Annotated in this window: 102 protein-coding genes and 1 rRNA gene (2 of these 103 cut by a window edge); 53 read left to right on the forward strand and 50 right to left on the reverse strand. The window is 57.0% G+C overall.

Features of this window, described 5'->3' with window-relative positions:
• The 3 genes from K3169_RS28675 to K3169_RS28685 all read right to left on the reverse strand — a co-directional run.
• Positions 1-735 (reverse strand): 16S ribosomal RNA (locus K3169_RS28675); it reaches 804 nt to the left of the window's first position.
• Between the two features lie 563 nt (positions 736-1,298).
• Positions 1,299-2,519, reverse strand: coding sequence for a CaiB/BaiF CoA transferase family protein (locus K3169_RS28680; RefSeq protein ID WP_263269235.1), 1,221 nt, complete (start codon positions 2,517-2,519; stop codon positions 1,299-1,301).
• An 11-nt stretch (positions 2,520-2,530) separates the two neighbouring features.
• Complete coding sequence (locus tag K3169_RS28685) at positions 2,531-3,712, reverse strand: acyl-CoA dehydrogenase (protein WP_263269236.1); 1,182 nt, start codon at positions 3,710-3,712, stop codon at positions 2,531-2,533.
• A gap of 153 nt (positions 3,713-3,865) precedes the next feature.
• Here K3169_RS28685 and K3169_RS28690 point away from each other — a divergent pair, with 153 nt between their 5' ends.
• The 11 genes from K3169_RS28690 to K3169_RS28740 all read left to right on the forward strand — a co-directional run bounded on the left by K3169_RS28690 (position 3,866) and on the right by K3169_RS28740 (position 15,190).
• Positions 3,866-4,777, forward strand: a complete 912-nt coding sequence (locus tag K3169_RS28690; protein WP_263269237.1) for a LysR family transcriptional regulator — start codon at positions 3,866-3,868, stop codon at positions 4,775-4,777.
• A 424-nt stretch (positions 4,778-5,201) separates the two neighbouring features.
• A complete protein-coding gene (locus K3169_RS28695; RefSeq protein ID WP_231672799.1) occupies positions 5,202-6,323 on the forward strand; it encodes a Re/Si-specific NAD(P)(+) transhydrogenase subunit alpha in 1,122 nt (373 codons plus the stop codon).
• A 10-nt stretch (positions 6,324-6,333) separates the two neighbouring features.
• Entirely contained in the window at positions 6,334-6,654 is a 321-nt protein-coding gene (locus tag K3169_RS28700; RefSeq protein WP_027899877.1) for an NAD(P) transhydrogenase subunit alpha, read from the forward strand.
• The gene (locus tag K3169_RS28705; protein ID WP_122708642.1) at positions 6,654-8,099 is read left to right on the forward strand and encodes an NAD(P)(+) transhydrogenase (Re/Si-specific) subunit beta; all 1,446 of its coding nucleotides are present in this window, start codon (positions 6,654-6,656) and stop codon (positions 8,097-8,099) included. Before K3169_RS28700 ends, K3169_RS28705 begins: the two co-directional genes overlap by 1 nt.
• Before the next feature lie 181 nt (positions 8,100-8,280).
• Positions 8,281-9,774 carry an acetyl-CoA hydrolase/transferase family protein gene (locus tag K3169_RS28710; RefSeq protein ID WP_231674947.1) on the forward strand — a complete coding sequence of 498 codons (1,494 nt, stop codon included), beginning with the start codon at positions 8,281-8,283 and terminating at the stop codon, positions 9,772-9,774.
• A gap of 317 nt (positions 9,775-10,091) precedes the next feature.
• Positions 10,092-10,307 (forward strand): DUF1127 domain-containing protein, encoded by a 216-nt coding sequence (locus tag K3169_RS28715; RefSeq protein WP_027899874.1) that lies wholly within the window; start codon positions 10,092-10,094, stop codon positions 10,305-10,307.
• A 514-nt stretch (positions 10,308-10,821) separates the two neighbouring features.
• Positions 10,822-12,015: an MFS transporter gene (locus K3169_RS28720; RefSeq protein WP_263269243.1), complete on the forward strand. Its 1,194-nt coding sequence runs from the start codon at positions 10,822-10,824 to the stop codon at positions 12,013-12,015.
• A gap of 132 nt (positions 12,016-12,147) precedes the next feature.
• Positions 12,148-12,465, forward strand: coding sequence for a DUF2388 domain-containing protein (locus tag K3169_RS28725; RefSeq protein ID WP_027899871.1), 318 nt, complete (start codon positions 12,148-12,150; stop codon positions 12,463-12,465).
• 104 nt (positions 12,466-12,569) lie between these two features.
• Positions 12,570-12,875 carry a DUF2388 domain-containing protein gene (locus K3169_RS28730; RefSeq protein ID WP_263269245.1) on the forward strand — a complete coding sequence of 102 codons (306 nt, stop codon included), beginning with the start codon at positions 12,570-12,572 and terminating at the stop codon, positions 12,873-12,875.
• Positions 12,876-12,911: 36 nt separating this feature from the next.
• Positions 12,912-13,232: a DUF2388 domain-containing protein gene (locus K3169_RS28735; protein ID WP_099270083.1), complete on the forward strand. Its 321-nt coding sequence runs from the start codon at positions 12,912-12,914 to the stop codon at positions 13,230-13,232.
• Positions 13,229-15,190, forward strand: coding sequence for a DUF4105 domain-containing protein (locus tag K3169_RS28740; protein WP_099270084.1), 1,962 nt, complete (start codon positions 13,229-13,231; stop codon positions 15,188-15,190). Before K3169_RS28735 ends, K3169_RS28740 begins: the two co-directional genes overlap by 4 nt.
• Here the strand turns inward: K3169_RS28740 and K3169_RS28745 are convergent.
• Entirely contained in the window at positions 15,187-15,576 is a 390-nt protein-coding gene (locus K3169_RS28745; RefSeq protein ID WP_122708638.1) for an SCP2 sterol-binding domain-containing protein, read from the reverse strand. The genes K3169_RS28740 and K3169_RS28745 overlap by 4 nt on opposite strands.
• 752 nt (positions 15,577-16,328) lie before the next feature.
• Positions 16,329-17,180: a pyrroline-5-carboxylate reductase family protein gene (locus K3169_RS28750; protein ID WP_231674944.1), complete on the reverse strand. Its 852-nt coding sequence runs from the start codon at positions 17,178-17,180 to the stop codon at positions 16,329-16,331.
• A 201-nt stretch (positions 17,181-17,381) separates the two neighbouring features.
• On the opposite strand from K3169_RS28750, the gene K3169_RS28755 reads away from it, so the two are divergent.
• Entirely contained in the window at positions 17,382-18,545 is a 1,164-nt protein-coding gene (locus tag K3169_RS28755) for an HPP family protein (protein ID WP_231665596.1), read from the forward strand.
• A 149-nt stretch (positions 18,546-18,694) separates the two neighbouring features.
• Here K3169_RS28755 and ycaC read toward each other — a convergent pair whose 3' ends face one another.
• Together ycaC and K3169_RS28765 are read right to left on the reverse strand one after the other, a co-directional pair.
• Positions 18,695-19,321: an isochorismate family cysteine hydrolase YcaC gene (gene ycaC / locus K3169_RS28760; protein ID WP_027901532.1), complete on the reverse strand. Its 627-nt coding sequence runs from the start codon at positions 19,319-19,321 to the stop codon at positions 18,695-18,697.
• 420 nt (positions 19,322-19,741) lie between these two features.
• Positions 19,742-20,092, reverse strand: coding sequence for a DUF3077 domain-containing protein (locus K3169_RS28765; RefSeq protein ID WP_263269251.1), 351 nt, complete (start codon positions 20,090-20,092; stop codon positions 19,742-19,744).
• Positions 20,093-20,726: 634 nt separating this feature from the next.
• Between K3169_RS28765 and K3169_RS28770 the strand changes: the two genes are divergently transcribed.
• Positions 20,727-22,841 carry an NACHT domain-containing protein gene (locus tag K3169_RS28770; protein ID WP_263269252.1) on the forward strand — a complete coding sequence of 705 codons (2,115 nt, stop codon included), beginning with the start codon at positions 20,727-20,729 and terminating at the stop codon, positions 22,839-22,841.
• Positions 22,841-23,737: a hypothetical protein gene (locus K3169_RS28775; RefSeq protein WP_263269254.1), complete on the forward strand. Its 897-nt coding sequence runs from the start codon at positions 22,841-22,843 to the stop codon at positions 23,735-23,737. Before K3169_RS28770 ends, K3169_RS28775 begins: the two co-directional genes overlap by 1 nt.
• 164 nt (positions 23,738-23,901) lie before the next feature.
• Here K3169_RS28775 and K3169_RS28780 read toward each other — a convergent pair whose 3' ends face one another.
• Positions 23,902-24,447: a hypothetical protein gene (locus K3169_RS28780; protein WP_263269256.1), complete on the reverse strand. Its 546-nt coding sequence runs from the start codon at positions 24,445-24,447 to the stop codon at positions 23,902-23,904.
• A 234-nt stretch (positions 24,448-24,681) separates the two neighbouring features.
• Here K3169_RS28780 and K3169_RS28785 point away from each other — a divergent pair, with 234 nt between their 5' ends.
• Positions 24,682-25,377, forward strand: a complete 696-nt coding sequence (locus K3169_RS28785) for an OmpW/AlkL family protein (RefSeq protein WP_099270093.1) — start codon at positions 24,682-24,684, stop codon at positions 25,375-25,377.
• Positions 25,378-25,491: 114 nt separating this feature from the next.
• Here the strand turns inward: K3169_RS28785 and K3169_RS28790 are convergent, their stop codons facing one another.
• The 3 genes from K3169_RS28790 to K3169_RS28800 form a co-directional block, all read right to left on the reverse strand.
• On the reverse strand, positions 25,492-25,767 hold the full coding sequence (locus K3169_RS28790; protein ID WP_003177201.1) for an HU family DNA-binding protein: 276 nt from the start codon (positions 25,765-25,767) through the stop codon (positions 25,492-25,494).
• Between the two features lie 189 nt (positions 25,768-25,956).
• Entirely contained in the window at positions 25,957-27,105 is a 1,149-nt protein-coding gene (locus K3169_RS28795) for an NAD(P)/FAD-dependent oxidoreductase (protein ID WP_255878124.1), read from the reverse strand.
• A 33-nt stretch (positions 27,106-27,138) separates the two neighbouring features.
• The gene (locus tag K3169_RS28800; protein WP_002555879.1) at positions 27,139-27,306 is read right to left on the reverse strand and encodes a rubredoxin; all 168 of its coding nucleotides are present in this window, start codon (positions 27,304-27,306) and stop codon (positions 27,139-27,141) included.
• Between the two features lie 190 nt (positions 27,307-27,496).
• Here K3169_RS28800 and K3169_RS28805 point away from each other — a divergent pair, with 190 nt between their 5' ends.
• Together K3169_RS28805 and ubiA are read left to right on the forward strand one after the other, a co-directional pair.
• Positions 27,497-28,066 (forward strand): chorismate--pyruvate lyase family protein, encoded by a 570-nt coding sequence (locus K3169_RS28805; protein ID WP_099270095.1) that lies wholly within the window; start codon positions 27,497-27,499, stop codon positions 28,064-28,066.
• A complete protein-coding gene (gene ubiA / locus K3169_RS28810) occupies positions 28,066-28,956 on the forward strand; it encodes a 4-hydroxybenzoate octaprenyltransferase (protein WP_231665588.1) in 891 nt (296 codons plus the stop codon). Before K3169_RS28805 ends, ubiA begins: the two co-directional genes overlap by 1 nt.
• Positions 28,957-29,052: 96 nt before the next feature.
• Here ubiA and K3169_RS28815 read toward each other — a convergent pair whose 3' ends face one another.
• A complete protein-coding gene (locus K3169_RS28815; protein WP_406643713.1) occupies positions 29,053-29,409 on the reverse strand; it encodes a hypothetical protein in 357 nt (118 codons plus the stop codon).
• 183 nt (positions 29,410-29,592) lie between these two features.
• On the opposite strand from K3169_RS28815, the gene phoB reads away from it, so the two are divergent.
• The 5 genes from phoB to K3169_RS28840 all read left to right on the forward strand — a co-directional run bounded on the left by phoB (position 29,593) and on the right by K3169_RS28840 (position 35,021).
• Positions 29,593-30,282: a phosphate regulon transcriptional regulator PhoB gene (gene phoB / locus K3169_RS28820; RefSeq protein ID WP_027901508.1), complete on the forward strand. Its 690-nt coding sequence runs from the start codon at positions 29,593-29,595 to the stop codon at positions 30,280-30,282.
• Positions 30,283-30,408: 126 nt separating this feature from the next.
• Positions 30,409-31,674, forward strand: a complete 1,266-nt coding sequence (gene phoR, locus K3169_RS28825; protein WP_231665609.1) for a phosphate regulon sensor histidine kinase PhoR — start codon at positions 30,409-30,411, stop codon at positions 31,672-31,674.
• A gap of 120 nt (positions 31,675-31,794) precedes the next feature.
• Positions 31,795-33,135, forward strand: coding sequence for a hemolysin family protein (locus K3169_RS28830; protein ID WP_027901506.1), 1,341 nt, complete (start codon positions 31,795-31,797; stop codon positions 33,133-33,135).
• Positions 33,136-33,276: 141 nt separating this feature from the next.
• A complete protein-coding gene (locus tag K3169_RS28835; RefSeq protein ID WP_231665587.1) occupies positions 33,277-33,756 on the forward strand; it encodes a helix-turn-helix domain-containing protein in 480 nt (159 codons plus the stop codon).
• Positions 33,753-35,021, forward strand: coding sequence for a type II toxin-antitoxin system HipA family toxin (locus K3169_RS28840; RefSeq protein WP_231665586.1), 1,269 nt, complete (start codon positions 33,753-33,755; stop codon positions 35,019-35,021). Before K3169_RS28835 ends, K3169_RS28840 begins: the two co-directional genes overlap by 4 nt.
• A 142-nt stretch (positions 35,022-35,163) precedes the next feature.
• Here the strand turns inward: K3169_RS28840 and K3169_RS28845 are convergent, their stop codons facing one another.
• The 8 genes from K3169_RS28845 to K3169_RS28880 form a co-directional block, all read right to left on the reverse strand.
• Complete coding sequence (locus tag K3169_RS28845; RefSeq protein ID WP_231674926.1) at positions 35,164-36,060, reverse strand: peptidoglycan DD-metalloendopeptidase family protein; 897 nt, start codon at positions 36,058-36,060, stop codon at positions 35,164-35,166.
• Between the two features lie 239 nt (positions 36,061-36,299).
• A complete protein-coding gene (locus K3169_RS28850; RefSeq protein ID WP_027901939.1) occupies positions 36,300-37,217 on the reverse strand; it encodes a response regulator in 918 nt (305 codons plus the stop codon).
• 207 nt (positions 37,218-37,424) lie between these two features.
• On the reverse strand, positions 37,425-38,186 hold the full coding sequence (gene phoU, locus K3169_RS28855; protein WP_122396678.1) for a phosphate signaling complex protein PhoU: 762 nt from the start codon (positions 38,184-38,186) through the stop codon (positions 37,425-37,427).
• A gap of 67 nt (positions 38,187-38,253) precedes the next feature.
• Positions 38,254-39,087 (reverse strand): phosphate ABC transporter ATP-binding protein PstB, encoded by an 834-nt coding sequence (gene pstB, locus K3169_RS28860; protein WP_027901941.1) that lies wholly within the window; start codon positions 39,085-39,087, stop codon positions 38,254-38,256.
• A gap of 147 nt (positions 39,088-39,234) precedes the next feature.
• Positions 39,235-40,851, reverse strand: coding sequence for a phosphate ABC transporter permease PstA (gene pstA / locus K3169_RS28865; protein WP_231672802.1), 1,617 nt, complete (start codon positions 40,849-40,851; stop codon positions 39,235-39,237).
• Between the two features lie 69 nt (positions 40,852-40,920).
• Entirely contained in the window at positions 40,921-42,930 is a 2,010-nt protein-coding gene (locus tag K3169_RS28870) for an ABC transporter permease subunit (RefSeq protein ID WP_263272372.1), read from the reverse strand.
• A gap of 412 nt (positions 42,931-43,342) precedes the next feature.
• A complete protein-coding gene (locus K3169_RS28875; protein WP_099270103.1) occupies positions 43,343-44,332 on the reverse strand; it encodes a phosphate ABC transporter substrate-binding protein PstS family protein in 990 nt (329 codons plus the stop codon).
• A 171-nt stretch (positions 44,333-44,503) separates the two neighbouring features.
• Positions 44,504-45,796 (reverse strand): MFS transporter, encoded by a 1,293-nt coding sequence (locus tag K3169_RS28880; RefSeq protein WP_099270104.1) that lies wholly within the window; start codon positions 45,794-45,796, stop codon positions 44,504-44,506.
• A gap of 481 nt (positions 45,797-46,277) precedes the next feature.
• On the opposite strand from K3169_RS28880, the gene K3169_RS28885 reads away from it, so the two are divergent.
• Positions 46,278-46,679 carry an acyl-CoA thioesterase gene (locus K3169_RS28885; RefSeq protein ID WP_027901946.1) on the forward strand — a complete coding sequence of 134 codons (402 nt, stop codon included), beginning with the start codon at positions 46,278-46,280 and terminating at the stop codon, positions 46,677-46,679.
• Positions 46,680-46,872: 193 nt separating this feature from the next.
• Positions 46,873-47,781: a D-hexose-6-phosphate mutarotase gene (locus K3169_RS28890; protein ID WP_027901947.1), complete on the forward strand. Its 909-nt coding sequence runs from the start codon at positions 46,873-46,875 to the stop codon at positions 47,779-47,781.
• Positions 47,782-47,888: 107 nt separating this feature from the next.
• On the opposite strand, the gene K3169_RS28895 is transcribed toward K3169_RS28890, so the two are convergent.
• From K3169_RS28895 to K3169_RS28915, 5 genes are all read right to left on the reverse strand, one after another.
• A complete protein-coding gene (locus K3169_RS28895) occupies positions 47,889-48,422 on the reverse strand; it encodes a DUF3299 domain-containing protein (RefSeq protein ID WP_231665583.1) in 534 nt (177 codons plus the stop codon).
• Positions 48,423-48,507: 85 nt separating this feature from the next.
• Positions 48,508-48,756, reverse strand: coding sequence for a GlsB/YeaQ/YmgE family stress response membrane protein (locus K3169_RS28900; RefSeq protein ID WP_027902270.1), 249 nt, complete (start codon positions 48,754-48,756; stop codon positions 48,508-48,510).
• Positions 48,757-48,953: 197 nt separating this feature from the next.
• A complete protein-coding gene (locus K3169_RS28905; RefSeq protein WP_231665582.1) occupies positions 48,954-50,036 on the reverse strand; it encodes a 5-(carboxyamino)imidazole ribonucleotide synthase in 1,083 nt (360 codons plus the stop codon).
• Positions 50,037-50,045: 9 nt separating this feature from the next.
• Positions 50,046-50,537 carry a 5-(carboxyamino)imidazole ribonucleotide mutase gene (purE, locus tag K3169_RS28910; RefSeq protein ID WP_027902272.1) on the reverse strand — a complete coding sequence of 164 codons (492 nt, stop codon included), beginning with the start codon at positions 50,535-50,537 and terminating at the stop codon, positions 50,046-50,048.
• Positions 50,538-50,750: 213 nt separating this feature from the next.
• Positions 50,751-51,662, reverse strand: a complete 912-nt coding sequence (locus K3169_RS28915) for a LysR substrate-binding domain-containing protein (protein WP_099270108.1) — start codon at positions 51,660-51,662, stop codon at positions 50,751-50,753.
• Between the two features lie 312 nt (positions 51,663-51,974).
• On the opposite strand from K3169_RS28915, the gene K3169_RS28920 reads away from it, so the two are divergent.
• The 3 genes from K3169_RS28920 (at position 51,975) to K3169_RS28930 (ending at position 56,111) form a co-directional block, all read left to right on the forward strand.
• On the forward strand, positions 51,975-53,399 hold the full coding sequence (locus K3169_RS28920; protein WP_027898152.1) for an aspartate ammonia-lyase: 1,425 nt from the start codon (positions 51,975-51,977) through the stop codon (positions 53,397-53,399).
• A gap of 231 nt (positions 53,400-53,630) precedes the next feature.
• Complete coding sequence (locus K3169_RS28925) at positions 53,631-55,079, forward strand: alanine/glycine:cation symporter family protein (RefSeq protein WP_099270109.1); 1,449 nt, start codon at positions 53,631-53,633, stop codon at positions 55,077-55,079.
• A 27-nt stretch (positions 55,080-55,106) separates the two neighbouring features.
• Positions 55,107-56,111, forward strand: coding sequence for an asparaginase (locus K3169_RS28930; RefSeq protein WP_231665581.1), 1,005 nt, complete (start codon positions 55,107-55,109; stop codon positions 56,109-56,111).
• A gap of 141 nt (positions 56,112-56,252) precedes the next feature.
• Here the strand turns inward: K3169_RS28930 and K3169_RS28935 are convergent, their stop codons facing one another.
• Genes K3169_RS28935 through K3169_RS28955 form a run of 5 tightly spaced genes read right to left on the reverse strand, consistent with a single transcriptional unit; the run spans position 56,253 to position 61,255 of the window.
• Entirely contained in the window at positions 56,253-57,209 is a 957-nt protein-coding gene (locus tag K3169_RS28935; RefSeq protein ID WP_263269289.1) for an isoaspartyl peptidase/L-asparaginase family protein, read from the reverse strand.
• On the reverse strand, positions 57,209-57,982 hold the full coding sequence (locus tag K3169_RS28940) for an amino acid ABC transporter ATP-binding protein (RefSeq protein WP_231665579.1): 774 nt from the start codon (positions 57,980-57,982) through the stop codon (positions 57,209-57,211). Before K3169_RS28940 ends, K3169_RS28935 begins: the two co-directional genes overlap by 1 nt.
• Positions 57,979-59,067, reverse strand: coding sequence for an amino acid ABC transporter permease (locus K3169_RS28945; protein WP_263269292.1), 1,089 nt, complete (start codon positions 59,065-59,067; stop codon positions 57,979-57,981). The genes K3169_RS28940 and K3169_RS28945 overlap by 4 nt, the downstream gene beginning before the upstream one ends.
• 8 nt (positions 59,068-59,075) lie before the next feature.
• Positions 59,076-60,230 (reverse strand): amino acid ABC transporter permease, encoded by a 1,155-nt coding sequence (locus K3169_RS28950; protein WP_122396669.1) that lies wholly within the window; start codon positions 60,228-60,230, stop codon positions 59,076-59,078.
• A gap of 29 nt (positions 60,231-60,259) precedes the next feature.
• Positions 60,260-61,255 carry an amino acid ABC transporter substrate-binding protein gene (locus K3169_RS28955; RefSeq protein WP_411567061.1) on the reverse strand — a complete coding sequence of 332 codons (996 nt, stop codon included), beginning with the start codon at positions 61,253-61,255 and terminating at the stop codon, positions 60,260-60,262.
• 197 nt (positions 61,256-61,452) lie between these two features.
• On the opposite strand from K3169_RS28955, the gene K3169_RS28960 reads away from it, so the two are divergent.
• Positions 61,453-62,325 carry a LysR family transcriptional regulator gene (locus K3169_RS28960; protein ID WP_263269296.1) on the forward strand — a complete coding sequence of 291 codons (873 nt, stop codon included), beginning with the start codon at positions 61,453-61,455 and terminating at the stop codon, positions 62,323-62,325.
• A gap of 210 nt (positions 62,326-62,535) precedes the next feature.
• Here K3169_RS28960 and K3169_RS28965 read toward each other — a convergent pair whose 3' ends face one another.
• Positions 62,536-63,420 (reverse strand): bestrophin family protein, encoded by an 885-nt coding sequence (locus K3169_RS28965; protein WP_231674956.1) that lies wholly within the window; start codon positions 63,418-63,420, stop codon positions 62,536-62,538.
• Positions 63,421-63,648: 228 nt separating this feature from the next.
• Here K3169_RS28965 and tkt point away from each other — a divergent pair, with 228 nt between their 5' ends.
• Complete coding sequence (gene tkt / locus K3169_RS28970; protein WP_231674920.1) at positions 63,649-65,724, forward strand: transketolase; 2,076 nt, start codon at positions 63,649-63,651, stop codon at positions 65,722-65,724.
• 272 nt (positions 65,725-65,996) lie between these two features.
• Here tkt and K3169_RS28975 read toward each other — a convergent pair whose 3' ends face one another.
• Positions 65,997-67,208 (reverse strand): YeeE/YedE family protein, encoded by a 1,212-nt coding sequence (locus K3169_RS28975; protein WP_231674919.1) that lies wholly within the window; start codon positions 67,206-67,208, stop codon positions 65,997-65,999.
• Positions 67,209-67,412: 204 nt separating this feature from the next.
• Complete coding sequence (locus tag K3169_RS28980) at positions 67,413-68,948, reverse strand: PLP-dependent aminotransferase family protein (protein ID WP_263269299.1); 1,536 nt, start codon at positions 68,946-68,948, stop codon at positions 67,413-67,415.
• A gap of 89 nt (positions 68,949-69,037) precedes the next feature.
• Here K3169_RS28980 and K3169_RS28985 point away from each other — a divergent pair, with 89 nt between their 5' ends.
• From K3169_RS28985 to K3169_RS29000, 4 genes are all read left to right on the forward strand, one after another.
• Positions 69,038-69,661 (forward strand): FMN-binding negative transcriptional regulator, encoded by a 624-nt coding sequence (locus K3169_RS28985; protein ID WP_231674917.1) that lies wholly within the window; start codon positions 69,038-69,040, stop codon positions 69,659-69,661.
• A 172-nt stretch (positions 69,662-69,833) separates the two neighbouring features.
• On the forward strand, positions 69,834-70,280 hold the full coding sequence (locus tag K3169_RS28990; RefSeq protein WP_231674916.1) for a GNAT family N-acetyltransferase: 447 nt from the start codon (positions 69,834-69,836) through the stop codon (positions 70,278-70,280).
• Positions 70,281-70,290: 10 nt separating this feature from the next.
• Complete coding sequence (locus tag K3169_RS28995) at positions 70,291-70,965, forward strand: GNAT family N-acetyltransferase (protein ID WP_231674915.1); 675 nt, start codon at positions 70,291-70,293, stop codon at positions 70,963-70,965.
• Positions 70,966-71,129: 164 nt separating this feature from the next.
• A complete protein-coding gene (locus K3169_RS29000) occupies positions 71,130-71,723 on the forward strand; it encodes a hypothetical protein (protein WP_231674914.1) in 594 nt (197 codons plus the stop codon).
• A gap of 52 nt (positions 71,724-71,775) precedes the next feature.
• On the opposite strand, the gene K3169_RS29005 is transcribed toward K3169_RS29000, so the two are convergent.
• The 3 genes from K3169_RS29005 to K3169_RS29015 all read right to left on the reverse strand — a co-directional run bounded on the left by K3169_RS29005 (position 71,776) and on the right by K3169_RS29015 (position 75,796).
• Complete coding sequence (locus tag K3169_RS29005) at positions 71,776-72,054, reverse strand: helix-turn-helix transcriptional regulator (RefSeq protein ID WP_263269304.1); 279 nt, start codon at positions 72,052-72,054, stop codon at positions 71,776-71,778.
• 417 nt (positions 72,055-72,471) lie between these two features.
• Entirely contained in the window at positions 72,472-74,280 is a 1,809-nt protein-coding gene (gene oadA, locus K3169_RS29010) for a sodium-extruding oxaloacetate decarboxylase subunit alpha (protein WP_263269306.1), read from the reverse strand.
• A gap of 100 nt (positions 74,281-74,380) precedes the next feature.
• Positions 74,381-75,796, reverse strand: a complete 1,416-nt coding sequence (locus K3169_RS29015; RefSeq protein WP_027902361.1) for an acetyl-CoA carboxylase biotin carboxylase subunit — start codon at positions 75,794-75,796, stop codon at positions 74,381-74,383.
• A gap of 184 nt (positions 75,797-75,980) precedes the next feature.
• Between K3169_RS29015 and K3169_RS29020 the strand changes: the two genes are divergently transcribed.
• On the forward strand, positions 75,981-76,931 hold the full coding sequence (locus K3169_RS29020) for a LysR family transcriptional regulator (protein WP_263269308.1): 951 nt from the start codon (positions 75,981-75,983) through the stop codon (positions 76,929-76,931).
• Here the strand turns inward: K3169_RS29020 and K3169_RS29025 are convergent.
• Positions 76,885-77,109 (reverse strand): PA3496 family putative envelope integrity protein, encoded by a 225-nt coding sequence (locus K3169_RS29025; RefSeq protein WP_080238321.1) that lies wholly within the window; start codon positions 77,107-77,109, stop codon positions 76,885-76,887. The genes K3169_RS29020 and K3169_RS29025 overlap by 47 nt on opposite strands.
• Positions 77,110-77,318: 209 nt before the next feature.
• Between K3169_RS29025 and K3169_RS29030 the strand changes: the two genes are divergently transcribed.
• Positions 77,319-77,651 (forward strand): hypothetical protein, encoded by a 333-nt coding sequence (locus tag K3169_RS29030; RefSeq protein WP_122398231.1) that lies wholly within the window; start codon positions 77,319-77,321, stop codon positions 77,649-77,651.
• 86 nt (positions 77,652-77,737) lie between these two features.
• On the opposite strand, the gene hexR is transcribed toward K3169_RS29030, so the two are convergent.
• Positions 77,738-78,604, reverse strand: coding sequence for a transcriptional regulator HexR (hexR, locus tag K3169_RS29035; protein WP_027902358.1), 867 nt, complete (start codon positions 78,602-78,604; stop codon positions 77,738-77,740).
• A 251-nt stretch (positions 78,605-78,855) separates the two neighbouring features.
• Here hexR and uvrD point away from each other — a divergent pair, with 251 nt between their 5' ends.
• The 3 genes from uvrD to K3169_RS29050 all read left to right on the forward strand — a co-directional run bounded on the left by uvrD (position 78,856) and on the right by K3169_RS29050 (position 82,961).
• Positions 78,856-81,039 (forward strand): DNA helicase II, encoded by a 2,184-nt coding sequence (gene uvrD / locus K3169_RS29040; RefSeq protein WP_027902357.1) that lies wholly within the window; start codon positions 78,856-78,858, stop codon positions 81,037-81,039.
• A gap of 529 nt (positions 81,040-81,568) precedes the next feature.
• Positions 81,569-82,420, forward strand: a complete 852-nt coding sequence (locus K3169_RS29045) for a Tim44 domain-containing protein (RefSeq protein ID WP_027902356.1) — start codon at positions 81,569-81,571, stop codon at positions 82,418-82,420.
• A gap of 133 nt (positions 82,421-82,553) precedes the next feature.
• Positions 82,554-82,961, forward strand: a complete 408-nt coding sequence (locus K3169_RS29050; RefSeq protein ID WP_027901704.1) for an SMI1/KNR4 family protein — start codon at positions 82,554-82,556, stop codon at positions 82,959-82,961.
• A 132-nt stretch (positions 82,962-83,093) separates the two neighbouring features.
• Here the strand turns inward: K3169_RS29050 and K3169_RS29055 are convergent, their stop codons facing one another.
• Positions 83,094-84,857, reverse strand: a complete 1,764-nt coding sequence (locus K3169_RS29055; protein ID WP_263269312.1) for a cation:proton antiporter — start codon at positions 84,855-84,857, stop codon at positions 83,094-83,096.
• Positions 84,858-85,155: 298 nt separating this feature from the next.
• Here K3169_RS29055 and K3169_RS29060 point away from each other — a divergent pair, with 298 nt between their 5' ends.
• Positions 85,156-85,641 carry an acyl-CoA thioesterase gene (locus tag K3169_RS29060; protein WP_020291647.1) on the forward strand — a complete coding sequence of 162 codons (486 nt, stop codon included), beginning with the start codon at positions 85,156-85,158 and terminating at the stop codon, positions 85,639-85,641.
• A gap of 166 nt (positions 85,642-85,807) precedes the next feature.
• Here the strand turns inward: K3169_RS29060 and pdxY are convergent, their stop codons facing one another.
• Positions 85,808-86,674, reverse strand: a complete 867-nt coding sequence (pdxY, locus tag K3169_RS29065; RefSeq protein ID WP_263269315.1) for a pyridoxal kinase PdxY — start codon at positions 86,672-86,674, stop codon at positions 85,808-85,810.
• A 113-nt stretch (positions 86,675-86,787) separates the two neighbouring features.
• Between pdxY and K3169_RS29070 the strand changes: the two genes are divergently transcribed.
• Positions 86,788-87,180 carry a DUF3301 domain-containing protein gene (locus K3169_RS29070; RefSeq protein WP_027901708.1) on the forward strand — a complete coding sequence of 131 codons (393 nt, stop codon included), beginning with the start codon at positions 86,788-86,790 and terminating at the stop codon, positions 87,178-87,180.
• A gap of 26 nt (positions 87,181-87,206) precedes the next feature.
• On the opposite strand, the gene K3169_RS29075 is transcribed toward K3169_RS29070, so the two are convergent.
• Positions 87,207-88,184: a CobW family GTP-binding protein gene (locus K3169_RS29075; protein ID WP_122708594.1), complete on the reverse strand. Its 978-nt coding sequence runs from the start codon at positions 88,182-88,184 to the stop codon at positions 87,207-87,209.
• 41 nt (positions 88,185-88,225) lie between these two features.
• Here K3169_RS29075 and K3169_RS29080 point away from each other — a divergent pair, with 41 nt between their 5' ends.
• Positions 88,226-88,573 carry an NADH:ubiquinone oxidoreductase gene (locus K3169_RS29080; RefSeq protein WP_122708649.1) on the forward strand — a complete coding sequence of 116 codons (348 nt, stop codon included), beginning with the start codon at positions 88,226-88,228 and terminating at the stop codon, positions 88,571-88,573.
• A 149-nt stretch (positions 88,574-88,722) separates the two neighbouring features.
• On the opposite strand, the gene K3169_RS29085 is transcribed toward K3169_RS29080, so the two are convergent.
• From K3169_RS29085 to K3169_RS29095, 3 genes are all read right to left on the reverse strand, one after another.
• The gene (locus tag K3169_RS29085; protein WP_231665566.1) at positions 88,723-89,373 is read right to left on the reverse strand and encodes a DUF1826 domain-containing protein; all 651 of its coding nucleotides are present in this window, start codon (positions 89,371-89,373) and stop codon (positions 88,723-88,725) included.
• Positions 89,373-90,581, reverse strand: coding sequence for a zinc metallochaperone GTPase ZigA (zigA, locus tag K3169_RS29090; protein ID WP_231665565.1), 1,209 nt, complete (start codon positions 90,579-90,581; stop codon positions 89,373-89,375). Before zigA ends, K3169_RS29085 begins: the two co-directional genes overlap by 1 nt.
• 413 nt (positions 90,582-90,994) lie before the next feature.
• A complete protein-coding gene (locus K3169_RS29095; RefSeq protein WP_231674909.1) occupies positions 90,995-92,218 on the reverse strand; it encodes an N-acetylmuramoyl-L-alanine amidase in 1,224 nt (407 codons plus the stop codon).
• Positions 92,219-92,325: 107 nt separating this feature from the next.
• Between K3169_RS29095 and folE2 the strand changes: the two genes are divergently transcribed.
• Complete coding sequence (gene folE2 / locus K3169_RS29100; protein ID WP_263269318.1) at positions 92,326-93,243, forward strand: GTP cyclohydrolase FolE2; 918 nt, start codon at positions 92,326-92,328, stop codon at positions 93,241-93,243.
• Here folE2 and K3169_RS29105 read toward each other — a convergent pair.
• Entirely contained in the window at positions 93,227-93,748 is a 522-nt protein-coding gene (locus tag K3169_RS29105) for a DUF3617 domain-containing protein (protein ID WP_027902491.1), read from the reverse strand. The genes folE2 and K3169_RS29105 overlap by 17 nt on opposite strands.
• Before the next feature lie 169 nt (positions 93,749-93,917).
• Between K3169_RS29105 and cls the strand changes: the two genes are divergently transcribed.
• Positions 93,918-95,357 carry a cardiolipin synthase gene (gene cls / locus K3169_RS29110; protein WP_099270137.1) on the forward strand — a complete coding sequence of 480 codons (1,440 nt, stop codon included), beginning with the start codon at positions 93,918-93,920 and terminating at the stop codon, positions 95,355-95,357.
• 180 nt (positions 95,358-95,537) lie between these two features.
• On the opposite strand, the gene cfaB is transcribed toward cls, so the two are convergent.
• The 5 genes from cfaB to hflK (K3169_RS29135) form a co-directional block, all read right to left on the reverse strand.
• Positions 95,538-96,722: a C17 cyclopropane fatty acid synthase CfaB gene (gene cfaB, locus K3169_RS29115; RefSeq protein WP_263269320.1), complete on the reverse strand. Its 1,185-nt coding sequence runs from the start codon at positions 96,720-96,722 to the stop codon at positions 95,538-95,540.
• Positions 96,723-96,995: 273 nt separating this feature from the next.
• On the reverse strand, positions 96,996-98,933 hold the full coding sequence (locus K3169_RS29120; RefSeq protein WP_263269322.1) for a cation-translocating P-type ATPase: 1,938 nt from the start codon (positions 98,931-98,933) through the stop codon (positions 96,996-96,998).
• Entirely contained in the window at positions 98,930-99,997 is a 1,068-nt protein-coding gene (gene hflK, locus K3169_RS29125) for a protease modulator HflK (protein ID WP_263269323.1), read from the reverse strand. The genes K3169_RS29120 and hflK (K3169_RS29125) overlap by 4 nt, the downstream gene beginning before the upstream one ends.
• Positions 99,994-101,043: a protease modulator HflC gene (gene hflC, locus K3169_RS29130; RefSeq protein WP_263269324.1), complete on the reverse strand. Its 1,050-nt coding sequence runs from the start codon at positions 101,041-101,043 to the stop codon at positions 99,994-99,996. Before hflC ends, hflK (K3169_RS29125) begins: the two co-directional genes overlap by 4 nt.
• An 11-nt stretch (positions 101,044-101,054) precedes the next feature.
• Entirely contained in the window at positions 101,055-103,007 is a 1,953-nt protein-coding gene (hflK, locus tag K3169_RS29135) for a protease modulator HflK (protein WP_263269325.1), read from the reverse strand.
• A 396-nt stretch (positions 103,008-103,403) separates the two neighbouring features.
• Here hflK (K3169_RS29135) and K3169_RS29140 point away from each other — a divergent pair, with 396 nt between their 5' ends.
• From K3169_RS29140 to K3169_RS29185, 10 genes are all read left to right on the forward strand, one after another.
• A complete protein-coding gene (locus K3169_RS29140; RefSeq protein WP_231674902.1) occupies positions 103,404-104,048 on the forward strand; it encodes a CDP-alcohol phosphatidyltransferase family protein in 645 nt (214 codons plus the stop codon).
• 11 nt (positions 104,049-104,059) lie between these two features.
• Positions 104,060-105,817 carry a bifunctional alpha/beta hydrolase/class I SAM-dependent methyltransferase gene (locus K3169_RS29145; protein WP_263269326.1) on the forward strand — a complete coding sequence of 586 codons (1,758 nt, stop codon included), beginning with the start codon at positions 104,060-104,062 and terminating at the stop codon, positions 105,815-105,817.
• Positions 105,775-107,127 carry a phosphatase PAP2/dual specificity phosphatase family protein gene (locus K3169_RS29150; protein ID WP_411567024.1) on the forward strand — a complete coding sequence of 451 codons (1,353 nt, stop codon included), beginning with the start codon at positions 105,775-105,777 and terminating at the stop codon, positions 107,125-107,127. Before K3169_RS29145 ends, K3169_RS29150 begins: the two co-directional genes overlap by 43 nt.
• Before the next feature lie 149 nt (positions 107,128-107,276).
• Positions 107,277-107,732 (forward strand): hypothetical protein, encoded by a 456-nt coding sequence (locus tag K3169_RS29155; protein ID WP_231674899.1) that lies wholly within the window; start codon positions 107,277-107,279, stop codon positions 107,730-107,732.
• A gap of 9 nt (positions 107,733-107,741) precedes the next feature.
• A complete protein-coding gene (locus K3169_RS29160; RefSeq protein ID WP_099270147.1) occupies positions 107,742-108,362 on the forward strand; it encodes a lysophospholipid acyltransferase family protein in 621 nt (206 codons plus the stop codon).
• Positions 108,362-109,291, forward strand: a complete 930-nt coding sequence (locus K3169_RS29165) for a phosphatidate cytidylyltransferase (RefSeq protein WP_027902502.1) — start codon at positions 108,362-108,364, stop codon at positions 109,289-109,291. Before K3169_RS29160 ends, K3169_RS29165 begins: the two co-directional genes overlap by 1 nt.
• A 278-nt stretch (positions 109,292-109,569) precedes the next feature.
• Positions 109,570-110,970, forward strand: coding sequence for a dihydrolipoyl dehydrogenase (gene lpdA / locus K3169_RS29170; RefSeq protein ID WP_263269331.1), 1,401 nt, complete (start codon positions 109,570-109,572; stop codon positions 110,968-110,970).
• A 480-nt stretch (positions 110,971-111,450) separates the two neighbouring features.
• Positions 111,451-113,073 (forward strand): glucan biosynthesis protein D, encoded by a 1,623-nt coding sequence (locus K3169_RS29175; protein WP_027898349.1) that lies wholly within the window; start codon positions 111,451-111,453, stop codon positions 113,071-113,073.
• A 482-nt stretch (positions 113,074-113,555) separates the two neighbouring features.
• A complete protein-coding gene (locus tag K3169_RS29180) occupies positions 113,556-114,863 on the forward strand; it encodes a hypothetical protein (protein ID WP_263269332.1) in 1,308 nt (435 codons plus the stop codon).
• A 2-nt stretch (positions 114,864-114,865) separates the two neighbouring features.
• On the forward strand, positions 114,866-115,343 hold the 5' portion of the coding sequence (locus K3169_RS29185; protein WP_263269334.1) for a hypothetical protein. The gene runs 836 nt beyond the window's last position; only the first 478 of its 1,314 coding nucleotides appear in the window; it begins with the start codon at positions 114,866-114,868; its stop codon lies off the right edge, out of view.

A 115,343-nucleotide genomic window follows, 5' to 3' on the forward strand; every position in this document is an offset into this window, starting at 1 on the left:
GGTGGTCGCCTTCGCCACTGGTGTTCCTTCCTATATCTACGCATTTCACCGCTACACAGGAAATTCCACCACCCTCTACCATACTCTAGCTTGCCAGTTTTGGATGCAGTTCCCAGGTTGAGCCCGGGGATTTCACATTCAACTTAACAAACCACCTACGCGCGCTTTACGCCCAGTAATTCCGATTAACGCTTGCACCCTCTGTATTACCGCGGCTGCTGGCACAGAGTTAGCCGGTGCTTATTCTGTCGGTAACGTCAAAACACTTACGTATTAGGTAAATGCCCTTCCTCCCAACTTAAAGTGCTTTACAATCCGAAGACCTTCTTCACACACGCGGCATGGCTGGATCAGGCTTTCGCCCATTGTCCAATATTCCCCACTGCTGCCTCCCGTAGGAGTCTGGACCGTGTCTCAGTTCCAGTGTGACTGATCATCCTCTCAGACCAGTTACGGATCGTCGCCTTGGTGAGCCATTACCTCACCAACTAGCTAATCCGACCTAGGCTCATCTGATAGCGCAAGGCCCGAAGGTCCCCTGCTTTCTCCCGTAGGACGTATGCGGTATTAGCGTCCGTTTCCGAGCGTTATCCCCCACTACCAGGCAGATTCCTAGGCATTACTCACCCGTCCGCCGCTCGCCACCAGGTACAAGTACCCGTGCTGCCGCTCGACTTGCATGTGTTAGGCCTGCCGCCAGCGTTCAATCTGAGCCATGATCAAACTCTTCAGTTCAAACATCTTTGGGTTTTGAGAAAACCCTAAACTTGGCTCAGCAATCGTTGGTTATTTCTTTGATTTCTCGCGGAGTAACTTACGATGCTGATAATCTGTTGACTTCAGTCTGACAGCGCAAGCACCCACACGAATTGCTTGATTCAATTGTTAAAGAGCGGTTGGTTAAGATCTTTCGTCTCAACCGAGGCGCGCATTCTACAGCAGCCTCTGTATCTGTCAAGCGGTTATTTTAAGAAGTTTTCAAAGTTTCCTTATCAACTTCAACCACTTGCGCTTCGATCAACATCACATTGCTCGTTAGCGGGAGGCGAATTCTACAGCGTTACAACCTGCTGTCAACTGCCTTTTTCACCGCTTTCGATCAACTTCATCGAAGCCTCTTCTATGCCAACCGAATCGTCCAACTCATTGATTAACAAGGAGTTTTTCGTTCTGTCTGCGCCAGAAGAGGTGCGAATTATAGAGAGATTAGAGAGGCCGTCAACCCCTAATTTTCACCTTTTAATGAAAAACCTTAAAACACCTCTCTCTTCTATATAGAGAGCCTATATATAGAAGCACTAAAGCACGCCACCCTGCCTCAGCCTGGCCACCTCCGCCGTGGGCAACCCCAGCACCCGCTCAAGTACCTCGCCAGTATGCTCACCCAACAAAGGAGGCGCATGCCGATACTCAACCGGGGTCGCAGACAAGCGTATGGGACTGGCCACCTGCGGCACACTCCCGGCTAACGCATGAGGCAGACTCGTTACCAGCCCTCGCGCCCGCACATGCGGATCATCGAACACCTGAGCCAAATCATTGATAGGCCCGCAAGGCACACCCGCCGCTTCAAGCTCGCTCACCCACTGCGCAGTGGTCTTGAACACAGTCGCCTGACGAATCAGAGGGATCAGCTCTGCCCTGTTAGCGACCCGCAGCTTATTAGTCAGGAATCTTGGATCGTCAGCCCACTGCGCCTGTCCGGCCACTTCGGCAAATTTCCTGAACTGGCCGTCATTACCCACCGTAAGGATGAAGTCGCCATCAGCCGTGGGAAAGTCCTGATAAGGAACGATGTTCGGATGCGCATTCCCCAACCGGGTAGGAGCAATGCCGGTAGTCAGGTAGTTCAACGCCTGATTCGCAAGACAGGCCACCTGCACATCCAGCAACGCCATATCGATATGCTGACCAAGCCCGCTCTGATCACGGTGCGCCAAAGCGGCCAGGATCGCCGTGCTGGAATAAACCCCGGTCATAACGTCCGTCAGTGCGACACCCACCTTTACAGGACCCGCCCCCTCCTGATCATCCGCACGCCCGGTCAGGCTCATCAATCCGCCCAACCCCTGAATCATGAAGTCATACCCGGCGCGCTTGGCATAAGGACCGGTTTGCCCAAATCCGGTTATCGAGCAATAGATCAAACCGGGATTGATTGCGCTCAACGAGGCGTAGTCCAGACCATAGGCAGCCAGACCTCCGACCTTGAAGTTCTCAATCACGATGTCGGACTTTGCTGCCAGCTCCCTGACCAGCTTCTGCCCTTCGGGCATAGTCAAGTCGATGGTGACTGACTGCTTGTTGCGATTAGCCGACAGGTAATAAGCAGCCTCACTGGTGCTCTCGCCCTGAGCATCCTTCAGAAAGGGAGGCCCCCATGCGCGAGTGTCATCACCACTGCCCGGCCGCTCGACCTTGATGACCTCAGCACCCAGGTCGGCCAGGATCTGCCCCGCCCAAGGCCCGGCCAACACCCGAGACAAATCCAGAACACGGATATGCGATAGCGCCCCCATTGCCAGCCTCCTTAATAGAAGGCCTGAATGCCGGTCTGCGCACGGCCGAGAATCAGCGCATGCACGTCATGAGTCCCTTCATAGGTGTTCACCACCTCAAGGTTAACCAGATGCCGGGCAATGCCGAACTCGTCAGAGATACCGTTACCGCCTAGCATGTCGCGAGCCATACGGGCGATGTCCAGGGACTTGCCGCAGGAGTTACGCTTCATGATCGAAGTGATTTCAACTGCTGCCGTTCCTTCATCCTTCATTCGCCCCAGGCGCAGACAACCTTGCAGCGCCAGGGTGATCTCGGTCTGCATGTCGGCCAGCTTTTTCTGGATCAACTGATTGGCCGCCAATGGACGCCCGAACTGCTGCCGATCCAGGGTGTATTGCCGAGCGGTATGCCAGCAGAATTCAGCGGCCCCCAGAGCGCCCCATGAGATGCCATAACGGGCTGAATTAAGGCAAGTGAAAGGCCCTTTAAGGCCGCGCACATCCGGGAAGATATTCTCCTCAGGAACAAAGACGTTATCCATGACGATCTCGCCCGTGATGGAGGCGCGCAAACCGACCTTGCCATGAATTGCCGGAGCGCTCAGCCCGGCCCAACCCTTCTCAAGCACAAAGCCGCGAATGTCTCCTTCGTCGTCCTTGCCCCAGACCACGAACACATCAGCGATCGGACTGTTAGTAATCCACATCTTGCTGCCTGAAAGCCGGTAGCCTCCGTCGACCTTCCTTGCCCGGGTAATCATCGCACCAGGGTCAGACCCGTGATTAGGCTCAGTCAGACCAAAACAGCCAATCCATTCGCCGGACGCGAGCTTGGGCAGATACTTCTGCTTTTGCGCTTCGGTACCAAACTCGTTGATGGGCACCATCACCAGAGAAGACTGCACACTCATCATGGAACGGTAGCCAGAGTCGATCCGCTCTACTTCCCGTGCGATCAACCCGTAGCAAACATAATTAAGGCCGCTGCCACCGTACTCTTCCGGAATAGTCGCCCCGAGCAGACCAACGTCACCCATTTCACGAAAGATCGCAGGATCGGTCTGCTCATGACGGAAGGCTTCAAGCACTCTGGGTGCCAGCTTGTCCTGAGCGAATTGCGCCGCGCTTTCGCGCACCATGCGCTCTTCTTCGGTGAGCTGCTGATCCAGCAACAGGGGATCAATCCAGTTGAAGCTTGCCTTGCCAGCCATGAGCCATCCTCAATCGTTGAAATAGTTATGGACTGATCCTAGACCGGGCGCAGCAACCTCACAAACGATGAATCCGCACGCTATTGTGCTAATTTCTCACTCCGAAACTCATAACAAGAACGATACTGGCTGTGATTAGTGAGGTCTTCGTACATGCGCCGCAAAATCCCCAGCACCGCCGCACTGGTCAGCTTCGAGGCAGCAGCTCGCCATGAAAGCTTCACCAAGGCCGCTGAAGAACTTTCCCTCACTCAGAGCGCCATCTGCCGACAGATCGGTAGCCTGGAATCCTTCCTCGGTATAGAACTGTTCAGGCGCTCTCGGCGAGGAGTGAAGTTGACCGAAGCGGGCTTGTCCTACAGCAGACGTGTCGCGACGCAACTGGATGCGGTGGAGCGCGACACCTTGTCAGTTATGGGCAATCAGGGCGCCAACGCGATAGAACTGGCAGTCGTCCCAACCTTTGGCACCCAATGGCTATTGCCCCGCCTCAAAGATTTTCAGCAGAGTCAGCCTGACGTCACAGTAAACCTCACCAATCGCACTCGCCCGTTTCTGTTTGCCGATACCGACTTCGACGCTGCTATCTACTTTGGCGATGCGGAATGGCCAGGCACCGAGTCGCACCGACTGATGGGCGAAAATCCCCTACCGGTCTGCAGCCCGGCACTGTTAGGAAAAGGAAGCCAGCTTGACCCGGCAGAAATCGCGACATTACCGCTGCTGCAGCAAACCACTCGCCCCTACGCTTGGCGACAATGGTTCAGCGGGCTAGAGATGAACGTCGCACGGGACATGACGGGCCCACGCTATGAGCTGTTTTCGATGCTCGCTCAAGCTGCCAGCCACGAAATGGGCATCGCCCTGATCCCGCCCTTCCTTATCCAGCGAGAATTGAAAGAACAGCGGCTGGTGATCGCCAACCCGCACGCACTTGCCAGCCCCAAGGCGTACTACCTGATGATTCCGGTGCGCAAAGTGGAATCGGCATCACTAGGCGCATTTCGCGACTGGCTCGTAGAGCAAGCCAGGACTTACGAGCACGAAAGCTTTAGAAAGATCTGATAGCTGTGTAGTCATACCCCCATAAAACCTACAGATATACGTTTTTGTCGCATAAACGCCTTCTTATCCCCGCACGAAAAATAAGGCCTCTAGGCCGCAATCTGCCTGATTCCCAGCCATATTCTCTCGTCACACCCATGATTCCAGAACTGAATTCAGGGTTTTCTGATATTTCGACTACTTTCCCTGTAAGGCCCAGCAATTAAGGGCTCAAAGCCGAATGATGCGACATTTGGTCACGGGATGACTTGTAGTTAATTTATCGTCTCGTTACAAAATGAATTGAAGGCACCAAACTTCGCCTGCAAAATGCCGCGCCCCGCCCGGAAATGGCGGGATCATGCTGATCGGCAGCCCCAGTCGTACTTGCTGAAGTGCGCTGGCCTAATTGAAGAAAACAAGAAGATCACGCAGGAGATTACACGTGCACATTGGCGTTCCTCTCGAGACCCAGTCGGGTGAAAAGCGGGTTGCTGCAACCCCTGAAACCATCAAGAAGCTGATCGCCCAAGGCCATCGGGTTACGGTGCAAAGTGGGGCGGGCATCACTGCCAGCGTCACGGACAGTGCTTATGAAGCAGCAGGCGCCACAATGGGTGCCGCAGCTGAAACCCTGGCTGCCGAGCTGCTGCTCAAGGTCTGCGCGCCGAACGACAGCGAACTGGCGCAGATCAAGCGCGGTACGATCGTTATCGGGATGCTCAACCCCTTCAACAGCGAAACCATCGGCAAAATGGCTGAGCAAGGCATCACCGCTTTTGCTCTGGAGGCTGCACCGCGCACTTCCCGCGCGCAAAGCCTCGATGTGCTGTCCTCCCAGGCCAACATTGCGGGCTACAAAGCCGTGCTGTTGGGCGCTCATCACTATCCGCGTTTCATGCCGATGCTGATGACTGCAGCGGGCACCGTCAAAGCTGCACGAGTACTGGTACTCGGCGCTGGCGTGGCTGGCTTGCAAGCTATCGCTACCGCAAAGCGTCTCGGGGCGGTTGTCGAGGCCTCCGATGTGCGTCCAGCGGTGAAGGAGCAAATCGAGTCTCTGGGTGCCAAGTTCATCGACGTGCCTTACGAAACCGATGAAGAGCGTGAATGTGCCGTCGGTGTGGGTGGTTACGCCCGCCCGATGCCCGCCAGCTGGATGCAGCGTCAGGCGATTGCAGTGCATGAACGCGCCAAACAGTCGGACATCGTCATCACCACCGCGTTGATCCCTGGCCGCAAAGCGCCGGTATTGCTCAGCGCAGAGACCGTCGCCGAAATGAAGCCTGGCTCGGTGGTAATCGACCTGGCGGCAGCCCAAGGCGGCAACTGCCCGCTGACCGTAGCCGATCAGGTTGTCGTCGAGCACGGCGTCACGCTGGTGGGTTACACCAACCTGCCCGCTCTGGTCGCCGCAGACGCCTCGGCGCTGTACGCCCGCAACCTGCTGGACTTCATGAAGCTGCTGTTCGACAAGGACGGTCAGCTGCACATCAACCTGGAAGACGACATTGTTGCCGCGTGCCTGATGTGCCGCGACGGCCAAGTCATCCGCAAGAACGGCTGAGGATAAAACAATGGAAGAGCTGATCTCCCCAGGTATCTACAACCTGATCATTTTCGTGCTGGCGATCTACGTCGGTTATCACGTGGTCTGGAACGTAACGCCAGCCCTGCACACGCCGTTGATGGCGGTGACCAACGCTATCTCGGCGATCGTCATCGTCGGCGCCATGCTCGCTGCCGCGCTAACCGTGACACCACTGGGCAAAACCATGGGCACCCTTGCGGTCGCTCTGGCAGCCGTCAACGTGTTCGGCGGCTTCCTTGTCACCCGGCGCATGCTGGAGATGTTCAAGAAAAAAGCGCCGAAAGCCAAAGATGAGGTAGCGAAGTAATGAGCATGAACCTCGTCACCTTGTTGTACCTCGTTTCGGCGGTCTGCTTTATTCAGGCTCTCAAAGGTTTGTCGCACCCAACAACGTCACGTCGCGGCAACCTGTTCGGCATGCTCGGCATGGGCCTGGCCGTCGTAACCACCATTGGCCTCGTTTACAAGCTGGCAGCCCTGTCCGACACCACGGCTGGCATCGGCTACATCGTGATTGGCCTGCTGGTCGGCGGCACTGCTGGCTCGATCATGGCCAAGCGCGTTGAAATGACCAAGATGCCTGAGCTGGTGGCTTTCATGCACAGCATGATTGGCCTCGCAGCAGTGTTCATCGCTATTGCTGCCGTTGTTGAGCCGCAGTCTCTGAATATCGTGAAGAATCTGGGCGATGCCATCCCTGCGGGTAACCGTCTGGAGCTGTTCCTGGGCGCGGCCATTGGCGCAATCACCTTCTCCGGCTCGGTGATCGCTTTCGGCAAACTCTCCGGCAAGTACAAGTTCCGCCTGTTCCAGGGCGCACCGGTACAGTTCGCCGGGCAGCACAAACTGAATCTGGTCTTGGGTCTGGCGACATTGGCGTTCGGCCTGTTCTTCATGTTCACCGGTAACCTCGCCGCATTCGCTATTATGCTGGCTCTGGCCTTCGTGATCGGTGTGCTGCTGATCATCCCGATTGGCGGCGCAGACATGCCTGTCGTTGTGTCGATGCTCAACAGCTATTCGGGCTGGGCAGCGGCCGGTATCGGATTCTCCCTGAACAACTCGATGTTGATCATTGCCGGCTCGCTGGTAGGTTCCTCCGGCGCGATCCTGTCGTACATCATGTGCAAAGCCATGAACCGCTCGTTCTTCAACGTGATTGGCGGCGGCTTCGGCGGCGCGACTGACGCTGCAGGCCCGGCAGGCGCCAAAGAGGCCCGCCCGGTGAAATCCGGCTCGGCCGACGACGCGACCTTCCTGCTGACCAACGCCGACACCGTGATCATCGTTCCGGGCTACGGTCTGGCGGTTGCCCGGGCGCAGCACGCGCTTAAAGAGCTGACCGAGAAACTGACTCACCACGGCGTCACCGTGAAGTACGCGATCCACCCGGTTGCCGGACGTATGCCAGGCCATATGAACGTCCTGCTCGCCGAGGCCGAAGTACCTTACGACCAAGTGTTCGAGATGGAAGACATCAACTCCGAGTTTGGTCAGGCGGACGTGGTGCTGGTGTTGGGAGCGAACGACGTGGTCAACCCGGCCGCCAAGAACGATCCCAAATCGCCGATTGCAGGCATGCCGATTCTGGAAGCCTTCAAGGCCAAGACCATCATCGTCAACAAGCGCTCGATGGCCAGCGGTTATGCCGGCCTGGACAACGAACTGTTCTATCTGGACAAAACCATGATGGTCTTCGGCGACGCCAAAAAGGTGATCGAGGACATGGTTAAGGCGGTCGACAACGCGTAGTCTCCAGGCGCGTTTAACCCGGGCCCCGGCGCAAAAACGCCGGGGCTTTTTACATTCTGCGTAACAGTGTTTTGCGTTGAAACCCGCTAATTAGAGCCTCCAATGCGACCTTGGTAGCGGGACGAACACAGTCCAACTCTCTAGACTTGGACTTCGCTTCCACCTCCGAGACAAGAATCCCATGTACCGTGATCGTATCCGCTTGCCTTCCCTGATGAACAAGGTCATGAGCGCGGCTGATGCTGCCGCCTTGATTCAGGACGGCATGACCATCGGCATGAGCGGCTTTACCCGCGCAGGTGAAGCCAAAGCCGTGCCCCACGCACTGGCCGAACGCGCAAAACTGTCGCCGCTCAAGATCAGCCTGATGACCGGCGCCAGCCTGGGCAACGACCTGGACAAGCAACTGACCGAAGCCGGCGTGCTGTCGCGTCGCTCGCCATTTCAAGTCGACAGCACGCTACGCAAGGCTATTAACGATGGCTCGGTGATGTTCATCGACAGCCACCTGTCCGACACCGTCGAGCAACTGCGTAACCGGCAGATCAAGGCCGTCGATCTGGCAGTCATCGAATGCGTAGCGATTACCGAAGAGGGGCACCTGGTACTCAGCACCTCAGTGGGCAACTCTGCCAGCTTTGCGATTCTGGCCAAGGAAGTTATCGTCGAGATCAACCTCGCCCAACCGTTGGAGCTGGAAGGCCTGCACGACGTCTATATTCCGAGCTATCGCCCTACCCGCCTGCCCATTCCAGTGCTGCAAGCTGACACGCGCATCGGCAACCCGGCGGTACAGATCGATCCGGCAAAAATCGTCGGCATCGTGATCAGCAACCAACCTGATTCGCCCTCAACAGTATTGCCGCCGGATTTGGACACCCAGGCCATCGCCAATCACCTGGTGGAGTTCTTCAAAAACGAAGTGCGCGAGGACCGGCTGACCAACAAGCTGATGCCGTTGCAGGCCGGGATTGGCACCATCGCCAATGCCGTCATGCATGGCCTGGTGGATTCGCCTTTCCATGACATGACCATGTATTCGGAGGTTCTGCAGGACTCGACATTCGAACTGTTCGACGCGGGCAAACTGAGCTTCGCCTCCGGCAGCTCCATGACCCTTTCCGCCAGCAAACACGCCGAAGTGTATGCCGACTTCGGGCGCTACAAATCGCGCCTGATGCTGCGCCCTCAGGAGATCTCCAACCACCCGGAAATCATCCGTCGCCTGGGCATCATCGGCATCAACACCGCCCTCGAGTTCGATCTGTACGGCAACGTCAACTCTACCCACGTCTGCGGCACTCGCATGATGAACGGCATCGGTGGCTCGGGGGATTTCGCCCGCAACGCGCACCTGGCGATCTTCGTGACCAAATCCATTGCCAAGGGCGGGGCGATTTCAAGCGTCGTGCCGATGGTCAGTCATGTGGACCATACCGAGCATGACGTGGACATCCTGGTGACCGAGCAAGGCCTGGCGGATCTTCGTGGCCTCGCCCCTCGGGAACGCGCCAGAGTGATCATCGACAACTGTGTGCATCCCGCTTACCGAGACGCCCTCAACGCCTACTTCGCCGCCGCTTGCCTTAAAGGCGGACACACCCCGCACGTACTGCGCGAAGCACTAAGTTGGCACGCTCGCCTGGACGAAACGGGCAGCATGCTGCCCATCTAGGCAAACAGTTGCGAGGCAGCAATACAGTTTTCTGCCTCGCAACAACATGCAAAAAGACAATACTGAAAAAACTGTACTGCTGTACCGGTCTTTTGAAGGGGGTAAAACAGGGTTTTCACCAAATCAGCGCACAAAATGCACTGAAAACGTGCAGACCGATACAGTTGCCCCAAATAGGAACAAAACAGTGCCTTTAAACAGTTAACTGAACTCGCACAATACAGTTGAACTGTGTCTAGAGAGACTGGCCAACTCGGAGGAAGATGGGCACCAGTTAAATCACTCTCTAGCCCGCCACAAGCGGAAGGATGCACACCATGGAACGTACACTCAGTTCCGACCTTTTCCACGAAAACACCGCTACAACCGCAAAAGCTGCATGGCCTCTTCGCGCTTTCGCTAACCTGATGCTTTGGCAACGTCGCCTGTCCAGCCGCCACCAATTGGCCCGCCTGGATGCACGTCTGCTGGCTGACGCAGGTATCAGCGAATCGCAACGTTACGAAGAGCTGAGCAAGCCGTTCTGGCGCTAAGTGGCGCACGCTGGTCCTGACCTCCCAAGGTCACTCACCAGCAACCCGAATTGCTTCATACAAGACCCGTCGCAGGTAACTGCCGACGGGTTTTGTCATTTCTGGAGTATCAAAAACTCTGACCATATTCCTTTGCCCCCCGTCCCGCAGCAAACACTGGACTGTAGGAGTGAGCTTGCACGCGATTGTCTAGTGGTCGACGAATGCATCGCTTGGACTGACGCTATCGCGAGCAAGGTGGAGCGCCACCCCGGTAACTCCTACAGGAAGAATTCCAAATCAGGCGGCCGCATTCTGGTGATGAGAACTGCGATCCAATTCGAGACATTGGATTGAGGTGAGCGCTTACGGACAGGGATCAAAGCTCTAGCGCCAGAGCGATACAGTTTCACAATTCCTAAAATCATCAAGTACAGTTTGTTATAAATCCCCTGATCTTCACTCCGCCACTTACCCAACTAACTCCATGCGCGTCAGTGCTAAAAAGCCAGAACCACCACGCATGGATACGCGCATGACCCATTCTCCACCCAGCCAGCCTTCAAGCTTTGGCGCCTTCTGCATCGCAAGCCTGCTGCTTTCGGTCTCCTATGGCTCAACCTTCCTCCTGACGCTGCTGATCAAATCCTTCGGCGGGGATGAGCGCTATGCAGGCCAGGTAATTTCCGTCGCGATGATCAGCACGATTGCAGCTGTGCTGGGCTCTGGGCATCTGACCGATAAATGGGGGCCTGCGCGCTGTATCGCCTTGGGGGCAAGTTTTCTGGCGGCAGCCTCTCTAGGATTCGCAACTGCAGATAGCCTCGGCCCCTGGCTGATGATTTGCGCCCTGATGCTTGGCCTCGGTTGGGGAGTCTTTTATACCTTGGGGCCCATTATGGTCGCGGGTATGGTTGAACCCGCTCGCCGCAGCCACAGCTTTGCGTTGCTCTCCGGCAGCATGCTGACTGGTATTGGCTCCGGGCCTTTGGCAGGGAAACTCGCGGGTTACTTTGGGCTGCCGATCCAGACCGCTTTTTTCTGTGCTTCGGCCATGGCGGTCGCAGGTGGACTGTATTTCTGGCGGACGGGACAACGCACGCACGCGAACGCCTCATCCGCAGATCGCGCACAGATCGGCCTGGACTCTGCGATCAAGGTTTTAACCTCCCGAGCGGCCTTCTCCATTCTGATGGTCGGGCTTGGCGGGGCGATTTTCGGCGGCCTGGGCAGCTTCCAGACCAGCTACGCCTCCAGCCTGGGACTTGATTACTCGGTGTTCTTCATCTGCTTCATGGGTGCAGCCATCTGCTGCCGCTTGCTGATTGCGAGCTGGGTGGTCAAGCGCAACCCTTTTGCAGCGTCCTGCGTGTTGAGCGCCATCATGCTGATTGCCGTCGTCGGCTTTGGACAGTGGGTCCATGACACCGTTAGTTACGGCTTGGCGGCCGTCATGCTGGGCGTCGGTTATGGCCTCAACTATTCAGTCATCAACGGACTTGCTGCTAATGAAGCACCTTCCGGGCTCACAGCGCAGTCGTTACTGCTCTTCAGCCTGGCTTATTTTCTGGGCGTGTTTGGCTTTCCCTTCCTCGCAGGCAAACTCATCGTCCATGGCGGGGTCAATGGAATGCTGTTCAGCACCGGTTTGATTGCCCTGCTGGTCTGGGTCATCAGCCTGGGCAGATGGCTCAACGACGCTCGGCTGGCCATTGCCCGCAGAGCCTAGGACACACTGTCTACAGCGCTGCCATGCTAGGCTTGGACAGTCCCGTACGATCAGTTCTGTCACGGCCTTCACGAAACAGCCGGGCTGGCCCGCGTTTCTTACTATCGCTTTCTGTTCCACTGGAGTCCGATCATGTCCCGTCTTCGCCTGCTAGGTGCCGCTGTCCTGCTGACTGCTGCCACCGGCGCCAACGCCACCAGCTTTGTTGTCACAACAGATGCCATGGTGCGCACCGTTGATTCAACGACCAACGCTACTTCCGATGTCAGTTCTTCCTTCAGGGACGACAAGATTGTTCGTGAAGCTCGCGATGACGCCGCCACGTTTGTCGGCAGCGCCGGTGAAATCCGTGGTGCTCGCCTGGAAAATGCCTTCCAGCACATTCGCCAGATCGCGCCACAACTGCAAGCTTCCGATGCTCAACTGGCCCAAGCCATCCTGGCCATCTGACGTCGCGCTCCGACAGCCTGGGCAATCTTGCCCGGCTGTCGGGCTGGCTCTAGCCCGGCCATTGCGCTAGCCTTGCGGCTCGTTTTTGCAAGTGTTAGAGAGCCATGCGTTTACTGCTGCTGCTGTTCATCACCCCGATAACGTGCCTGCTCTGGACCGCACCGGCCCAGGCGCTGGATACCACCACGCAATCCCTGGTCATAACAGGCTACGTCACCAGCAAAGTGACGACAGCGCCCTTTGATAGAAAGCTGATTGTTGCGGCGCAGGATGACGCTGCGGCCTTTGTCGCCAGTGACGGCGAGCTGCTGGGAGCACGTCTGGAATCAGCACTAATGGCTCTGCGCCAGGCTGATCCAAAACTTAGTGTCAGCGACCTCGAACTCGCGCAAGCAATCCTCGTCCAATAGCCACTTCACCTCTTCTGCATTACTTGGAGACGTTCCATGCGTACCCCCCTGATTGCCGCCACACTGGGTCTGTTTTTGCTGGCTGACATCGCTCAAGCACAGACCGTCGTGCAGACCAGTAACATCATCGTGCGCGCTTTCGGTCGCACCATCGACTTCACGTCCGACACCACCACCTCGATCCGCGACTCCAAAATCGTGGTTCAGGCCAAAGACGACGCGGCCAGCTACGTGGCCAGCGGTGGCGATATTCACGGCGCACAACTCGACGCCGCATTCGACATGCTGCGCACCCGCCTGCCAGAAGCCCGCGGTGCCAGTGATCAAGTGCTCGCCGAAGCCATTCTCGCTCTGTGAGGCGCCTCTGCGTCTGGCTGCTGGCGGGCGCATTGTCTCTGCTTGGCACGTCCGCCTTCGCTGACCTGAGCCTGTCGCTGGATACCAGCGGCCTCAGCCCTGCGCAGCAAAAAGCTACCCAGACGCTACTGGATGAGGCTCTCGGCGCCCTCCCGCCCAGCTTCGTCAAGGATCTGGATCGACGTGTTGACGTGCGCTGGTCCGCCGACATGCCTGCCAATGCTTATGGCCAGGCATCCGGACCGTATCGACTCGATCTCAATACCAACCTGCTGGCGGGCTTGACCGACGGCAGCGCCGCAACGAAAAAAACCAACCGCCCCCATGGCACCGTGCGCCGGGAAATGCTCGCCACCGTGCTGCACGAGCTGACTCACATTTATGACCGCGCGCGCCTGTGGTCACCGGCCCAACGCTCGATAATCTTCCAGTGCGGACGGCGCAGCAGCTCGCTGGGTAAAGTGGGATTGCCTGATTACTGCCGAGGTCAGACTGACCGCCGCTTCACGTTGAGCGATGACCCGCGCCTGCTGGATCTGGCAGGCTGGCCACAATACGTGGGCCGCCGCGGTGATCGCGAAGAACACAATGGGCAGGTTGCACGCAGCCCCGACATCTACGAAACCACCAGCCCGCTGGAATTCGTCGCGGTCAACATGGAGTACTTTCTGCTCGACCCGGCCTACGTCTGCCGTCGCCCGGCGCTGTACGCCTACTACAAAGAACAATTCGGCTGGGCACCTGCGGCAAAAGACCAGTGCCCGTCCTTCTATCCTTACCTGAACGCGGGCAACGATTTCGGCCGTGAGCCACTGGGCAAACTCGACCCCGAGCGGGTGTATGAGGTGGATTACCTTCTGGCCGAAGCCAACCAGAACATGATGAGCCGCTGGGGCCACAGCATGTTGCGGCTGGTCATCTGCAAGCCCGGCCGTCCACGTGGCCCCGACTGTCGTCTCGATCTGGACCAACATCTGGTGCTGTCCTATCGCGCCTTTGTTGGAGATGTTCAGCTGTCCAGTTGGGATGGTTTGATGGGCGCCTACCCGTCGCGGCTGTTCGTGCTGCCGCTGGCACAGGTGATCGACGAATACACCAAGACCGAACTGCGCAGCCTCGCCTCCGTACCGCTGAAACTGTCCCGCCCGGAAATCGAAGGCCTGGTACAGCACGCCGCTGAAATGCACTGGAGTTACGACGGCAGCTACTTCTTCCTGTCCAATAACTGCGCGGTGGAGAACCTCAAACTGCTGCGCAGCGGCACCAACAATCCCAAGCTGGTCGACCTGGACAGCATCTTGCCCAATGGATTGCTTGAAGTACTGAAGGGACGTGGTCTGGCCGATACCAGCGTGCTGGACGACCCGAAGGAAGCCCTGCGTAGAGGCTACCGTTTCGACTCCTATCGCGACCGTTATCAGGCGATGTTCGACGTGCTGAGGAAGCACCTGCCGATCAAGCAGACCACCGTTGAAGAATGGATGTCGCTGTCTGCCGAAGAGCGCAAACCCTGGCTGCCGCAAGCGGACTTACGCACCAGTGCGGCCATGTTGCTGCTTGAACAGGCCAGCCTGCGTCGGCAATTGTTGCTGGCTCAGGATGAGGTCAAACAACGCTACCTCAGCGCCCGCGAGCAGAAAGACGGCAGCGTCTCCAAAGCCACCGGCACCTTGCAGGAAATCCTCGCCAGCAGCGGCTTTCTCAGTCGCCCGGCTGAACTGCTCGACAGCGGCGGCTACGGCTTGCCGCAAACTGCAGAATGGAAACGCCTGGAAGACGAAAGCAGTCAGCGCCAGAAGCAACTACAACGACTGACCGGCGACCTGGACAAAGAAGTCCGTGCCCTGCTCGAACCCGAGCGCGCCAAGGAAATCGCCGCCAACGAAGCCAACCTCAAGCAGCTCAGTGAGCACCTGCGGGCATTGCACAAAGCCGGTGGCGGCCTGGAGCTGCCTTAAGCTTTGACCGGCTGCTTCTTCTTGCGTGGTTTCAGGTACTTCATCAAGCCCTGAAACCACATCACCAGACCGGCGTTGCCCTTGATCTGGATATCCTTGTCCTGAATGCCCTGCATGAAAGCCAGTTGCTTGTTTTTGGCTTGCAGGGTGGCGAAGCCGTAAGCGGCGTCCTTGAAGATAATGGCGAAGCCAGGCTCTGCGATAACACCCGAAGCACTGCTGACCCGCTGCCCACTGACCACAAAATGCCGAGCGACCTTGCCGTCAGCCGTTTGCAGCACGAAGGTCAATTCCTTACCGGCGAGCTGCTGTTGGAACGCCGGATTATTGCGACTGGCCCGCGCCATCAACAGGCCCAGCATCCAGAGTAGAAAACGAAATTTCATGGGCGTGACTCGCAAGGAATATGGGCGCGAGTGTAGCTGCTTGTTAGATGCTATTCAGCAGCAAATTCGAAGAAGATGGGTAACCTTTCGTGACTGATTGGTCATATTGAAGTCGCGTTATAACTAGAGAGATTTTATGTTTGCCCGCAAGTTTGATCCGACTCGCAGGACTGGCCGGGCGGCGTTCCTACGAAATTTGCGTAGATTTTGTGGGAGCTGGGCTTGCCCGCGATAAACGATGACGCGGTCTAAGGTCGAGTTAGTCCTATCGCGAGCAAGCTCGGCAACGATGCTGTCTCAAGGTCAGCCGCACGACGGGGGCTATAACTTGAAAACGCGTAACGCAGACAAGGCCATATAAAAAGCAAAAAGCCCCGACGCTTTGGCATCGGGGCTTTCTGTGAAACTCGATATCGGCCTTATCTTTAGCAATTTCTCGCACATCCTGCTCACTGGCTAGGGGAGGTTTTCACCTCCGATATCAACACCCCTCTCGGGTTCCGGTCCGTGCTGACGGGCAAACAATACTAAACATTGGGGTGTTCGCCCAGCAGAAAAGCCGGCTACAGCGGGCGTCTTTCGGCATAGCTCGAATCAACCAGCCGTCAGTGCCGAGTAGCTGTTCATCAAGTTACGATAGTTCGGGATACGCTGGGACAGCAGGTTACCTAAATCTTCGATATCGTTGCGCCAGTCGTTGTAGCTCACATGCTACCGAGCACCAGGTCATCGTCTGCGCGCACGCTTCCCCTTCAGTCGACGCGCCCTAATGGAAGTTGCCCCTTATCAACCTCAACCGCTCGAATATCAAACAGGTTGGATTGTGCAACCTCGAAGGCCCGGGCCATACCTGCTTTGACGCTGGCCTCAAGCCCGCCCTCAAGCATGCCATTGATACCCGCAGCGCTTACACCTCGATATTCACGCAGGACCTCAAGTAACTCATTGAACCCCCGCTCTTCGCTCATCAACTGGCTGGCCTGCACAACAACCCCCATAACGGCGCGTTGCGCCATCGCTGGCGACAGGCCGTGCTTGATCGCGTCGTTGTACAACGCCTGAGCGAGCAATGCAGGATACGAAGGCCCTGTGCCGGTCAGTGCAGTGAGGTAACTCAGGTCCCGTTCACTGAAGACTTCATCTGCCGAGCCGCAGGTTTCAAACAACTGCTGAATGTATTTTTTGCTTTGCGCATCCACCTGATCGTTGGCCAGCCATGGGGTGTAAGACTTGCGAATTTCAAGCGCAGCATTGGGCATCGCCCGGATGACACAACGGGCTTGGGTGAACAAACCGATGTCGGCAAGCGAGACGCCTGCAACCAGAGAAACCAGCAACTTGTCCTGCACGTCGATGCGCACGGCGCCTAAATCCTCCGGTCGCACGGAAAGAATCACGATGTCGCTTTGCAGTACCAGTTCCTGATTGTCTGCTGTGACGCGCACTCCGCTCAATGCGCCTTTGGGGTCACTAAACACCCCGGAACGGCTGGAAAGCATCAGCGCATCTGGCGACAGGAAGCCGGAATCCAGAAGTGCGGTTGCGATTGATCGCCCCAGCCACCCGGTGCCGCCGACGATACCAATAGTTGTCTGGGCCTTCATGATGTCCTCTGTCAGTTATGCATTTGAGTGAACGTAGCCCTTCAACGGCCCCACCATAACATCGCGGTAAATCCAGACTTGCAGTGGCAGCATGCAGCGCGCTGAATTGAATGACAGCGTTATAGGGTTTAACGTTCTTCCCAGCCCAAGCGACGACTACAGTCGCAGGAAATGTCTCTTTAACACGGCCTCAAATTGACCATGCCCGTTCCACTGCCCTCTTCATCACCGCCACGCGTTTCACTCACATCACGCCTTCGGGCACTCTGGCCAGCGCGCCAGGCTATCGATGCCCGGGAAAAATGGCGTGCCTGCTGCGGCGCGGCCCTCGGCATTCTGCTGGTCGCCGTGGCTGCCGCATTCTGGCTTGAAGGCGCACCGGCAAGCCAATACAGCTTGCTCGCAGTGGCCTTGGTTGCACCGCTGGGCGCAAGCGCCGTACTGGTTTTTGCATTGCCATCCAGCCCGTTGGCCCAACCCTGGTCGGTGCTGGGCGGCAACACGCTTTCCACTCTGGTCGGCATTGCCTGCGTAAAGTGGGTGCCCGACGCGACCCTCGCCGCCGCGCTCTCGGTCAGCCTGGCACTCGCCGTGATGTTCGCCTTGCGCTGCCTGCACCCGCCCGGCGGCGCAGCGGCCTTGTTGATGGTGCTGATTGGCTGTGACCGATTCGAGTTCGCGCTAAGTCCGGTGCTTATCGACTCCGCACTTTTGGTGGTCGCAGGGCTGATCTACAACAACCTGACCAGACGACCATGGCCGCACGTGCAGAAACCCGCCACCACAAACACTGCCAGCCGATTCAGTAACGCAGATATGGACGCCGCCCTCGCCCACTACAACCAAGTACTGGATGTCAGCCGCGACGACCTGCACGCCCTGCTTGAACAAGCCGAAGCCTCTGCTTACCAACGCAAGATGGGCGAACTGCGCTGCGCCGATGTGATGAGTACTCAGCCCATTTCGGCTCGGCAGGAAATGCCGCTGCGGGCAGCCTGGGCCTTGATGCGCAAACACAAGATTAAAGCGCTGCCGGTGATCGACAGACAGAATCACCTGATGGGCATTGTGACCGTGGCCGACTTCATGCAGCAGATTGATCTGGATGCCCATGAAGGCGTCGGCTGGCACCTGCGCGCACTGCTGCGACACTCCCGCAAAGATCAACCCGCCAATATCGTCGGACAAATCATGACCCGTAGCGTCCGCGTTGCCAGCTTCGATCGCTTGTTGATCGACCTCGTGCCCGTGTTCTCCGAGAACGGCCACCGGCACATCCCGATCATTGATGCAGAAAGGCGTCTGGTGGGCATCATCACCCAGTCGGATTTGATCAAAGCGCTGTATGCGGCGGTGCGCGCGTAGTTCATAAGCGATGGGCTGGACTCATGGGATCGGCTTTAGCCAAGAAGAAGTCAGCCCCCCTCCCGTAGGAGCGGCTTTAGCCGCGAGCCACCGCAAGCAAAAAAGCCCGCTAAAAAGCGGGCTTTGTCTGTTGCTCACTACCACTCAATTCAACGAGCCGTCAGCGCCGAGTAGCTGTTCATCAAGTTACGATAGTTCGGGATGCGCTGGGAAAGCAGGTTACCCAAACCTTCGATATCGTTGCGCCAGTCACGTTGCAGCTCACAAGCCACCGAGAACCAGTTCATCATCTGTGCGCCCGCTTGAGTCATGCGGTTCCATGAGGCTTGCTGCACGGTTGTATTAAACGTGCCGGAAGAGTCAGTCACCACAAACACATCAAAACCTTCAGCCAGTGCCGACAGCGTCGGGAACGCTACGCAAACATCCGTCACCACACCGGCAATGATCAATTGCTTACGGCCAGTCGCCTTGATCGCTTTAACGAAGTCTTCGTTGTCCCAAGCATTGATCTGACCAGGGCGAGCGATGTATGGCGCGTCCGGGAACATCTCTTTCAACTCTGGGACCAGCGGGCCATTCGGACCTTGTTCGAAGCTGGTGGTCAGGATGGTTGGCAGTTCGAAAAATTTGGCTACATCAGCCAAGGCCAGCACGTTGTTCTTGAACTCGTTCGGCGTGAAGTCCTGCACTAGCGAGATCAAACCAGTCTGGTGGTCGACCAGCAGAACTACGGCGTCGTCTTTGTTCAGGCGGTTGTAAGTGGCGTTAGTCATGGCGGAATCCTTTATCGAAGTAGGTAAGTAATTAGTGGCGTCGTTCAATGTGAGGCCAGATTAATGGTCTTCGAATAAAGGATAAATCGGCTGAAAGGGGTTTTACTGTCAACCCAAAAGAGACAATTGCCCGATGCCTAAGCGTTCGATGAAGCAGCGGTCCAGGAGGGATTGCTTACGCGGGCAATAGCCCGGCTGACTGATAGCTTTCGATGAGAGCACCGATCAGCGACTACGCGCCATTAACTGCGCGCCCGACACAGCGGCATAAATGAGCCGACAGCGGAAGGTGTGCAAGTCAACATGACGTTGAATGACACATAAAAACGCCGCCCTTGAAGGCGACGTTTTCGAGAGTAGCATCCGATATGCATTAGCGAATGCTGCTGATTGAGCCAGAGCTGTAAACCTAGAAGCGCCTTATACGCTGCACTTCTTCTCAAGCACTGAGTCAACCAGTGTGTGTGCCATTTCAGCAAGATGCACAGCAGCGAGAGCTAGCTTTCTGCGCGAACCATTCAGGTTTTCGGCAGTTTCATAGCTGGTGGCGATCACGCTTTGGAGTAATTCGCAGGCAGTAGTGAGCGCTTCCTCTGCAGATAGATCTGGGCTGACTGTAAATAGGCATTGCGGCATATCTACGATTAGTTTCTTCCCATCAGGCGAGTTTGCACCCCAATGCTCTTGCGCTAACTGAGCAGCAGCTTCGTCGCTGATTCGCTCAGGATGCAAAGCGTGCTGAGGTGGTGGATCCGGCGTAATTTTGACCATGATTACAATCCCTAACGTTTAGTGAAACCGCCAAGGAGCCGCTGCTAAACGGAAGGTGGCGGCCATGAGCAGGTTAGCAGACCGGTACGTTAGGAAACCGGCGCATCCGAAGATGCCCTGAACACGGCCACCATAAATTCCCGGAGAAAAAACCCGGTTTATAGAGGCGCAATGCACCTAACGTATTGTGGGCTGCTAAACCCGTTCGCTGATTTCAGCGACTCACGAAGGGTAGCCTCGTGAAGAACTGGGATCAACTGAAGACAAGGTCAGGTGCGGAGAAAGCTGATAATAGAGACGTATCCTACAGATTTTTCTGATGATTTCGATACTAGACCTCAAGTCTAGATTTTTGAAACTCACTGAAGCCATCTAGTCGTGAGAAAACTCTAAGACGCGAAACTGACAGAGAATCGGCCGGGAAGGCTACATTCGTGGAGCAATCACAGCAGTGGGACTTAAAAAGGATGTCCGGCTACGACACGTTGAGCTCGGAAGCTTCATAAGCCTATACGTCAGCCTCCTTTCCAGTATAAAAAGTGGCTTGTTTGAGTAAAAGTATCTTGATGTCATATTGGTGGCGCGAAGCCATGCATTAGGATAGGATCTTTACTTTTAGTGTCGTGGTGCCTCCATGATTGACACAACTGAACTCAAGAAAATCTATAAACAGTACGGGTTCGAAGAAGCCAAAAGTAACGAGCCTGACATTCATGTATTTACGTATCGCTCAGGACATTTTCATAACGCAGACATAGTCAAAGTCTCCGAGCGAGGAGACGAAGAGAAGGTTTTCAGCCAGTTCAAGCGTTCTGGCTATGCATGCAGAATTCGCGAGTATCAAACTACAACCGATATAGAAAGTACACTTTTCAAAGGTTTTTTCTCTGTCGACTCTACTCGCTCCAAGTTGAAACGAGAATATGAAAGATATGTAGATGCAATTGCAAAAGCTCACTCTGACGACGGCACATACCAATATATAAACTCTCATTACCTTATAAACGATCGGCAGGGAGAGCAGACAGTTGTTCAAGAAATATACAGCCGCCTTTCGATCGATAAGCCTACTCTTTTTCTAATAGAAGCCGCAGCTGGATTCGGAAAAACATGTGCTGCTTACGAACTACTTAAAGAGATCGTCACACAAACTGACGCGATGGTTCCGCTCTTCAGCGAGTTATCTAGAAACCGTCAAGCAAAAATTTTTAGATACGTCCTACTTGATGAGATAGACCGCAGCTTTCCCAACCTAAGATCAGGCCTAGTCAGAGCGCAAATTCAAAATGGTAACGTCCCTGTAATTCTAGATGGATTTGATGAACTCCTACCGCAAAGCAAGGCTAACCAGGATACGGATGACTACGATGCAACTGAGCCAATGCTTGAAACAATTGGCGAATTGCTAAAAAAATCTGCAAAAGTGATTTTGACTACCCGCAGAACTGCTATTTTTGACGGTGATGAGTTTCACTCATGGGTTGATAGGCACAATCAAGACTTCGAAGTTTTTAGAATACGAATTAGCGAACCTACAATTCAGGACTGGATTCCGCCCATTCGGCTTGCCGAATTATCTCGCATGCAATTTCCGATTGAACGCTTAAACAATCCTGTACTTCTTGCATATTTGAGATGCATAACCAACTCAGAATTTGAAGAAGTAATTCGCACACCCAACGGTATTGTAGAAAAATATTTTTCTTCGATGCTGGAGCGTGAAAGAAAACGACAAGACCTCAGAGTGCTGCCTACTGACCAGTACAGAGTACTCAAAACAATTGCGAACGACATGATCCACAATAACTATACCGCAGAGTCGAAAGAGTACATATCTGATCTGATTCTGAAGTCTCACCCTGATATTTTAGACAACGCACGCAGGCAGTATCCGATCGAAGAAAAGCCCTCTCTAGGCGAACTAGTAACAAAACTTGCAGGGCACGCACTTCTAGATAAAAGCAACGAGGATACTCAGGGAATCGGATTTGTGAATGAGTTCGTACTAGGTAACTTTTGTGCAGAAATTATTATTGATGATATCTCCAACGAATGGGTTGGTGGAGAGAGATTCATCGAGCCATCAGTGATAGCAACGATCCCGAGAGATGCCGAAACCAAGCTATTACTATGGAGAGCTTTACAGTTTTCATTCGAGTTCCTACCTGCCACAGAAAAGGTTTTATACACTTCCATACTCACTGGCAGTCTAGATATTGAATTGGAAAATGACTCTGTCGAAGGTATAGAGCTACAAGACTTAACGATGGGAAGAACGGCAAAAATTGAAAACTTCTTATTTATTAATTGCAAGTTTACAAATGTAACCTTCTGCACCGGCGGCATAATTAGCGTTTCGTTTGCCAACTGCCGATTCTATAACTGCGGCGTCACCCATGGAGATATCTCAAGTAAAATTCATGCCTTGGGCTGTTTTTCAGACACCGAGAGCTTCCTTGAGGCACTTCAAGGAACGAATGGAAACATAGAGGACATCACCAAAAGAATTTCGGATGCAGAACTATTTGTCTTGGAAAAATTTTGGCCGCGAGGACGAAATACATTACACAAACATCGGCCAATACGCATCGTTTGCTCAAACACAGGAACGATACCTCAAGATAAAATTCTAGAAGCTATCTCAACATTACGCCGTCAAGGAATCATCACAAACGGTGATAAAAATAGCGTACTGGAGCTTAACTTAGAGTTTGTAGCAGAAATTAAAGCAATGTTGGGGCGTTCCTAATGCAGCATTCGCCAGATAAAAATATCGCGGATAAGCTACAGACAGCGATTGAATCGGAATTAGATAGGCTCGGGTTATTATGTAGAGTTTTTTCGCGAGCAAAATCCACTCATTCACTTGAAAAAAAGCTAAATCGCGAGATCGGAAAATACTCCGCCGACGGCAAAAAAGTCCAAGATGCGTTTGGCGTAAGGGTTGCTCTTTATTTTCCAGACGATCAATCAATCGCAATCCAAGTTTTAAAAAGAATTTTCGAATATGATGAAGCATCCTCTACGATAGACAACCCTGCAGGGTCTGTTTTTTCTGCTACTCGATGCAATTTGATTTTCAAACTTCCTGAAAAACTTACGCAACAAAGTACCCTTATATCCAGCTATGACCTTATCGACACGACATTTGAAGTACAAATTAGAACTATCTTGTCCGAAGGATGGCATGAGGTTGAACATGACATGCGCTATAAATGCCAAGCGGATTGGAAGTCCTACACGGATCTAGATCGAGCATTGAATGGAATTTACGCAAGCTTAGAAACCTCCGACTGGGGTATGATGCGTGTATTTGAGGGGCTCTCTTATCGGCACTACAAAGCCAGTGAGTGGAGCCAAATGATAAGAACGAAATTTCGTCTAAGATCTGAAGGTGAGTTGAGCCCAGCAATAATAAAGATGCTGAACTTATATCCTGATACAGGTAAGAAAATTTTTCGAGTAAGCAGGGAAGATTTTCTCGGCTGTTTCACGAAGCACAAACTTGAAATGCCTATAACTCCTGATAATATTGTATATCTCTGCAATTACCGATACATAGGCTCAGAAGTCATAACAGAACAAACGCCTGATCCTCTTAAGGATATATTCATTGACGCTGGATTACCGGAGTTTCAGAAATAGAAAAGACTGAAACGATAAATTTTTGGCCGCCGGCAGTATGACTAAAGGACCCTACAACAACGCCACTTGGGGTCCCAGCCTCTAATTTTAATTTATAACGCTTTGAACCCAATATCGCTACGTTTGTAACTTCTCCCGGCGCAGCGAAAAGCTGCGCGCTTATATTATTTGACCTTACTACTCAAACTACTCACCAAACTCTCCAACCTCCCCACGCTACTGCGCAAGTTAGTAATGTCCTGCTGGAGGCTACTGATCTCGCTGGAGCTTGAGGTGCCGTTCGTACCCGAGTTGCGCTGCATGTCGGTCAGCTGGCTTTGGAGTTTGCTGATGGTGCGGCTTTGCTCGTCCATCTTGCTTTTGAGGTCGGCTACATCGGCGGTGCTGGGTTGGGTGGTGGTGCCGTTGTTGCGTTTGAGCTCTTCGATCAAACGGCTTTGGGCTTTTACGGTTTCCTTGAGGGCGTTCAGTTCGCTGGCGTTCTGGCGGGAGTCTTCCTGCAGTTGCTGCACGCTGATCAAGGCTGACTCAAGGTCGCGCGAAGAATCGACGTCCGCGGACTCAGTGCGGCTGGCAACGGTGCTGCTTTGGGGGGCCGCGGCATTGGCGCTTGCATCGTCGGCGGCATGAGCCTGCGAGACAGCGAGGACACCGATCAACAATGCTGCGAACGAAAGGGGGGAATTCAAGAAAGCGGACTTACTAGTCATCACTAGGTTTTCCAAAAGAGGTGCAAATTTGGCACAGCGCTAAGACCGGTTTTTGTGGCTCAAGTTCTCGGCGCTGAAGCTCTGGGACAAACCTGGTAACGCATTAACGGGCCTGTTCGCGCAGATACTATGCCATCCGGCAGACGTTCACACGTCGTCACTTCCTGATACTCGGACTTCCTTGACGCAGCCCGCAGCGGCTGGTCGTTGTTCGAATGAATAGTGGAGTGATGTATGCGCAGATTGACCCTTCTCGGCACGCCGGTGCTGATATTCACCCTGGCAGCGTCTACGGCCCAAGCCTATGAGGCCGGGGATATTATTGTCCGGGCCGGTGCAGTGACGGTCGACCCGCGAGAAAGCAGTTCAAGCGTGCGTGTGGACCGTGGAGGTCTGGCGGGTACGGATCTGGGCGGTAAAGCGGGCATGAACAGCGATACCCAGTTGGGTCTGAACTTCGCTTATATGATCACCAATCATTTGGGTATCGAACTGCTGGCGGCGACGCCGTTTGAACATGACGTGACGATCAAAGGCACTTCCGGCGGCATTGCAGACGGCAAGCTTGGCTCACTCAAGCATCTGCCGCCGACGCTGAGCCTGATTTACTACCCGCTGGACAATAAGTCAGCCTTTCAACCCTATGTGGGCGCCGGGATCAACTACACCTGGATCTACGACGAGAGCGTAGGCAGCAGCGCGAGTGCTGCCGGGTTCGATAACTTTCACGCCAGCAACTCATGGGGTTGGGCAGCCCAAGTCGGCGCGGACTACATGCTCACTGATCGCCTGATGATCAATGCGCAGATGCGTTACATCGATATTGAAACCGACGCTTATGTCAGCAACACCAACCTTGGGGTTCGGGCGAAGGTGAATGTCGACGTGGATCCGTTCGTCTACATGGTGGGGCTTGGCTACAAGTTCTGAGACGGCAGACAGCGCGTGGCATGAATGACAACACAACAAAAAACGGGCACCCAACGCATGTTGGTGTGCCCGTTTTTTCACTGCTCGCCTCCCGCGAAGGCGTACAGCCGATGACTAGGGGTTGACGCTGTCTTTCAGGAATTTACCCGGCTTGAAGGCGACCGTGTTGCTGGCCTTGATCTTCACCGGCTCGCCGGTTTGTGGATTTTTGCCAGTGCGGGCACCGCGATGGCGTTGCAGGAAGGTGCCGAAGCCGACCAGGGTGACGCTGTCTTTGCGATGCAGCGCACCGGTGATTTCTTCCAGTACTGCATTGAGAACGCGATTGGCTTGCTCTTTGGTCAAGTCCGCCTTTTCAGCAATGGCGGCCGCTAGTTCTGGTTTACGCATATGAAGCCTCTTATACGGATTTTTGTTTTTATGTCCCGCGCCGCTCATGCAGAACGGTAGTCAGGTGACGCAACGGCTCTACGTTGCGGCAGACGGGAATGAGGATGGCATGCTGTTCTGGCGGACGCCAGTGGACGAATGGCCTATATAGGGCCAAAAATGTGGCTTATCCGACAGAACGGCCAGTATTTATGCCAACAGGGCGGGAAGCGCCTTATTCAGAGCGAGTTTTTCCATCACGGCGGCTCCGGTCAGCGCGTAGCCCAAGAGGTTGCCAGCAGAGTCGTGGCACAGAGCCTTGATGTCAGCGCCCTCGCCCTCAACGCTCCAGATAGCTTCTATGCCACGGGGCGGCGGCGACACAACGAGGGGGCATACCGGGGTTTTTACGGTAATCGGCATAGGGCCGTATTTAACGGCCGTCGGCGTACCCGCAAGGGTTTGGGCCAAGGCGCGGGCGCAGCTCATCAGCGGCATGACGTACAGCAAATTCAAACCGTCGACTTCGGCACAGTCGCCTAGCGCATAGATATTGGCATGGGAGGTTTTCAGCTCCCTGTCCACGATGATGCCGCGACCAATCTGCAGGCCTGCCGCCGCAGCGAGATCGACTCGTGGGCGCAAGCCGATGGCGGACACCACCACATCGCACTGAATGACTTGCCCATCGGACAGGTGCGCTTCAAGTCCATCAGCACTGCGTTGCAAGCGTGTCATCAGCGGCCCGAGGTGAAAACGCGCGCCGAGGCTTTCGAGACCTGCACGCACCGCAGCTGCGGCGGCAGGAGGCAGCAAGGTCGGCATCACTTGCTCGCAAGGTGCCACCAGGTCAACTTCGTAGCCACCCAGAATCAGGTCATTGGCGAACTCGCAGCCGATAAGACCGGCGCCGAGAATCAGTACCCGACGCTTACCCGCTGCTGCCGCGCGAAAACGGGCGTAATCCTCAAGGTCATTGATCGGGAATACGGCGTCGCTGGCGTCACCCTCAACGGGTACCCGAATGGTTTCGGCACCCCAGGCGAGGATCAGGTCGCGGTAGTAAACCGCCTCCTCGCCAATCCACAGGCGTTTGTGCCCTGGATCGATGCCGCTGATGCGGGTGTGGGTTCGCACTTCGGCCTTGAGTTGGTCGGCCATCGCACCGGGTTCAGCCATGCTCAGGCCATCGGCTTCCTTGTTCTTGCCAAAGCCGGTGGAGAGCATCGGTTTGGAGTAGGAGCGTCCGTCATCAGCGGTGATCAGCAGCAGCGGCGTTTCGCCATCGAGCTTGCGAAATTCCCGAGCGAGGTTGTAGCCCGCCAGGCCAGTGCCAACAATCACAACAGGTGCGTTCATACGTACTTCCAGACCAGAGATTAAAAAACCGGATCAGCCGATTTCGATCATTTCGAAATCCATTTTGCCTACGCCGCAGTCCGGGCATAGCCAATCTTCGGGTACGTCCTGCCATAGAGTGCCCGGCGCAATGCCGTCATCCGGCCAGCCGTCGGCTTCGTTGTAGATCAGGCCACAGACAATGCATTGCCACTTTTTCATCGTTATCTCTCATGTTTTCAGGCTAATTGGGGCGTACGTGGTCGTGAGGTGCCACGCTTGCGCCAAACTCAGGGCGTTTTGTACTGATCGCGACGCTGACATGCAACCCCGGTGATCACTACAGGGCGTTACCGGTCGTCGGCCGGAGGGGGCAATCATGCTAAGCTCGCGGCCTCGATCAGCCTGAAAAATGCTTGCCGTGACTGAGCAAAATCCCCCTTCCCTCGCCGTGAACTGGCTTGAGCGCGAGTCGCTTGAGGCCACCGCCGAACCGTTGGTTCAAGCATGGCTGTTTCATCGGGACTCATTGACCCGCCGTCTGACCGCATTGTCTTCCGACCATTTCAGTGTCACGCCGCTCGTCGAAGGCTGGCAAGCGCTGCGCGACGATGAGTGTGTTGCGCTGGATCTGCCTGAACAAAGCGTTGGCTGGGTGCGCGAGGTCTATTTGCGCGGGCATGGCGAGAAGTGGGTATTCGCCCGCAGCGTTGCCGCACGTAGCGCGCTACAGGAAAGCGGCCTGCACATGGATGAACTGGGCACGCGCTCGCTGGGCGAGTTGTTGTTCTGTGATCCGGAATTTGATCGCGGCTCGCTGCAGGTCTGTCGTTATCCAGCGGCATGGCTGCCCGTAGCAGATGCCGCCGAAGGCTTATGGGGACGACGCTCGTGCTTTAGCCGCGGCCCTCTGAAAATACTGGTAGCCGAAGTCTTCCTGCCGACGCTCTGGCAGACGATTCGCACCGTGGAGCATTGCTGATGTACCTGACGCTACTCAAATCCCTTAATCGCCTGAATCCGCGCATCTGGGACTTCATCCAGCTGATGCGTGTTGATAAGCCGATTGGTATTTATCTATTACTGTGGCCGACGCTTTGGGCACTGTGGATTGCTGGCAAGGGTTCGCCGTCGCTGCTTAATATCGCGATTTTTGTGGTGGGTGTGTTCCTGATGCGTGCGGCGGGCTGCGTGATCAATGACTTCGCCGACCGCAAGGTCGATGGTCACGTCAAACGCACCGAACAGCGCCCGCTGGTCAGTGGCAAGGTCAGTTCAAAAGAAGCGTTGGTCCTGTTTGCAGTATTGGTGCTGGTGAGTTTCCTGCTGGTGCTGCTGACTAATCCGACAACCATCTGGCTGTCATTCGGCGGGCTGGCATTGGCAGCCTGTTATCCATTCATGAAGCGTTACACCTATTACCCGCAAGTGGTGCTGGGCGCGGCGTTTTCCTGGGGGATGCCGATGGCGTTCACCGCCGAAACCGGCAGTCTGCCCGCCGCCGCGTGGCTGCTGTACATCGCCAATCTGCTGTGGACGGTGGCTTACGACACTTATTACGCGATGGTCGACCGGGAAGACGATCTGAAGATCGGGGTGAAATCCACTGCCGTGCTGTTTGGCGATGCTGACCGGATCATCATTCTGACGCTGCAAGGGTTGGCGCTGGGCTGCCTGCTACTGGCCGGTGCGCGCTTTGAATTGGGAATGTTTTTCTACCTGGGTCTGCTGGTGGCAGCGGGATGTTTCGCCTGGGAGTTCTGGTCAACCCGCAATCGCGACCGTGACGCCTGTTTCAAGGCGTTCTTGCATAACCATTGGGCTGGTCTGGCGATCTTTATCGGGATTGTTGCGGATTACGCGTTGAATTAACGCGAGGCCTGTAGGAGCTGCCGGAGGCTGCGAAGCAATGTTTCAATCACACCGCAATTCGCAGCCTCCGGCAGCTCCTACAGAAAGTTCATCAGGTCAAGGTTTGACGATGTGCCAGGCGCCGCCTTTGCCATCGCCAGTGACGTCACCGACTTTCTTGTCATCTTTGTAGAAGTACAGCGGCTTGCCGCCATAGGCCCACTGTAATTTACCGTCGTCGCGCTTGATCTGAGTCCATTTGCCGGACGCTGCGGTGTTGGCTTTAGCCTCCAGTGGCGGCCAGTTGATTGCGCATGTGTCGTTACACGCGGACTTGCCAACTGAGTCCTTATCGAAGGTATAGAGCGTTTTACCGCTGTGGTCGGTGAGGTAGCCGTTGTCCCCTGTCATGCCAGGCTCAGCAGCCATAACCAGACTGGAAGACGCGATTGCCGCAGCCGCTATCAAGCCCATGAATGTCGATGAAATCTTGAGCATCGGTAGATCCTTTTCTTATGTGGAAACCGTTGTCGGACAAGACTGCACATTAGTCCTTAAATAACATGGCATGCTAGCCCCTACCGTGACTGTCACACGACTGCAATAATTCCGTTATCTAATGCGCCCCAAGACAGTTAAATGACAAGAGGTTCAAGCATGGTTGGCAGGAGCATTCTGATCGTTGACGACGAAGCGCCTATTCGCGAAATGATCGCCGTTGCATTGGAAATGGCCGGCTATGACTGCATGGAAGCAGAGAACTCTCAGCAAGCCCATGCCATCATCGTAGACCGCAAGCCGGACTTGATCCTGCTCGACTGGATGCTGCCCGGCACATCCGGCATCGAACTGGCCCGACGCCTGAAGCGTGATGAGCTGACCGGGGATATCCCGATCATCATGCTGACCGCCAAGGGCGAAGAGGACAACAAGATCCAGGGTCTTGAGGTCGGCGCTGACGATTACATCACCAAGCCGTTTTCACCTCGCGAACTGGTCGCACGCCTCAAGGCTGTGCTGCGCCGTGCAGGGCCTACCGATGGCGAAGCGCCTATCGAAGTGGGCGGTCTGCTGCTCGACCCGATCAGCCACCGCGTGACCATCGATGGCAAACCTGCCGAGATGGGCCCGACTGAATACCGTTTGCTGCAGTTCTTCATGACCCACCAGGAGCGCGCCTACACTCGCGGCCAATTGCTGGATCAAGTCTGGGGAGGCAATGTTTATGTCGAAGAGCGTACCGTTGATGTGCACATTCGTCGCCTGCGCAAAGCGCTCGGTGATGCGTATGAAAATCTGGTACAAACCGTGCGCGGCACGGGCTATCGCTTTTCTACTAAGAGCTGATGACCTGTTCGTAAACCGACAGCTTGAACAGATAGCCGCAAACAGGCAGCGCAACCGCCCGGTATGCGCTCGACATGGATGTACGTTTAATTGAATCAAAATTGGCATGGCACCCTGATCCGCCACATGCTGTTGCTGGTGACGGCCTGCCTCGTGGTCGGGCTGATCAGCGGCGAATATGGCTGGAGTCTGGCCATCGGTCTGGGGCTGTATCTGGCCTGGACCCTCAAACAACTCTTACGCCTGCACGAATGGCTCAGTAACCACCAGACCGACGAACCGCCGCCTGATGGTTACGGTTTGTGGGGCGAAGTCTTCGACAGCATCTATCACCTGCAACGTCGTGATCAGCGTGTACGCGGTCGGCTGCAAGCGGTGATCGACCGAGTGCAGGAATCCACCGCCGCCCTTAAGGACGCGGTGATCATGCTCGACAGCGAGGGCAACCTGGAGTGGTGGAACCGCGCCGCTGAAACCCTGATGGGCCTCAAAACCCCACAAGACAGCGGCCAGCCAGTGACCAATCTGGTGCGTCACCCGCGCTTCAAGGAGTACTTCGAGCAGGACAGTTTTGCCGAACCGCTGGAAATCCCCTCGCCGACCAATGACCGGTTGCGCATTCAGTTGCTCATCACCCGCTACGGCAACAACGAGCACCTGATGCTGGTGCGCGACGTCACGCGTATTCATCAGCTGGAACAGATGCGCAAGGATTTCGTCGCAAACGTTTCCCACGAACTGCGCACGCCGCTGACGGTTATTTTCGGTTATCTGGAAACCTTGCTGGATAACGTCGAGGAAGTGAACCCGCGCTGGGTGCGCGCCTTGCAACAAATGCATCAGCAAGGCGGGCGCATGCAGACGCTGCTCAACGACCTGTTGCTGTTGGCCAAACTCGAAGCGACAGACTATCCGTCGGATAATCACCCGATCGTCGTCAGCACGTTACTCAAGACCATCACCAGTGATGCGCAGGCGTTGTCTGGCAACAAGAATCAGCAGATCGACCTGAACATCGAAACCGATACGCTACTAAAGGGCAGCGATACCGAACTGCGCAGCGCGTTTTCCAACCTGATTTTCAACGCCGTGAAGTACACCCCCGCCGAAGGTAAAATCCAGATTCGCTGGTGGGCCGATGAGCGTGGCGCGCATCTGAGCGTGCAGGATTCGGGGATCGGTATCGAAACCAAGCATTTGCCTCGCCTGACAGAACGCTTCTACCGCGTGGACTCCAGCCGCGCCTCCAATACCGGCGGAACGGGACTGGGCCTGGCCATCGTCAAACATGTGCTGTTGCGCCATCGGGGAACACTGGAAATCAACAGCGTGCCAGGCAAAGGCAGCGTGTTTACCTGCCATTTTCCACCGATCCAGCTGGCCCAAGCCTAGCCTGCGACACCTCCGCCACTAGGCAAGCAGGCATTGAGCCGCTACATTGCGGCTCTTGTGCACCCAATATCGGTGCAGCAATAACCTCTCTCGCTAAAACGGAACCCGTAAAACTCCATCATGGACCCTTCCCCTGGTTTTAACCTCGCTTCACTGTTCGCCGACTTCGGCATGATTCTCTTCGCAATGGTTCTGGTCCTGCTCAACGGCTTTTTCGTTGCGGCAGAGTTCGCCATGGTCAAGCTGCGCTCAACCAAGGTTGAAGCCATTGCAGAAAAAAACGGCTGGCGCGGACACATCCTGCGCACTGTTCACAGTCAACTTGACGCTTATCTCTCCGCTTGCCAGCTGGGTATTACCCTGGCCTCGCTGGGGTTGGGCTGGGTCGGTGAGCCAGCGTTCGCGCACTTGCTGGAGCCGCTGCTGGCAGCCATGGGCGTGGACTCGCCGGAAGTGATCAAGGGCGTGTCGTTCTTTACCGCCTTCTTCATCATCTCCTACTTGCACATCGTGATCGGCGAGCTGGCCCCCAAGTCCTGGGCGATCCGCAAACCGGAACTGTTGTCGCTGTGGACGGCGGTGCCGCTGTACCTGTTCTACTGGGCGATGTACCCGGCCATTTACCTGCTGAACGCCAGCGCCAACGCGATTCTGCGCATTGCAGGCCAAGGCGAGCCTGGTCCACATCACGAACACAGCTACAGTCGTGAAGAGCTGAAACTGATTCTGCACTCCAGCCGTGGCCAGGATCCTAGCGATCAGGGTATGCGAGTACTCGCGTCCGCCGTGGAGATGGGCGAACTGGAAGTGGTCGACTGGGCCAACTCCCGGGAAGACCTGGTGACGCTTGATTTCAACGCGCCGCTCAAAGAAATTCTCGCGCTGTTCCGCCGTCACAAGTTCAGCCGCTATCCGGTATACGACGCTGATCGTGGCGAGTTTGTCGGTCTGTTGCACATCAAAGATTTGCTGCTGGAACTGGCGGCGCTGGACCACATCCCGGAATCCTTCAATCTGGCCGAACTGACGCGTCCGCTTGAGCGAGTGTCCAAGCACATGCCGCTGTCGCGCCTGCTTGAGCAGTTCCGTCAGGGTGGAGCGCACTTTGCGCTGGTGGAAGAAGCCGACGGCAAGATCATCGGCTACCTGACCATGGAAGACGTGCTCGAAGTGCTGGTCGGCGACATTCAGGACGAACACCGCAAGGTCGAACGCGGCATCCTCGCTTATCAGCCGGGCAAACTGCTGGTGCGCGGCGATACTCCACTGTTCAAGGTCGAACGCCTGCTCGGCATTGATCTGGACCACGTGGAAGCCGAAACCTTGGCAGGCCTGATCTACGAAACCCTCAAACGGGTACCGGAAGTCGAGGAAGTCATGGAGTTCGAAGGGCTGCGAATCATCATCAAAAAGATGAAAGGTCCGAAAATCGTGTTGGCCAAGGTGGTCAAGATTGATTGATACCTCACTTACATGACGCCTGAGTGCAACTGAATTGGTGGATTGAAGCTTATACAGCCAAAATACTTGCACCTTTCAGTCAAAATCTTAAAAAGTGCTAGTATTCTTTCATCAGCCTAAACGTAGTGAAAGAATACTTGCATGGCAATGAAGACCGCTCCACTTTTCCCTGCAACCGAACGACTGCTTGCCGATCTTGGCGAGCGGCTCAAACTTGCCCGCTTGCGACGTAAAATTACCGCTAAACAGGCAGCCGAGAGAGCCGGGATGTCCCAGATGACGCTTAGGGCACTCGAACGCGGTTCATCCGGCAGCACTATCGGCGCCTACCTCGCAGTCATGCAGATCCTGGGGCTTGAAAAGGACCTCAGCAAACTGGCTGCCGAGGATGAGCTTGGGCGGCATTTGCAGGACTCAGAACTTCTTCCATCCCAAAAAAAGACGTCGCGGGTCAATAAAAACGGGGCGCAAGCATCGATCAAGCGCACCAGGATTTCCAATGCCAAGGCAGCCGAAACGCCGACGTCATATCCAGTTGCAGACCAGAACGACGATGGATCAATCAGTAGTGATTCACTTGCAGCCCTTATACCGCCTCGGCGAAGGGCTGATAAAAAATGAGCACAATGATTGGGGTTTATGCCGACTGGGTGGGCTTATCGGGGCCCAAACGCCTTGGCTGGCTGCATGTTCGAAAGACACGGCAAAGCGAAAAATTCGAGTACGAAAACGACCCGGCAGCGTTGAAAGATCGCGCCTTGAGCAACGTCCGGATCGATCCCGAGATTGGCCCCTTTATGGGTGCCCAATACCCAGCCAACGGTCGAGACATGTTTGGAGCATTCGGCGACTCTAGCCCTGACCGCTGGGGGCGAATGCTTATGAAGCGTCGCCTGGAGCGCGATAAACGTGAAGGCTTTGCTTCACCTGATGATCGCCTGGACGAATCTGACTATTTATTGGGTGTACACGACCTATACCGGGTCGGAGCACTTCGTTATCGACTCAATGACGAAGGCAACTTTCTTGACGATCAAAATGATGTAGCAGCCCCCCCCTTTGTTGAGCTGCGAGCACTCGAACGCGCCAGCCGTGCACTCGAGAACGACCCAGACAACCGTGCAGCAGACGGCCGCGAATGGCTCCGTATGCTGATAGCACCAGGTGGCTCGCTCGGCGGTGCCCGGCCAAAAGCAAGCGTTGCCGATAATGAGGGACACCTTTGGATTGCCAAATTCCCATCCACCCGCGACACCTACGATGTAGGTGGTTGGGAACTGGTGGTCAATGCCCTTGCGAAAGCATGTGGATTGAGAGTCGCCTCAGCGACAGCTAAACGCTATGCGAGCAAGGACCACTGTTTCATGGTCAAACGCTTCGACCGCACTGCCAACAACGGCCGCCTCCATTTTGCATCCGCAATGACACTTACCGGTCACGTTGACGGTGACGACGCAGGAAGTGGTGTCAGCTACATGGAGTTGGGCGAAGTTTTGATGCGTCACGGCAGCAATCCAGACCGGGATCTGGAAGAGCTGTGGACGCGCATAGTGTTCAGCATTCTGGTATCGAACACTGACGATCACCTTCGCAATCACGGATTTATCCTTCAGCCCGGTAATGGCTGGAGTCTTTCCGAGGCTTACGACTTGAACCCGGTGCCCCATGGGGACGGCCTGAAGCTCAATATCACCCAGCACGATAATGCGCTGGATCTTGAACTCACCCGAGAAGTGGCTGGTTATTTTCGGATTGGCCGGGGCCGTGCTGAAAAGATCATTGAAGCGTGCACCTACGCAGTCAGCCATTGGAGGACTGTTGCTCAAGCCCTGGGGCTTTCACAGCGGGAGCAAGACTATATGGCGCAGGCCTTTATAAGGTCGTGAGAAACCCAAAAAATCGCGCGGCAAAGGTGTTCAAGATTGGTTGATACACTCATGTAAGAGCTACCGCGGGCTGCGAAACAGTGTCCCTTACGCACCGCATTCGCAGCCTTCGGCAGCTCCTACAGAGATCATGCTGACTCTCTCAATTCCCACCCACCGCAAAATTAGGCAGGCTTTGCACCGGCTGTGCAAACTCGTAGGGGATGGACTCCAGCGCCAGGCCCACGTTGCGCTGGACGACGAAGTGCAGGTGCGGTCCGCTGCTGTTGCCGGTGTTGCCGGAGCGCGCCAATGCGCTGCCTACGATGACGTGCTGTCCTTCCTTGACGCTGACCGAGCCACGCATCAGGTGCAGGTAAACGCCCATGGTGCCGTCGTCATGCAGGATTCGCACGAAGTTGCCGGAAGGGTTTGAGCCTTTGCCGGTCTGGTCGTTTTCGATTTTGACGACCACACCACCTCGTGCCGCAATAATTGGCGTGCCTTCGGGCATGGCGATGTCCATGGCGTAGCGGCCTTTGGCTCCGAAATGGCTGTATTTGCCGTTTGGCCCCTGACTCAAGCGAAACGGCCCGCCCACCCACGGCAATGGATAGCGATACGCCAGACTCGTGCGCTGCGGATCACCGACGATTGAGCGCAGGCTGGTTTTGTAGCTCATCGGCTTGCCGCCGACTTTGGGACTCAGGACCGTGACCCGCTCATTGCCACGCGCAGGTATCGTGCGACGAATTGTCTGATCGGCGACGCCAAGAACGTTCTTCCCGCCGCTGATTTTCAGCTCGACCTCAACCGGCGCATACAGATCGTTGCGGACATAGAGGCTATCCACGCCTTTGTCTCGCTTAGTGCTCAGATGCACCTGACGCTCGATGTGCTCGACCATCCGATCCTTGAACACCACCACGGCGGCACCCGGTGTGGGGCGGTCGGTAAACGAGACCACGCCGTTGGCATCGGTGAATTTATAGATCGTCACCGCCCCGGCCGATTGCGCAGCCAGCAACAGAGCACACAGGATGAGTAAGCGCTCAAGCATGGGATGGGTCTGGGTTGTAAAGAAGATGAGGCAAGCCTAACAGCGATTCCTGCAAATGAGGACTCAGCTGTATCAATCGGCAATAGAGTGGACGTCAAGGAAACCGCGCCAGATGCGCGTGAGCGTCACCTCAAATCCAGTGGGAGCGAATTCATTCGCGAAGAGGCCAGTCCAGTAAAGCATCACTGAATGACACACCTCTTTCCCGAATGAGCTCACTCCTACAGGATCACAGGCAATCAAGCACCCGGTGAGAAGTGCTTCTGTGCAGTGCCGCGGGCGATCAGGCGGGAAATGTAATCCAGTTTCTGGGCATCCTGATCGGTGAAGCGGAAGGTTACTTGCAGCCACTCGCTGTCGGGCTTCTGCTCGAAGGCCACGATGGCGTGCAGATAACCGTTGAGCCGCGCCACTTCGTTGCTCTCGCCTTGCTCCAGATCGAGCACAGCCTGCTCAAGGATCTGTGGCAGGCTTTCGCTACGGCGGACCACCAGCAACGCTTCCTTGAGGGTCAGCGCCTTGATCACACTGCTGTGATTGCCGCTGGGCAGGCGCAATTGGCCCTGACCACGCCCTGCCGGCTCTTTTGCTGCTATTTGCTGCGGTACCGGTGGGGCCTTGGCAAGACCGCCGCCAAAACCAGGTGCAGAAGTTACTGCCGGGCTGGCCGCAGGACGAACGACCTCAGCCTTGCCGCCAGTCAGCGCGCTGAGCGAGTCATTGAGCGGCGAGTTCATGCGCGACGGAGCGGTGGACATCACAGCTTCGAGCTTGCCGACTTTGGCCAGGGCTTTCTTGACCTTGGTCAGCAGTTGTTCGTTGGTGAAGGGTTTGCCGACAAAATCGGTCACCCCGGCCTGAATCGCCTGAACCACGTTCTCTTTGTCACCACGGCTGGTGACCATGATGAAGGGAACGGTTTTCAGGTAATTGTCCTGTTCGCGGCACCAGGTCAGCAGCTCAAGGCCAGACATCTCCGGCATTTCCCAGTCGCACAGGATCAGGTCGAACTCTTCGCGGTTCAGGGTGACCTGAGCCTTGCGACCGTTGACGGCGTCCTCGGTGTGAATACCGGGAAAATAATTGCGCAGACCTTTCTTAACCAAATCGCGAATGAAAGTCGCGTCATCCACAATCAAAACACTGATCTTACTCATCGACGCTCCTGCGGGTGTGTCGCCACTGCTGGCGAACCGCGTTGATGCTGAACACACCCTATATTTCGGCAAGCATAGCGCTGGCTGATGGCCAAAGGCCAACCTGTTTGACGGCGCCAGGACATTTAATTCGCGGGCGGCTGGAAGTTCTTAAACCCGAGAACAAAAACGCCCAGCTGCGAGCTGGGCGTTTTTTCGCAGGCAATCTTACTTATCGTCAGATTTGTCCGGAACATTAGCGCTTTCGCTAGTGATCCCGTGCACCTCTTCTTTCATGCGCTTGAGGCCCATGTGCCGCACGTCGGTTCCGCGCACCAGGTAGATGACCAGCTCGGAAATATTCCGCGCGTGGTCGCCGATACGTTCCAGCGAACGCAGGACCCAGATCACATTGAGTACGCGGGAGATCGAACGCGGATCCTCCATCATGTAGGTCGCCAGCTCGCGCAGGGCCGTCTTGTATTCGCGGTCGATGATTTTGTCGTACTGCGCCACGGACAACGCCAGCTCGGCGTCGAAGCGGGCAAACGAATCCAGAGCATCGCGAACCATGTTGCGCACCTGATCGCCGATATGACGCACTTCGACGTAACCACGCGGCGATTCGCCTTCCTCGCACAACTGAATGGCACGACGAGCGATCTTGGTCGATTCATCACCGATGCGTTCCAGGTCGATCACCGACTTGGAAATGCTGATGATCAAACGCAGGTCGGAAGCCGCCGGCTGACGACGCGCCAGTATGCGCAGGCATTCTTCATCGATGTTGCGCTCCATCTGGTTGATGCGGTCGTCGACTTCACGAACGCGCTGGGCCAGACCGGAGTCCGCTTCGATCAAGGCAGTCACGGCATCGTTGACCTGCTTCTCGACCAAACCGCCCATCTCGAGCAGATGGCTGCGTACTTCTTCAAGCTCAGCGTTGAACTGTTGGGAGATGTGATGCGTGAGGCTGTCTTTATGAATCATGCTTGGTGTCCTTGGAACGTCCGGTTAAGTGCGAAAACGCAGCGGTGCTTCAGGGTTTGAGCAGGACCTAGCCGTAACGACCGGTGATGTAATCTTCAGTCTGTTTTTTAGCCGGGTTGGTGAACATCGTGTCCGTGTCACCGAACTCGACCAGTTTGCCCATGTACATAAACGCGGTGTAATCCGAAACCCGTGCCGCCTGCTGCATGTTGTGAGTAACGATCACAATGGTGTATTTGGATTTCAGTTCGTAGATCAGCTCTTCAACTTTCAACGTCGAAATTGGATCGAGCGCTGAACAGGGTTCGTCGAGCAGCAGGACTTCCGGCTCCACGGCGATGGTCCGGGCGATCACCAGACGTTGCTGCTGACCGCCGGAAAGCCCCAGCGCTGACTCATGCAGACGGTCTTTGACCTCGTCCCACAACGCTGCGGCCTTGAGTGCCCACTCGACAGCTTCATCGAGTACGCGCTTTTTGTTGATGCCCTGGATCCGCAAGCCATACACCACGTTTTCGTAGATGGTCTTGGGGAACGGGTTGGGCTTCTGAAACACCATGCCGACACGACGGCGCAATTCGGCGACGTCTTCACCTTTGGTGTAGATATCGTGGCCGTACAAATTGATTGCGCCTTTTACGCTGCAACCATCGACCAGGTCGTTCATGCGGTTGAACGTACGCAACAATGTCGACTTGCCGCAGCCGGACGGACCAATGAAGGCCGTCACACGCTGCTTCGGAATATTCAGGCTGACATCGAACAGCGCCTGCTTGTCACCATAAAACAGGTTCAGACCCGGCACTTCGATAGCCACGGTTTCGTCGGCCAGATGCAGGCCGGACTTGTTGCGCCCCAGGGCCGACATGTTGATGCCTCGTGCCGGGTTTTCATGCTGCATGGAATTGCTCCCTACGCTAACCAAATTCATTTGAACGTCGGTAAGAGCGAACTTGTTCGCGGGGCGTCGAACCTGACACACCGCCTCGCGAACAAGTTCGCTCCTACCAGCTCCTGGTTTGCCGCACGACAGCACGGCCACAGACCATCAACTGTCCAGCGCTTTGTATTTCTCGCGCAGGTGGTTACGAATAGCCACCGCCGACAGGTTAAGCAAGGCAATCACTAACACCAGCAACAGCGCCGTGGCGTAAACCAATGGTCGCGCCGCCTCGACGTTAGGGCTCTGGAAGCCCACGTCGTAAATATGGAACCCCAGGTGCATGATCTTCTGATCCAGATGCAGGTAAGGGTAGTTGCCATCCACCGGCAGCGACGGAGCCAGTTTGACCACGCCCACCAACATCAGCGGCGCAACCTCACCCGCTGCACGCGCCACCGCCAGAATCAGGCCGGTCATCATGGCCGGGCTCGCCATGGGCAGAACAATCTTCCACAGCGTCTCAGACTTTGTCGCACCCAACGCCAGCGAGCCTTCGCGGATGGTGCGCGGGATACGCGCCAGACCTTCTTCAGTCGCGACGATCACCACTGGCACGGCCAGCAATGCCAGCGTCAGCGACGCCCAGAGCAGGCCAGGCGTACCAAACGTCGGAGCAGGCAAGGCTTCGGGGAAGAACAGCTGATCCAGAGATCCGCCCAGTACATAGACAAAGAAGCCCAAACCGAACACACCGTAAACAATAGCCGGAACGCCCGCGAGGTTGTTCACTGCGATACGAATCAAGCGCGTGACCGGGCCTTGTCTGGCGTACTCACGCAGGTAAACCGCTGCCAGTACACCAAATGGCGTGACGATCACCGCCATGATCAGGGTCATCATCACCGTGCCGAAAATTGCCGGGAAAATCCCGCCTTCGGTGTTGGCTTCCCGCGGGTCTTCACTGAGGAATTCCCACAGCTTCTTGAAATAGAACCCGACTTTGGTGAGCGTGCCCATGCCGTTGGGCTGGTAAGCGTGGACGACTTTGCCCAGGCTGATTTCGACTTCTTTGCCGTTGGCGTCGCGCGCCGTAAGGCTGTCGCGATCAAACGCCTCGTGCAGCGAGGTCAGACGCTCTTCGATAACGGTGTAGCGACTGTCCAGTTCGGCACGTTCGCTGGCCATGTCGGCTTGAGCCTGCGCATCAAGCTTGCCATCCAGCTCCAGTTTGCGGGCCTGTAGACGCAACCGTTCGATACCGTGGTTGATCGCCCCGACGTCTTTCTTTTCAAGCTGATAGAGCTCGCGAGCCAGACCTTCGACACGCTTGATACGTTCTTGTAGCGTCGGCCAGGCCGCTTCGCCTTCAGCGACGACCTTGCCGCCTTCTTTGACGTTGACCAGATAACCGTAAAAATTGCCCCATTCGCGACGTTCAATCGTCATCAGCTCGGGCGGCAGGCTTTGGTTGGATATCCACTCGCCCACGACCCAGGTGAAATCGCTGGGGTTGACGTCACGATTGCCGACCTTGACCAGCTCACGGGTCATGAACTCCGGGCCATCTTCCGGTACCGGCAAACCCGCGCCTTTGAGGCGGGCGCGAGGGACTTGCTCTTGCTCGACGACTTCGCCGATCAGAACGTGTTTCTCTTGATTGGGCACATCGTATTGCGCGTACATCAGATCGGCCGGCCAGAAATGCCCCAGACCGCGCACGGCAATCACCGACAACAAGCCCAGCGTCATGATGACCGCAATGGATACCGCGCCCGCACTCATCCAGACGCCAGGGGCGCCGGTTTTAATCCAACTCTTGAGGGAGTTCTGTTTCACGAACTTCTACCTTCCTTAGAGAGACGAGTATTGCTTGCGCAGGCGCTGACGGATCAGCTCTGCGAGGGTGTTCATCACAAAGGTGAACATCAACAGCACCAGGGCTGCGAGGAACAACACTCGATAATGACTGCCACCCACTTCCGACTCAGGCATCTCCACAGCCACGTTGGCCGCCAGAGTGCGCATCCCCTCAAACAGGTTCATGTCCATGATCGGCGTATTGCCGGTGGCCATGAGCACGATCATCGTTTCGCCCACCGCACGGCCCATGCCGATCATCAGCGCCGAGAAAATCCCCGGGCTTGCGGTCAGGATGACCACGCGGGTCAGGGTCTGCCACGGCGTAGCGCCGAGTGCCAGCGAACCCAGCGTCAGACCGCGAGGCACACTGAACACCGCATCCTCGGCAATCGAGTAAATATTCGGAATAACGGCGAAGCCCATGGCAATGCCGACCACCAAGGCGTTGCGCTGGTCGTAGGTGATGCCCAGATCGTGGGAGATCCACATGCGCATGTCACCGCCGAAGAACCAGTTCTCCAGGTGCGGGCTCATGCTCAGTGAAAACCAGCCTACCAGCAGAACCACGGGCAACAGGATCGCGCTTTCCCAACCATCGGGAACCCGCAGGCGAATCGAGTCAGGCAAACGGCTCCAGGTAAAACCGGCGAGCAGAATGCCAATGGGCGTCAGCAGCATCAGACTGAACACACCCGGTAGATGACCTTCCAGATAGGGCGCCAGAAACAGCCCGGCGAAGAAGCCAAGGATCACCGTCGGCATGGCTTCCATCAGCTCGATTACCGGTTTGACCTTGCGGCGCATCCCGGGAGCCATGAAGTAAGCGGTATAGATCGCGGCGGCAACCGCCAGAGGCGCAGCCAGCAGCATGGCGTAAAACGCAGCCTTGAGCGTGCCATAGGTCAGCGGTGCCAGGCTCAGCTTGGGCTCGAAATCGCTATTGGAGGCGGTGGACTGCCAGACGTATTGAGGCGCATCGTAATTCTCGTACCAGACCTTGCCCCACAATGCGCTCCAGGACACTTCCGGATGCGGATTCTTCAAGCTCATCGGCCGCAACGCACCGCCCTGCTCTACCAGAATCTGATCCGCACGCGGTGACAGGGCAAAAATACCCGAACCGTCAGCGACTTTTTCGACCAACAACGTCCGGTGTGCAGTGCTATGGAAAACGCCGAGCTGACCCGAAGCGTCCAGTGCGATAAAGCCCTTGCGCCGTTGCTCAGCGGTGATCTGGGTAATCGGCGCCGCGCCCATCTTGAAGTCGCGAATGTGCATGAAGCGCTGTTCGCCATCGACGTCACGGGCCATGAACCACTGGGCCATGCCGCCTTTTGAGTTACCGATGATCAACGAAATGCCGCCCACCAGCTGGGTGCTGGCCGTGATCTCGGCATTGCCGTCTTCAAGCAGTTTGTAGCGGCCGTTGAGCGTGCGATCACGCAGACTGAACACGTCGGCCTGCGCACGACCGTTGATCACATACAGCCATTGCTGACGTGGATCGATATAGATGGCTTTCACAGCCTCGGACATCTGCGGCAACTCGATGCGACTTTGCTCGCTGGTGACCTCGCCGGTCATCATGTTTTCTTCTTTGGCCAGCGACAAAACATGCAATTGCTTGCCGGTGGTGCCTGCGATCAGGAGCTTCTCGCCATTGGCATTGATGCTCACATGCTCAACCGCCTGCCCCCCTTCATCCAGCACCAGCGGTGCTTCGCCATAAGGCCAGGTGATGGTCGGCGTGATGGTTTTATGGTTGTTCGGGTAGGTGATCAGGTAGCTGTGCCTGAACGCCAGGACTTGACCATTGGACAAGCCCAACGCAATTAGCGGCGTACCCGGCTGATCCTGACCAAGCGAAGCCACGCTCACGCCAGCAGGCAAAGGCAGGCTGACACGCTTGATTTCTGCACCGTCCGCGATGCCGAAAAACACGGCTTCGCCCTTGTCGGAAATACGCATTCCGACCTGGTTCTGCTCTTCCACAGTCAGCATTAGCGACTTGCCCGCGTCGTTCAGCCAGGCAGGCTTAAGAGCGTCTTCCTTGCTCAGGCTTGCGCCCTGAAACAACGGTGCAACCACATAGGCCAGGTAAAAGAAGATCAAGGTGATAGCCGCGAGCACGGCGAGGCCGCCAATGGCGACATACCAACGGGTCAGGCGGTCCTTGAAAGCGCGTATGCGGCGCCTGCGTTGCAGCTCAGGCGTATTGAAATCAATGCGCTTGGCAGGTGAATTCTGATTCATTGATGAATTGGCCAGATCATTCATGCGCACACCCTAGTCGCCCTGTATGACAAAAACATTACAGCGGGGTGACGCAAAAAAGCCCGCCACCTAGGATCATGGCAGCGAACTGTTCAGTTAACGGTGGGCCTGATTAGAACAGATCCCACCGCAACCCGGATTATTTTGCGGCTGCTTCCTGCAGGCCCAGATCGGTCAGAGCCTTGCTTACCACTCTCGGCGGCAGCGGAATGTAGCCGTCTTTCATGACCACTTCCTGCCCCTGCTTCGACAACACCAGCTTGATGAACTCTGCTTCCAGTGGGGCCAGCGGTTTGTTCGGAGCCTTGTTGACGTACACATACAGGAAGCGCGACAGCGGATAAGTGCCGTTCAAGGCGTTGGCCTCGTTGTCTTCAACGAACTCGCCACCTTCTTTTTTGGCTAGAGGGACGGTACGCACGCTGGACGTTTTATAACCAATGCCCGAGTAACCGATGCCATTGAGCGAGCTGCTGATGGAGCTGACGACCGAAGCCGAACCCGGCTGTTCGTTTACGTTAGCCTTGAAGTCGCCTTTGCACAGCGCTTCTTCCTTGAAGTAGCCATAGGTGCCGGACACCGAATTACGACCAAAAAGCTGAATCGGTTTGTTTGCCAAATCACCGGTTATACCCACATCACCCCAAGTCTTGGCGTCTGCCTTGGCACCGCACAGGCGGGTGACCGAGAAGATCGCGTCCACTTGCGCCATGGTCAACCCTTTGATCGGGTTGTCCTTGTGTACGAACACTGCCAGCGCATCGACTGCAACCGGGATAGCAGTGGGCTTGTAACCGTATTTCTGCTCGAATGCCGACAACTCGCCGTCTTTCATCTTGCGGCTCATCGGGCCGAGGTTGGCGGTGCCTTCGGTCAGTGCCGGTGGCGCAGTAGAGGAACCCGCTGCCTGAATCTGAATGTTCACGCTCGGGTATTCTTTCTTGTACGCCTCAGCCCACAGTGTCATGAGGTTGGCCAGGGTATCGGAGCCTACGCTGGACAAGTTGCCCGAAACACCCGACGTCTTTACGTACGGTTTGATCGCCGGATCAACAGCAGCAACCGCATTGGCAGTAGCGACGCCAGCGGCAACGAAAGTGAATGCGGTGATCAAACGTTTAAAAGTCATACCTTGCTCCGAGCGAGGTGAAGAAACAGGTCCGTTGGCCCGAGTATTGGCCTGACGCGTGACGACTCTATGACTTAATTGTGACAATTAAATGAAAGGCCGCCACCCTGTTCAGGAATGGCGGCCTTGAGTACCACGCGGCATGAAACGGAAGTCTTCAGGCTCGAGCGATCAGCGCTTTTTAGCGATCAGATAGCAGCCAATCAGCATGCCCAGCACACATAGAATCGCCACATACCAGGCGGGTGCCATAGGGCTGGATTTGAGCATGAGCGTCACGACCATCGGCGTCAGGCCGCCAAAAATCGCGTAAGCCAGGTTGTACGAGAACGACAACCCCGAGAAACGCACCACGGCCGGGAAAGCTTTGACCATCACGTACGGCACTGCACCGATGACACCAACGAACAGGCCGGTCACTGCATACATCGGGAACAGCCAGTCAGGATTGGCCGCCAGCGTGTGGTACATCGTCCATGAGCAGATCAACAGACCCAGGCTACCAAACAGGAACACACGGCCAGCACCAATGCGGTCGGCCAGTGCGCCCGAAGCGATGCAGCCCAGACTCAGGAAAACGATCGCCAGGCTATTCGCCTTCAGGGCCACAGCAGCCGGGAAGCCAAAGGTCGCGCCCTGCAGGATGGTCGGGGTCATCAGAATGACCACGATGATGCCTGCCGAGAGTAACCAGGTCAGCAGCATCGAGATAGCAACTGCACCGCGGTGATCACGCAGCACCGACTTGAGCGGTACTTCTTCGGCCAGCGCTTTGCGCAACTGCAGCTCGGCGAACACTGGGGTTTCGTGCAACCAACGGCGCAGATACACCGACAACAGGCCGAACACACCACCTACCAGGAACGGGATACGCCATGCATAGTCGGACACTTCAATCGGGGTGTAGATGCTGTTGATCAGGGTCGCCATCAGGGAGCCCAGCAGAATGCCGGCCGTCAGCCCACAGGTCAGCGTGCCGCAGGCATAACCGATATGACGCGCAGGGACGTGCTCGGAAACGAACACCCAGGCGCCCGGCACTTCACCGCCAATGGCTGCGCCCTGAATGACGCGCATCAGCAGAAGCAGAATCGGCGCCCACATGCCGATCTGGGCATATGTCGGCAGCAGGCCCATGATCAGCGTCGGCACCGCCATCATGAAAATGCTCAGGGTGAACATTTTCTTGCGCCCCAGCAGGTCGCCGAAGTGCGCCATGATGATGCCGCCCAGAGGACGCGCCAGATATCCTGCGGCGAAAATCCCGAAGGTCTGCATCATGCGTAGCCATTCCGGCATATCCGCCGGGAAAAATAGTTTGCCGACCACAGCAGCGAAGAACACGAAAATGATGAAGTCGTAGAACTCCAGCGCGCCGCCCAACGCGGACAGCGACAAGGTCTTGTAGTCGTTGCGGGTCAGCGGGCGCGAAGGCTGCGCGGTACTCGAAGGCACAGTTGACATGAACAATACTTCTCTAGGGAGGCTTCTCTTGAATAGGGTTAGCGACAGTAAAGCAGGTTACGGCGGGGTGGCCTGCAACTGCGATTGTCCGGAGCAACTGTGCGGATAGGCACCAAAATTGCGTGACACAGGCAGTCATGCCGCCTTGTCGGGTCCGGCACGATAGCAAATTGTTTCAAAAAGCACACAGCCTGATGCGTATATCGTCGAAATCAGTACTCGATGGTCGTTTCATGACGCATCGCCCGATATACTCGCAGACCGTCGGATTACTGTCGGTTGTGTGTCGGAATGTAGCGCACAAGCCTCAGTCAGTCGGGGGTGCTGTGCGAAATCAGCTGCCATTCAGCCGCTTTCGCAGAGTTTCCCCTTCAGGTGTTCCACCTGCGCTGAACGCTTTATGTTCACGCAAATGGTTTTGAATAGCGCCTGCCAACCGCGGCAACAATACTAAGAGTCATGGGTCAGAGGCACCCTAGGCATGATCGAGTTCGAACAAGAAGATCCAATCCCGCAAGGCGATCTCGCTTTGCAAATCACCGCACTACCCCGCGAAACCAACGGCTTCGGCGATATTTTCGGCGGCTGGCTGGTATCCCAGATGGATCTGGCAGGCACCGCAATGGCCAGCAAGATCGCGGGCGGGCGGGTTGCCACAGTGGCCATTGATCGCATGGCGTTTCTGGTTCCGGTGGCAGTGGGCGCGCAGCTGTCCTTCTATACCCAGGCACTGGAAATTGGCCGCAGCTCCATCCAGATGATGGTTGAAGTCTGGAGCGATGACCCGCTGTCCAGCGAATGGCGCAAAGTGACCGAAGCGGTGTTTGTGTTTGTGGCTATAGATGGCAGCGGGCGCACCCGGTCGGTTCCAGCGCGGCGATAAGGCTGTGTAATTTGTAATTGCAGGAGCTGCCGAAGGCTGCGAAAGGCCTATTCCTGAAACACCGCGATTCGCAGCGTTCGGCAGCTCCTCAGTGAATCACACTCCAAAGAAGGTAAGGCTGGCTGGAGAAAGGTAAACTCATCGACCTGGACATGGTCCATTTTGTCTTAGTCTTTGTTTGAGAGTTCTTTATATGCCAACGCCCCAGGTCGAATCCGTCACCATCGATGAGCTTAACTGCTGGAGAATCAGCCACGGTGAAGCTGAACTCGTTGTCGCCCAGCAAGGTGCGCATATCGTCAGTTACAAGCTGGCCGGGCAGCAGCCGCTGATCTGGTCCAATGATCAAGCCGCCTTCAAAAAAGGCACTCCGATTCGCGGCGGCATGCCTGTGTGCTGGCCATGGTTCGGCAATCTTCAGCGTAACCCGGAAAGTGTTCAGGCCATGCGCGTGAGCGACGAGCCCGCCAAGGCTCATGGCGAAGTACGCGCCATTGACTGGGAATTGATGGGGATGGCCGAAGATGACGACGCGTTGATCGTCGATTTCATCCAGCCCAAGACGGAAGGCAAGCTGCCAGGCTGGCCGCATAACGTGGGTCTGAAACTGAGCATTCGTCTGGACGAAGCACTGAATGTCAGCCTAGTGAGCTACAACTCCGGTACTGAAACCGTGAGTTTCAGCCAAGCGCTGCACACCTACTTCGCCGTCAGCGATGTACGCGAAATCAGCATCAAAGGCCTCGATGGCGTGCGTTACATCGAAACTCTGGAAAACTGGGAAGAGCGCAAGCAGTCCGGCGATGTGAAATTCGCAGGCGAGACCGACCGCATTTACCTCAACACCCCGGACATGCTGAGCATTGTCGATCCGACATGGCAGCGCAAAATCCATATCTGCACCAACGGCTCCAAGTCAGCCATCGTGTGGAATCCGTGGATCGAGAAAACCAAAACCTTCAACGATATGGCCGCTGATGGCTGGCAGGGCATGGTATGCGTCGAAACAGCCAACGTGCTGGACGATATCGTGACGCTGGAGCCGGAGCAGATGCATGTGCTGGATGTGAGTATCTGGGCTGAGTCTTTGTCGGAAGCCTGATTTCTGTAGGAGCGCGCTTGCCCGCGATGAACGATAACTCGGTCTGTCTGACAAACCGCGTCATCGCTCATCGCGGGCAAGCGCGCTCCTACCGGCCTGCGTAAGCCCTACAAATCCGCCTCAACCACCACTCGCGCTTTCTCTGCATCCATTGCATAAGCCGCATCAGCCAGATCGTTGCTGACCTTTTCAACCTTCAGTTTGCCAACCACCCACAGCGGCGTGTAGATGTCTTCGATCTTCAGGCCTTTGGGGTAACGCACCAACACGAGCTGGTTGGGCGGTGGCGGTGGCACGTGGATACAGGCGCCAGGATACGGAACAAGGAAAAACAGCGTGCTGTGGCCCTTGGCATCCGTTTCAAGCGGTACTGGATAACCTCCAAGACGCACTTCCTTACCATTCATGGCCGGTACGGTCTTGGCTGAGTACATGACGGCAGGCAAACCCTTGCTTTGCTTCAAACCACCTTTGCTGTCAAACGTCCCTTGGGCTTCCGGGGAGCTGTGGTCAATTTCAGGCATGGCTTCGAGGGCTTTCTGATCCGACTTGGGCATCAGGTCCAGCCAGTCGGTTTCAGGGATTTCAGCGCGGGCCAGGCCGCAGATCAGAAGCAGAGGGATAACTAAGAGACGACGCATCGACAGGCTCGGCAAGTATGGGAAGTTGAAAAACTGCCCGGCATTCTAGCCCTCTGCGTGCCGGAACGCAGAGGGCCATTGAACATCAGCTTTTCTTTTTGATCAGGCCGAAGATCACCAACAGTACGATTGCGCCAACCAATGCACCCAGGAAGCCTGCGCCTTCGCCTGCCTGATAGATGCCCAGCGCCTGACCGCCATACGTGGCCGCCAGCGAACCGCCGATGCCCAACAGAATGGTCATGATCCAACCCATGCTGTCGTCGCCTGGCTTGAGGAAACGCGCCAGCAGGCCAACGATCAAGCCGATGAAGATGGTTCCGATAATACCCATGCCGTTTTCCCTCTCAAATAAGTGATATGCCAAAGCTTGGTCAGCCATTGGCATCACGCTATCAGAGAGGTGCGGGGTTGGAATGGTTCAATGCATAAGACAGGCAAAAATCCGTAGGAGCTGCCGAAGGCTGCGAAAGGGGTATGTCTGACACCCCGCTTTCGCAGCCTTCGGCAGCTCCTACAAGGGCGTCTTGATCAGTTTTTGATCAGGGCCTCAACCAGCTTCACTTGGCGATCCAGCGTTGCGCGATCAGCGCTGCGCACGGTGGCGTGGCCCACTTTACGGCCCGCCTTGAACGCTTTGCCGTAATGATGCAGATGGCAATCATCAATAGCGGTCACTTTATCAACAGCCGGCACTTCACCGATGAAGTTGAGCATTGCGCTCTCCCCCACCTTGGCCGTTGAGCCCAGCGGCAAGCCCGCTACCGCCCGCAGGTGGTTTTCGAACTGGCTGCATTCGGCACCTTCGGTGGTCCAGTGCCCTGAGTTGTGCACGCGAGGCGCGATTTCGTTGGCTTTCAGGCCGCCATCGACTTCGAAGAACTCGAAAGCCAGCACGCCAACGTAATCGAGCTGCTTGAGCACACGACCGGCGTAATCTTCAGCCAACGCCTGCAGCGGGTGATCGGTGCTGGCAATGGAGATACGCAGAATGCCGTTGTCGTGGGTGTTGTGCACCAGCGGGTAGAAACGGGTTTCCCCGTCACGAGCACGCACGGCGATCAGCGAGACTTCACCGGTGAACGGTACAAAACCTTCCAGCAAACAGGCAACGCTGCCCAGTTCCGCGAAAGTACCTTCGACGTCAGCTGCGGTGCGCAGGACTTTCTGGCCCTTGCCGTCATAACCCAGGGTGCGCGTCTTGAGCACTGCAGGCAGGCCCATAGCGGCGACAGCAGCATCCAGATCGGCCTGGGACTGAATGTCGGCGAACTCAGGCGTCGGAATGCCCAGGTCCTTGAACATGCTTTTTTCGAACCAGCGATCACGGGCAATGCGCAAGGCTTCGGCGCTCGGATAAACCGGCACGAACTGCGACAGGAACGCCACGGTTTCAGCAGGTACGCTTTCGAACTCGAAGGTCACCAGATCCACTTCGTCAGCCAACTGACGAAGATGATCCTGATCGCCGTAATCGGCACGCAGATGTTCGCCCAATGCGGCTGCGCACGCGTCTGGCGCGGGGTCCAGAAAGGCGAAGTTCATCCCCAGCGGGGTTCCTGCCAGGGCCAACATGCGGCCCAACTGGCCGCCACCGATTACACCAATCTTCATTGCAAAACCTCAGGCGTCGCGCGGGTCTGGATTGTCCAGAACGCTGTCTGTCTGCTCAGTGCGGAATTTCTTCAACACTGCGTGGAATTGTGGATGCTTGGCGCCCAGGATACTGGCAGAGAGCAGCGCTGCGTTGATCGCACCGGCCTTGCCGATGGCCAGGGTCGCAACCGGAATACCAGCAGGCATCTGCACGATGGACAGCAACGAGTCGACGCCCGACAGCATGGAGGACTGGACTGGAACGCCCAGTACCGGGAGGTGGGTCTTGGCCGCACACATGCCCGGCAAGTGAGCAGCGCCACCAGCACCGGCGATGATCACTTCAATACCGCGTGCTTCAGCCTGTTCGGCATACTGGAACAGCAAGTCCGGAGTGCGGTGCGCAGACACCACTTTCACTTCGTACGGAATGCCGAGCTTTTCCAGCATATCGGCGGTGTGGCTAAGGGTGGACCAATCGGACTTGGAGCCCATGATCACGCCAACCAGTGCGCTCATCGTCGTGCCTCTCATCGGGCGCCCGCAGGCGCATCAAAAAACAAACAAGCCACGCGGGAGGACCGGCGTGGCTTGCTGTACGAATAATGACCGGTCGAGCCGGCCAAAGGCCGCGCAGTATACCCCAAAGAAGAGCGTTTGAAGCACCCCTCGTGACCATCTGTCCTGTGAGCCGTTTATGACCTGCAAACCCCGTATTTACTGACCTGCGGGTCAAGCTCCATCAGGGGTCGCGGCGCTCTCAAGCTTGCGCCATAACAAGCGCACGTTGGCCTTGCGTACCAAGGCGCAGCGATACAGGCGGATCTCCAGTGGAATATGCCATTGCGGGCCACCGCACTCGACCAGTTCGCCGCGGGCCAATTCGGCACGCACGCTGAGCCTCGGTACCCAGGCGATGCCCAGACCTTCCAGTGCCATGCTCTTGAGACTGTCGGCCATAGCTGTCTCGTAGATCGTGGTAAAGCGCAGGTTTCGCTGGCGCAGTAACAGATTCACCGAACGGCCAAGAAAAGCTCCGGCGCTGTAAGCCAGAAGCGGCACGCTGCCACCGTCCTCCAGAGCAAACAGCGGCTCACCATTTTCATCGGCGGCGCATACCGGCAGCATTTCGGTGTGGGCAAGATGCAGCGACGGGAAAATTTCCGGGTCCATCTGCAGGGCGGCATCCGGATCGTAGAACGCCAGCATCAGGTCACAGCCGCCCTCACGCAAGGCATGCACAGCGTCGCCAACGTTGGTGGCGACCAGCCGGGTCGCGATGTTCAGGCCTTCGTTGCGCAGTTGCGCGATCCAGCGCGGGAAGAAACCCAGCGCCAGGGAGTGCGCCGCAGCAACCTGCATGACTTCGCCCTGCCCGCCTTCCAGATGGTGCAAGTGACGCAACACTTCACCCAGTTGCTCGACCACGGTACGCGCCGTGACCAGAAACAGCTGGCCAGCCGCCGTCAGCTCGATGGGCGTACGCGAACGATTGACCAGCGTCAGCCCCAGCGCCGCTTCAAGGCTGCGAATACGCCGGCTGAAGGCGGGTTGCGTCACAAAACGCTTCTCTGCCGCCTGGGAAAAACTGCGCGTAGAGGCCAGCGCACTGAAGTCTTCCAGCCATTTGCTTTCCAGATTCATGTTGTCCTCTTACCTGCACCCTATCCATCTGAATTGGGATGGGTCCTGTGGGAGCGAATTCATTCGCGAAAGCCGGTGTGTCAGACAAACAGACGTGTCAGGGACATCTATTCGCGAATGAATTCGCTCCCACAAAGACCCCGCTAACCGCCGGAAATGTATATACACGCCAGTAACACCTATCGCGTCACATCTGCATTATGCCGTTTCGGCATGGCCCAGTATGTAACAGCATTGGTCAAAAATATGCCAGAGGACCAGTATCAGCTGCGTTCCGGCCTTGTCCGTGCCTCTCTTGAGATTATCTCTATCATGTCCTCGCCTGCATCATCGCGCACCGAAAAAGACCTGCTTGGTGTTCTCGAAGTCCCTGCTGACGCGTATTACGGTATTCAAACGTTGCGAGCGGTGAACAATTTTCACCTTTCCGGCGTTCCGCTTTCGCACTACCCGAAGCTGGTAGTCGGACTGGCGATGGTCAAACAGGCAGCCGCTGACGCGAACCATCAGTTGGGCCACCTCAATGCGGCCAAGCATGCAGCGATCAGCGAAGCTTGTGCACGTCTGATTCGCGGCGATTTCCACGAGCACTTCGTGGTGGACATGATTCAAGGCGGCGCTGGCACTTCAACCAACATGAATGCCAACGAAGTCATCGCCAACATTGCTCTGGAAGCCATGGGCTTCGAGAAAGGCGATTACAAACAGCTGCACCCGAATAACGATGTCAACATGGCTCAATCGACCAACGACGCCTACCCGACCGCTATTCGTCTGGGCCTGCTGCTGGGTCACGACGCTCTGCTGGCCAGCCTCGACAGCCTGATTCAGGCATTCGCGGCCAAGGGCCAGGAATTCAACCACGTACTGAAAATGGGCCGTACCCAGCTGCAGGACGCTGTGCCGATGACTCTCGGCCAGGAATTCCGCGCCTTCGCCACAACACTGACCGAAGACTTGAATCGTCTTCGCAGCCTGGCACCAGAACTGCTGACCGAGGTGAACCTGGGCGGAACCGCCATCGGTACCGGCATCAACGCCGACCCGGGCTACCAGAAGCTTGCCGTTGACCGTCTGGCGATCATCAGCGGCCAACCACTGGTTCCGGCGGCTGACCTGATCGAAGCCACTTCCGACATGGGCGCCTTCGTGCTGTTCTCCGGCATGCTCAAGCGTACCGCCGTCAAACTGTCGAAGATCTGCAACGACCTGCGCCTGCTGTCCAGCGGCCCACGCACCGGCATCAACGAAATCAACCTGCCAGCGCGTCAGCCAGGCAGCTCGATCATGCCCGGCAAGGTCAACCCGGTCATCCCGGAAGCGGTCAACATGGTTGCCTTCGAAATCATCGGCAACGACCTGGCACTGACCATGGCAGCCGAAGGCGGTCAATTGCAGCTCAACGTGATGGAGCCGCTGATCGCCTACAAGATTTTCGATTCGATTCGCCTGCTGCAACGCGCCATGGACATGCTGCGCGAGCACTGCATCGTCGGCATCACCGCCAACGAAGCCCGCTGCCGCGAACTGGTCGAGCACTCCATTGGCCTGGTCACCGCACTGAACCCTTACATCGGTTATGAAAACGCCACCCGTATCGCCCGTATCGCGCTGGAAACCGGGCGCGGCGTACTGGAACTGGTTCGCGAAGAAGGCTTGCTGGACGACGCCATGCTGGACGACATCCTGCGACCGGAAAACATGATTGCCCCGCGTCTGGTCCCATTGAAGGCCTGATGCAAATGCTCGACAGCTACACGCTCACCAGGTGTTGAGGACCTAGACACTCCTCACCCCTTTTGGGGGTCCAGAGATCATTCTCTCCGGACCCTTTTTTTTACCTGCAAAACGCTCACTGCCAATAACAACATGGATGTATCGCTGCACTGGAAAGGAAAAGTATTGCAGACGCAAGACGAGCGCACCGGTATAGTGCGCGCCCCTAAAAACAACAGCGAGGATTCTCCAATGCTTGAAGTCATCAACGACTTCCTTTCGGGTAAAGTGCTGATCGTACTGATCGTAGGGCTCGGCGGTTATTTCACGATACGTTCGCGTTTCGTCCAGTTTCGCCACTTTTTCCACATGTTCGCTGTTTTCAGGGATAGTTTACGCAACAGCACCGGCCAGCTCAGTTCCTTCCAGGCATTGATGCTCAGCCTTGCCGGACGTGTCGGCGCAGGCAACATTGCCGGTGTCGGTATTGCCGTAACACTGGGCGGCCCAGGCGCGGTTTTCTGGATGTGGGTCACCGCACTGGTGGGCATGGCCAGCAGCTTCATCGAGTGTTCGCTCGCTCAGCTCTACAAACGCAAAGACTCCGAAGGCCAGTTCCGTGGCGGTCCGGCGTATTACATCCAGCATGGTCTGGGTAAGCGCTGGCTCGGCATGGTCATGGCAGTATTGCTGCTGGTGACCTTCGGTTTTGCCTTCAACGGCCTGCAATCCCACGCAGTAACCGACTCCCTCAAAGGTGCATTCGGCATCGACACCATGACCACCGGTATCTGCCTGGTAGTGTTGCTGGGCCTTGCATTCGTCGGCGGCATCAAGCGTATCGCGGCGATCTCGGACCTGCTGGTACCGGTCAAGACCCTGATCTACATCGCCGTGACCATTTACGTCATCGTCCTGCAGATTGACCACGTTCCGGCCATGCTGGCGACCATCGTCAAAAGCGCATTTGGTCTGGACCCGGTGTTTGGCGGCCTGATCGGCAGCGCAATCGTCATGGGCGTGAAACGCGGCGTGTTCGCTAACGAAGCCGGCCTGGGCAGTGCACCAAACGTGGCCGCTGTTGCGCAGGTTGAGCACCCGATCTCACAGGGCGTGGTTCAGGCATTCAGCGTGTTCCTCGACACCTTCGTGATCTGCACCTGCACCGCGTTGCTGATTCTGCTCTCGGGCATCTACGACGTGGGTTACAGCGGCAACGGTATCGTTCTGGCACAGAACTCGCTGGCAGCCGTGGTCGGTGACTGGGGTCGTATCTTCATCAGTGTCGCCCTGGCGCTGTTTGTCTTTACCTCGATTCTCTACAACTACTACCTGGGCGAAAACAGCCTGCGTTTCCTGGTGGGCGAGAGCAAGAAAGCCATCGTCGGCTATCGGATTTTCGTGCTGGTGCTGATCCTCTGGGGTGCCGTCGTTGATCTCAACACCGTGTTCGCCTTCGCCGACATCACCATGACGTTGCTGGCCTTCGTCAACCTCATCGCCCTGGCAATGTTGTTCAAAGTCGCCATGCGCATCCTGCGCGACTACGATGCGCAACGTAAGGCGGGCATCAAGACTCCAGTATTCGATTCGAGCCAGTTCCCGGATCTGGACCTGGACCGCAACGCATGGCCTGCCAACCCTGACCACACACCGGTCAACCCGGTCGAGGCCACGGCAAAGCCTGCTACCCAAGCCTGATAGCTAACGTCATACCGGAGAAGAATCATGACTCATGAACAGCCACAACCCGCTCAGCGAGTCATGGTTCTTTATACCGGTGGCACTATCGGCATGCAGGCCAGCGCCAATGGCCTGGCACCTGCATCGGGCTTCGAGGCACACATGGCCGGGCAACTGGCCGAACTGCCTGATCTGGTGGTGCCTGAATGGCGCTTTCGTGAGATGGCCCCGCTGATCGACAGCGCCAACATGACACCGGCCTACTGGCTGCGTCTGCGCGAAGCGGTCATCGAAGCCGTTGATGTCGATGGCTGCGACGCGGTGTTGATCCTTCACGGTACTGACACGCTGGCTTACAGCGCCGCCGCCATGAGCTTCCAGTTGCTGGGGCTCCGTGCTCCAGTGCTTTTCACCGGCTCAATGCTGCCTGCTGGCGTCCCGGACAGCGATGCCTGGGAAAACGTCAACGGCTCATTGGTCGCGCTGGGTAAAGGTCTGACCTCGGGCGTGCATTTGTACTTCCACGGTGAACTGCTGGCACCGACCCGTTGCGCAAAAATCCGCAGCTTCGGTCGCCATCCGTTCGCAGCGCTGAACCGCGCCCACAGCGGCGAAACACCGGCTGCGCACCCTGCGCCGCTGGATTATCGCCTGCCTAAAGTCGCCGCCAGCGTCGCCATCCTGCCGTTATTTCCAGGTATCGGTGCAGCACAACTGAACGCTGTAATCGACAGCGGCATCCAGGGGCTGGTGCTTGAATGCTTCGGCAGCGGCACCGGCCCCAGCGATGACCCGGCTTTCCTGACCAGCCTGGAACGCGCCCACCAGCAAGGCATCTGCGTCGTTGCAATCACGCAATGCCATGAAGGCGGTGTCGAACTGGACGTCTACGAAGCGGGAAGCCGCCTGCGCGGTGCTGGCGTGCTGTCCGGTGGCGGCATGACCCGTGAAGCAGCGCTGGGCAAGCTGCATCTGTTGCTGGGTGCAGGCTTGCCGCTGGCTGAAGTACGCCGGTTGGTTGAAGTGGATCTGTGCGGGGAGCTGCGCTAAGCGCAGCGAACACTCGAACCTGTGCAGACTGTGTGGGAGCAAATTCATTCGCGAAGGCGGTGTGTCAGAACCAGATACTTTTCTGGAATGCCCTCTTCGCGAATGAATTCGCTCCCACAGTGCCTACAAAACGATCAAGTCTTAAGCCAGATGCAGACGATCATCCTCTGCATAAATCGCGGTATGCAAGCCTCCCTGCTCATCACGCCACGCGCGGTACATGCCCGGTGTGTTGAAGCTCAATGCGGTTTCGCCGGTTGGTGATACGGCAATCACGCCACCGTTGCCGCCCATGGCTTTCAACTCACCTGACACCACCGTGTCGCAGGCCGTATTGAGCGTTTCGCCGGTCAGCAGCACGCGGGACGCGATGTTGTGGGCCACTACGGTGCGGATGAAGAACTCGCCATGACCGGTAGCGGAGATCGCTGCGCTGCGGTCGTCTGCCCAGGTACCGGAGCCAATCAACGGCGAATCGCCGATACGGCCGAAACGCTTGTTGGTGATCCCGCCAGTAGACGTCGCCGCAGCCACATGACCGTGACGGTCCAGCGCGACGGCACCCACGGTGCCGAACTTCTTGTCGACGCCGCCTGGCTCCAGCGAAACGCTATTGGGCTGTTGAAGCTGAGTCTGCCACTGACGGCGACGTAGATCCGTGTCGTACCAGTCGTTGGCGACACGCTCCAGATTCTGTGTTTCCAGAAACGCATCAGCGCCAACGCCCGCAAGCAAAACATGCTCGCTGTGGTCCAGTACTGCACGGGCAGCCAGAATCGGGTTACGCACGAAATGAATCCCCGCCACGGCACCTGCCTCGCGGTTGGCGCCGTGCATGATTGCAGCGTCCAGTTCGTGATCACCGGTGTGGGTGAACACCGCGCCTTTACCGGCGTTGAACCACGGGCACTCTTCCAGCTCGATAACCGCTGCCTGCACGGCATCCAGGCTGCTACCGTCCTGCTCGAGCAACGTCAGACCCGCTTTCAGTGCCCGTAACAAAGCCTCGTGAATGGCTGTTTCGTCTTCCGGCGTCAGCAAACCCGGAGTCAGTACGCCCGCCCCACCGTGCAGGGCTATAGCAATAGGGTTGGCCATCACGCGTGGACTCCATGGTCGAGGATCTGATTGAGGAAACGACGGGTGCGCTCGGATTCCGGCGCAGAGAAGAAACGATCCGGGGTCGCCTGCTCGACGATTTCACCCTGATCCATGAACACGACACGGTCGGCAACTTTGCGGGCGAAACCCATTTCGTGAGTCACGCAAATCATCGTCATGCCTTCCTGAGCCAGGCCAGTCATGACTTCCAGAACTTCGGCAATCATCTCCGGGTCCAGTGCCGAGGTCGGTTCATCGAACAGCATGACCTTGGGCTGCATGCACAACGCACGGGCAATCGCGATGCGCTGCTGCTGGCCACCGGACAACTGCGACGGAAACTTGTTGGCGTGATCGCGCATGCGCACTTTGTCGAGCAGAGCCAAAGCGCGCTCGATGGCTTCCTTATCGGGTACGCCGAGGTTGGAAGTCTGCGGTAACGTACAGTTCTTCAGTACCGTGAGGTGCGGGAACAGGTTGAAATGCTGGAAACACATGCCGACTTGTCGGCGAATGCGCTCCAGGCGTTTCACGTTGCCATCCAGCACTTCGCCCAACACTTCGACGGTGCCTTGCTGATGCTGTTCCAGTTGATTGATGCAACGAATCAAAGTGGATTTGCCCGAACCCGAAGGACCGCAAATCACCACTTTCTCGCCCGGCTTGACCGACAACGAGATGTCCCGCAGGACGTGGGATTGGCCATACCATTTGTTCAGTTGCTCGATACGCATGATAGGGGCTGCGTCAGCCTCGCGATGATCAGTCATGAGCGGTTCTGTTCCAGTTTCTTTTCAAGGTGCCGGGCATAGCGCGACAGTGCGAAGCAGACGACGAAGAAGTAAATCGCCAGAAAAATGTAGATCTCATGGCCATAGCCCACCCATTCCGGCGCTGCGGCGGTGCTCATGGCGATACCGACGATGTCCAGCACGCCGACGATCATGACCAGCGTGGTCTCCTTGAACAGGCCGATGAATTGCGTCAGCAGCGGCGCAATCGACTGTTTCAAGACTTGCGGCAGGACAATCTGGCCCATGGTTTTCCAGTAGCCGAAACCCAACGCCTGAGCCGCTTCGTATTGGCCCTTCGGCAGGTTCTGCAAACCACCACGCAGGGTCTCGGCCATGTATGCAGCGGTAAACAGGATCAGCACCAGTTGCACACGCAGCAGGATGTCGAACGCAGAACCCGGCGGCAGGAACAGCTGGATCATCAGCGACGCCATGAACAGCAGCGAGATAACCGGCACAGAGCGCACCAGCTCGATGTACATCACGCTCAGGATGCGAATCACGGGCTTCTTCGAGCGCCGCCCCAAGGCCAGCAGAATCCCGATGGGCAAGGCGAAGATCATACCCACCGTGCCCAGAAACACCGTCACCATCATCCCCGCGAACTTGGTCGACGAAATCTCCGGCAAACCCGCGCCGCCTTTGAGCAACCACCACATGACCACCGGCAGTAGCGCCAGATAACCAATCAGCAGGCGACGATCAAGACGTTTGAAAAACAGCAGCACGAAGGCGAAGACTGCCAAAAACAGCGCCAGGTTGACCCGCCAGCGCTCGGCTTCCGGATAGAAGCCATACACGAACAGGTTCCAGCGCTGGGTAATCGGCAGCCAGCACGCACCATGGGGATTGCAGTCAGTGCGTGCCGTACCGACGAACGTGGCATCGAACACCAGCCAGTTCAGCGCTGCCGGAATACTCCACAGCAGCAACGCCAGCACGGCAACGGTCAGCAAGCCGTGACCCACGCTGGGGAACAGATGCTCGCGCGTCCAGTCCCAAACGCGTACCGGCAGCGGCTTAGTCGGCGGCAAGCGCGCAGGGGATGCTTGATTGATCATGTTCATCCTCAATGGCCTCGCTGACCGATGCGATGGTTGTAGATGTTCATCGCAATGGAAATCAGCAGGCTCATGACGCAGTACGTGCCCATCACCAGCGCGATGCACTCAATGGCCTGACCGGTCTGGTTCAAGGTGGTGCCACCGGTGGAGGACACCATTTCCATGAAGCCGATGACCACACCCAGAGATGAGTTCTTGACGATGTTCAGATAGGTGTTGGTGACCTGCGGGATCATCGGATAGATCGCTTGCGGCACGATCAACTGACGCATGGTCGGCCCGTATTCAAAGCCCAGCGCCTTGGCGGCCTCGTATTGGCCGCGCTGCACCGACTGGATGGCACCACGGACAATTTCGGCAATGTAACTGGCACTGTAGAAGGACAACGCCAACCACAAGGCCAGCAGTTCCGGCACCAGCGCTACGCCACCTTTGAAACCAAAGCCTTTGGCAACCGGAACTTCCCAGCTCCAGTGCGCGTCGCTTAGGGCATACACCAGCAGCGGTAGCAGCACCGCACCCGCCAACAGCAATGGCCAGCGTCGTGGCGTGAAACTGCGCCATTTGGCCTTGGCATCACGAAAGCGACAGGCGATCAAACCGAGCAAAACGCCCAGCGCCATCAGTGCCAGGCCCCAGCCCACCAGTGAACCTTGTGCAGGCCATGGCAATATCAACCCGCTGTTGCTCAGATAAGCCACATCGAAAATCGAAACCGCCTGCTTTACACCGGGCAACGCCAGCGCCAGTCCGTACCACCAGACCAGATGCACCACCAACGGCACATTGCGCAGAAACTCGATACTCGCACCGGCCAGGCGATTGATCAGCCAGTTCTCGGAAACCTTGCACAGACCCAACGCCACGCCCACGACGGTAGCGGTTACGATACTCATCACCGAGACCAGCAGCGTATTGAGCAACCCCACCAGATAGGCTCGGCCATAGCTGTCGTTGGGGGTGAAGTCGATCAGTTTGAAGCTGATGTCGTAACCGGCACGCTGTGACAGAAAGTCAAAGCCGGAAGCAATGTTCAGCGCTTTCAAATTGAGACTGGCGTTGTGCGCCAGCACGTAAAACACAGCTGCAACAATGGCCAGAACCAGGCCTTGCTGCAGCACGCTCAGCACTCGAGCGTTCTGCAAGCGTTGGGTCCACATGACAGTGATTCCGTTGGAGAGTGACGCGATCAGCGGATTGGTGGCGCGTACAGCAGGCCCTGATCTTTCCAAGAGCGGTTAAGGCCGCGAGGGAAGTTCAGAATGGTTTTCTCGCCGAGGTTACGGTCGTAGATTTCGGCGTAGTTGCCGACCTGCTTGATAGCGCGATACGCCCAGTCGTTATCCATACCGAACGCCTTGCCCACCGTACCTTCGGTGCCCAGCAAACGCGCGACGTCCGCCGAGCCGCCCTTCTTGGCGCGCATCTCATCGACGTTGGCCGAGGTGATGCTGAACTCTTCGGCAGTCATCAGCGCATAGGCGGTCCAGGTCACGATGTTGCGCCACACGGTATCGCCTTGAGCAACATAAGCACCCAACGGCTCCTTGGAGATCACTTCAGGCAGTAACGCGTAGTCTTGCGGGTTGTTCATGACGGCACGGCGTGAGGCCAGACCCGACAAGTCATTGGAAATTGCGTTGCAGCGGCCACTCTGGAAGGCAGCAAACAACTCAGGGCTTTTCTCGATGATCACGGTCTTGTAGGTCAGGCCGCGCTGGCTGAAATAGTCGTCCAGGTTCTGTTCCGACGTGGTGCCCGGTGACAGGCAAAAGGTTGCGCCATCCAGGTCAGTCAACTTCTCGATACCATCTTTGGCGTGGGTCATGAAGCCCTGACCGTCGTAGAACCAGACAGTGGTGAAGTCCACACCGAGGCTGGCAACGCGGTCGGCCGTCCAGGACGTCGCGCGGGACAGCACGTCGATTTCGCCAGAGGCCAATGCAGTGAAACGGTTCTTGCCGGTGGTCGCGATGTATTCAACCTTGCTTGCGTCGCCCAACACAGCGGCTGCTACGCCGCGGCAGAGGTCAACGTCCATGCCGGTCCATTGGCCCTTGTCATCAATCAGGGAGAAACCTGGTTTGTCACTGGCAACGCCGCAACGCACAGCACCGTGCGCTTTGACCTTTTCCAGTACACCCGCTTGCGCACCTGCAGCACCCACGAGGCTGATCAGCAACATTGACGACTTGATGAAAGTCTTAAGGCCATTCCGTTTTTGCATAGCATTGCCCCTTCTACGACAGATTTTTCTAGTTATGGATGAACCACGATGGATCGGCAGGTGGCGATTACCTGCACAATAGCCATACAAAACCCGCATGCGTTAGCGACTGTTGATCCACTATGCTGGTCGCGCTATCGAATTTTGGAATAACTATGGATATCGATTGGTACGAAGACTTTCTGGCCCTGGCCGATACGGGCAAGTTTACCGCCGCTGCCAGCATGCGCGGTTCATCGCAATCGGCGCTGAGCAGACGCATCCAGTTGCTCGAAAACCGCCTGGGCGCGACGCTGATAGATCGCAGCAAAAACCCCATCCGGCTGACCGCTGCTGGTGAGGCGCTGCTGCCCAATGCCTCGGAGCTGGTACGTCTGGCGCGAGATTGCGAGCAAAGCGTGAAGATCATTGACCGCCCCCTGACTTTTGCCTCGCTGCATACCCTGGGCTGCAATTTCTTTCCGGACTGGATCAGCCAGTTCTCGTCCGCCGAGTCGCCCATGTTCACCCGCATCGATACGGGCTATCGCAGTACCGATGATTACTACATGGCGCTGATGTCCGGACGCTGCGACTTCATCCTGTTCTATCGCGATGCCCAGACCGAGCCGTACTCCCGACAAAGCGAATTCGAAGAGCTGTCGCTGGGCCACGATGAACTCTACTGGGTCGCCACGCCAGAAGTGGCAGCTCGCTGCGCCAACTCCGATGCGCCCATCCCATGGCTGACCTATGCCCGCAGCGCACAACTGCATGACCTGTCACACAAACAGGTCAAACGCCACCCGCAACCGCACCGCCTGCGCCGGGTATTCGAAGCGACAGTATCGGAAGCCCTGAAGCCGATGGCGGCTGCCGGACACGGCGTGGCCTGCATGCCACACACCATGGTTGCGCCGTTGATCGAGCGAAAGGAATTGGTGCGCCTTTACCCAGAGATGGAGTCCGATCACCTGGAAGTGATTCTGGTGCGCTGGCGGGGTAACAGGAATGCCGAGGCGGATGCGTTTTGGAGGCGGATTTCTTGAATGCAACCCAGTCTGTAGCCTCCGATCTGTTGGAGCGAGGCTTGGTCTGGGCGGCATTCCGACGAAGAACGATAACGCAGTGCTCCTGATATACCGAGTTGTCTAGTTCGCGGGCAAGCCTCGCTCCAACAGATCTCCTCGGCACATCAGGCAGTTATATGCAGTTAGATAAAGCGCCCGAGCCGTAACAAATCCTGCATCAAAACTCGCTTAAACCGTGCACTCTTCCTTCGCATCCCGAAGCATGGACTCCAGGTTGCGCTCGATGTTTTCGCACAGCTTGGTCATCTGGATTTCATGCTCGCTGGCTTTGAACGGGCTTTGCAGGTCGGTGCCGATCTTTTCGATGGCCAGCAGCATGAAGCCAACGACAGTTGACGCCAGCGGCGTATACCAGCCCAACGTGTCCACCAGACCAATCGGCAGGATTACGCAGAACAGGCTGATGAACAAACGCGGGAACGCCACGTAAGGGTAAGGCAGCGGCGTATTGGCGATACGTTCCATGCCACCCTGGCAGTTGGAGAGTTCCACCATTGTCGATTCGAGACGCGCCAGACGGATGCTGTCCAGACGGCCGGCTTTGTACTCTTTGGCCAACAGTGCAGCCGAAGTATTAAGTATGTCGTTGGGGAAGTTGTTGGTTTCGTGCCTGCGTGCGTATTCCTCGCGGGTTATCAATGACTGTACTTCGTCGCCACAGGATTCACCCTTCAGATGCGCAGACAGGCATTTCACGAAGGCCACATGGCGACGCAGCAACACTGCTTTCACGGGATTCAGCTCGCCTTCATCCTCAACCAGCGTCAGCACCTGACGGGCGAAGCTGCGGGAGTTATTCACCATCGCGCCCCACAAGGTACGTGCTTCCCACCAACGGTTATAGGCACTGGAGTTGCGAAAGCTGGTGAGTACCACCAGCGCAGAGGCCAGCAAGGTCAAGGGCAACGAGGGCAAGCTGATCTTGCGATCCAGAAACAGCATGAAGTCCGCCGTGACCACGATGTCCCAGATCAGCAGCCAGAACAGTGACCAGCCTACGTAACCAATGGTTTTGATCAGAAATCGGTATTTGTCGATGATGGCTTGCTTCAAAACGATTACCTCATGGGCTACTGCGTAATACACGCCGCTCACCTGCTTCGAATGCCATTGAGGTATATGGTTCGCGACTGACCGCATAAAAGCTGAACCGTTTAATGTTCAGTTAAGGTTGGGCCGTAATGGCCATCGGACAGCCCCAAAATACAATGAACAAAAAGCCCTCGGCTGCGCTCCACACTTATCTGGATGTTCAGCAGCACGTCACTGAGGGTAAATTCAATGGGCTCGTCTTTTTCCAGCGAACAACGCACCGCACGCGACCAACTCTGTATCAACACCATTCGCACCCTGGCCATGGACGCCGTGCAGAAGGCCAACTCTGGCCACCCAGGAACGCCAATGGCTTTGGCGCCGGTGGGCTACACCGTCTGGAATCAGTTCCTGCGCTATCACCCTGAACATCCGGACTGGCCAAATCGCGACCGTTTCGTGCTGTCGGTTGGTCATGCCTCCATGTTGCTCTACTCGTTGCTGCACTTGGCAGGCGTGGTTGAAATTGATGAGCACGGCAAACCATCAGGCAAACCAGCGATAAGCCTTGAAGACATCAAGCAGTTTCGCCAGATGGACTCCAAAACCCCCGGCCACCCGGAATACCGCATGACTACGGGCGTGGAAACCACCACTGGCCCACTCGGCCAGGGCTGCGCCAACAGTGTCGGGATGGCGATGGCTGAGCGTTGGCTGGGCGAGCGCTTCAACGCACCTGAACGCACACTGTTCGATTACAACGTGTACGTGCTGTGTGGTGACGGCGACATGATGGAGGGCGTGACCGCTGAGGCGGCCTCCATGGCCGGACACCTGAAACTCGCCAACCTGTGCTGGATCTACGACAACAACACCATCAGCATCGAAGGCCACACTGAGCTGGCCTTCAGCGAAGACGTGCAAACCCGCTTTGAAGGCTACGGCTGGAACACTCTGCATGTGGCCGATGCCAACGACACCGAAGCGTTGGCCCGGGCCCTTGAGGTGTTCAAACGCACCGATGACGCGCCGACCTTGATCGTAGTCGACAGCGTGATCGGCTTTGGCTCGCCCAACAAACACAACACCGCAGCGGCCCACGGTGAGCCCTTGGGTGACGATGAAATCAAGCTGACCAAAAAAGCCTATGGCTGGGACGAAAACTCCAGCTTTCTGGTGCCCGACGAAGCGCGCACCTGGTTGCACGACGCCCTGATTGAGCGCAATGCCAGCAATTATGAAAGCTGGCAAGGCGCGCTCAATAAGCTGGAAGAAGAACAAGCGGATCTGGCCGATGAGCTGCAACGCATGCGCGCTGGAGAAATGCCCGAGCAGTGGCAGGACAACCTGCAAACCTTCGAGACCGACGCCAAAGGCATCGCGTCGCGCGCTTCCGGTGGCAAGGTCCTCAATGCCTTCGCGGCGAAAATCCCCTGGTTACTGGGCGGATCGGCTGACTTGTCGCCATCGACCAAAACCAACCTGACGTTCGACGGCGCCGGGAGTTTTTCGGCTGACAATTACAGCGGCCGCAACTTGCACTTCGGTATTCGCGAACACGCCATGGGCTCGATTGCCAACGGCATGGCGCTGTCTTACGTACGACCCTACACCTCGACGTTTCTGGTGTTCAGCGATTACATGAAGCCGCCGATTCGCCTGGCGTCGATCATGGAGTTGCCGGTGATCTTTGTCTTCACCCACGACTCCATCGGCGTTGGCGAAGACGGCCCGACTCACCAGCCTATCGAGCAATTGACCCAGCTTCGCGCTACGCCCGGTTTGCTCACACTGCGCCCCGGTGATGCGAATGAAACCGCACAGGCCTGGAAAATCGCCTTGGCGCAAACCAGTCGTCCGTCTTGCATTGTGCTGTCTCGCCAACCGCTGCCCACGCTGGACCGCACGCAATATGCGTCGGCAGAGGGTCTGGCCAAAGGCGCTTATGTGTTAGCCGATGCCAAAGACGGCGAACCTGAGGTGATTCTGATTGCCACCGGCAGCGAGGTTGGCATGACCGTGCAGGCGTTCGAGCAACTGAAAGCCCAAGGCGTTGCTGCTCGCGTGGTATCGATGCCGAGTTGGGAGTTGTTTGAAGATCAGGATCAGGCTTATCGCGACAGCGTCTTCCCGCCCTCGGTCACCGCTCGGGTTGCGGTGGAACAGGCAGGCCCGCTGGGTTGGGATCGCTATGTGGGCAACACGGGCACCAAGGTCACGATGAATACCTTCGGCGCCTCGGCACCCATCGACAAACTGCAGGCCAAGTTCGGCTTTACGGTGGAGAACATTGTGAAGCTGGCGAAGGAGCAGTTAGAGCAGTGATCCCTTGTGGGAGCGAATTCATTCGCGAATGCGGTATTCCAGACCTATAGATCAGGTCGGATGTACGCGCTTCTTCGCGAATAACTTCGCTCCCACACAGACTGTGTGAAAACGTAGCGAGCGACGGCAAGACAATGCAAAAACAGGCGAAAAAGCGGAGTCTAGGTGTTCTAAATGAGCATTTTTTCGCCTGTTTTTAACGCAGTATTGCCGAGCGCAGTAGTTGTCACACAGTCTGCACAGGATTTGCTACAGCAGGTCAATGGTGTCGATTAGCAACCGCTCAACGCAACCTGCGGCTTCTCGCCCGGGAAGAAGAACGGGCGGAATTTGACGCCCGCCACGTTGCCAATGTACGCAGCTACCAGCCACAACCAGCCGTGCAGGCTGCCGGATGCGATACCGCTGAAGTACGCGCCGATGTTACAGCCGTAGGCCAGACGTGAACCGTAGCCCAGCAGCAGGCCGCCGATCACTGCCGCGACGATGGAGCGCGTCGGGATTTTCAGGTTGGGTGCGAATTTTCCTGCCAAACCAGCTGCCAGTAGCGCACCGATCATGATGCCGATATCCATCACACTGGTGATGTCTTCCCACACTGGCGCGGCCAACGCCTTGGCATTGGCGGGCATCTGCCAGAAGGCCCAACTGCCTACATCGACACCCAGAGAACCCGCGACCTTCGCGCCCCACAGGGCAAACGCCGAAGTGATGCCCCAAGGGCGACCGGCCAGGGCCAGGGTTGCGTAGTTAAGCAATGCCAAACCAATCGCGCCCCACACCAGTGGCCATGGACCGTGCAGGAAGCGGCGCAGGCCGACGTGTTCACTGGTCACCGCGGCTTCCAGTTGGCCGTGACGGCGCTTTTCCAGGCGCACAGTCACGAATGCAATGGCCGCGAACACCGCCAGACTCAGCAACAGCGCAGGGATTACACCAAAGCTTTTGACGATGGATGTTGCCGGAAAAGACGGCAGCGCAAACCACCAGTCAACGTGATGAGTCGCGATCAACGAGCCAAGGATGAAGAACAGCAGCGTCACCAGCATCCGTGCGTTACCGCCGCCCGCCGTGAACAGCGTACCGGACGCACAACCACCACCCAACTGCATGCCGATGCCGAAGATAAAGGCACCGAACACAACCGACACACCTGCTGGTGCAACCAGGCCATTCACTGGCTGACCGAACAACGTGCCCGCGCCCAACGCCGGGAAGAACAGCACCACGGCGATGGCCAGCATGACCATTTGCGCCCTCAAGCCCGCACCGCGCCGCTCACGAATGAACACCCGCCATGCGGAGGTGAAGCCGAAAGCTGCGTGATAAAGCGTCAGCCCTAACGCCGCGCCGACGATGAGCAGGAGCACCTGACGCATGCCAACGCTGCTCAGCAGAAACATCGCGATGAACAACAACAGGAAAGTAGCAATGAGCGGCGCACCGGGCTTGCGAGCCGGTGCCGCAGCAAGAGAAGTACTCATGGGAGGTCTCGGTTTGAAAAGGGTAATGGCGGCGAGTATATCGCGCACAAGCTTTCGTGATCCTGCCGAACTATCGGCAAACACTTCAACCCGTGGGACCGGATTCATCCGGGAAGGCAGTATTCCTGACGATGAAAATGCTGTGAATGTACCGGCCTCTTCGCGAATAAATTCGCTCCCACGGGGGATGTGCGCTGACCTTGATCAATCCCGCCAAACCTGCGTCAGCCTCTTCAGCGCATCCACAATATCCGCCTCGGGCACGGCCGCAAATCCCAGCACCAGCCCTGCCCTGTTATCCACAGGCTCACTGGATTCGGGCAGCCAATAACCGCTCAACGGGCTGATTTCAACGTCGACACTTTTGGCTTTTTCGATCAGTTCTGTTTCCCGCTCAAGGCTGTCCACTCTCACTGCCACATGCAGCCCCGCGACAACTTTGGGCATTGCTGCGCAGCCCGTTATGTTCTCGGGCCAGTGACTGAGCAGAGTATTGCGACGGCTCAAGGCAGCGCGGCGCATACGGCGGATGTGACGCTGGAAATGGCCCGCAGCGATGAACTCGGCCATCACCACCTGAGTACTGACTTCCGAATGGCGCATGTCCACCGCACGTCGACGGCTGAAAGGTTCCACCAACCCGGCAGGCAGCACCAGATAACCAAGACGCAACCCCGGATAAGCAATCTTGCCGAAGGTGCCGACATACAAAACCCGCCCGCTTCGGTCCAGTGCCGCCAGGGGTGCCAATGGCGCGCCGCTGTAGCGGTATTCGCCATCGTAGTCGTCTTCGACAATCCAGCCTTGTGCCTTCTCGGCCCAGGCGAGCAGCTCAAGGCGGCGCGCCAGGCTCATCACCACACCCGTCGGATATTGGTGAGACGGCGTGACATAAGCCAGTTTGCAGGCCTGCCGCTGCAACTGATCGCAGCGCATGCCGTCCTCATCAACGGCAATGCCATGCAACTTTGCTCCGGCAATGGCAAAGGCATGACCGGCGGCGCGGTAGCCTGGATTCTCTATCGCGACGCCATCACCTTCCTCCAACAACAGCTGTGCACAAAGGCTGATCGCTTGCTGCGCACCACTGGTGATTACTATTTGCTCACCGGTGCACTTCAGACCACGGGAAGTGCGCAGGTAGGCAGCGACCAGCTCGCGCAGACGTGTGTCGCCAGCGGCCGGGCCGTAACCGAGCATCGCCAGATCCGGCTTACGCCAAAAAGCTGCGTAAAGCTTGCCCCAAACAGCAAACGGAAATAGGTCAAACGCCGGAACGCCCACCCGGAAAGCCCGCGGCGCGCTTGGCGAATAAGTGCCCAGATGATGCGTCTCAAGCTTCTTGATCGCCGGGTTGTGGATAACTTGATCAAGAGAATTGGGTGAAGCATTTTCCAGTTTTGTGGATAAAGCTGTAGATAACCCTGTGGACACTTTTGTGGATAATTTTTTGCCGGGCATCACCTGATTGGGTAATTGCGCCACGTAGGTTCCGTCTCCAACACGCCCGTCGGTGAAACCCTCGGCGTAGAGCTGATCGTAGGCGCGCATCACGCTATTGCGGGAGATGCTCAAGGATTCAGCCAGATCGCGACTGGCTGGCAGTCGCGTCCCACTGCTCAAGCGCCCGTCCAGGATACGCGCGCGCAGTGCCTGATAAAGCTGACGACTCAGACCCTGACGGCGATCCAGCTCAATGCCGGCAAGGCTGAACGGGAATGATGGCGGTTGTTCGGACATGCATTGGCCCTATCGAATTGGCTATTAATGGCTCTTACAACCAACCAATAGCCTGCCTAGGATTGAGACTTCGGCCAAGAGATATTTCCATGTACATACCGAGCGCTTTCAAAGACGAAGACCTGGGCAGCCTGCACGCGCTGATTGAGCAGACTCGACTGGCGATCCTGGTCACCCACGACGAACACGGTATGCAGGCCACCCATTTGCCGCTGCTGTTGCGCGCGAATGAAAGCTCCAATGGCACCCTGTACGGACACCTGGCCAAGGCCAACCCTCAGTGGCGCGCGTTGGAGAACGGCGCACAGGCTTTAGTGATTTTCCCCGGTGCAGACGCTTATATCAGCCCGTCGTTTTATCCAGCCAAGGCCGAGCACGGCAAAGTGGTGCCCACCTGGAATTACGTGGCCATTCACGCTTACGGCGTTGCGCAGGTTTTCAATGATCCGCAGCGACTGCTGGACGTGGTCAGTGGCCTGACCGACAAACATGAAAACGGGCGCGCCACCCCTTGGGCCGTGGCCGATGCGCCCGCCGATTACATCGACAAGATGCTCAGTGCCATTGTCGGCTTCTCGCTACCCATCGAGCGTCTGGAAGGTAAACGCAAGCTAGGTCAGAACCGCTCTGCTGCTGATTACGCAGGCGTACGTGAAGGGCTGACGGCCAGCGCAGATTCAAAAGATCAGGAACTGGCTCACCAGATGAGCTGAAAGTGTTTTGTGACGCAAATCAGGATCTGCACGCTGTTTCGTGGCAAACATAGAGCCTGTAGGAGCTGCCGAAGGCTGCGATCGCGATGTATCAGGAGAAATGCTTCGCAGCCTTCGGCAGCTCCTACAGAAAAGCACTTAGTTCAGTCAGCTATTCCGCCAGGAGACTGTCATGACCGACATTCAGATCCGCCCCGTTACCGAGAACGATCACGCCGCATGGTTACCGCTATGGCAGGCCTACCTGACGTTCTACAAAACCGAGCTATCCGACGCTGTAATTGCGAGTACCTGGGCGCGCTTTCTCGACCGGTCCGAACCGACCAATGCGGCATTGGCCTGGCAAGACGGCAAAGCGGTGGGCATGGTCCATTTCATCTACCATCGTTCGAACTGGAGCATTGCCAATGCCTGTTATCTTCAGGACCTGTTGGTAGCACCGGAACAACGTGGGACCGGTGTAGGCCGCCTGTTGATAGAGCACGTTTACACCACTGCCAAAGCCAATGGCTGCGACAAGGTGCACTGGCTGACTCACGAAACCAACGCCACCGCGATTCAGCTTTATGAACGTATCGCCGAACGCCCGGGCTACATTCAATTTCGCAAAATGATCTAGGAAAGAGTCCATGCCGAACCCTGTACCTGATTGGCAGCCCGCCAGACTTCCAGATGCCCGAACGCTGGAAGGACGCTTCATCCGCCTGGAAAAACTCAGTGTCGCGCGCCATGGCGATGGTTTGTGGGCTGCGCTGCAAGGCCCAGGCTCTGATCCGAAGTTGTGGGACTATTTGCCGTACGGTCCGTTTCTGGAGCGCAGCGATTTTGATGCCTGGCTAACCCGCCATGCAGCCGACACCGATCCCTGGTTCTACGCCATCGTCGATCAGGCCACAGGGGCCACCAACGGCTGCATAAGCTTTCTGTCCATTGTCGCCGCCCACGGCCGGATCGAGATCGGTCATGTGACCTTCGGCGCATCGATGCAACGTACGCCGAAAGGTACTGAGGCGATTTATCTATTGGCTAAAGAGTCATTCGCGCTGGGCAATCGCCGTCTGGAATGGAAATGCAACGCCAACAACGCTCGCTCGAAACGCGCCGCCGAGCGGTTTGGCTTCAGCTATGAAGGCACCTTCCGCCAGCACATGGTCGTCAAAGGCATCAATCGGGACACAGCCTGGTATTCGATCATCGACGAGGAGTGGCCTGAGTTGCAGAAGGCATTTGAGGGTTGGCTGGCAGTGGATAACTTCAAGGAGGGGCAGCAGGTAGAAGGGTTGGAGGCATTTCGAAAGCGCTAAGAATTTTTCGGCCCTACTCGCGTTGCTCGTGAACTCAGAACTGCGTCGATCCAATAACTGGACACATATCAACGCCTACGATCTCGTTTAAGCGACTAACGTTCAGTCATGCCTATCAGGCATAGAGTCACTAACCCGTAATAAACAACAAGGACGTTGTGAGAATGAATATCTACACAAAGGCATCGGTTCACAAAAACCCATGGCGCGCAGTTTCCCCGGTTCTGCATAACGGAAAGTACGGCAGCATTATTCTCGATCAGGGAGGGAGGATGAAGGCCTTAACTTCCTCCACCTTTAACGGTTACCTTTTTGATGAATCGGCTATTGGTGCTCAGTCGCTGGTTATCGTCGGTACCTCATTGGAAATTTTCGAGTTTCTTCTTTCCAATCAAAAACGAGGGATCGAGAACAGGATCAAAGAGCTGCCCGAGATCTATATGGGCATCGCAACGTATAAACCTCAGGAACGTTTCAAAGCCGTATTTCCTTTGGGCGATGCGTTGGTCAACGTTGCCAGTTACTTCGCCAGCACCATTCCGGTACCGGACTGGGTAACATTTGTTTCAAGTCCGACTAGCCTGGAAGCCATCAGAAAGTCCCTTCTCGGTCTGACCGAGGCGCAGAGAGAAAAGGGAGAAGTCCTGTATGTAAAACTGGGTTACCTGCCTGAAGACGGCATGCAGAAGATCGCGACTAAAAGCATCACCTTCAAGCAAGTGGCTGAGGCCATTCAGCAGCGCTATAAAAAACCATAAGAATCGACAGGAGCTGGATTTCTTCTGATTCCTGATGCGTGGTGAGACGCCATTAGCTGATCTGCTTATGACGCCTCACCACGCCCATCTGCAAACCGAACGGCCGGAACACGGCGTTCAACGACTTGAGCGTCGGGTTACCCTCACCCTGCTCGATCTGAATCAGCGTACGCACCGAGATTTTGCACAGTCGGGCGTACTGACTTTGATGCACCCTCGCTCCCTCCACCCGCAGGCGCTTAACTGCTTCACCCATCTCAAGGCTTCCGTCAGCGATACCCTGCTGAACACTTTCGATCAGCAGCGCGCGGGCGTCGATGGATAAGGTCATTGCAGCCCCCAGCCTTGTCTGAAAAATCCTTTGGAGGCGTCGAACGAAAGGGTCATGGCATCCTTCCAGAAGCCACCGCCATAAATTTGAAGGGTGAGGTTATACATGGGCAGCCTGCAATTTATTGCACCTGATAGACAGTAAAAGTGCATATGTCTGCACTATAGTGCATTTTCAATTGCCAGATCCTCTTATAAATGCAATTTAATGCAGTTAAGGATTTGGAAGCAAAAAAAGGGAGCCACGAAGGCCCCCCGAGGAAATCTTGAAATTCAATGCTTGGCATTACGGCCTTGTGGGAGTGAATTTATTCGCGAAGAGGCCGGTACACCTGAAACATATGCAGCGTTTTCACCGCAGCATTCGCGGATAAATCCGCTCCCACATGAGTCCCCCACAGTACGGGACCGTGTCTGATCAACCCTCAATCTCAACCAGTATCTCGCCCGGATTGACCCGATCCCCCTTGGCCACGTGAATGGCGACCACCTTGCCGGCGATTGAAGCTTGAACTTCGGTTTCCATCTTCATGGCTTCGGTAATCAAGACCGCCTGACCGGCTTTGACCATGTCGCCTTCCTTGACCAGCACATCGACGATGTTGCCGGGCATGGCAGTGCTGACGTGGCCCGGCCCTGTGGCCTGGGCGCGCTTGCTGGCACCGCCGCTGACGAACTGATTGAGCGGCTCGAACACCACTTCTTCCGGCATGCCATCGATGGACAGGTAGAAATGGCGCTTGCCTTCAGCCTTCACACCCACGCCAGTGATATCCACGCGATAACTTTCGCCGTGCACGTCGATGACGAACTCGGTCGGTACGCCCTCCCCACTCGCACTGCTCACGCCACCCGCTTCCGGAATAGGCAACAACTCTTCGGGCTTGAGCGCGCCAGCAGCGCGATCTTCGAGGAACTTGCGGCCAATGTCAGGAAACATGGCATAGGTCAGGACGTCTTCTTCGGATTTAGCCAAAGCACCGATTTCGCCGCGCAGCCTGGTCATTTCCGGCTTAAGCAAGTCAGCAGGTCGCACGTCGATCAGGTCTTCGTTACCGATTGCCTGACGACGCAGTTTTTCATCCACTTGACCCGGCGCCTTGCCGTAGCCGCCTTGCAGGTAGAGCTTCACTTCATTGGTGATGGTCTTGTAACGCTCACCGGCCAGTACGTTGAAGAACGCTTGGGTACCGACGATTTGCGAGGTCGGCGTGACCAGCGGTGGATAACCCAAGTCCTTGCGCACCCGCGGAATCTCGGCCAGCACTTCGCCCATACGATTCAGCGCACCCTGCTCTTTTAGCTGGTTGGCAAGGTTGGAAATCATCCCGCCCGGCACCTGATTGACCTGGACCCGCGTATCGACAGCCGTGAATTCGCTTTCGAACTGGTGATACTTTTTACGGACTGCATAGAAATACAGACCGATTTCCTGCAGCAGCTCCAGGTTCAGGCCAGTATCAAATTCGCTGCCTTTTAGCGCGGCAACCATGGACTCAGTGCCTGGATGGCTGGTACCCCAAGCGAAGCTGGAGATGGCGGTGTCGATATGGTCCGCGCCGTTTTCGATGGCCTTGAGTTGGCACATGGCAGCCAGACCCGCCGTGTCGTGGGAATGGATGAACACCGGCAGCGACTGCTCGGCTTTGAGTGCCTTGACCAGTTCGCCCGTGGCGTAAGGCGTCAGCAAACCGGCCATGTCTTTGATTGCCACTGAGTCGCAACCCATGGATTCCATCTGTTTGGCCTGACCGACGAAGGCCTCGATGGTGTGCACCGGACTCGTCGTGTAAGCGATGGTGCCCTGAGCATGTTTGCCAGCGGCTTTCACCGCCTCGATGGCGACGCGCAGGTTACGCACGTCGTTCATGGCGTCGAAGATACGGAACACATCAATGCCATTGGCCGCGGCCTTGGCGACGAAAGCTTTGACCACGTCGTCGCTGTAGTGGCGATAACCCAACAGGTTCTGGCCTCGCAGCAACATTTGCAGACGTGTATTGGGCAATGCGGCCCGCAGTTGGCGCAAGCGTTCCCACGGATCTTCTTTCAGAAAGCGCACGCAGGCATCAAACGTCGCGCCGCCCCAGCACTCCAGCGACCAGTAGCCAACCTTGTCGAGCTTGTCGCAGATCGGCAGCATGTCCTCGGTGCGCATGCGCGTTGCGAGCAGCGATTGGTGGGCGTCACGCAGGATGGTGTCGGTTACGAAGATTTTCTTAGACATTTGGATCTCCTCATCGCGACAAGCTGCAAGCTACAAGCGGCAAGTAAGAGCAGATCTGCTTTTGCTTGAAGCCTGCGGCTTGGAGCTTGCCGCTGCTTATTCATAAGCCTGCGTGAGCGGCAATGGCGGCAGCGATGGCCAGGGCCAGCTCTTCGGGTTTGCGCTTGATCGAGTAATTGGTCAGTTCAGGGTGGCTTTCAACGAAACTTGTATTGAACTGGCCGCTACGGAATTCAGGGTTACGCAGGATTTCCTGGTAATACGCCGCTGTGGTTTTAACCCCTTGCAGACGCATGTCATCCAGAGCGCGCAATCCGCGGTCCATCGCCTCTTCCCAGGTCAACGCCCAGACAATCAACTTCAGGCACATGGAGTCGTAATACGGCGGAATGGTATAGCCGGTATAAATCGCCGTATCGGTGCGTACACCGGGGCCGCCGGGCGCGTAATAGCGGGTGATCTTGCCGAAGCTCGGCAGGAAGTTGTTCTTCGGGTCTTCGGCATTGATCCGGAATTGCAGGGCAAAGCCACGGTGAATGATGTCTTCCTGCTTGACCGAGAGCGGCAGGCCCGACGCTATACGAATCTGTTCGCGGACGATGTCGATGCCGGTGATTTCCTCGGTGATGGTGTGCTCCACCTGCACGCGAGTGTTCATCTCCATGAAGTACACCTCGCCCTCGGCGAGCAGGAACTCCACAGTCCCGGCATTTTCGTAACCCACTGCCTTGGCGGCACGCACCGACAGATCGCCGATGTAGGCGCGCTGCTCGGGCGTCAGTTGCGGGCTGGGAGCGATCTCGATCAGTTTCTGGTTGCGGCGCTGAATCGAGCAATCGCGCTCGAACAGGTGCACGACATTGCCGAAACTGTCGCCGAGAATCTGCGCTTCGATGTGCTTGGGATTGACGATGCATTTTTCGAGAAAGACTTCCGCCGAGCCAAATGCTTTGGTCGCTTCGGAAATCACGCGCGGGAAGGCTTGCTCCAGTTCCTCGCGGCTGTTGCAGCGACGGATACCGCGCCCACCACCACCCGAGGTCGCCTTGAGCATCACTGGATACCCAATGCGGTCCCCTTCAACCAGCGCCTCGGTAATATCCGCCACGTTGCCTTCGGTGCCGGGCGTAACAGGTACGCCTGCCTTGATCATGCTGCGGCGTGCTTCGGTCTTGTCACCCATGCGACGGATGACTTCCGCGGACGGACCAATGAACTTGATCCCACGTTCAGCGCAGATGTCAGCCAGTTCGGCATTTTCTGATAGAAAGCCATAGCCGGGATGCAGCGCATCGCAGCCGGTTTCCACCGCCAGGTTAACCAGCTTGCGCGGGTTCAAATAACCCGCGAGCGGTTCGGCACCAATGCTGTGGGCTTCGTCAGCACGCTTCACATGCAACGCGTGACGGTCGGCGTCTGAAAAGATTGCCACCGAGCGAATGCCCATCTCGGCGCAAGCGCGCACGATCCGGACAGCGATCTCTCCACGGTTGGCGATCAGGATTTTTGTTATCACGAGTATTTCCTCGACCGTTGAACCGGCTTTTATAGCTGAACCGGTTTTGTAACGGGGCATGTGGTTGATTGCCGCAGGGACACCCTAAGCCCGATCAGGAATTAACAAAAATGAGTAAAAATTGGGTTGTGTATAAGTAAAGACTTATAGTTGAAGATTCAGCGAACAGGCGGAGCCGGTAAAAATGCGTAAGTCATTGATGCGTATGACATTGCGTCAATTACGGATTTTCAACGAAGTGTGTGATCTGCGTTCATACAGCAGGGCAGCGGAAGAGATGTCACTTACTCAACCCGCTGTCAGCCTGCAGATTCGCCAGCTGGAAGAGCTCGTAGGCCAACCGCTGTTTGAATACGTCGGCAAAAAGCTCTACCTGACCGAGGCCGCAGAAGCGTTGCAATCGGCCAGTCGCGATATCTTCGGGCGACTGGAAAGCCTGGATATGCAGCTCACCGATATGCAGGGCTCGCTACAAGGGCAATTGAAGCTGGCCGTCGAATCGAGCTGTAAATACTTCATCCCGCACTTGTTTGCCGCCTTCAAGCGTAAATACCCGGAGGTGGCCCTCAACCTGACAGTGGCTAATCGCGCTCAAGTGATCAGAAGGCTGTCGGATAACCGCGATGATCTGGTCGTGATGTCCATGGTGCCGCAAGACATGGGCCTGGAATTCCTGCCGTTTCTCAATAATCCGATTGTAGCCGTCGCTCCGCCGGATCATCCGCTATGCGACGGACGTACCTTAGCGCTCAAGGATCTGGAGCCCTATACCTTACTGATTAGGGAAAATGGTTCGGGGACTCGCAAGGCCTGCGAAGAGTATTTCAAGGACAAGCGCGTGCACTTCACCACGACCGTAGAGATGTCGGCTCACGAAGCGCAACGGGAAAGCGTGCTGGCCGGGCTGGGCATCGCGATGCTGACCCGACACGCGGTCAGCCTGGAACTCGCCACCGGCATGCTGAAAGAGTTACCGGTGGCAGAGTTGCCGCTTTATCGCAGTTGGTGCGTGGTGCAGGCCAGGGATCGACGCCTGTCGCCCGTGGCGCACGCCTTCCTGGCGTTCATCCGCACCGAACGTGCGCAGATCAGCCAGCTGATGGAGCGTTTCGACGGGCGTCTTCCAAAGGTTTAGCCGCCTGCCAGAAGCGCTCTGAAACGCTCTCTTCAAAGTCGCACAGCTCTTGATTGAGCCGACGCGCTTCGGAATAGCTTTCTATTGCCCGACGGAATCCCATACGTCGCTGATCTTCCTGCTGACGGCGGGTTTTGACGGTGCTGCTCTGTTGCGAGTCATCGTAGTGCCGAGGCATATCCTGTCTCCCAGTGCGTTGCGGGAGTACAGAATGCCCGGAGGGCGTGACGATCTGACGGCGAATGCGTGACAGGATGGTTAAGGTCAACACGTGTCACATCGGAAACAAGACGCAACAACCGATATATTTATGTAGTGCAACCCATCAACACGACCTTGAGATAGTAGCCCTGCAGGACGCAATTAACTTTAGCAAGGAGCTAAATCATGAGCATTCAAAACAGAGACTGGCATGCGCAAGACGACAAAATGCCAGGCGTTAATACCTTAAAAGTATCTGGCATCGTGTCGCTACCTTACCACCTCCAGGCAGTTCTGGTTCGCAGTGAATCCCCCGCTGCCGGTAATCATCTAGGCCTCGATCTGATGGTTGAAAGCAGAAAGGACGAAATCACCCTGTCGGTGGAGAGGGATGAAACAGAACTGTTTGATAGACCGGTCAGGTACACGCAACCCAGTGGCGCAAGCATCACCGGGGTCAGTATCTTTTACAAAGGCAAGCTGCTGGCAAGCATCGATGACGTGCAAGTCACTCATTGATAAACCCGGATTGGTTTCATAGCAGTGAACTGCTGCCGGCTACTTTCGGGTAGCTGGTAGCAGTTTTTGTACAGGATTCGAAGCGATCAATCCTCGTGAGACTTGATCGACTTGGGCGAAAGACGAAGACTGCGCAAGCTGCGCTTCACGCTCTTGAGGTGGTTGACCAGACTTGGGCCACGCGCCATGGCAACGCCCATTGCCAACACATCGATGACTACCAGATGCGCGATGCGTGAAGTCAGAGGCGTATAGATTTCGGTGTCTTCATGCACATCAATCGCCAGATTGACTGACGACAGTTCAGCCAGTGGTGTCTGACTTGGGCACAAAGTGATCAACGTCGCACCTGTCTCACGAACCAGATTCGCCGTAATCAGCAGATCCTTGGAGCGCCCGGACTGGGAAATGCAAACAGCGACATCTGATGGGACCAGTGTAACCGCCGACATGGCCTGCATGTGCGGATCCGAATAAGCCGCCGCGCTGAGCAACAGCCGGAAGAACTTGTGCTGAGCGTCAGCCGCTACCGCACCCGACGCACCAAACCCGTAAAACTCGACCCGCTTGGCTGCCGCCATGGCAGTCACAGCCAGCTGCAACGCATGGGGATCAAGGTTTTCGCGAACTTCCATCAAGGTATGCAGCGTGGTATCGAAAATCTTCAGGCTGTAGTCAGCGACCGAGTCATCTTCGTGGATCGCGAACTGGCCGAAGCTCGCCCCGGCAGCCAGACTCTGCGCCAGCTTGAGCTTCAGGTCCTGAAAGCCGGTACAACCAATGGCACGGCAGAAGCGCACGATAGTGGGCTCGCTGATACCAACGCTGTGCGCCAGATCGGCCATGGAACTGTGCATCACAGCCGCAGGGTCAAGCAGCACGTGGTCGGCGACTTTCAGCTCCGACTTGCGTAACAGATGGCGTGACTGGGCGATGTGTTGCAGCAGATTCAAAGGGGCAGACTCGGCAAAGGTGCATGGGACGGGATGTAGCTTTTTTGTAGTTATACTACATGACCTGCGGGACGCCCAGTTAAACGCTCCTTTGATCATGAATCGCAGTTCGCCCGGCGCCCGTAGCCTACCTTGATGCCTATCCCCCTCACGTCCCGACAACCGCTCGCCACCCGTCGCCAGATGCTGCTTTTGTCGATTCGCGCAAAGCATGGTTTGCCCGGTTTCGCTCGGCACCCTAGAATGCGTCGATGCGCGATGATCTCTCCCTTCTGCTTAATTCCCTCAACGATGCCCAACGTCAGGCCGTAGCTGCCTCCGTGGGTCGTCAGTTGGTCCTGGCCGGCGCTGGTTCCGGCAAAACCCGTGTGCTGGTGCATCGCATCGCCTGGTTGATCCAGGTCGAGCAAGCCTCGCCACATTCGGTCCTGTCGGTGACGTTCACCAACAAGGCGGCAGCAGAAATGCGCCACCGGATCGAACAACTGATGGGCATCAACCCGGCAGGCATGTGGGTGGGCACGTTCCACGGCCTTGCGCACCGCTTGTTGCGGGCGCACTGGCAGGAAGCCAATCTGGCGCAGACCTTCCAGATCCTGGACAGCGACGACCAGCAACGCCTGGTCAAGCGCGTCATGCGCGAGCTGGGGCTTGATGAACAACGCTGGCCCGTCAAACAAGCCACGTGGTTTATCAACGGTCAAAAAGACGAAGGCCTGCGCCCGAAGCATATTCAGGCCAGCGGCGATCTGTTTCTGACTACCATGAAGTCGGTCTATGAAGCCTATGAGGTCGCCTGCCAGCGTGCCGGCGTGATCGATTTCTCCGAGCTGCTGCTGCGTGCACTCGACCTTTGGCGCGACAATCCCGGCCTGCTTGCTCACTATCAGCGCCGCTTCCGCCATGTGCTGGTGGACGAATTCCAGGACACCAACGCCGTGCAGTACGCATGGCTGCGCTTGCTGGCGCAGGGTGGCGACAGCCTGATGGTTGTGGGCGATGACGACCAGTCGATTTACGGCTGGCGCGGCGCGAAGATCGAGAATATCCACCAGTATTCGTCGGACTTCCCGGACACCGAAGTCATTCGTCTTGAGCAGAACTATCGCTCGACCGCCAGTATTCTCAAAGCGGCCAACGGCCTGATCATCAATAACAGCGGCCGCATGGGCAAAGAGCTGTGGACTGATGTCGGTGATGGCGAGCTGATCAATCTGTACGCGGCATTCAACGAACACGACGAAGCCCGCTACGTGGTTGAAACCATTGAAAGCGCACTCAAGACCGGTCTTGCCCGTAGCGAAATCGCCATTCTGTATCGCTCCAACGCCCAATCCCGGGTGCTTGAAGAAGCGTTGCTGCGCGAGCGAATTCCGTACCGCATTTATGGCGGCCAGCGCTTCTTCGAACGCGCCGAAATCAAGAACGCCATGGCTTATCTGCGCTTGCTGGAAGGCCGTGGCAACGATGCGGCACTGGAGCGGATCATCAACGTGCCGGCCCGTGGCATCGGTGAAAAAACCGTCGAATCGATTCGTCAGCATGCTCGCCATGCCGATGTTTCGATGTGGGAAGCCACTCGCCAACTAATCGCCAATAAAGGTCTGACCGGCCGTGCGGCAGGCGCGCTGGGCGGTTTCGTCGAGCTGATCGAAAACCTTGCCGCCAAGGTCATGGAGATGCCGCTGCATTTGATGACGCAAACCGTCATCGAGCAGTCCGGGCTGATCAACTACCACAAGGAAGAGAAAGGCGAAAAAGGCCAGGCTCGGGTAGAAAACCTTGAGGAACTGGTCAGCGCCGCGCGCAACTTCGAAAACAACGAAGAAGACGCCGAGCTGACACCGTTGGCGGCATTCCTCGGCCATGCTTCGCTGGAGGCCGGGGATACCCAGGCCGAAGAGCACGAAGACAGCATTCAATTGATGACCTTGCACAGCGCCAAGGGCCTTGAATTCCCTTACGTGTTCCTGGTGGGCATGGAAGAAGGCCTGTTCCCCCACAAGATGAGCCTGGAAGAGCCGGGCCGTCTGGAAGAGGAACGGCGTCTGGCCTACGTCGGCATAACCCGCGCCATGCAACAGCTGGTGATGACCTACGCAGAAACCCGTCGCCTGTACGGCAGCGAGACCTACAACAAGGTGTCGCGCTTCGTACGTGAAATTCCGCCATTGCTGATTCAGGAAGTGCGCTTGTCCAATAGTGTCACCCGACCTTTTGGCGGCACGCAGAAGGTCAGCAACAGCAGCCTGTTCAATGGCACCGGTATTCCGGAGACAGCCTTCAGCCTTGGGCAGCGTGTGCAACATGCGGTGTTTGGCGAAGGCGTGATCCTGAACTTCGAAGGCGCTGGCGCTCAGGCGCGTGTCCAGGTCAACTTCGCCGAAGGCAGCAAGTGGCTGATGATGGGCTACGCGAAGCTGGAAGCTATTTAGACTGCTGACTCGTTTTCTGAATGGAAATACTTCCTGTGGGAGTGGTCCCGGTATCCCTGACACCGCGCTGTCGCGCAGCAAACACGGGACCTGTAGGAGTGAGCTTGCTCGCGATTCGATCTGTTGGTCGATGAATATATTGCCTGTGCTGACGCGATCGCGAGCAAGCTCACTCCTACAGAAAATGCATTCCAGATCAGGTAGTTATTTTCTTGTTTGATAGGAGCTGGGCTTGCCCGCGATAAGGTCAACGCGGTTTCATGTGAATCGTATCCAGCCTTATCGCGGGCAAGCCCAGCTCCCACAGACAGCAGTGATGCAGCGGCAGATTGAATCAGCCACCGGTCAACTCCATATAGATGACACTGTCCGGCGATCTGTCCTACAGAACTTTCAGCGAAGCGCTACGGACCAATCTACATAGGGTCTTCGGCAATCACGCAAAAGCCGGAAACACTTGGCCGCTAGCCAGACACATATGCCCTATGCAATATGGCGCGCGTGCAATCCACAAAACGGGAATACCCTTATGCAACGTTTTCTAAGCATCGCTATGGCGTTGTGCATCGGGCTCACCATGAGCTTCGAAGCCAACGCTGCGCGTTTCGGTGGTGGCAAGAGCATGGGCTCGGCGCCAAGTCACCAGTCGCGCCAAGCCACTCCGACCACTCCAGCCGCAGCACCAACCGCTGCTGGTCGTCCTGCTGCTAGCGGTGCTTCCCGCTGGCTCGGCCCATTGGCCGGTATCGCTGCTGGCGGCCTGCTCGCTTCCATGTTCATGGGCGACGGCTTCCAGGGGATGCAGATCTTCGACATCCTGATCATGGCGGTCATTGCCTTCCTGATCTTCCGCTTCATCGCCGCCCGTCGTCGTAAGCAACAAGGCGAGCAAATGGCTACCGCCGCTGGCCCGATGACTTATCAGCGCGAAAACGCTCAACAGCCTGCCCAGAATTCCATCTTTGGTGGTTCGGGTGCAGCATCGGCAGCCGCTCCGGTGATCAACGCTCCGGCCTGGTTCAACGAAACCCGCTTTCTTGAAGCTGCTCGTAGCCATTTCCAGTCGCTGCAACAGCACTGGGACGCGAACGAAATGGACAAGATCGAAGAGTTCGTGACCCCACAGATGCTGCAGTTCCTGAAGAAAGAACGTGCGGATCTGGGCGACGCCTTCCAGTCGACCTATATCGACAATCTGAACGTGCAACTGGACGGCCTGGATGATCGTGCAGACAAGACCATCGCCACGCTGACATTCAGCGGTGTGTCCAAGTCTTCGCGCTTCGATCAGGGTGAAGTGTTCAGCGAAAGCTGGAACATGGAACGCCCACAAGGCGATAATCAGCCTTGGCTGGTTGCAGGTATTCGCCAGAACGGTTGATCCAGACCGCTCCACGCGTAAGCACAAACCCCGGACTTGTCCGGGGTTTTTGTTTTATCCGTTGGGATAGTTATTTTGAGAAACGCTTTAAGCTACTGTATAAACCGCGCCATCAAGTCAGAGGAGCCAGGCCGTGGAAGAAGTCATTGAACAATTACGCGAAGCGAATGAACCTGTTCCGGTTCCGCTGGAATTGCCCGACGAGGATCAACTCGTTGAGGTAGAAGAGCAGCTGTTCATCAACATCCCCTTCGTCTTCAAGGAATTTCTCCTGACCGTGAGCGACGTGGTGTACGGCAGCCTGGAGCCGGTGACCGTTACCGACCCCGGATCGCACACTTACCTGCCGGAGGTCGCCGCGTCAGCCTGGGACATCGGCGTGCCGCGCGAGCTGATCCCGATTTGTCAGGACGGTGAAGACTACTACTGCGTCGAAGAAGACGGCACCGTAGTGTTGTGGTCTGGCGAAGAAGAGCTGGTCACCGAAGAAAGCTGGGAATCGGTATGGCACTGGGCGCGGGACGTCTGGCTGGAAAGCTGAGTTGCATTACCTGGATCTGTAGGAGCTGCTGCAGGCTGCGAATAGCGGTGTGTCAGGCAAACCGCTATCGGCGCCGTCGTAACCTCCGACAACTCCTACAGTACCCGGATTTATCAGGTTTCAACCGGGCTGCTAATGCCCATTCGACTCCTGGTTATTCCCCAGCGTCTCCAGCAATGCGATCTGCATGCGCGTATGCACTCTGATGAACCAGCGCCATGCCACTGCGGCGACAATGGCGGCAATCACGGCGATTAGAATCAGCAGTTCGTTGGTCGGAAGGATGCTGGCAGACAATGCCGCGAGCATCACGAAGATCACCAGCAAAGACAGCAGAGGAATCACCTCGGCGATCACTTTGCGCACTCGCGCCGTGTGCCGACCCGCCATCTCCGGTTTGACGCCCATCTCAGCCAATAGCATCGACAGCGCTTTGAGCTTGCGATAAGCCGCGATCAGAAAAGGCAGTGAGAGCAACAATGCAGCGCCACAGATCCAGGCTTTCTGTTGCCCAACGTCGCCGACCCAGTCGCTGATATACACACCGATGCGCTCGGCGAAATAGCCTCCGCAGAAGAATATGGCCACGACCAGGGCCAGATTGACCCCGACCTGCAACAGGATCCGCCGAATCATCGATGCCAGCAGCGCGCCCTCGCCTTGCGGCTGGATACTGCGCAGCCACTCACCGTACATGCCGAACACCCGCGCCACGCGGCGAGGCATGATGCTCGCCAACTGGTTCGATAGTGGGTCGGCACCGCGAATCAGATAAGGCGTCAGTAAAGTCGTGATAGCGGACACCGCGACCGCCACCGGATAGAGGAAGTCGCTGGTGACCTGCAAGGTCATGCCCAGCGCCGCGATGATGAAGGAAAACTCGCCAATCTGTGACAGGCCCATGCCCACCCGCAGCGAGGTCTTGCCATCGTTACCGGCGAGAAAGGCACCCAATCCGCAGGACAACATTTTGCCGAGGACAACCGCTACGGTGATCACCGCAATCGGCCAGGCGTATTGCACCAGAATCGCAGGATCGATCATCAAACCAATGGCAACGAAGAAGATCGCACTGAACATGTCTCGAATGGGCTCGATCAAGCGCTCAATCTTCAGTAATTGCCGCGACTCGGCCATGATCGCGCCAATCAGGAACGCACCTAACACCATGCTGTATTCCAGCTTCACGACTAGCAGACAGAAACCGAAGCACAGGCCCAGCACGGTTATCAGCAGCATCTCATTGCTTTCGAACTTAGCCACGTAAGCCAATAAACGTGGCACAACCATAATACCGATCACCAAGGCGACGATCATGAACAGCGACAGCTTGCCGACGGTGGAAAACACCTCGCCCGAGCTGACCGAGCCACTGACGGCGATCCCGGACAACAAGGCAATGATGCCAATGCCCAGAATGTCTTCGACGATCAACACGCCAAAGATCAACTGCGCAAAGTGCTGGTTCTTCATCTTCAAATCGTTGAGCGCTTTGACGATGATGGTCGTCGAAGAAATCGCCAGGATCGCGCCAAGGAATAGCGAATCCATGGTGCTCCAGCCGAAGTACTGACCGATTTCATAACCGATCCAGATCATCAGGGTGATTTCGAGAAACGCCGCAATGAACGCTGTTGCCCCAACCTTGAATAACTTGCGCAGGCTGAATTCCAGCCCCAGACAGAACATCAGGAAGATCACCCCCAGCTCGGCGAGGGTCTTGATCGTGTCTTCGTCGTGGATCAGGCCGAACGGCGGTGTATGCGGGCCGATGATGAAACCGGCGACGATGTAGCCCAGCACTACAGGTTGTTTGAGGCGATGAAAGAGGATGGTCACAACACCAGCCACCAGCATGATCACCGCCAAATCCTGAATAAAGCTGATGGCATGCATGGGTCCGGCTCCTTATGAAACGCATTGCTGATGGCCGAACTCTCATCAGGACGACGGAGAATTCAGCCACTGCAGTGCAGAAATCTGATTAATTTGTAAGAAATTGCCCGATCCACGGGCTTTTGCAGGTTAACACCGCGCATTCATCGATAAAGCCGGTGCAATATATGGAAACAGATCGGCTGCACGCGTGACGGCCTCAAGCCAGCAAGCGTCCCGATAACTATCACACACCGCTTGAATCCGTAAGCACCGTCATAAGGTGCAATTTCTGAACCGCCTTGATCGTGAGTACGCTATGGAACCCGGAAACGCCCAGCTGTCGATGACTGTATTGATGACCCCGGACATGGCCAACTTTTCTGGCAACGTACACGGCGGCACCCTTCTGAAATACCTCGATGAAGTTGCGTATGCCTGTGCGAGCCGCTACGCAGGGCGTTACGTGGTGACGCTATCAGTGGATCAGGTGATATTTCGCGAGCCGATTCATGTGGGTGAATTGGTGACCTTTCTGGCGTCGGTGAACTACACCGGTAATACCTCAATGGAAGTCGGCATCAAGGTCGTCACGGAAAACATCCGCGAGCGCTCGGTGCGCCACACTAATAGCTGTTTCTTCACCATGGTCGCCGTGGACGATCAGCGCAAGCCGGCCAGCGTGCCGCCGCTGGAGCCAGAAAGCCTGGACGGCAAACGCCGCTACATTCAGGCGCAACAGCGTCGGCAAATCCGCCAGGAGCTGGAAAAGCGTTATCAGGAAATCAAGGACGAGACGCTCTAAGGCGAGACTCAACCCCGGTATATCAGGCAATACAGACTATCAATTGGAATGCTATTCCTGTGGGAGCCGGGCTTGCCCGCGATATATGAGACGCAGATATAAGATACACCGCGTGATCGTTTATCGCGGGCAAGCCCAGCTCCCACAGGGAACCGTGCTGACCACATTACAACCGCACAGCCTCAAACCTCACCCGAGGATGAGCCGTGCGGTCCTGGGCGCGGACCAGCTCCAGTTCGTAGCTGCCGCACGCCTGGGTCTCCAGCAGCACTTCATGGACCGCGGCGGCGGCAAATTCAAAAGCCGCAACCAGTTCATCACCCAGCAGTACGCGCGCCAGGAACAACCCGGACGTGAGATCGCCCACCCCCACTGGCTGGCGCGGAAAGGCCAGTAGCGGGCGGCGCAAGTGCCAACTGCCATCGGCGGTCACCAGCAGCATTTCAAAACCGTCAGCGGGCTTGCCGGGGTAATCCACATGTTTGACCACAATGGCTTTCGGGCCCCGGTCCAACAAGGCACGCGCCATGGCCACGCAATCGGATAACGACTCAGGTTTGCGGCCGGAGAAGCTATCCAGTTCCAACTGGTTCGGGCACATGAAGTCCGCCACAGCTGCCGCTTCTTCGAGCAGAAAATCGCTGACTTCCGCGGGCACGCTGCAGCCCTTCTCGGGATGCCCCATCACCGGATCGCACAGATACAGCGCGTTAGGGTTGGCCGCCTTGATCCGCTCAACGCCCACCAGAATCGCTCGGCCCTGGGCAGCGCTTCCCAAGTAACCGGAGAGCACTGCGTCGCAATTGCCCAACTCGCCAATCGCCGCGATGCCATCGATCAGCGCGGGAATCTGTTGCGGGGGCAACACGTCGCCTGCCCAGTTTCCATACTGGGTGTGGTTGGAAAACTGCACAGTGTTCAGCGGCCAGACATTCACCCCGATTCGCTGCATCGGAAACACCGCAGCGCTGTTGCCTGCATGGCCGAAAACCACATGGGACTGGATGGCGAGCAAATGGGGTGTACGTTTCATCTAGGGTTCCTGAACACGATGCAAATGCAGTAGTAAGAAATTTAAGTCGCGCAGTATGGCTGCAAAACCCCGGAGACAGTTAAGCTGGTGGCACTTTGTTGGAGTGCTTCTTCATGCTGACCTTGGGAAACATGTTTGTCCTGATGCTATTGGCCACCGGTGCGGCATGGCTATGGCATGCCCATGGTTTGCGCGAAAGAGCGCTGGAGCGGGTCAAACAACACTGCGCGAAACTGGATATAGAGTTGCTGGACGGCAACGTGGCCTTGCGCAAACTGACGTTTGCCCGGGATTCACAGGGCCGCAAACGTCTGGCACGCGTGTATAACTTTGAGTTCACGGTGACCGGCGAGCAGCGTCACCCAGGCACCATCACCATGTTTGGTGCCCACAGCGCGCAGATCGAACTGGCGCCCTACCCGTTCGAGATGAAAACGCCGCCCCCGAGTGCAGAAATCATTCAGTTGAGCCAATGGCGGCAAGAACACAATAAGTGGAAGCAGTAGATTTCGCGCCGTGTGTGGATAGCTTGTCAGAGCAAACACGTAGCCAGTTCAGCCTGTAAGCGCGGTTCATCCTGAGGCTGTGTGAAAATCAATTCCAGCCTTGAATCCCGTCGCCACTCACTGACTTGCCACTGCACAGTATCCCCCGCGACGACATTGCCTGACACCCATCCGCCGCCGCTGTTAATAACCAGTTTGGCGCGACGCCAGGTCATTCCCTGCAACCACATTTCCAGGCGGGCCAGATCAAAACGCTGGCTGGGGTGCCAACGCCAGCCGATGCTCCAGCCTTCCTGTTGAGCCTGACTAAGACAAATGGGTTGTACTGGATCAGCCCATACAGCAGGAAGCTGTCCCAAGCTCTTGGGGATGGCGAGGTTATCCACAGCAGATTTATCCACAAGCAGATCGGACCGTGGGGAAATGCCGGGCAATTTAGCCAGCGAGATCTTGCCCTGATCGGTCCAGATCAACTTGCTCGCAGGCAACTGTTCAATGAGCCTCTGGCGCGCCTCAGCATTCAGATCCGCTGATTTATTCAGTACCAGCAACCCCGCAGCAGTCAGCGCCGAAGCCTGACTGGGCGGCAGCGGATGCCCCGTCGCCAGTGCTGCTGCGTCGAGGACCATCACACTGGGCTGAACCGTGAGCACACCCAGCCAGGGCGCTTGCTGCAACTGTTCTATCAACTGCACAGGATGGCCAAGGCCGGACGGCTCGATCAGCAATCTATGGGGTCTGGACTTGCGCAGTAAACGACCCAAGCCAATCTGAAACGGCGCGCCGTTGACACAGCACAGGCAACCGCCAGCCACTTCGCCAAGTGCGATACCATCGGCGGCCGTGGTCAGCAGTGCGGCGTCGAGGCCGATCTGACCGAACTCATTGATGAGGATCGCCCATCGTTCATCTTCCGGCTTTTGCGCCAACAGATGCTTGATGAGGCTGGTCTTGCCAGTCCCCAATGGTCCGCCGATGACGTGGGTCGGGATGTTCTGCAGCATGGTGGTCGCTTATGACGAAGGCGTTTAAGGCCAGGATCGTGATGTTTCTGGGGATGTTACTGGCAACGGGTGCAGGAAACGCATGGGCCGAGGCGTGTCTGGTACACAGTCAGGCCGAGCGGCTGGACGTGAAAGTCTGTCAGGCCAATCGCAACATACCGCCCAAGCTGTTTCACGACGGCTTTTGCCAGCCGCAACTCGCTGGGCAGAAAACCGATGTGACGTTCCTGGAGCAATGCCCCACTGGAGCGTTTGGAATTTGCAGCAACGCACAAGTCGCCAATATGCCTTATCGCGAAGACATTCACTATTACGGCGTCGCGAGCGATGCGCAGTACTTGAAGCCATTTTGCGAGGGGCAGAGTCAGGGGAAGTGGCTGGTGCCTTGAGGGTTTGGATATATTGAGGCTGACACAAATTCTGTGGGAGCAGAGCTTGCTCGCGATGAGGCTGGACGCAGTTCACTTTAGATCGCGTCCAGCCTTATCGCGAGCAAGCTCTGCTCCCACAGAAATCAGATCTAATGGTCATTCGGCTGCTAAGCCAACCAATCCAGAGTAAGGAGCAACCGCCGCTCATCACGCTGCAACGGCGGCGAGCGGTGTACCAGGCCTTGGCCTTCGTTACCAACCCAGCGCTCGCCCTTGAGCAAGGCTACATCGCCACAGTTGATCTGCCTGATATTCAGCGCATCCGAAGGCTCGGCCTGAGGTTTGCCCAGCTGGCTGCGATCAATGGCCCCCTCTCTCAGCCATTGGCTGCCAATGCCCGCGTAAGTGGTGATCAAGCGCACCGGCACATGATCGACATGGAAACGCGGACACATGGCTTTATCCAGTACTCGCAGCCGAACGCCTACACGTTTGGCGCCCAGCAGGCAGGCGTAAGCGCTGATCAGCCATGACACGTCGGCGATGAAACCCTCATAGCCTTCAAGGTCAGCATAAGCAGAGGCGAAGGTCTGGAGGTCAGGCTGAGCGTTCTCATCACTGATCTCCAGCGTAATGGCCTCCGCAAGCGGCTCGTTCAAAGAGAGCAGTAATGCGCCAAAGTCCTCGATGTGCGCAGGCAACTGACGCTGCCAGACTGCCAGATTCACATCATCCTCCAGTACTTGGCTGAGAATGGCCGGAGTGTCGCCCTGCACCTGACGAATACGGGGCTGCCACTTCAATACCGTCGCTAACATCACGCCACCTCCATTTCATGCCATGGGCCAAACGGATCGGGTAGCGCCACCCAGCCATTGGTGCCCAGAGCCATCTCGGCGTCCGTGAGCAGGCAGTTATCCAGCTCAGCGGTGAGCTGAGCAAAGTCGATGTTCTGGCCGATGAACACCAGTTCTTGCCGGCAGTCACCGGTTTGTGAGGTCCAGTTGTCCATGATTGCGGTGATGTTTTCTTCATCCTGAGGCCAATGCGCACGCGGCACGAACCGCCACCAGCGGCCAGCGAAACCATGACGCATCAACCCTCCGGCCTGAGACCAACTGCCCGCATCCTGATGCTTGCTGGCCAGCCAGAAGAAGCCTTTGGAGCGCAGCAGTTTGCCGTTGGTCCATTCCCGATCAATGAAGCTGAAGAAACGCTCCGGGTGAAACGGCCGCCGAGCGCGGTAAGCCGTCGAAGCAATGCCGTATTCCTCGGTTTCCGGCGTATGTTCGCCGCGCAACTCCTTGAGCCAACCGGGTGCGAGTGACGCCCGCTCGAAATCGAAACGACCGGTGTTGAGGATCTTCGCTAACGGCACCTCGCCCATCACCATCGGAATTATTTCGGCATTCGCATTGAGTCGCTGCAGGATGGCGATCAGCTCTTCGCGCTCGCTGGAACTGATCAGGTCGATCTTGCTGAGCAGAATCACATCAGCGAACTCGATCTGTTCGATAAGCAAATCAGTGATCGAGCGGTCGTCGTCTTCACCCAAGGTCTCCCCCCGGGTCGCGAGGCTCTCGGCGGCCTGATAGTCGAGCAGGAAGTTCACCCCGTCGACGACCGTGACCATGGTGTCCAGCCTAGCCATGTCGGTGAGGCTCTTACCGGCCTCGTCGCGAAAGGTGAAGGTCTCTGCGACTGGCAACGGTTCGGAAATACCGGTGGATTCGATCAATAAATAATCAAAGCGCCCGTCTTGGGCCAGACGGCTGACTTCTTCGAGCAAGTCCTCGCGCAGGGTGCAGCAAATGCAGCCGTTGCTCATCTCGATGAGTTTCTCTTCCGCGCGGTTCAGGCTTACATCACGCTGAACTTCGCCGCCATCGATGTTGATTTCGCTCATATCGTTGACGATCACGGCGACCCGCAGAGCCTCGCGATTGCGCAGAATGTAGTTCAACAGCGTGCTTTTACCGGCACCGAGAAAGCCGGACAGCACGGTTACGGGAAGACGGTTTGGCATCGGTATTCTCATCAGGTTGCAGGGTTTAGACCCTGTTCGCATGGCGGCGCGAGGCACCGTTCAATCACCCGAAGATGTTATAGTATAACAATGCAAGTAGTAAACTGTCTTTGTAGGAGCGCGCTTGCCCGCGATGCTTTCTGTCAGTCGATAAATATGTCGTCTGCGCTGACGCAATCGCGGGCAAGCGCGCTCCTACAGGGCCCATTTTTGCTGCGCGACAGCGGGGTGTCCGGTGCTAATCTGAGTTCACACAGAACCAGTGGGAGCGAATTCATTCGCGAAGAGGCCGGGACGTTCACAGCACCTTTATCGCCAGAATGCCACCTTCCCGGATATATCCGGTCCCACGAGTCTCTGTTTGCCGCAAGACAGCGTGGTGACAAGACACTCAAAGCTCCGAGAGTAGAAAGCTAAACCTGGCCGGCCCGCTTCTGCTCCTGCTGCCACGCCATGTACGAATCAATCGGCGGATTACGCTGAAAATAGCGCTGCAACCCTTCAAACAATCCATCCGCCACCGCCTGTTGATGGCGGGCCGTCACAAGCCGCTGACTGTCTTTGGCATTGGAGATGAATCCGGTTTCCACCAGAATCGACGGCACATCCGGCGATTTGAGAACGGCGAAGCCAGCCTGTTCGACGCGTTTCTGGTGCAGGGTGGTGATGTTCGCCAGGCTACCGAGAATGGTATTGCCCAGCTGCAGGCTGGCGGCGATGGTGGCGTTCATCGACATATCGAGAATGACCCCGGCCAGCATCGGGTCCTTGTCTTTGAGGTTGAGCAAGCTGGTTGCGCCCAACAAGTCCGCGCCATTTTCGCGCTGTGCCATGAAGCGTGCAGTGGCGGAGGTAGCGCCGCCCTCGGACAAAGCAAATACTGATGCACCGGAAGCCGTCAAACGCGGTGCTGCGTCGGCATGCACCGAGATAAACATGTCGGCGTTGTGTTTGTGAGCAATCTCAACGCGCTTGCGTAGGGGTACGAAGAAGTCATCGTTGCGCACCAGTTGCACATCGAAGCCTTTCTCCCGCTTCAGTCGCTTGGCCAACAGCTGGGCAATAGACAACACCACATCTTTTTCCCGCTCGCCCTTGGAACCTACCGCGCCGGGGTCCTTACCGCCATGTCCCGGATCGACCACCACCATGATGTTGCGCTTGGGGTGCTGCTTGTCACTGACCACCGGCGCACGTTGCACCGGCTGCGCCGCCAGTTGTTGTGGAGCGGCCCCCTCTGCGCCCAGGTCCAGAACCAACCGATGGCCCTGATCGCCAGCAGGCCCGAGCAGAAAGCTGTTGAGCTTCACAGGCCCGGTCAGATCAAGAACGATGCGCGTGTCATCACCCTGACCGTAATGCCCGGAGCGGATGGATTTGATCAGCGTGTCTTGCAGTGCAAGCTGACTGAAATCACCACTCAGGCGCGCGCCGCTTATATCGATGATCAGTCGGTCAGGTGCGCCGAGGGTGAAGGTCTTGTATTGCACTGGACCACTGAGATCCAGCACCAGCCGGAGTTTATCGGCAGTACGCCACAGGCGGGCGTTGCGGATCTGGGCTGCGTTGACGCCCAATGGCAAGGCAAAGGCGGCACTGGCCAGCAAGAAATTGAGCAGAATTTGACGGCGATGCATGCGGTGACCCATTCGAAGGTGAAGAGCATCCCGGCCCAAAAAAAAGAAATCGTCGAAATTATAGTTATAGTATAACGTGATGATTTACCTGACAGATGGCCTCTTTCATGAAACTTGCTTCACTTCCGGATATCGCCGCACAAACTTCCCGCCAGACACAGCCGCTGGATTGGGTAGGTATGTGTGGCATCGCCATGCCAGTGCGCATTGAGGGACAGCACGTCAGCGCCAAGGTCGATGCGGGGGTGAGTCTGGATGATGGCAGCGCCAGAGGCATTCACATGTCGCGTCTGTACCTCGCGCTTGAATCACTGGAAGACAAAGAGCTGAGCATGCACTCGATCCGGCAGGTGCTGATGAGCTTTCTCGACAGTCACGACGGCTTGTCCCGGCGTGCCTATCTAAATATTCACACCGAGTGCTTACTGAAACGTCCGGCGCTGATCAGCCCTTTGGCAGGCTGGAAAGCCTATCCAATCAGCATCTTGGCGAGCGTTGAAAACGATATGTTCCACGTGGAACTAAAAATTGACGTGGCCTACTCGTCCACCTGCCCCTGCTCAGCGGCGTTGGCCAGGCAGCTGATCCAACAGCAATTCGCTGCGGACTTCGCCAGCACCGAGCTTGAGTTTCAACGTGTTCTGGAATGGCTAGGGACTGCGGAAGGCATCGTTGCAACGCCGCACAGCCAACGAAGCACTGCGCATTTACATGTGCAACTCAATGATTTATCTCAAGAATTACCGCTTCTTCACTTGATTGATCAAGCTGAAGCTGCGCTCGGGACCGCCGTACAAACGGCAGTCAAACGAGCAGATGAGCAGGCCTTCGCATTGGCGAACGGGCAAAACCTGATGTTCTGCGAAGACGCTGCCCGCCGCCTGCATCAAGCATTACAGCGCAACCCGACGCTGAAGTCCTTCACTGTGAAGGTAGTGCACGCCGAAAGCCTGCACGCCCACGACGCTGTCGCTCAAAGCAGTTGGAGCGCCGTGGAGAATACGCCTGTCAAGTCCGCGGTTTAACCGCACCACACTGCGCGCCCTGCCATACCGCACGGGTGTCCATGCTGCCGTTCTGCTGCTGGCCGGTGGCATTGAACGTGCCGATAACGTGGGTGGTGAACTCTCGGTCACTCAGGAACTGAGCCTGACCGTTGCCTTGGGCTTTCGGGCAACTAAAGGTGAATTTCCAGTTTTTGCCGTTGCGTTCGGTGATGCGCTGGGTGCAGCCGGACTTCGGATCAGTCAGGGGGATGTCATCGCCTTTGACCTGTGCATCGGTCAGACAAAAGCGCACGCCTTTGCCCGCAAGCGTTACGCCTTGATTTTCAAGATTGCGCTCGACCATGGCACGCTGTTCTGGCGGCAGGTTTTTCAGCTGCCCCAGAATCATTTGCAGGTCAGGCATGGCCTGTCCGTCCACTTGCATGTTACTGGACGTCAGCTCCCACAAGCCGGGTTGAAGCATTTGCGCCTGAGCCAATGGCGCGACCAGACAGCACATCAATGCCAAGGTGGACTTCTTCATTACTGGATCCTTGTTCAACCTATAAGGGACAGGAGCAACCGAACGTGGTCGCCAGACGATGAGGCTTAGACGGCAGATCATGCAGCCAGTTGCACCGCGAATAAAATAGCGACAATCCGCACCCACTGTGGTCTGTTAAGCAGCAATAGTGCGTAAGGAAAGATCACGAATGGATTACCACAGCCCGTATTTCTTCGGCTATGTCATTGGATTCATTCATCTGCTCGGGATTGTCGCCGCGATTCATGCATTGCTGACAGTGCGGACGGCACAAGGCTCGATCGCCTGGGCAATGCCGCTGGTATTTATTCCCTACTTCACCCTGATTCCCTACCTGGTGTTTGGCCGTAGCTCCTTCGATGCGTATATCAAGGCGCGACGTCAGGCCAACCAGGAAATGCGCACCGCCATCAGCGACATGAACTGGCGCCCCTGGATTGAAGAGGCCGTCGCCGCCAGACGCTCGGAAGCGTATGCGTCACTACGCGCAATGCCAAAACTGGGTAACACCCCCGCACTCGCCAATAACGAAGTGAAGCTGCTGATCAATGGCGAGGCGACATTCAGTGCAATCTTCGATGCCATCCGCGAGGCGAAACAGACAGTCCTGATTCAGTTTTTCATCATCCATGACGACGCACTGGGCCGCCGTTTGCAGGACCTGCTGTTGGAGAAGGCCGCAGAAGGCGTGGCCGTGTACGTGCTGTTCGACGGCATTGGCAGTCACGCACTGCCGGGCAGCTACAGCGAAAAACTGCGCAAAGGTGGCGTGCAGATCAAGGCATTCGCAACCCGCGGCGGCTGGCTCAACAGGTTCCAGATCAACTTCCGCAATCACCGCAAGATCGTAGTTGTTGACGGTACGAAAGGCTTCCTCGGCGGGCATAACGTCGGCGACGAATATGTCGGGCTCAAGCCACCTCTCGCGCCGTGGCGTGACACCCATGTGCAAGTAATCGGGCCGGTGGTTGCCTGCCTGCAAGAGTCGTTCGCCGAGGACTGGTTCTGGGCGACGCGCGAGTTGCCGCCTTTGAGCCTGCCGGACAGCTTTCCGGAAGATGGCCTGCTTTGCCAACTTCTGACCAGCGGGCCCGCAGACAAACAGGAAACCTGCTCGTTGTTTTTCGTCGAGGCGATTCACGCGGCGACAGAGCGGGTATGGATAACCAGTCCGTACTTCGTGCCCGATGAAGCGGTGTCGGCAGCCTTGCACCTTGCGGTGTTGCGCGGCGTTGATGTCCGTCTTCTATTGCCGTCGCGCCCGGATCATTACGTGGTGTATGCGGCCTCAACGCTGTTCGCCTTCGAAGCAGTACGCGCCGGCGTACGGGTGTTCCGTTACGGGCCAGGCTTCATGCACCAGAAGGTCGTGCTAGTGGATAACGAGATCACTGCGATCGGCAGCGCCAACCTCGACAACCGCTCGTTCCGCCTGAATTTCGAACTGATGTTGCTCACGGTCGACAGCGATTTCGCCAGCGAGGTGGAGCAAATGCTCAACGATGATTTCGCGTTGGCGCATGAGGTTTCAATCGAGGAAAGTAGAGAGACGCACCACTTGCAACAACTGGGCATGCGCGTGGCGCGTTTGATTTCCCCGATCCTGTGAGGTGACAAGAGACCTGCTCCTATCAACAAAAAATAACTATCTAATATGTAATGCTTTTCTGTAGTCGCTCAGGAGCACCGCGATTCAGCGATCGCGCTCCGTCTGATGCACCGCCATCGCGGCTCGCCGTGCTCGTGCGCGTCTACAGAGACTGAGTGAAAACTACTGCGCGTTGATCAATTAACGATAGATGTCGGCCCGCGTCCACGGCAGATCATGACTGCCATCCGCACGAGGTTTGACTGCCAGAATCTGATGCAGGTTGATCCAGCCGTGGGCAAACCCGTAAGCGCAGCCAGCCAGGTACAAGCGCCAGATCCGTAACGTCTGTTCCGGGACCATGGCAGCGGCCTGCTCCAGATGCGTTTCCAGCCGGGAGCTCCAGTGCTCCAGGGTTTTCGCGTAATGCAGGCGAAGGCTTTCGACATCGACCACTTCCAGCCCAGCCTCGCTGATGTCAGCGCTGATTCGCGATACGTGGGGTAACTCGCCGTTCGGGAAAACATAGCGGCCAATGAACTCACCCGCCCCACGCCCCACCGGGCGACCGTCGATATGCTTGGCGGTAATACCGTGATTCATCACCAGCCCGCCCTCCTTCACCGCGCCAAACAGACGCTGGGCGTAAAGCGCCAGGTTGGCGTGGCCGACGTGCTCGAACATTCCAACGCTGACTACTTTGTCGAAGCGACCGTCCTGAGGCAGATCTCGATAGTCCAGCAACTGCAGGTCAACCAAATTCTCCAGACCTTCAGCCATGACCCGGTCTCTGGCCAGCTTCAGTTGCTCGCGACTCAAGGTAATGCCGAGCACTTTCACGCCATATTCACGGGCGGCAAAGCGGGCCAATCCACCCCAGCCACAGCCGACATCCAGCAAATACTCGCCCGGTTTGAGCCGCAACTTGCGGCACAGGTGATGGAATTTGTCCTGCTGCGCCTGCTCGAGGGTTTCATTGCCGGTTTTGAAATAGGCGCAGGAATACACCATCTCCTTGTCCAGCCAGAGCTGATAGAACTCATTGGAGACATCGTAATGGTAGGAAATCGACGCCGCATCGGTGGCTTTGTCATGGGGGCAGCGAGTCGGGCCACCCTCCTGATCTTCGTCACCCAGCGCCTGGGTCAGCTCATCGCAAACCCGCATGACTTCACTGATGGAGCCTTCCATGTCCAGTCTGCCTTCCACGAAGGCACTGCCAAGAAGGTCGAGGCTTGGGTGGGAAAAATCGGAAACCAGTTGGGGGTCTTTGACGAAAATCGTCACGCTCGGCGTGGGCCCGAGGTCGAGTTCATGACCGTCCCAGAGCTTGAGACGCAGCGGAAGGTGCAGATTCTGTAAGGCCGGTGGAAGTTGCGCGAGCATTTGAGTAAACCCCCAATGATCAAGAACTTGAAAAGCGTAGTTGAGGATCAGTTCTGAATTAGAACCAACCCGCTATAGGCGCTATAGCCAATAACTACGAATCGACTTCCGGGAACGACTTATACCCCACCTGATCCGAGCCAGACATGGAGGCTGAAATGCAGCACTCTTCATGACTGACTGTTAATTTGTAACAGAGTTCTTCAAACCTCAAGCAAATTTTTATACTTAACGAACCGCTCTGGTTCGCCGTTTATGCCAGCTATAACTGACTCAACGTTGCGCCGTGGCTGAAAGCTCGCCCAACGGCTCATGCAAACGCAGTAATCTGCCAGCGTTACCCAAGACCAACAGCGTGCTCAGGTTATGCAGAATCGCAGCGACCATCGCCCCGGCCGCGCCTAAACAGCCAAATGCAGCCAGGGCCACAATCGCAAGCGTCCAACCCAGGCCGATGATGACGTTGACCTGCAGCGTGCGGCGGCACTGTCGGCTCAATCGAACACAGGTCCCCAGCCTTCGAAGATCACTGCCAATCAGCACGATGTCTGCCGACGCCAGCGCGATATCGGCACCACCTGCGCCCATGGCCACGCCTACTACGCCCGCTTTGAGGGCCAGGGAGTCGTTGATGCCGTCGCCCACCACCATAGGCCGGAAGCCGCGGCTGATTTCGGCCCGTACCCGGGTCAGTTTGTCCTCGGGCAAGGCTTGGGACTGCACGTCGGTGATGCCGACTTCCAGTGCCAGTGTGTTCGCCACGGCGTGCCGGTCGCCCGTCAACAGCAACTGTCTACCCAGGCCCAGTTCGCGTAATTCAGCCAGCGCGGCACGGGCTTCTGGCTTCAGCGTATCGGCCAGTAAAAGCCAACCGAGAAACACGCCGTCGAGTGCCAGACCCGCAATCGGACCGTCGTGAATCGGGACAGCGGCAGTGGTAATACCTAATTGCTCGAACAACTCCGGACGGCCCAGTGCAGCAATGCCCAGCTCACTCGTCGCGATGACACCCAAGCCCTGAAGCTCGCGGATATCGCTGAGCGCCAACTGCTGATCCTTGGCAATCAGACTGGCCAGCGCGCGGCTGACCGGGTGACTGCTCGCGCTGCCCAGGCTTGCCGCCAACGGAAGGAGGTGCGGCGACTCCGGGCCAACGCTCTGCACAGAATCGATACGTAACGTGCCGAAAGTCAGGGTGCCGGTCTTGTCGACGACCAGCGACGTAAGGTCGGCCAGCTCTTCCAGAAAGGCCGAGCTGCGAATCAGAATCCCGTGCCTGGCCGCCACGGCAATGCCTGCAATGGCGGTAGCCGGAGCCGATAGCACCAGCGCGCAGGGACAAGCGGCAACCAGCACGGCGAGCATGGCTTGCGCGTTATTGGTGATGAACCAGGTGACTGCGGCAATCAGCAACACCAATACCATGTAGCTGCCCGCATAACGTTCCAGCAAGCGGGTGATCGGTGGCTTGGAGCGTTCAGCGCTTTGCATCAGTGCGATCACCTTGCCCAACGTGGAATCCTGGCCGGTGCGCGTCACCTCGATACGCAACAGACCATCCAGGTTAATGGCCCCGCCAAATACCTCAATCCCGGCCCTTGCCTCCAGCGGCACTGACTCGCCGGTGATCGGCGCAGTGTCCAGACTGGCCTGACCCGAGATTACCCGCCCATCAGCAGGCACACGATCGCCCGCACGCACTTCGACCTGATCGCCAGCGACAAGCGTCGAGTTGTCTACTTCCTCCACGCTGCCATCGGCCTTGATCAACCGTGCATGGCTGCGAGTCAGGCGGCCCAATGCCTGAATGGCTTCCTGAGAACCGATGACGCTGCGCTCTTCCAGCACATGGCCAAAGATCATGATGATCGGCAGCAACGCGGCCGTCATCAGGTCTCCGGTGGCCCAGGCACCAAGCATCGCCAACGCGATCAATTGATCGGTGACGCCATGCAGGCTGGGGTAACGCAGGCTGTGCCAACCGGCACTGACCACCGGAATTGCCACCAGCAGGGATGCCGCGCCCAACAAAAGCTGACTGACGCCATTCTGATCCGGCGCGACAAAACGCCAGATCAAGCCCAACCCCAGCAGCCCCAGGGCCAGCATCGCCAGGGTCAACTGTCGCGCAGCGCTGCGTTGTTCGGGGGGGGTGAGCATGCTTTGCGCCGAGGACGCTGCTACGGCTTCGTGAACGGCTTCGCCACTCATTGTTCTGCTCCCTGAATGATCAGGCGGGAATCGTCACGGGGATCGATGGTGGTCACGGAACCGGCTTGGCCGAGGATCTTTGGCACGCGTTCGCGATAGAGGCGCTGCAACAGACCGGGATCGCTCCCGGCGTGCATCGACTCGCTGAGGCTGGCTACCGTCGCCGTATCGGTGCGGGCTTTGGCCAGACGTTCTGATGCCTGGGCATGCGCCACTTGCAAGGTACGGTCTGCCTGCTGATTGGCCGCTTGAATAGACTTTTCCGCGTCGTTTCGCGCATTTGCCACGGCCTGATCAGCGAGCTGGCTGGCAGTCAGGACCGAGTTGAAAGCGTTGATAGCTGCGCCGGGCAAACTCGATTGCACATCGACGCGGGTCACTTCGACGCCAATGCCGACGCCAGTCGCACTCAGCTCTGCAAGCCTCTGGTTGATACCGCGCACCAGATCGCCACGCAGGCGCTCACGTCTTTCGGCTGACTGGCTGTCGGCCGAAATCAGTTCAGGGCGAGCGACCAGAATCGTGTCCAGATCCCGCGCCGCCGTCAGGGCCACGGCACTGCGGTTGACGATTCGGTCCAGCGCTGGCGCCACATGATCGCCCTGCAGAACGAAGGCATACGGATCGCTGACTTTGTAGTAAACGGTGACGTCCAGTTGCACCACCCCGGCGTCCCCGGTCAGCAGATAACCCGATCCGGCCAGCGCATCGCTCATGGGTGCGGCAAAGCTCGCAGCCTTGTCGGCCTGCACAGCCGCGAACGAACGCAGCAGGGTTTCCACACGGCGCTCAATCACCCGGTCCGCAGACGGCAGCAACACCACCTGCTCAAACGGTTGCGGCCAGGCGGTCAGCAGTCCGGCGTTCTGGATCCGCTCCAATGCGCCCATGCGTAGCACCACGGCACGGTTCTGCGGATCAATCTGCCGCACGTTGGACACTGCCCAGGTCAGCGCGGCCAGAATCGTTACGCCATACAGAGCCAGGAACGCCAGACGGCTGGCCTGCATCCATGGATTATTCACGACCGGTCGTTGATTGCCTGACGCGTCGTGCTCACTCATGGTTGCGACCCGGCTTTGCCACTCGGCGCTGAGGAGCCATCCAGCTTGGGCGGGCCATCGACCAGCACCCGGAACGGAGCGGCATCGGTGCGCAGAATCAGTTTGGTGCCCGGGGTAACGATGGTCCCGAGCGTATCCAGTGAGCGCAACAGGTTATAGAGCTGTGGCGAACCGGCGTAGGCACGGCCATAGATTTGCGCAGCTTCGACCCGGGATTGAGCTTCGATATCGGCGGCCTTGACCGTGGCGTCTGCTTCAACGATCCGCGCATCACGCTCCGCTGCGGAGCGAATCTGCGCCGCTTCACGCTTGCCCACAGCAGTACGCTCAGTCGCAATGGTTTCGCGCTCGGCACGCATCCGGTCCACGGTTGCGTTGAGCGTCACCGATGGCAGGGTCAAACGCTCAACCCCGACCTGCAGCACACGCACGCCATAGGTGGTGAGCAATTGTTGATCAATCTGCTGACGCAGCTGGTTTTCGAATTCGCTGATCCGCACCTGGCTGGCATCAGTGTTCACCAGACTCGACAGATCAAAGCTGCTGGCCGTGGTTTCCAGCGCAGAGCCGACGAAGGTGCGGATTTGCCGCGCGGCTTCGTCCGGCTGATTTTGTACAGCTCGCATGAAGCGTTGCACGTTATCCGCATCACCCTGAACCTGCCAGGCGACGTAGGCCTGAACGATGATCCTAAGCCCGTCACGGGTGCCGACGTCCTGCAAACCGCTGGAAGTGGTGCGCAAACGCAAGTCCACTGGTATTGCCGCCTCGAAAGGCGCAGGCCAGCGCCAGCTCAAACCCGGTTCCAGCAGCACCCGTGAAGGGTTACCGAAGCGCGTAATCACCGTTGCCTCGCCTGAGCGCACTTGCGCCAGACTGGCCGCAGCCACGGCAAATGCGATCAGCAATGCAGCGAGCATCCCTCGACGCCACGGAAAGGCGGCCCCGGATGATTCGCCGTGATGGTGGTGACCGTGATGATGACCGTCATGGCCGTGGCCGCTGTGATCGTGACCGGCGTGATCGTGGTTATGAAACAGACTCAAGGGTCGACTCCTTACTGGACGGCTTTACGCGGCGCCGTTGGGTCTGCCGGTAGGGTGAAAGTACGCAGGTCAATGGTCGGCGCGTTGTTGGCGCCGCCCAGACGGTGATCGAGCACGAGCAGTTTCGAATGAGCCAGCCCTTGGCTGAGTTGCGTCAGGTACTGCTCCAGCAAGAACGCCTGACCCGCCTTGGCGTAGCCCTGCTGTTCGGCACTGAAACGCAACTGCGCCGCCTGGGCGTCAGCCATGACTTCCCGCGCGCTGGCGGTGGCTTTGTCATGGGTTTGGGTCGCGTTGAGTTGCGCCATATTCGACGTGCTGCTGGCAGCGCCCCGCTCCCGGGCGATAAGCGCCTGAGCACCAATCTGAGCGGCCTGAACCGCGTGGTAAGCGTTGGCGGCTCCGGCAGGCGGGTGAATCGCCTCAATCACCGTGGCGAGAATCTCAACGCCGCTGTTGAGTCGCTGCAAATCAGCCTGGATCGCGTTGCCGATTTCACGTGCCAGATCGGCGCGCTGTTCACCCAACAACTCGTCCAGCGTCCGCGAAGCAAAATCGTGCACCAGCACTCTGCTGGCTGTGCTGCGAATCAACATCGGCACATCAGCGCTGTTATAAGTGGCGGCCATGGCCGCTTCGTCAGTCAAACCGATGCGATACACCAGACGCACATCCATATTGACGATCTGAAAGCCCTGCTTGTCGCCCGCGCTGCTGGCGATCACCTGAGACTTTTCATTGATATGGCTGGCGTCCCACAAACGGTTAGTGCTGGCCGGCGCAGGTCCTTCTGCTGAATCAGGCACTGGAACAGAGGTGATGCCGCTTGCCTGCGCAATGCTGGTGGCCAATTCGTGAACCACGCCGTTTTCCACCCTCAATACCCGGCCAAATGGCCAGGGCAGACCACCGTGCAGTCCAGGCCCGAGCACCTCTACCGGCTTGCCGAACCGCTCGTAGATGCCCCGCCCTTGCATGGGGATTTCATGCACACCGCTGAGTGCCCAACCCAGCGCCATGACCACCGCCAGCACGGGCAGAAACGCCCGGCGCATGTAGGTGAAGGCCCAGATCTGCCGCAGGTCGATACCAAAGCGGTTATGTAATTCGTGCTGCAAGGCCTGCAGAGGTTGCGGCGGCCAGCGCAGCAAGCCTGCCACGAAACTGCTGGCCGTCAGCCGCGGCTCGACACGGGGATTACGTGGATTGAAGAGGGACAGCGCCGCACGAATCAGCAACTCTACGGCTACGAGGCCCGGCAATAATCCGCTCAACACCGCCAGCCGGGCCGTCCATGGACGTTCGACACTTGAGAAAAACAGACACACCGCACCAATCAGCAACACGGCAATCGCCACGCGAGTCATCTGCGCCAGTTGTGCCGCTTCCGGCCACTCGGCCTGCTCACCGCTGAACTGGCGCTCAAGGACCAGCAGGCCGAACGCCAATAACGCCGCCGCGCTGCCAGCGACGCTGCCCATCCGGGAAAAGTCGCTGCCCGGTAGCGACAGGTCCCACACGGCGTCGAGACAAATCAGCGCCAGCAACGACCAACCGGCCAGCCAAAGCGTCGGTGCGCCAATCTGCGTCAACGTCGAGTGACCTAACCGACTGATGCGCCCAAGAAGCCGGTCGTACCAGCCGCTGTCCTCTGGCTCCAGAGTCTGCGGGGCGACGTGAGGCTCGCCGCCCTTGAACGCCAAAGCGCGCCATTGCGCGACGCCTTGGGCTGACTGCAATGCGGACGCCAACAGCAACAACGCGGCGGCAGCGTTGACCAGCACTGCTGGCCACAAAGTATTCGCCGCAAACAAGTCGGCGAACAGCGCCAGCATCAAACCGAAAATGCCAGCCCCACCCGTTATCCAGGTCAGGCGTTTTAACCGCGCCGCATGCACCGCAGCCCTTTGAAACCTGGGCAGGCCATTCAAGCCGCCGTGCTCAACATCCAGATCAACCCGCATCGACGCCCCAGAACTTACTGAATGTTGCTGCCATAGCCCGGCATTTGCGGCGGGCTGACCCACAGGATATGGCGTTACGATATAACAGCAACAATGAAATTTTTGTTAGATAGGACGCTGATCTTCAATGTGGGATCGGCTTCAGCCAGATTGCGGTATGCGAAGGTCTGACGTTGGCGACCGTACTGTTCTCTTTCTGGCTAAAGCCGGTCTCACGATGTCGCGCTTACAGAAGATCGCCAAACTGGTCGGTCGCTGTGGAAAAGTCCCTCAGATGAGACTTTTCGCGCAAAGATCAGCGGGCCATGATCATCGCGTTGTGGTTCACTAGAGCCGGGCGCGCCGTCGGGTTATCCACAGGCGCACAGTTGACCTGCCGACAAGGATAGCTTCACGTTGATTTCGATCTATCAGCTCAAACCCCGTTTTCAAAATCTGCTGCGCCCATCAGTTCAGCGTCTCTATGACCGGGGCGTTACTGCCAATCAAGTCACCTTGAGCGCTTGCATCGTTTCTTTGTTGATCGGCGGGCTGGTAGCCGTATTCTCCGAACACCTGTGGGTGTTCGCGCTAATCCCCTTGTGGATGATTGTGCGCATGGCGTTAAACGCCATCGACGGGATGCTTGCCCGGGAGTTCGGCCAGCAATCGCGACTCGGCGCTTACCTCAATGAACTGACCGACGTCATCGCTGACAGTGCGCTATTCCTGCCATTCGCCTTGATCCCGGACGTCAGCCTCGGGCTGGTGCTGGTGGTGACGTTGGGAGCGATCTTCAGCGAATATGCAGGCGTGCTCGGGCCCATGATCGGCGCGTCCCGTCGCTATGACGGCCCAATGGGCAAGAGTGATCGTGCATTCGTGTTCGGTGTAATCGGTGCAGGCGTTGCCGTGGGCTGGCTCTCGGCCCTGTGGATAAACATCATCCTGGCGGTCGTCGGCGCACTGCTGGTTTACACCCTGGTCAATCGTGTTCGTCGCGGACTGGCGGAAGTTGCTGCGTCCAGTCCGGAAGATGTCGTCAACAACTCACAAGCATAAGGATCTAGGACATGCGTGTTGCTCAGGATCAGCGCTTCAGCACTCATGATGGCGTCGAACTTTTCTATCGCCATTGGCCAGCCACCGAGCAGGACCCATCGGTTCCGCGTCAGGCAGTGCTGCTGTTTCATCGCGGTCACGAGCATTCCGGACGCATCGCTCATCTGGTAGATGAACTGGATCTGCCAGGTTTCGATTTCTTCGCCTGGGACTCACGTGGTCATGGGCAATCGCCGGGCGCACGGGGTGACAGCCCGAGCTTCGCCACCAGTGTGCGCGACGTGCAAACCTTCGTTGATCACTTGAGCAGCACCTTCGACATTGCTGAAGAAAACATGGCAGTTGTCGCCCAGAGCGTAGGGGCCGTGATCGCAGCCACCTGGGCTCATGACTATGCACCGAAAATTCGTGCACTGGTGCTTGCGTCCCCGGCCTTCAAGGTCAAGTTGTACGTGCCCTTCGCCCGTCCGGGCCTGGCATTGCTGCGCAAATTCAAGGGCAACTTCTTCGTCAACAGCTACGTCAAGGCACGCTTCCTGAGCCATGACCCTCAGCGTATCGCGTCCTATGACAGTGATCCGCTGATCACCAAGGCGATATCGGTCAACGTTCTGCTGGGACTTTACGAAGCGGCTGATCGAGTCGTCGCTGACGCCGAAGCGATATCGATACCGACGCAACTGCTGATCTCCGGCGCAGACTTCGTGGTTCATCGCGGCCCGCAGGAGCGCTTCTTCGAACGACTGGGCAGCGTGCGCAAAGAGAAACACATCCTGCCAGGCTTCTTCCACGACACGTTGGGGGAACGCGATCGTCACCTGGCTATTAGCCGGGCACGACGTTTCATCCTGCAAAACTTCGAAGAACCGGTGTCTCGCCCGTCCCTGCTGGACGCCGACAAAATTGGCGCCACCTGCGCTGAATCCGAAGCGCTGGCCGCACCTTTGCCCCACAACTCGTTGCGTGACCTTTATTGGCGAATGACACGCGCCAGCATGGGGCTGGGGGCGAAGTTATCCACAGGGGTAAAACTGGGCTTCGATACCGGCTTCGACTCCGGCAGTACGCTGGATTATGTTTATCGCAATCAGCCGAGTGGCACCTCTGCACTGGGCAAGGTGATTGACCAGAACTACCTGAACTCCATCGGCTGGCGCGGTATTCGCCAACGCAAGCTTAACGTGGAAGAACTGCTGCGGCTGGCCATGTCGCAACTGCGCAATCAGGGCAGACCGGTACGTATTGTGGATATCGCCGCAGGACACGGGCGTTACATCCTGGAATCGCTGCAAGGGGTGGATCCGCTGCCGGAGTCGATCCTGCTGCGCGATTACAGCGACATCAACGTGCGTGACGGCAGCGCGTTGATCGAGCAAAAGGGCCTTGGCCATATCGCCCGCTTCATCAAGGCGGATGCGTTCGACCGCAATGACCTGGCCGCACTGGACCCAAAGCCGACACTGGCCGTGGTGTCCGGTTTGTATGAGTTGTTTGCCAGCAATCAGATGGTCGGCGACTCATTGGCTGGTCTGGCAGCGGCCGTAGAGCCTGGCGGTTATCTGGTGTACACCGGCCAGCCATGGCACCCGCAACTGGAGTTGATCGCGCGCGCCCTGACCAGCCATCGGGAGGGACAAGCCTGGGTGATGCGTCGTCGCAGCCAATCGGAGATGGATCAACTGGTTGAAGCGGCAGGCTTTCGCAAGATCACCCAGCGTGTGGATGAATGGGGGATTTTCACTGTGTCCGTAGCGCAGCGCATCCAGTGAAGCCCCTTCGCGAGCCAGGCCTATGGAAGCGGGCCGTGGTGTGGCTGATATTTCTTGCACCATTTTTCTTCGCCAGCTACGGCTTTGCCACCTGGTACACCGCCCAGCGTGCTGATGTTGGCACGTTGGTGTTTGGCTGGGAACGCGATATGCCGTTTTGGGCGTGGACCATCATCCCCTACTGGTCCATCGACCTGCTTTACGGGTTTTCATTGCTGGCCTGTCTGACACGACGCGAGCTGGATACCCATGCGCTGCGCCTGTTCAGCGCGCAACTGATTGCAGTCAGTTGCTTCCTGCTCTGGCCTCTGCGCTTCACTTTCGAGCGTCCGGAGCTGGACGGGCTGTTTGGCTGGCTGTTCGCCGTCTTGGCAGGTTTTGACAAGCCGTTCAATCAAGCACCTTCGCTGCACATCGCGCTGCTGGTGGTGTTATGGGTCTGCTACGACCGCTATCTGCGTAACTTCCACGCAGGATGGCGATGGCTGCTGCACGGTTGGTTTGCGCTAATTGGCCTGTCAGTGCTGACCACTTGGCAACACCACTTCATCGACTTACCCACAGGCGCATTGGCCGGATGGTTCTGTGTCTGGCTATGGCCTGATCAGGGCCGCAGCCCAGCGTTGTCCTTAAGGCTGAGCCATGATCCGCAACGGTTGAGGCTCAGCGCGTATTACGCCGTGGGTGCTCTGTCCTGCGCAGCCTTGGCCTTGGTGCTTGCTGGTGGCTGGCTGTGGCTGATCTGGCCAGCGGTTTCGTTACTGTTGGTGGCGATCAATTACCTGCTGCTGGGCGCCAATGGCTTTCAGAAGCGCGAGAGTGGGAGCTTATCCCCAGCAGCACGCTGGCTATTCGCGCCTTACCTTGCAGGGGCGTGGATAAATTCAAGGTTGTGGACAAGATCACGTCCAGACCCCAGTTCGATTGTGGATAACGTCTGGCTGGGTCGATTACCTGCTCAATCCCAGCTTTTGCCGTTCACAGCGGTTGTGGATATGTGTGCCGAATTGCCGCTGAATACCGGTTCTCTTGGTTATCAGGCGGTGCCGGTGCTGGACCTGACCGTCCCCACTCTTGAGCAATGTCTGACAGCGGCTAGAGCAATTGAACGCTTGCGTCAGCGTGGCCCCGTACTGGTCTGTTGTGCGCTGGGCTACTCTCGTAGCGCCACAGCCGTCGCGGCATGGCTTCTACACACTGGACGCGCCGAGTCTGTGGATAACGCAGTGGCCATGCTCCGCGCTGCAGCGCCAAGAATTGTTTTGGGTGCCGGGCATACAGCGGTTTTGCACAGCACCACGCTTCCCTGACACTGCGCTGTTGCGAACTGAGACCTGTAGGTGCTCGTAAGATCCTACAGAAACGTTTTCAAAATCAGATAGTTGCAGTTTTTTTGAGAAGAGCGAGCTAGCTCGCGATGGCGTCAAACCGGCGCAGACTCACCTGAAGGCAAACAGAGATGTCCCATGAAATGCAGCTCCACGTGGTTGCCAGCCTGCTGCGTCGGGGTACGGCACTTGATAATTTGTCCACAGGGCTGACGCTGCTCAGTCTGGCCTTCGGCCTGATTCAGCTGTTGATAACCGGGGCTCAACCGTTCCTGTTGATACTCGCTGTATCGGGAGTGATTCTGGGTCTGCTGGAAAAGTACTACGCCATGCGCGTGGCATTTGACGCTGATCTGTTCCACGTCATAGCCAGCGATCCTCAGTGGCCAACAGATCGCACTGCCGCGCTGGATGATGCCTTGATCAAGCTAGGCCTGCAGCCTGTGGATAAAGCTGGCCGAGCGTGGTCAGTCCGCAGTCAGGGTGCGTTGCGGCTTCTGCGCCAGCAGCTTTTGTTTTTGGCCATTCAGTTATTGGTATTGCTGAGTGCCGTCGTTATTTTCCCTTGGTTGTCCTTCACCTCTTGAGGAAACGCCATGTTTGAACCCTTGGTCGCGACGCTGATTACAGCAGGCGCGCGCAGCATCACCGGTGCCCGCAGCCTGTGGCTCGGCAGCTCTCCAGAGCCGACACAGCGCATCTACTTCGCCAACCACAGCAGCCACGGCGATTTCGTCTTGCTCTGGGCTTCGCTGCCTCCAGCGCTGCGCAAGTTGACTCGCCCCGTTGCGGGCGCGGATTACTGGCAGAGCAGTCCTCTGCGCCGCTACATCATCAACGGTGTGTTCAATGGCGTGCTGGTGGACCGGCAGCGCAAGACGCCGGAAAGCAACCCGTTACAGCCCATGCTGGAAGCGCTGGAAAACGGTGATTCGCTGATCATCTTTCCGGAGGGCACCCGTAACCCTGAAGAGGGTCTGCTGCCGTTCAAAAGTGGGTTGTACCACTTGGCTAAAAGTTATCCACAGGCTGAGCTGGTGCCAGTGTGGATCGCCAACCTCAATCGTGTAATGCCAAAAGGGCGAATACTGCCACTGCCGTTGTTGTGTACCACCAGTTTCGGCGCGCCATTGCAGTTGGGCAGTGAAGAAAGCAAAGAACAGTTTCTGTCGCGCAGCCGTGAAGCGCTGCTGGCCTTGGCTCCGGAGCAGCTTTGATGGATAAGCAGACCCAAATGTTGTTCATGGGGATTGGCGCGATTCTGCTGCTGGCCTCGTTGATCGGCTACATCCTCAAACGCAAGGCTGGCGGCCCTAATTCGGTCATCGACAACCTGAACGCGCGGATCAACGCGTGGTGGGTGATGGTGATCGTCATCGGCATCGCCTTTTCGCTGGGATACACCGCTGTCATCCTGCTGTTCTACGCGGTGTCGTTCTATGCCCTGAGGGAGTTCCTGACCCTGACGCCGACCCGCAAAAGCGACTACCCGGCCTTAGTGGCAGCTTTCTACGTAGCCTTGCCATTGCAATACATCCTGATCTGGATGGATTGGTACGGGCTGTTCTCGATCTTTATTCCGGTTTACGTGTTCTTGCTGTTGCCGATCCTTGCCTCGCTGGGGGGCGACAGCAAACATTTCCTCGAGCGTGCATCGAAGGTCCAGTGGGGGCTGATGATCGCAGTGTTCTGCGTGTCCTACGTTCCTGCCCTGCTAACGCTGGATATCGCCGGGTACGAAGGCCGTAATCTGTTGCTGATCGCCTGGCTGGTGATCGTGGTGCAACTGTCGGATGTGTTGCAGTACGTCTGCGGCAAGCTCTTCGGTAAGCGCAAGATTGCGCCCAATCTGTCGCCCTCCAAGACCGTTGAAGGTTTTGTCGGAGGCATCGCACTTGCCTCGCTGATTGGCGGAGCATTGTTCTGGATTACTCCATTCAACCCGTGGCAGTCGATTCTGATCGCGCTGCTGATCAACTTGTTGGGTTTTGCCGGTGGCATCGTCATGTCCGCGATCAAGCGCGACCGTGGCGTCAAGGACTGGGGGCACATGATCGAAGGTCACGGCGGCATGCTCGATCGCCTCGACTCCGTGTGTTTTGCCGCGCCGATCTTCTTCCACCTCGTGCGGTACTGGTGGACGTGACGTGGCATGTCAGGCAACTAACTGATTTTTAATGCTTTTCTGTAGGAGCTCACGAGCACCGCCAGGCAGCGATGGCGGCCTGTCTGATACACCGCTATCGCGGCCTCGCGGTGCTCGTGCGCTCCTACAGATCCGTTTATTGCTGCGCGACGGCCGGGAGCTGCGCCTACAAAAAAGCTGCCGCTTGACGCTTACCCCCCTAAAAATTACAACCATAATTTAAAAGCCCGCTATCTTCTGGGCTTTACTTCCCGCATCTCGACTCAGGAGCAAAGGCTATGAGCAGTTATGACGTTGTGATTATCGGTGGCGGTCCGGGTGGCTATAACGCAGCCATTCGGGCCGGTCAGTTGGGGCTGAGCGTGGCTTGCGTCGAGGGCCGTGAGACGTTGGGTGGCACATGCCTGAACGTTGGCTGCATTCCTTCCAAGGCACTGCTGCATGCGTCGGAGCTGTACGAGTCGGCCGCGGGCGAGGAGTTCGCCAAGCTCGGTATCGAGGTCACACCTACGCTCAATCTTGCGCAGATGATGAAACAGAAAGGCGACAGCGTGGCGGCCCTGACCAAGGGCATCGAGTTTCTGTTTCGCAAGTACAAGGCAGAATGGATCAGAGGCTGGGGGCGCATTGCAGGTCCGGGCAAAGTGATCGTGACCGATGCACAGGGCGTGGAAACCGAGCTGCAAGCCAGGGACATCATCATCGCCACCGGGTCCGAGCCAACACCGCTGCCCGGTGTAGAGATCGACAACAAGCGCATTCTGGATTCCACCGGCGCGCTGTCTCTGGCTGAAGTGCCCAGGCATCTGGTCGTGATAGGCGCGGGGGTCATCGGCCTGGAGCTGGGATCAGTGTGGCGACGTCTCGGCGCGAAAGTCACGGTGGTGGAATATCTTGATCACGTTGCCCACGGCACGGATCTGGAAGCGGGCAAGACACTGCAACGCTCACTGTCGCGTCAGGGCATCACCTTCAAGCTCAGCTCAAAGGTCACGACCGCAACCACGACGGATCATGGCGTGAATCTCAGCGTTGAGCCCGCTGCCGGTGGCGAAGCCGAGTTGATCGAGGCCGATTACGTGTTGGTCTCCATTGGTCGGCGGCCTTTCACCAAAGGCCTGGGGCTGGAGACGGTCGGCCTTGAGGTCGACAAGCGCGGCATGCTTGAAAACAAAGGCCATCGAACCGCTGCCGAGCATGTCTGGGTGATCGGCGACGTCACCTCAGGTCCGATGCTTGCGCACAAGGCCGAAGACGAAGCAACGGTGTGTCTGGAGCGCATCGTCGGCAAGGCCGGTGAAGTGAATTACAACCTGATCCCCAACGTGATCTATACCCGCCCGGAGCTGGCCAGCGTCGGCAAGACCGAAGAACAGCTCAAGGCGGATGGCCGCGCTTACAAGATCGGCAAGTTCCCGTTCAGCGCCAACAGCCGCTCCAAGGTCAACCACGAAACGGATGGCTTCGCGAAAGTCCTGGCCGATGAACGCACCGACGAAATTCTCGGCGTGCATCTTGTGGGGCCAAGCGTCAGCGAGATGATCGCCGAGTTCTGTGTTGCCATGGAGTTCGCTGCATCGTCCGAAGACATCGGGCTGATCAGCCACGCCCACCCCACCCGCTCAGAAGCCCTGCGCCAGGCGGCGATGAGCGTGATCGGTTTGCCGACACAGTCGTAGTCTGGTGATACGCATGCCCCTGTGGGAGCTGGGCTTGCCCGCGATGGGTCAGATATCCGCGGTGTTCTTATCGCGGGCAAGCCCGGCTCCCACAGGAGGAATTGATGACGTCGGACCGGCTTCAACCGGGGAAGCGGGATTTCTGGCAAAGGACGTTTAGCGAATGTTTCGACGCTTTCCCGGCTGAAGCCGGTCCGACGGATTTACGCAGAACCTGTGGGAGCTGGGCTTGCCCGCGATGGGCTTGATGCGATGGGTCAGATATCTGCGGTGTCTTTATCGCGGGCAAGCCCGGCTCCCACAGGAGGAATGCGCCATCCAGAAACAATTCCGGCACATCTAAATCGTAATTATTTATGTTTTTTTCGAACCAGATGCTGTGTTTGTTATCTGTTGTCGGTACTTTGGCGTTCAGCAAGGAGTCGTAGCGCGCAAATTTTCTTGTGCAGGATGCACAGTACTCGTTAGGGGCTTCACCTTATGAATCGCAGGACTCTCCTGAAAGCATCCATGGCGCTGGCGGCCTATAGCAGCGTTCCGGCCTCAGGGCTTTTTGCTGCACGCGCGATGGCCGCCACGGCCGACGGCGAAATCGAACACTTCGACTTCGATGCACTGAAAGCCCATGCCAAGCAATTGGCTGGTCGGGGTTACGTCAGCAACAAGCAAGTACTGCCTCCTGTATTGGCAAACATGACACCGCAACAGTTCAACGCGATCAAATACGACGCTGGCCACTCCTTGTGGAACGAGCTTCATGGCCAACTGGACGTGCATTTCTTCCACGTCGGCATGGGCTTCAAAACGCCGGTGCGCATGTACAGCGTCAACCCGAAGACCAAAGAGTCCCGGGAAGTGCACTTCCGTCACGAACTGTTCAACTACGAGTCCAGCGGCATCGACAAATCGCTGGTCAAAGGTGACCTGGGCTTTGCCGGCTTCAAGCTGTTCAAGGCACCCGAAATCGCCATCAACGATGTGGTCTCGTTCCTCGGTGCCAGCTATTTCCGCGCAGTGGACAGCAACAGGCAATACGGCCTGTCAGCACGCGGCCTGGCCATTGATACCTACGCCAAGCGCCAGGAAGAATTCCCCGACTTCACCAAGTTCTGGTTCGAAACTCCGGACAAGAACGCCACGCGTTTTGTGGTCTACGCACTGCTGGATTCGCCAAGCTGCACCGGCGCATACAAGTTCGATATCGATTGCCAGTCCGGCCAGGTGGTCATGGAGATCGATGCGAACATCAACGCGCGCACTGACATCGATCAGATGGGCATCTCGCCGATGACCAGCATGTTCAGTTGCGGTACTCACGAGCGCCGGATGTGCGACACGATTCACCCGCAAATCCATGACTCGGATCGCCTGGCCATGTGGCGTGGTAATGGTGAGTGGATCTGCCGCCCCCTGAACAACCCGCCCAGCCTGCAATTCAATGCCTTTGCTGACAAAGACCCGAAAGGTTTCGGCCTGGTGCAGACCGACCACGAATTTGCCAGCTATCAGGACACCGTTGACTGGTATCACCGCCGTCCAAGCCTCTGGGTAGAACCCACGACCCAGTGGGGCGAAGGCGCGGTCAATCTGGTGGAAATCGTCACCACCGGCGAGACCATGGACAACATCGTTGTGTTCTGGACGCCGAAGGACAAAATCAAAGCCGGGCAATCGGTCAATTACGGCTACAAGCTGTATTGGGCACCGCTGCCACCAGTGCGCACGCCATTGGCGCAAGTGCATGCCACTCGTTCCGGCATGGGCGGTTTCACCGAAGGCTGGGCACCGGGCGAGCATTACCCGAAGTTCTGGGCCCGACGTTTCGCTGTGGACTTCAACGGCGGCGGCCTGGAAAACCTGCCGGAAGGCACCGCTATCGAGCCTATCGTGACCGTCTCGCACGGCAAGCTGCAGGAATTCAACATCCTCGTGCTGCCGGACATCAAAGGCTATCGGATCATTTTCGACTGGCTGCCAGACAGCGACTCGGTCGAACCTGTGCAGATGCGTATGTACATCAAGACTCAGGACCGAACGCTCAGCGAAACCTGGCTGTACCAGTATTTCCCGCCCGCGCCTGACAAGCGTAAGTACCCGGCGTAGCCTGAACTGATGAAGAGGTGCATTGCAGCAATGCTGCATGCACCTCCGCATCACGATCGGCGAATACGCCAATATTTAATGTCCATTAAATTCATTACGTTACCGATGGTTAAAATACCTGCCTGTCGGATCGCGCTCAAATATTGACGAATTGATTGACAGTTCTGCGAACTCAGGCTGATATAGCCCCTGTCCTTTCTGATTTCCCCCTCCCTGTTTTCCTGTCGCGTTGACCATTCCCCATGGTTGATAAGCGGTAGCGTGGATGATGCTTTTCCCCAAGTGCTCTCCCTTTAACTACTGCATCCCCACTGAATTGAAATGCGATTTCCCGTGGGAGCGAATTCATTCGCGAAGGGGCCCGACCTGAAAAGCAGCTGTGCCTGGCACTCCCCTTTCGCGAATGAATTCGCACGGGCCGGTGTTCGCAAGCTTCTTAAGTGGCAACCCAATTCTCAATCAGCATTCCCGAGGCAGAAAACATGATGTTGAACTCTGCGAAAGGCCGCGACGCTCGCTCGTCGATTCTGGCCTTCAACAAATCGACGGCAGTGGTATGGATTGCCATCAGCCTGATTCTGATCGAGACCTTTTCCGGTGCGCTGCGCTTTTACTTCGACAAGGCAGGCATCGGGCCTCTGTTGTATGTGCCGAAAATTGCCTGCCTGGTGATGTTTGCCCTGGAGCTGCGTGATTACAAAGCCGGTCGGGTGGTCTGGCTGAGCTTGCTGCTGTTGGTGGTTTCCAGCGTACTGGCAATGCTGCACGGGGCCAGCTTGAACAATGTGGCTTTCGCTTTGTTTGGCATCAGCCCGCTGCTGTTCGGGATGGTCTGCAGCGAACATCTGGTCCATCGACGCAGGTTGTTTTTATGGGTGATTGGCCTGTGCCTCGCGGCATCGATCGTGGGTATCGCGCTGGACAAATTCACCTCGGTGCCGTGGAAGGGCTACAGCTACAGCATCGGCGACGCCGAGCTGAGCGCTAACACCTCATGGACTACGGATACCGAAGACCGCATCGCCGGGTTCGCACGGGTATCCAACATCCTGTCGATCCTGATCGCCATCTACACGCTATACCTGCTCATGCTGCTGCGCTCACGGCTTCTGTGGCTGCTGTTGAGCCCGGTGGCGCTGTACGCCATCGTCTTGACCACCAGCAAAGCGCCCGCCGCAGCCTTCGCGTTGACCCTGGTGTTATTGCTGATCAGCCGCATGCGCTGGACGACGCGAATTGCCTGCGTCATGACGGTATTTGCGGGGATGCTGCTGCCGGTGCTGGGCATGCTCTATGACTTTGATCTGCACACCATCAGCAGTAGCAACTCGGCACTGGGCACCTTGTATGACCGCTTGATCAACACTTGGCCCAATGTCGCTTACGCCGTCAGCAAAGAAGGCTGGAGCCTCACCGGTGCAGGCTTCGGCATGTTCGGTGGCGCCGCTTCAATGTTCCCGGTTCCCGGTGGCGAGATGCTGGCCGGTTCGGACAGCAGCGCCATGTACCTGTGGGCGATGCTCGGGCTGGGCGGCGTGCTGCTGTACCTGATGCAGATTCCATTGTTTTTCAAGCTGACCGATGACGACAGCCATGTCGGTAGAGCATTGCTGGCGATCACCTTCTGCTGCTGCATGATCGGCTGGACCACCGACATGTTTGAAGTGACCGTTGCCAATCTGTTCCTGGGCCTGGCGATAGGTCATGCACTGTCTGACAAACTTCTCGATAGTCGACGAACCCCGAGACTGCAGGAGTTTTACCTGTCGCCCTCACCGACGGTGTACTGACCATGGCGGGCAAAGGATTTGCCGCCGCACTGGCCTGTATGACCTGGCTGACCTGCACTGCGCTGCAGGCCCAAGAGGCTTTTATTCTGGGCATCAGCACGCACCTGATGAACTTCGACGCCTCGTCGAAGCCCGCATTGGAACTGGCTGCCAAGGCTGGATTCAGCGCCGTCAAAGACGACGTTTTCTGGTCGACCGCAGAGCCTAAGCCCGATCAGTGGCGCATCATAACGCCGTGGCGGGACTACCTGAGCACCGCCACCCGCTTGAATCTGAACAGGCTGACGATTCTGGACTACAGCGCGGCCTTTCATGACAACGCCAAACCGCGCACGCCGACGGTCAAGGCGGGTTACCTGGACTACGTGAATTACGTCACCGGCCAATTGGGCAACAAAGTCGATTTCTACGAGATCTGGAACGAGTGGGACCTTGAAGCCCCCAAAGACCCGCAACTCAGTGCGGATTACGCCACGCTGG

The sequence above is a fragment of the Pseudomonas phytophila genome (assembly GCF_025643095.1).
GTDB classification, from domain to species: Bacteria; Pseudomonadota; Gammaproteobacteria; order Pseudomonadales; family Pseudomonadaceae; genus Aquipseudomonas; species Aquipseudomonas quasicaspiana.

What these genes read in the sequence shown, in the direction of transcription:
- K3169_RS28680 (WP_263269235.1), bottom strand. Translation starts at nt 2,519, where the DNA reads ATGGGGGCGCTATCGCATATCCGTGTTCTGGATTTGTCTCGGGTGTTG.
- K3169_RS28685 (WP_263269236.1), bottom strand. Translation starts at nt 3,712, where the DNA reads ATGGCTGGCAAGGCAAGCTTCAACTGGATTGATCCCCTGTTGCTGGAT.
- K3169_RS28690 (WP_263269237.1), top strand. Translation starts at nt 3,866, where the DNA reads ATGCGCCGCAAAATCCCCAGCACCGCCGCACTGGTCAGCTTCGAGGCA.
- K3169_RS28700 (WP_027899877.1), top strand. Translation starts at nt 6,334, where the DNA reads ATGGAAGAGCTGATCTCCCCAGGTATCTACAACCTGATCATTTTCGTG.
- K3169_RS28705 (WP_122708642.1), top strand. Translation starts at nt 6,654, where the DNA reads ATGAGCATGAACCTCGTCACCTTGTTGTACCTCGTTTCGGCGGTCTGC.
- K3169_RS28710 (WP_231674947.1), top strand. Translation starts at nt 8,281, where the DNA reads ATGTACCGTGATCGTATCCGCTTGCCTTCCCTGATGAACAAGGTCATG.
- K3169_RS28715 (WP_027899874.1), top strand. Translation starts at nt 10,092, where the DNA reads ATGGAACGTACACTCAGTTCCGACCTTTTCCACGAAAACACCGCTACA.
- K3169_RS28720 (WP_263269243.1), top strand. Translation starts at nt 10,822, where the DNA reads ATGACCCATTCTCCACCCAGCCAGCCTTCAAGCTTTGGCGCCTTCTGC.
- K3169_RS28725 (WP_027899871.1), top strand. Translation starts at nt 12,148, where the DNA reads ATGTCCCGTCTTCGCCTGCTAGGTGCCGCTGTCCTGCTGACTGCTGCC.
- K3169_RS28730 (WP_263269245.1), top strand. Translation starts at nt 12,570, where the DNA reads ATGCGTTTACTGCTGCTGCTGTTCATCACCCCGATAACGTGCCTGCTC.
- K3169_RS28735 (WP_099270083.1), top strand. Translation starts at nt 12,912, where the DNA reads ATGCGTACCCCCCTGATTGCCGCCACACTGGGTCTGTTTTTGCTGGCT.
- K3169_RS28745 (WP_122708638.1), bottom strand. Translation starts at nt 15,576, where the DNA reads ATGAAATTTCGTTTTCTACTCTGGATGCTGGGCCTGTTGATGGCGCGG.
- K3169_RS28750 (WP_231674944.1), bottom strand. Translation starts at nt 17,180, where the DNA reads ATGAAGGCCCAGACAACTATTGGTATCGTCGGCGGCACCGGGTGGCTG.
- K3169_RS28755 (WP_231665596.1), top strand. Translation starts at nt 17,382, where the DNA reads ATGCCCGTTCCACTGCCCTCTTCATCACCGCCACGCGTTTCACTCACA.
- ycaC (WP_027901532.1), bottom strand. Translation starts at nt 19,321, where the DNA reads ATGACTAACGCCACTTACAACCGCCTGAACAAAGACGACGCCGTAGTT.
- K3169_RS28765 (WP_263269251.1), bottom strand. Translation starts at nt 20,092, where the DNA reads ATGGTCAAAATTACGCCGGATCCACCACCTCAGCACGCTTTGCATCCT.
- K3169_RS28770 (WP_263269252.1), top strand. Translation starts at nt 20,727, where the DNA reads ATGATTGACACAACTGAACTCAAGAAAATCTATAAACAGTACGGGTTC.
- K3169_RS28775 (WP_263269254.1), top strand. Translation starts at nt 22,841, where the DNA reads ATGCAGCATTCGCCAGATAAAAATATCGCGGATAAGCTACAGACAGCG.
- K3169_RS28780 (WP_263269256.1), bottom strand. Translation starts at nt 24,447, where the DNA reads ATGACTAGTAAGTCCGCTTTCTTGAATTCCCCCCTTTCGTTCGCAGCA.
- K3169_RS28785 (WP_099270093.1), top strand. Translation starts at nt 24,682, where the DNA reads ATGCGCAGATTGACCCTTCTCGGCACGCCGGTGCTGATATTCACCCTG.
- K3169_RS28790 (WP_003177201.1), bottom strand. Translation starts at nt 25,767, where the DNA reads ATGCGTAAACCAGAACTAGCGGCCGCCATTGCTGAAAAGGCGGACTTG.
- K3169_RS28795 (WP_255878124.1), bottom strand. Translation starts at nt 27,105, where the DNA reads ATGAACGCACCTGTTGTGATTGTTGGCACTGGCCTGGCGGGCTACAAC.
- K3169_RS28800 (WP_002555879.1), bottom strand. Translation starts at nt 27,306, where the DNA reads ATGAAAAAGTGGCAATGCATTGTCTGTGGCCTGATCTACAACGAAGCC.
- K3169_RS28805 (WP_099270095.1), top strand. Translation starts at nt 27,497, where the DNA reads ATGCTTGCCGTGACTGAGCAAAATCCCCCTTCCCTCGCCGTGAACTGG.
- ubiA (WP_231665588.1), top strand. Translation starts at nt 28,066, where the DNA reads ATGTACCTGACGCTACTCAAATCCCTTAATCGCCTGAATCCGCGCATC.
- K3169_RS28815 (WP_406643713.1), bottom strand. Translation starts at nt 29,409, where the DNA reads ATGGGCTTGATAGCGGCTGCGGCAATCGCGTCTTCCAGTCTGGTTATG.
- phoB (WP_027901508.1), top strand. Translation starts at nt 29,593, where the DNA reads ATGGTTGGCAGGAGCATTCTGATCGTTGACGACGAAGCGCCTATTCGC.
- phoR (WP_231665609.1), top strand. Translation starts at nt 30,409, where the DNA reads ATGCTGTTGCTGGTGACGGCCTGCCTCGTGGTCGGGCTGATCAGCGGC.
- K3169_RS28830 (WP_027901506.1), top strand. Translation starts at nt 31,795, where the DNA reads ATGGACCCTTCCCCTGGTTTTAACCTCGCTTCACTGTTCGCCGACTTC.
- K3169_RS28835 (WP_231665587.1), top strand. Translation starts at nt 33,277, where the DNA reads ATGGCAATGAAGACCGCTCCACTTTTCCCTGCAACCGAACGACTGCTT.
- K3169_RS28840 (WP_231665586.1), top strand. Translation starts at nt 33,753, where the DNA reads ATGAGCACAATGATTGGGGTTTATGCCGACTGGGTGGGCTTATCGGGG.
- K3169_RS28845 (WP_231674926.1), bottom strand. Translation starts at nt 36,060, where the DNA reads ATGCTTGAGCGCTTACTCATCCTGTGTGCTCTGTTGCTGGCTGCGCAA.
- K3169_RS28850 (WP_027901939.1), bottom strand. Translation starts at nt 37,217, where the DNA reads ATGAGTAAGATCAGTGTTTTGATTGTGGATGACGCGACTTTCATTCGC.
- phoU (WP_122396678.1), bottom strand. Translation starts at nt 38,186, where the DNA reads ATGATTCATAAAGACAGCCTCACGCATCACATCTCCCAACAGTTCAAC.
- pstB (WP_027901941.1), bottom strand. Translation starts at nt 39,087, where the DNA reads ATGCAGCATGAAAACCCGGCACGAGGCATCAACATGTCGGCCCTGGGG.
- pstA (WP_231672802.1), bottom strand. Translation starts at nt 40,851, where the DNA reads ATGAGTGCGGGCGCGGTATCCATTGCGGTCATCATGACGCTGGGCTTG.
- K3169_RS28870 (WP_263272372.1), bottom strand. Translation starts at nt 42,930, where the DNA reads ATGCTGACTGTGGAAGAGCAGAACCAGGTCGGAATGCGTATTTCCGAC.
- K3169_RS28875 (WP_099270103.1), bottom strand. Translation starts at nt 44,332, where the DNA reads ATGACTTTTAAACGTTTGATCACCGCATTCACTTTCGTTGCCGCTGGC.
- K3169_RS28880 (WP_099270104.1), bottom strand. Translation starts at nt 45,796, where the DNA reads ATGTCAACTGTGCCTTCGAGTACCGCGCAGCCTTCGCGCCCGCTGACC.
- K3169_RS28885 (WP_027901946.1), top strand. Translation starts at nt 46,278, where the DNA reads ATGATCGAGTTCGAACAAGAAGATCCAATCCCGCAAGGCGATCTCGCT.
- K3169_RS28890 (WP_027901947.1), top strand. Translation starts at nt 46,873, where the DNA reads ATGCCAACGCCCCAGGTCGAATCCGTCACCATCGATGAGCTTAACTGC.
- K3169_RS28895 (WP_231665583.1), bottom strand. Translation starts at nt 48,422, where the DNA reads ATGCGTCGTCTCTTAGTTATCCCTCTGCTTCTGATCTGCGGCCTGGCC.
- K3169_RS28900 (WP_027902270.1), bottom strand. Translation starts at nt 48,756, where the DNA reads ATGGGTATTATCGGAACCATCTTCATCGGCTTGATCGTTGGCCTGCTG.
- K3169_RS28905 (WP_231665582.1), bottom strand. Translation starts at nt 50,036, where the DNA reads ATGAAGATTGGTGTAATCGGTGGCGGCCAGTTGGGCCGCATGTTGGCC.
- purE (WP_027902272.1), bottom strand. Translation starts at nt 50,537, where the DNA reads ATGAGCGCACTGGTTGGCGTGATCATGGGCTCCAAGTCCGATTGGTCC.
- K3169_RS28915 (WP_099270108.1), bottom strand. Translation starts at nt 51,662, where the DNA reads ATGAATCTGGAAAGCAAATGGCTGGAAGACTTCAGTGCGCTGGCCTCT.
- K3169_RS28920 (WP_027898152.1), top strand. Translation starts at nt 51,975, where the DNA reads ATGTCCTCGCCTGCATCATCGCGCACCGAAAAAGACCTGCTTGGTGTT.
- K3169_RS28925 (WP_099270109.1), top strand. Translation starts at nt 53,631, where the DNA reads ATGCTTGAAGTCATCAACGACTTCCTTTCGGGTAAAGTGCTGATCGTA.
- K3169_RS28930 (WP_231665581.1), top strand. Translation starts at nt 55,107, where the DNA reads ATGACTCATGAACAGCCACAACCCGCTCAGCGAGTCATGGTTCTTTAT.
- K3169_RS28935 (WP_263269289.1), bottom strand. Translation starts at nt 57,209, where the DNA reads ATGGCCAACCCTATTGCTATAGCCCTGCACGGTGGGGCGGGCGTACTG.
- K3169_RS28940 (WP_231665579.1), bottom strand. Translation starts at nt 57,982, where the DNA reads ATGACTGATCATCGCGAGGCTGACGCAGCCCCTATCATGCGTATCGAG.
- K3169_RS28945 (WP_263269292.1), bottom strand. Translation starts at nt 59,067, where the DNA reads ATGATCAATCAAGCATCCCCTGCGCGCTTGCCGCCGACTAAGCCGCTG.
- K3169_RS28950 (WP_122396669.1), bottom strand. Translation starts at nt 60,230, where the DNA reads ATGTGGACCCAACGCTTGCAGAACGCTCGAGTGCTGAGCGTGCTGCAG.
- K3169_RS28955 (WP_411567061.1), bottom strand. Translation starts at nt 61,255, where the DNA reads ATGTTGCTGATCAGCCTCGTGGGTGCTGCAGGTGCGCAAGCGGGTGTA.
- K3169_RS28960 (WP_263269296.1), top strand. Translation starts at nt 61,453, where the DNA reads ATGGATATCGATTGGTACGAAGACTTTCTGGCCCTGGCCGATACGGGC.
- tkt (WP_231674920.1), top strand. Translation starts at nt 63,649, where the DNA reads ATGGGCTCGTCTTTTTCCAGCGAACAACGCACCGCACGCGACCAACTC.
- K3169_RS28975 (WP_231674919.1), bottom strand. Translation starts at nt 67,208, where the DNA reads ATGAGTACTTCTCTTGCTGCGGCACCGGCTCGCAAGCCCGGTGCGCCG.
- K3169_RS28980 (WP_263269299.1), bottom strand. Translation starts at nt 68,948, where the DNA reads ATGTCCGAACAACCGCCATCATTCCCGTTCAGCCTTGCCGGCATTGAG.
- K3169_RS28985 (WP_231674917.1), top strand. Translation starts at nt 69,038, where the DNA reads ATGTACATACCGAGCGCTTTCAAAGACGAAGACCTGGGCAGCCTGCAC.
- K3169_RS28990 (WP_231674916.1), top strand. Translation starts at nt 69,834, where the DNA reads ATGACCGACATTCAGATCCGCCCCGTTACCGAGAACGATCACGCCGCA.
- K3169_RS28995 (WP_231674915.1), top strand. Translation starts at nt 70,291, where the DNA reads ATGCCGAACCCTGTACCTGATTGGCAGCCCGCCAGACTTCCAGATGCC.
- K3169_RS29000 (WP_231674914.1), top strand. Translation starts at nt 71,130, where the DNA reads ATGAATATCTACACAAAGGCATCGGTTCACAAAAACCCATGGCGCGCA.
- K3169_RS29005 (WP_263269304.1), bottom strand. Translation starts at nt 72,054, where the DNA reads ATGACCTTATCCATCGACGCCCGCGCGCTGCTGATCGAAAGTGTTCAG.
- oadA (WP_263269306.1), bottom strand. Translation starts at nt 74,280, where the DNA reads ATGTCTAAGAAAATCTTCGTAACCGACACCATCCTGCGTGACGCCCAC.
- K3169_RS29020 (WP_263269308.1), top strand. Translation starts at nt 75,981, where the DNA reads ATGCGTAAGTCATTGATGCGTATGACATTGCGTCAATTACGGATTTTC.
- K3169_RS29025 (WP_080238321.1), bottom strand. Translation starts at nt 77,109, where the DNA reads ATGCCTCGGCACTACGATGACTCGCAACAGAGCAGCACCGTCAAAACC.
- K3169_RS29030 (WP_122398231.1), top strand. Translation starts at nt 77,319, where the DNA reads ATGAGCATTCAAAACAGAGACTGGCATGCGCAAGACGACAAAATGCCA.
- uvrD (WP_027902357.1), top strand. Translation starts at nt 78,856, where the DNA reads ATGCGCGATGATCTCTCCCTTCTGCTTAATTCCCTCAACGATGCCCAA.
- K3169_RS29045 (WP_027902356.1), top strand. Translation starts at nt 81,569, where the DNA reads ATGCAACGTTTTCTAAGCATCGCTATGGCGTTGTGCATCGGGCTCACC.
- K3169_RS29055 (WP_263269312.1), bottom strand. Translation starts at nt 84,857, where the DNA reads ATGCATGCCATCAGCTTTATTCAGGATTTGGCGGTGATCATGCTGGTG.
- K3169_RS29060 (WP_020291647.1), top strand. Translation starts at nt 85,156, where the DNA reads ATGGAACCCGGAAACGCCCAGCTGTCGATGACTGTATTGATGACCCCG.
- pdxY (WP_263269315.1), bottom strand. Translation starts at nt 86,674, where the DNA reads ATGAAACGTACACCCCATTTGCTCGCCATCCAGTCCCATGTGGTTTTC.
- K3169_RS29070 (WP_027901708.1), top strand. Translation starts at nt 86,788, where the DNA reads ATGCTGACCTTGGGAAACATGTTTGTCCTGATGCTATTGGCCACCGGT.
- K3169_RS29075 (WP_122708594.1), bottom strand. Translation starts at nt 88,184, where the DNA reads ATGCTGCAGAACATCCCGACCCACGTCATCGGCGGACCATTGGGGACT.
- K3169_RS29080 (WP_122708649.1), top strand. Translation starts at nt 88,226, where the DNA reads ATGTTTCTGGGGATGTTACTGGCAACGGGTGCAGGAAACGCATGGGCC.
- K3169_RS29085 (WP_231665566.1), bottom strand. Translation starts at nt 89,373, where the DNA reads ATGTTAGCGACGGTATTGAAGTGGCAGCCCCGTATTCGTCAGGTGCAG.
- zigA (WP_231665565.1), bottom strand. Translation starts at nt 90,581, where the DNA reads ATGCCAAACCGTCTTCCCGTAACCGTGCTGTCCGGCTTTCTCGGTGCC.
- K3169_RS29095 (WP_231674909.1), bottom strand. Translation starts at nt 92,218, where the DNA reads ATGCATCGCCGTCAAATTCTGCTCAATTTCTTGCTGGCCAGTGCCGCC.
- folE2 (WP_263269318.1), top strand. Translation starts at nt 92,326, where the DNA reads ATGAAACTTGCTTCACTTCCGGATATCGCCGCACAAACTTCCCGCCAG.
- K3169_RS29105 (WP_027902491.1), bottom strand. Translation starts at nt 93,748, where the DNA reads ATGAAGAAGTCCACCTTGGCATTGATGTGCTGTCTGGTCGCGCCATTG.
- cls (WP_099270137.1), top strand. Translation starts at nt 93,918, where the DNA reads ATGGATTACCACAGCCCGTATTTCTTCGGCTATGTCATTGGATTCATT.
- cfaB (WP_263269320.1), bottom strand. Translation starts at nt 96,722, where the DNA reads ATGCTCGCGCAACTTCCACCGGCCTTACAGAATCTGCACCTTCCGCTG.
- K3169_RS29120 (WP_263269322.1), bottom strand. Translation starts at nt 98,933, where the DNA reads ATGAGTGGCGAAGCCGTTCACGAAGCCGTAGCAGCGTCCTCGGCGCAA.
- hflK (WP_263269323.1), bottom strand. Translation starts at nt 99,997, where the DNA reads ATGAGTGAGCACGACGCGTCAGGCAATCAACGACCGGTCGTGAATAAT.
- hflK (WP_263269325.1), bottom strand. Translation starts at nt 103,007, where the DNA reads ATGCGGGTTGATCTGGATGTTGAGCACGGCGGCTTGAATGGCCTGCCC.
- K3169_RS29145 (WP_263269326.1), top strand. Translation starts at nt 104,060, where the DNA reads ATGCGTGTTGCTCAGGATCAGCGCTTCAGCACTCATGATGGCGTCGAA.
- K3169_RS29150 (WP_411567024.1), top strand. Translation starts at nt 105,775, where the DNA reads ATGGGGGATTTTCACTGTGTCCGTAGCGCAGCGCATCCAGTGAAGCCC.
- K3169_RS29155 (WP_231674899.1), top strand. Translation starts at nt 107,277, where the DNA reads ATGTCCCATGAAATGCAGCTCCACGTGGTTGCCAGCCTGCTGCGTCGG.
- K3169_RS29160 (WP_099270147.1), top strand. Translation starts at nt 107,742, where the DNA reads ATGTTTGAACCCTTGGTCGCGACGCTGATTACAGCAGGCGCGCGCAGC.
- K3169_RS29165 (WP_027902502.1), top strand. Translation starts at nt 108,362, where the DNA reads ATGGATAAGCAGACCCAAATGTTGTTCATGGGGATTGGCGCGATTCTG.
- lpdA (WP_263269331.1), top strand. Translation starts at nt 109,570, where the DNA reads ATGAGCAGTTATGACGTTGTGATTATCGGTGGCGGTCCGGGTGGCTAT.
- K3169_RS29175 (WP_027898349.1), top strand. Translation starts at nt 111,451, where the DNA reads ATGAATCGCAGGACTCTCCTGAAAGCATCCATGGCGCTGGCGGCCTAT.
- K3169_RS29180 (WP_263269332.1), top strand. Translation starts at nt 113,556, where the DNA reads ATGATGTTGAACTCTGCGAAAGGCCGCGACGCTCGCTCGTCGATTCTG.